We start from the raw sequence: 110791 nt of genomic DNA on the forward strand, positions 1-110791 counted from the left end.
GGAAGGCACCGAGATGGTCATGCCCGGCGACAACATCGCCATGGAAGTCCACCTCATCGTCCCGATCGCCATGGAAGAGAAGCTCCGCTTCGCTATCCGTGAAGGCGGACGAACCGTCGGCGCCGGCGTCGTCGCAAACATCATCGAGTGAATGCGCTGATCTGAGGGCGAGGGCCCCTCGCGGGCCTTCGCCTTTTCACGTCACGGAGACAACAAGACCATGAACGGTCAGAATATCCGGATCCGCCTCAAGGCGTTCGATCATCGCATTCTGGACGCCTCGACCCGCGAGATCGTCTCGACCGCGAAGCGCACCGGGGCCCAGGTCCGTGGACCGATCCCGCTGCCGACGCTGATCGAGAAGTACACCGTCAACCGCTCGCCGCACATCGACAAGAAGTCGCGCGAGCAGTTCGAGATGCGCACCCACAAGCGCGTTCTCGACATCGTCGACCCGACCCCCCAGACGGTCGACGCGCTTATGAAGCTCGATCTCGCGGCCGGCGTGGACGTCGAAATCAAGCTCTGAATTGTCTCTGGGCGCGACGACGAGCGAGTAGCGTTTTCGTCCGACCGTCCACTGATCCGTTTAGCCGGGTCCTCTGTTTCCGGGTGTTCCGGATGGACATGACCCCAAGGGAAGGTATGCACCGATGCGTTCCGGTGTCATTGCACAGAAAGTCGGGATGACCCGCATCTTCACGGATGCCGGGGAACACATTCCGGTCACGGTGCTGAAGCTCGACAACTGCCAGGTCGTCGCGCACCGCACGAAGGACAAGAACGGCTACGTCGCCGTGCAGCTCGGGACTGGCCGCGCCAAGGTCAAGAACGTCTCGAAGGCGCAGCGCGGCCATTTCGCCGTCGCCAAGGTCGAGCCGAAGCAGAAGCTGGTCGAGTTCCGCGTCAGCGACGACGCGTTGATTCCGGTCGGCGCCGAGCTCACCGCCGATCACTTCGTGGTCGGTCAGTTCGTCGACGTCAGCGGCACCACCACCGGTAAGGGTTTCGCCGGCGGTATGAAGCGCTGGAACTTCGGCGGTCTGCGTGCCACCCACGGTGTCTCGATCTCGCACCGCTCGATCGGTTCGACCGGTGGCCGTCAGGACCCGGGCAAGACCTTCAAGAACAAGAAGATGCCGGGTCACCTCGGTGTCGAGCGCGTCACCACGCAGAACCTGCGCGTCGTCCAGACGGACGCCGAGCGCGGCCTGATCCTGGTCGAGGGTGCGGTTCCCGGCGTCGCCGGCGGCTGGATCCACGTCCGCGACGCCGTGAAGCGCGCGCTGCCGAAGGACGCTCCGCTGCCTGGCAAGTTCAGGGTTGCCGGCGAAGGCAAGTCCGAAACGAATGAGGCTCCTGCGGCCAAGGCTGAGGAGAACGCGTGATGAAACTCGAAGTCACCACGCTCGAGGGCGGCAAGGCCGGCTCGGTCGAGCTCTCGGATGCGATCTTCGGCCTCGAGCCGCGCGCCGACCTGCTCGCCCGCATGGTGCGCTACCAGCTCGCCAAGCGGCGCGCCGGCACGCACAAGTCGAAGGGCCGTTCGGAAGTCGATCGTACCCGCAAGAAGATCTACAAGCAGAAGGGCACCGGTGGCGCCCGTCACGGTGCGGCTTCGGCGCCGCAGTTCCGCGGCGGCGGCAAGGCCTTCGGTCCGGTCGTGCGCGAGCATGCCCATGACCTGCCGAAGAAGGTGCGCGCCCTGGCGCTGCGCCATGCGCTCTCGGCCAAGGCCAAGGACGCCGGCCTGATCATCATCGACGACGTCAAGCTGGCGGAGCCGAAGACGAAGGTGCTGCTCGGCCACTTCACCAAGCTGGACCTGTCCAGCGCCCTGGTGATCGGCGGCGACGAGATCGACGTGAACTTCGGCCTGGCGGCCCGTTCGATTCCGAACGTGGACGTCCTGCCGATCCAGGGTATCAACGTCTATGACATCCTGCGTCGCGACAAGCTCGTGCTGACGCGCTCGGCTGTCGATGCGCTGGAGGCGCGCTTCAAATGAGCCAGTCCAAGTCCATCGATCCGCGTCATTACGACGTGATCGTCGCGCCGGTGATCACCGAGAAGGCGACCATGCTCTCCGAGCACAACAAGGTCGTCTTCGAGGTCGCCAAGACCGCGACGAAGCCGCAGATCAAGAGCGCGGTGGAGAAGCTGTTCGACGTCAAGGTGAAGAGCGTCAACACGCTCGTCACCGAAGGCAAGATCAAGTTCTTCCGTGGCCGTATCGGCCAGCGCGCGGACGTCAAGAAGGCAGTGGTGACCCTCGAGGAAGGCCACTCCATCGACGTGACCACGGGCCTCTGAGGGAAGGATCGTCATCATGGCTTTGAAGCACTTCAAGCCGATCACGCCGAGCCTTCGCCAGCTCGTGATCGTCGACCGGAGCGAGCTCTACAAGGGCAAGCCCGTCAAGGCGCTGACCGTGGGCAAGTCGTCCTCGGGCGGCCGCAACAACCTCGGCCGCATCACCGTCCGCTTCCGCGGCGGTGGGCACAAGCGCACCCTGCGCCTCATCGACTTCAAGCGTCGCGGCAAGGCGGGCGTGCCCGCCACCGTGGAGCGGATCGAGTACGATCCCAACCGCTCGGCCTTCATCGCCCTGATCAAGTATCAGGACGGCGAGCTCTCCTACATCCTGGCGCCGCAGCGCCTGGCGGTGGGCGATACGGTCGTGGCGGGTGACAGCGTCGACGTGAAGCCCGGCAACGCCGCCCCGATGGGCACGCTGCCGATCGGCACGATCGTCCACAATGTCGAGCTCAAGATCGGCAAGGGCGGCGCTCTGGCGCGGTCCGCGGGCAACTACGCCCAGATCGTCGGTCGCGACCAGGGCTACGTCATCGTCCGCCTGAACTCGGGCGAGCAGCGCCTGATCAGCGGCCAGTGCTATGCGACTGTCGGTGCGGTTTCCAACCCGGACCACATGAACACCAACGACGGCAAGGCCGGCCGCAGCCGCTGGCTCGGCAAGCGCCCGCACAATCGTGGCGTGTCCATGAACCCGGTCGACCATCCCCACGGCGGCGGCGAAGGCCGTACCTCGGGCGGACGTCATCCGGTTACGCCCTGGGGTCTGCCGACCAAGGGCAAGAAGACCCGTTCGAACAAGCGGACCGACATCTTCATCGTGTCGAGCCGTCACGCCCGCAAGAAGAAGCACTGAGGTCCGTCATGGCGCGTTCGCTTTGGAAAGGTCCGTTCGTCGACGGATACCTCCTGAAGAAGGCCGAGGTCGCCCGTACCTCGAGCCGCTCTGAAGTCATCAAGATCTGGAGCCGACGCTCCACGATCCTGCCGCAGTTCGTCGGTCTGACGTTCGGCGTCTACAACGGCCACAAGCATGTGCCGGTGTCCGTGTCCGAGGAAATGGTGGGCCACAAGTTCGGCGAGTTCTCGCCGACGCGCACCTTCCCCGGCCATGCCGCCGACAAGAAGGCGAAGAGGAAGTAAGCCATGGGTAAGCCTTCCGCCCCCCGTGCGCTGCCGGAAAACGAAGCGGTTGCGGTCGCCCGCAATCTGCGCGTTTCCCCGCAGAAGCTGAACCTTCTCGCCCAGCTCATCCGCGGCAAGAAGGTCTCGACCGCGCTCGCCGACCTCGAGTTCTCGCGCAAGCGGATCTCGACCGACGTGCGCAAGTGCCTCCAGAGCGCGATCGCCAACGCCGAGAACAACCATGATCTCGATGTCGACGATCTCGTCGTCGCCCAGGCCTTCGTCGGCAAGGCGCTGGTGATGAAGCGCTTCCACGCCCGCGCCCGCGGCCGTGGCGCCCGCATCATGAAGCCCTTCGCCAACATCACGATCGTGGTGCGCGAAGTCCAGGCGGCGAAGGCCTGAGGAGAGAACGATGGGTCAGAAAATCAATCCGATCGGCCTTCGTCTCGGCATCAACCGGACCTGGGATTCGCGCTGGTTCGCCAACAAGGGCGAGTACGGCAAGCTGCTCCACGAGGACATGGCCATCCGCGCCGCCCTCATGAAGCTGCTGAAGCAGGCCGCCGTCTCGAAGATCATCATCGAGCGTCCGCACCGTAAGTGCCGCGTCACCATCCACTCGGCGCGTCCGGGCGTGGTGATCGGCAAGAAGGGCGCCGACATCGAGAAGCTGCGCAAGGCCGTGGCCAAGCTCACCAAGGCCGATGTGACCATCAACATCGTCGAGGTGCGCAAGCCCGAGATCGACGCTACCCTGGTGGCCGATTCGATCGCCCAGCAGCTCGAGCGTCGTGTCGCCTTCCGTCGCGCCATGAAGCGCGCCGTGCAGTCGGCCATGCGTCTCGGTGCCGAGGGCATCCGGATCAACTGCTCGGGCCGTCTCGGCGGCGCCGAGATCGCGCGCCTCGAATGGTATCGCGAAGGCCGGGTTCCGCTGCACACGCTGCGCGCCGACGTCGACTACGGCGTCGCCACGGCCTTCACGACCTACGGAACGTGCGGCATCAAGGTCTGGATCTTCAAGGGCGAGATCCTGGAACACGACCCGATGGCCCAGGACAAGCGTCTCTCCGACGAAGGCGGCCGCTCCGGCGAGCGTCGCGAGCGTCGCGAGCAGGCTGCGTAAGGCTGATCGAGAAGAGCCATGTTGCAACCGAAGAGAACCAAGTTCCGCAAGCAGTTCAAGGGCCGCATCTCCGGTGCGGCCAAGGGCGGCACGGACCTCAATTTCGGCCAGTTCGGTCTGAAGGCCCTGATGCCCGAGCGCATCACCGCCCGTCAGATCGAGGCTGCCCGTCGCGCCATTACCCGCGCCATGAAGCGCGCGGGCCGCGTCTGGATCCGCGTGTTCCCGGACGTGCCGGTGTCGAAGAAGCCGACCGAAGTCCGCATGGGTAAGGGCAAGGGTTCGCCGGAGTTCTGGGCGGCCAAGGTCAAGCCTGGCCGAATCATGTTCGAGATCGACGGCGTCGCCGAGGACACCGCCCGCGAGGCGCTGCGTCTCGGTGCGGCCAAGCTGCCGATCAAGACGCGCTTCATCCAGCGCATCGCCGAGTAAGGAGGGCGAGATGAAATCGACTCAACGCCTGTCCGACCTCACGGTGATGAGCGCGGATCAGCTCCAGGAAGAGCTTCTCAAGCTCAAGAAGGAGCAGTTCAACCTGCGTTTCCAGCGCGCTACCGGCCAGCTCGAGAACACCTCGCGCGTCAGCCAGGTGCGCAAGGACATCGCCCGCATCAAGACGCTGCAGCGGTCCAAGACCGCTTCGGCGAGCGCCTGAGGAGTTCGACCATGCCGAAGCGCGTGCTGCAGGGCGTCGTCGTCAGCGACAAGCAGAACAAAACTGTTGTGGTTAAGGTGGAGCGGCGGTATACGCACCCGCTCCTGAAAAAGACGGTGCGTCGTTCGAAGAACTACCACGCCCATGACGAGGCGGGGACGTTCAAGATCGGCGACACGGTCTGGATCGAGGAGTCGAAGCCCATTTCCAAGCTGAAAAGCTGGGTTGTGCTCGACGACGCTCCCAAGGCGTAAGTCACATCACTGAGGCCAGGGGGCGATCGACCCCCGTCAGTCGTAGTCCGGGCAAGGCACCCGCCTTCGCCCGGAAACCGCGCTGATATGAAGATGGAAGGATCAAGGCCATGATCCAGGTGCAGACGAATCTCGACGTCGCCGACAACTCCGGCGCCCGTCGTGTGATGTGCATCAAGGTTCTGGGCGGCTCGAAGCGGCGTTATGCCCGCATCGGCGACATCATCGTTGTTTCGATCAAGGAAGCCATTCCGCGCGGTCGCGTGAAGAAGGGCGACGTCATGAAGGCGGTCGTCGTTCGCACCGCCAAGGACGTCAAGCGTCCCGACGGTTCGGTGATCCGTTTCGACCGCAATGCGGCCGTGCTGATCAACAACCAGAAGGAGCCGGTCGGCACGCGTATCTTCGGACCGGTTCCGCGCGAGCTTCGCGCCAAGAACCACATGAAGATCATTTCGCTCGCTCCCGAGGTGCTGTGATGGCTGCGAAGATCAAGAAGGGCGACAAGGTCGTCGTCCTCGCTGGCCGCGACAAGGGCAAGGACGGCGAAGTCCTCCAGGTCCTTCCGAAGGACGGTCGCGCCATCGTGCGCGGCGTGAACCTCGTCAAGCGCCACACCAAGGCCTCGGCGCAGTCCGAGGGCGGCATCATCAGCAAGGAAGCCACGATCGACCTGTCGAACCTGGCCGTTGCCGATCCGAAGGACGGCAAGCCGACCCGCGTCGGCTTCAAGGTGCTCGATGACGGCCGCAAGGTCCGTTTCGCCAAGCGTTCGGGGGATCTGATCGATGGCTGACAATCAGCAGGCGGCTCTCTCGCCGCGCCTGAAGAAGCATTACGAGGACGTCGTTCGTCCCGCGATGATCAAGGAATTCGGCTACAAGAACGTCATGGAAGTGCCGACCATTGAGAAGGTCGTCATCAACATGGGCGTTGGCGAAGCCACTGCCGACCGTAAGAAGGTCGACAACGCCGCGGGCGATCTCGCCCTCATCGCCGGCCAGCGGCCGGTGATCACCAAGGCCCGTCTCGCGATCGCCGGCTTCAAGCTGCGCGAGAACATGCCGGTGGGCTGCAAGGTCACGCTGCGCAAGACGCGTATGTTCGAGTTCGTCGACCGGCTCGTCACCATCGCCCTGCCGCGCGTGCGCGACTTCCGTGGTCTGAACCCGAAGTCGTTCGACGGGCGCGGCAATTTCGCGCTCGGGATCAAGGAGCACATCGTGTTCCCCGAGATCAACTACGACAAGGTCGACCAGGTGTTGGGTATGGACGTGATCGTCTGCACGACCGCCAAGTCGGATGACGAGGCGCGCGCCCTGCTCAAGCATTTCAACTTCCCGTTCCGGCAGTGAGCCGACCGGCTCATACGCGGAAACCAGGAGAGATCGATGGCTAAGAAGAGCTCCGTCGAGAACAACAACCGCCGCAAGGCTCTCGTGAAGAAGTTCGCGGGCCGCCGCGCCCGTCTTCTCGCGATCGCCAATGACGACACCCAGTCGATGGACGAGCGTTTCCTCGCTCGCCTGAAGCTGGCCGAGCTGCCGCGCAATTCGGCCGGCATTCGCGTGCGCAACCGCTGCGAAGTCACCGGTCGTCCGCGCGCGTTCTACCGCAAGCTGCAGATGTCGCGTGTCGCCCTGCGCGAGCTCGGCAACAAGGGCCTGATCCCGGGCCTGGTCAAGTCGAGCTGGTGAGGAGGAACGATCATGGCGATCATCGATCCGCTCGGCGACATGCTGACCCGCATCCGCAACGCGCAGATGCGGCGTAAGTCGCGCGTCACCACCCCGGGCTCCAAGCTGCGCGCTCGCGTGCTCGACGTGCTCCAGGCCGAAGGCTACATCCGTGGCTATTCGACCGCCGAGTTCGGCAACGGCCGCACTGAGTTCGACATCGAGCTCAAGTACCACGAGGGCCAGCCGGTCATCCGCTCGATCTCGCGGGTGTCGAAGCCGGGCCGTCGCGTGTACTCCTCGGTCGAGACCATGCCGCGCGTGGCCGACGGCCTCGGCGTCACCATCGTCTCCACGCCCCGTGGCGTGATGCCCGATCACCTTGCCCGCGAGCAGAACGTGGGTGGCGAAGTGCTCTGCAAGGTCTTCTGACCTTTCACAGCCGCTGCTCATCAGGAGAAATCCAATGTCTCGTATCGGTAAGAAGCCTGTTCCGGTTCCCGCTGGCGTCACCGCCAACGTTTCCGGCCAGCTCGTCAAGATCAAGGGCTCGAAGGGCGAGATGTCCTTCGAGGTTCCCGAGGACGTCTCGGTCTCGCTCGAGGACGGTGCGATCTCGGTCCAGCCGCGTCACGCCACCAAGCGCGCCCGCGCCCTCTGGGGCACCTCGCGCGCCCGCATCAACAACCTGGTCGTCGGCACGACCTCCGGCTTCGAGAAGAAGCTCGAGATCAACGGCGTCGGCTACAAGGCCGCCGTCACCGGCAAGGTGCTGAAACTGTCGCTCGGCTTCAGCCACGACATCGACTATGAGATCCCGGCCGGCGTCACGATCACGACGCCGAAGCCGACGGAGATCGTCGTCGCCGGCATCGACAAGCAGGTCGTCGGCCAGATCGCCGCGGAGATCCGCGACTATCGCGGCCCCGAGCCCTACAAGGGTAAGGGCGTCAAGTACGCCGGCGAGTTCATCTTCCGCAAGGAAGGCAAGAAGAAGTAAGGACGCCAGCCATGAGCAAGCAGACAGTTCTGACTGCGCGCCGCAAGGCCCGCGTCCGCCGCGCCATCAAGGCCGTTGCCAACGGCCGCGCCCGCCTGTCGGTGCATCGCACCGGCAAGCAGATCTACGCGCAGATCATCGACGACGTGAAGGGCGTCACGCTGGCTTCGGCCTCGTCGCTCGACAAGGACATCCGCGCCGACATCAAGTCGGGCGCGAATGTCGAGGCCGCTGCGCAGATCGGCAAGATCATCGCCGAGCGCGCCGTCAAGGCCGGCGTCAAGGAAGTCGTGTTCGATCGCGGCTCCTACATCTATCACGGCCGCGTCAAGGCGCTGGCCGATGCCGCCCGCGAGGGTGGTCTGAGCTTCTGATCCGTCAGAGCGTGCGGTGCGGGAGGCCCTGGGCCTTCCGCATCGTTCCTGTTTGAGAAGGCCGCCCCGTCCGGGGCGCTCGAGCGAGCGGCAGGCGAAGACGCCCCGGCCGCGCAAGTAAGAGGATGACATGGCGAGAGAACCTCGTGACCGTCAGGATCGCGAAGAGCGCGATTCCGAATTCGTGGATCGTCTGGTCCACATCAACCGCGTCGCCAAGGTGGTGAAGGGCGGCCGTCGCTTCGGTTTCGCGGCGCTCGTCGTCGTCGGCGACCAGAAGGGCCGCGTCGGCTTCGGTCACGGCAAGGCCCGTGAAGTGCCGGAGGCGATCCGCAAGGCCACCGAGGCCGCCAAGCGCGGTCTGGTCCGCATTCCGCTCCGCGAGGGTCGCACCCTGCATCACGACGTGAACGGTCGCCACGGCGCCGGCAAGGTCGTTCTTCGCGCTGCCCCGGCCGGTACCGGCATCATCGCCGGCGGCCCGATGCGCGCCGTCTTCGAGGCGGTCGGCATGCAGGACGTCGTGTCGAAGTCGCTCGGCTCGTCGAACCCCTACAACCTCGTCCGCGCGACCTTCGACGCGCTGAAGAACGAGGACAGCCCGCGCAGCGTCGCGGCCCGTCGCTCGCTCAAGGTGTCCGCTCTGCAGACCCGTCGCCGTGACGGCGGCGGCGATGCCGGCGCGGACGCGTGAGGAGGGGACGATGGCAAAGTCTGAGAAGACCATCGTCGTCGAGCAGATCGGCAGCCCGATCCGCCGCGACGCCTCGCAGCGCCAGACCCTGATCGGTCTCGGCCTCAACAAGATCCGCCGCCGCTCGACCCTGGAAGACACGCCGTCCGTGCGTGGCATGGTCGAGAAGGTCAAGCACCTCGTGCGCGTCGTCGACGGCAAGTGAGGAGGGCGACCATGAAGCTCACAGACATTCGTGACAACGAAGGCGCGGCCAAGTCGCGCATCCGCGTCGGCCGGGGCATTGGCTCGGGCAAGGGCAAGACCGGTGGTCGCGGCGTGAAGGGTCAGACCTCGCGCGCCGGCGTCGCCATCAAGGGCTTCGAAGGCGGCCAGATGCCGCTCTATCGTCGCCTTCCCAAGCGCGGCTTCAACAACCTGTTCGGCCGCGAGCTGAACGAGGTGAACCTGGGCCGCATCCAGCAGGCCGTCGAGGCCGGCAAGCTCGACACCTCGGGCGCGGTGACCGTCGAGGCGCTCGTCGCCGCCGGCGTCATCACCAAGGCCGCCCGTGACGGCGTCAAGATCCTCGGCGTCGGCGAGCTCAAGACGAAGCTCGCCTTCGAGGTGGCCGGCGCGTCGAAGTCGGCCGTCGAGGCGATCGAGAAGGCCGGCGGCACGGTCAAGATCCTGACGGCCGCCGCTTCACAGGCGTGATCATCACGCTTACATGACTGAATGCGAACGGCGGCGAGGCCTGTAGCCTCGGCCGCCGTTCGACTGTCTAGAGATACCGGGGACCGGACGCATGGCATCGGCGGCTGAACAGCTTGCGGCAAACCTGAATTTCGGCGCGCTGGCCAAGGCGGACGAGCTGAAGAAGCGAATCTGGTTCACGCTGGGCGCGCTCGTCGTGTTCCGGCTCGGAACCTATATCCCGCTGCCGGGGATGAACCCCGAGGCGGTGGCGGACCTGTTCCGCCAGACGCAGACCGGCGTGCTCGGCCTGTTCAACATGTTCTCCGGCGGCGCCGTGGGCCGCCTCGCGATCTTCGCGCTGAACATCATGCCGTACATCTCGGCATCGATCATCATCCAGCTGCTTTCCAGCGTGGTGCCCACCTTCGAGGCGCTCAAGAAGGAAGGCGAGCAGGGCCGCAAGATCCTCAACCAGTACACCCGCTATCTCACGCTGGTGCTGGCCCTGTTCCAGGCCTGGGCGATCGCCGTCGGCCTGCAGGGCTCGGGCAACCTCGTGCTGCAGCCGGGTCCGTTCTTCCTGGTCTCGACCACGATCACCCTGGTCGGCGGTACCATGTTCCTGCTGTGGCTCGGCGAGCAGATCACCAGCCGCGGCATCGGCAACGGCACCTCGATGATCATCTTCGCGGGCATCATCGCCGAGTTCCCGGCGCAGTTGGCCCAGACCCTCGAGCTCGGCCGCCAGGGCGCGATCTCGACCGGCATGCTGCTCGTCATCATGCTGATGGCGGTCTGCGTCATCGCCTTCGTGGTCTTCGTCGAGCGCGCCCAGCGCCGCCTGCTGATCAACTATCCGAAGCGTCAGGTCGGCAACCGTATGTATGAGGGGCAGACCTCGTTCCTGCCGCTGAAGCTCAACACCGCCGGCGTCATCCCGCCGATCTTCGCCTCGTCGCTGCTGCTGCTGCCGACCACGATCGCCAGCTTCTCGCAGGCTTCTGGCGGCACCGGCATGCTGGCGACGATCTCGACCTATCTGGCCCATGGCCGGCCGGCGTTCATGATCCTCTACGCCGCGCTGATCATCTTCTTCTGCTTCTTCTACACCGCGATCGTCTTCAATCCGGCCGAGACCGCGGACAATCTGAAGAAGCATGGCGGCTTCATGCCGGGCATCCGCCCCGGCGAGCGCACGGCCGAGCATATCGACCGCGTGCTGACCCGGATCACGGTGATCGGTGCGGGCTACCTGACCATCGTCTGCCTGATCCCGGAATTCATGATCACCTATGCGCAGATCCCGATCATCCTGCTGGGCGGCACCTCGCTGCTCATCGTGGTGACCACCACCATGGATACGGTCGCGCAGGTGCACGGACATCTCCTGGCCCATCAGTATGAGGGCCTGGTCAAGAAGGCGAAGCTGCGGGGGGCGAGGCGCTGATGCGATTGATCTTCTTGGGTCCGCCCGGGGCGGGGAAGGGTACTCAGGCAGCTCGTATCGTCGAGAAGCACGGCATTCCGCAGCTCTCGACCGGCGACATGCTCAGGGCGGCGGTCGCGGCCGGCACGCCGGTCGGCATCAAGGCCAAGGCGGTGATGGAAGCCGGCGGGCTGGTCTCGGACGAGATCGTCATCGGCATCGTCGCCGACCGCATCGAGGAGCCCGACGCGAAGAAGGGCTTCATCCTGGACGGCTTCCCGCGCACCCTGGCCCAGGCCGAGGCGCTCGACAGCATGCTGGCCTCCAAGGGGCTCAAGCTCGACCGCGTACTGGAGCTGCGCGTCGACCAGAGCAAGCTGGTGGACCGGATCATCAAGCGCGCCGAGGATGCGCGCGCCGCCGGGCAGCCGGTCCGCAAGGACGACGATCCTGAGGTCTTCAAGACGAGGCTCGCGGCCTATAACCGCGACACCGCCGTGGTGGGGCCGTATTACGAGCAGCGCGGCCAGTTGGTCGCGATCGACGGCATGCAGCCGATCGACGCGGTGACGGCGCAGATCGAGTCGGCCCTGACGGCCGGCTGACGATCCCGTCCCGATAAATTCGGCAGACGCCGCGCGGCCCGGTCCGCGCGGCGTTTCCGTTTGTCCCGCGCCGCGCAGGCGGCGGGACGGCTGGGGAGGGGAGGTCGACGGCCTCCCCGCAGAAGGCGAAGGAGGCCGCAATGGCCGATGGCGACGACGAATACGTGTATGACGAGGCGACGGGCGAGTGGCGCCCGGCTTCGGAGGTGGCAGCCCAGGCCGCGGCTTCGACCCGCCCGGAGGTCCGCGACGCCTCCGGCAACCTGCTGGCCGACGGGGACTCGGTCACCCTGATCAAGGACCTCAAGGTCAAGGGCGCCGGGCAGACCCTGAAGCAGGGCACCGTCATCCGCTCGATCCGCCTCACCGACAATCCCGAGGAGATCGACTGCCGGCACGAGACGATCCGCGGCCTCGTGCTGCGCACCGAGTTCGTGCGTAAGCGCTGAGCCGCTCTGACAAGGCGAGCCCACCGCACGGCATGGCCTGATGCCGTGCGGTTTTTCATCGCCGCAGGCGTGATTTCCGCGCCGGCCGTGCGATTGACAGCAGATGCCTGCCGTCCTGAACTCAGCCTGAGGCCGAACACGGCCGAGACGTGGCGCGGCGGCACGAGCAGGCCGATGGCATTTCGTCATCCTCCCTGCGGGCCGGACGTGCCCGCAACGGAGGAGGAAACGGATGAAGCGGGCGATTTCGCTTTTCGCGATGGCGTTCCTTGCCGCCATGCCGGCGGCCAGGGCGCAGGACGCCGTCAAAATCGGCGTGCTCAATGACCAGTCCGGCAACTATGCCGAATTCGGCGGGCGCGGCTCGGTCGCGGCGGCGCGCATGGCCATCGAGGATTTCGGCGGCAGCGTGCTCGGCAAGAAGATCGAGCTCGTCTCGGCCGACCACCAGAACAAGCCTGACGTGGCGGCCGCCCTGGCGCGGCGCTGGTACGATGTCGACGGCGTCACCGCCATCGCCGACCTGACCAACTCCGCTGTCGCGCTCGCGGTCGGCGGGCTGGCGCGCGAGCGCAACAAGGTCGCGCTGTTCAACGGGCCGGCGACGACGCGCCTGTTCAACGAGGACTGCCTGGCCACGGGCTTCATGTGGACCTTCGACACCGCGACCTCGGCGAAGGGCACGGCGCTCTCCGTGCTGCGCGAGGGCGGCGACAGCTGGTACATCATCGCGGCCGACTATGCCTTCGGCCACCAGCTCACCGCCGACATCGAATCGGTGGTCGCGGCCAATGGCGGCAAGACGCTCGGCACCGTGCGCCATCCGCTCGGCAGCGCCGACTTCTCGTCTTTCCTGCTGCAGGCGCAGGCCTCCAAGGCGAAGATCGTCGCCTTCGCCAATGCCGGCACCGACACCATCAACTCGATCAAGCAGGCGGGCGAGTTCGGCATCGTCGACGCCGGCCAGAAGATCGCCGCCATGGTGGTGGTGCTGAGCGACGTGCACGGGCTCGGCCTCGACAAGGCCAAGGGGCTGATCACCACCACGGCCTATTATCACGACCGCGACAAGGAGAGCCGGGCCTGGGCCGATCGCTATGCCGAGCGCATGAAGCAGATGCCGGGCATGATCCAGGCCAGCGTCTACTCCTCCGTGCTGCATTACCTGCGCGCGGTGAAGGCGGCCGGCACCGCTGACGGCCCCGCCGTCGCCGCCAAGATGCGCGAGATGCCGCTGGACGACTTCTTCGCCAAGGGCGCGAAGATCCGCGAGGACGGCCGCCTCATGAACGACATGATGCTGGTCGAGGTGAAGGCGCCGGCGGAGTCCAAGGCTCCGTGGGACTATTTCAAGGTGGTGCGCGCCATCCCGGCCGCGGAGATCATTCCGCCGCTCTGGGCGAGCAAGTGCCCGCTGGTGAAGAAGTGATCCGGCGTCCGGGCGGCTTCCGGGCCGCCCGGCCCCTGCCGGTTGACAGCGGCAGTCCAAGCGGTTAACAGCCCGAATTCCGGTTTCATGCATGACGATGCCGTTGCCTTCGAAGGAAGGGACGACGTCGCGTTGTCGCGTGGGGCGGAATCATAATCCCGCAGGGGCCGGCCTCCACCGGACGCGGGGTGTCCTGACCGGCGACGCGATCGCGCCCGCCGGCCGATCAATGGAGAGGTGACGATCATGGCTCGTATTGCAGGCGTCAACATTCCCACCGGCAAGCGCGTCGTCATCGCGCTGCAGTACATTCACGGCATCGGCGCCGCCAAGGCGCAGGAGATCTGCGAGAAGGTCGGCATCGCCGCCGAGCGTCGCGTGAACCAGCTGACCGACGCCGAGGTCCTGCAGATCCGCGAGACCATCGACCGCGACTACCTCGTCGAGGGCGACCTGCGTCGCGAAGTCTCGATGAACATCAAGCGCCTGATGGACCTCGGCTGCTATCGCGGCCTGCGTCATCGTCGCTCGCTGCCGGTCCGCGGCCAGCGCACGCACACCAACGCCCGTACCCGCAAGGGCAAGGCGAAGCCGATCGCCGGCAAAAAGAAGTGAGTTTCGGCGGGCCGGTTTTCCGGCCCGCCGTATTTTGCGCCGCCCGGTCCTCCTCGCGAGGCGGGCGGCATCCCCAGCGCCTGGCATGACGGGCGCGCCTGAAGGATGGAAGACCAGAGAATGGCCAAGGAAGCCCAACGCGTCCGTCGTCGCGAACGCAAGAACATCGTCTCCGGCGTCGCGCATGTGAACGCCTCGTTCAACAACACCATGATCACCATCACCGACGCGCAGGGCAACACGATCTCCTGGTCGTCGGCCGGCACGATGGGCTTCAAGGGCTCGCGTAAGTCGACCCCCTACGCCGCCCAGATCGCCGCCGAGGACGCCGCCCGCAAGGCTGCCGAGCACGGCATGCGCACCCTCGAGGTCGAGGTCACCGGTCCGGGTTCGGGCCGCGAGTCGGCGCTGCGCGCGCTGCAGGCCGCCGGCTTCACCGTCACCTCGATCCGCGACGTGACCCCGATCCCGCACAATGGCTGCCGGCCGCGCAAGCGCCGCCGCGTCTGAGCCAGGACCGGTTTCGAAGCGGCGCCCGCAGGGGCGGGCGCCGGTACGGGGCGGCCCGACGCCGCCATTGCATTGAAGCACCAGGAGTGCGGTCGTGATCAGCAAGAACTGGCAGGATCTGTCCAAGCCGAACAAGCTCGAAGTCAAGGTCGGGGACGACCCGAAGCGTCTGGCCACCGTGGTCGCGCGGCCGCTGGAGCGCGGCTTCGGCATGACGCTCGGCAATGCGCTGCGTCGCGTGCTGCTCTCCTCGCTCCAGGGCGCCGCGGTCACCGCCGTCCAGATCGACGGTGTCCTGCACGAGTTCTCCTCGATTCCGGGCGTCCGCGAGGACGTCACCGACATCGTCCTGAACATCAAGGCCATCGCGCTGAAGATGCAGGGTGAGGGCCCGAAGCGCATGACGCTTCGCAAGTCCGGCCCGGGCATCGTCACCGCCGGCGACATCAACACGGTCGGCGACGTGTCGGTCCTCAACCCCGACCTCGTGCTCTGCACGCTGGACGACGGGGCCGAGATCCGCATGGAGTTCACGGTCAACACCGGCAAGGGCTACGTCCCGGCCGAGCAGAACCGTCCGGAAGACGCGCCGATCGGCCTGATCCCGGTCGACAGCCTGTATTCGCCGGTCAAGAAGGTCAGCTACCGCGTCGAGAATACCCGCGAGGGCCAGAATCTCGACCGCGACATGCTCACCCTCCAGATCGAGACCAACGGCTCGGTCACTCCCGAGGACGCGCTGGCGCTGGCCGCTCGCATCCTGCAGGACCAGCTGGCCGTCTTCATCACCTTCGAGGAGCCGCGCAAGGAAGAGGCCGTCTCGACCGCGCCGCAGCTTCCGTTCAACCCGGCCCTGCTCAAGAAGGTCGACGAGCTCGAGCTGTCGGTCCGTTCGGCGAACTGCCTGAAGAACGACAACATCGTCTACATCGGCGACCTGATCCAGAAGTCCGAGGGCGAGATGCTGCGCACCCCGAACTTCGGCCGCAAGTCGCTCAACGAGATCAAGGAAGTGCTCGCCACCATGGGCCTCCATCTCGGGATGGACGTGCAGGGCTGGCCGCCGGAGAACATCGAAGAGCTGGCCAAGCGCTTCGAAGAGCACTACTGAGACCCGGCGCGGGAGGCATCCCGCGCCATTCCCCGCCCGGCGCGAGCCGGAGCATAAAGGACGGCCGTTCCGTGGCACGGCGGCCGTAAGCAACGAAGGAGCCTCATCATGCGTCACGGTTTCCGCGGCCGTCGTTTCAACCGCACCGTCGAGCATCGCCAGGCGATGTTCGCCAATCTCGCTCAGGCGCTGATCAAGCACGAGCAGATCACCACCACCCTGCCGAAGGCCAAGGACCTGCGTCCGGTCGTCGAGAAGCTGATCACGCTCGGCAAGCGCGGCGATCTGCACGCCCGCCGCCAGGCGATCGCGCAGATCAAGGATGTCGCCTTGGTCGGCAAGCTGTTCTCGGCGCTGGCCGAGCGCTACAAGGACCGCAATGGCGGCTACACCCGCATCATGAAGGCCGGCTTCCGCTTCGGTGACAACGCGCCGATGGCCGTGATCGAGTTCGTCGATCGCGACGAGGACGCCAAGGGTCAGGATTCGGGCCCGGTGCAGACGGCGGACGACGAGGCGGCCTGAGCCGCCCCGCTCCGACCCATCGTCGGATCAGATCAAAGGCGGTCCTTCGGGGCCGCCTTTTTTGCGTTCCGGAGGGCGCTTACGCTGCACCGCGACATTTGACCTCTTCCAAGATTCTGCCCAGGCCTTGTGCGGAGATTGCCCAGCAATTATGCGATTGCTGCCCCTTTGTTCGTTTTTGTCGGATTTCGTGTCATGTCTGAAAACAGCCTTCTCGATCATGCTCTCGTTCGCCTCGACGAGGCCGCGCGGCACCTGAACATCGACGCCGATGTGATCGAGAAGCTGAAATACGCTCGCGAGACCACCAAGGCCCGCCTGATGATCCGCATGGACGACGGCTCCCGCAAGTCGTTCCTCGCCTGGCGCTGCCGCTATGACGACACCCGGGGTCCGACCAAGGGCGGCATCCGCTTCCATCCGGAATCGACGGCCGACGAGGTCGAGACGCTCGCATTCTGGATGACCTTCAAATGCGCCGTGATGAACCTGCCCTATGGCGGCGGCAAGGGCGCCGTGCAGGTCGATCCCCGCGCGCTGTCGAAGACCGAGCTGGAGCGCCTGTCGCGCGCCTACATCCAGGCCTTCGCCCGCATCATCGGGCCGGATCGCGACATCCCGGCGCCTGACGTCTACACCAACTCGATGATCATGGGCTGGATGGCCGACGAGTACGGTCAGATCGTCGGCGAGACCGTGCCCGCCGTGATCACCGGCAAGCCGATCGCGCTGGGCGGCTCGCTCGGGCGCGGCGACGCGACGGCGCGCGGCGGCTACTACCTCGTGCGCAATCTCGCTTCCGAGCTCGGCCTCGGCGAGCGCATGCGGGTGGCGGTGCAGGGCTTCGGCAATGCCGGCCAGTACATCGCCCAGCTGCTGGCGGCCGATGGGCACACCATCGTCGCGGTCTCCGATTCCTCGGGCGCGGTCGCGGCCAAGGATGGGCTCGACCTCGACGCGCTGATGGCCGCCAAGGCCAAGGGCAAGTCGGTGCGCGAGACGGCGGGGCAGGGCGGCCATGTCGCGCTCTCGGCCGACGAGCTGGTCGGCGTCGATTGCGACCTGCTGGTCCCGGCCGCGCTGGAGAACATGATCCACAAGGGCAATGCCGAGACGATCAAGGCCCGCGTCGTGCTGGAGCTCGCCAACGGCCCCGTCACCTCGGAGGCCGACGCGCTTCTCGAGGCGCGCGGCGTCGTGGTGCTGCCCGACATCCTGGCGAATGCCGGTGGCGTCACCGTCTCCTATTTCGAGTGGGTGCAGAACCGCCAAGGCTTCTACTGGCCGCTGGAGGAGATCCACGAGCGTCTGCGCACCATCATGGAGCGCGAGGGCCGTGGCATCTGGGACGTCTCGCAGTCGAAGAAGATCTCCATGCGCACCGCTGCCTATGTCCACGCGCTCAGCCGCCTGGCCGAGGCGATCGAGGCGCACGGGACGCAGAACTTCTTCGCCAGCTGATCGATCGCCGATCTCGCGTACGGACATGCAAACGGGCGGGGCAGCGATGCCCCGCCCGTTTCGTTTCTCAGGCCGGGTGGGCGGCCAGTTGACCGGCAAGATCGACGATGGTGTCGAGCTGCTGGTCGAAGATGTCGGCATCGGCGCTGATACCATAGAGCCCGAAGATGAACTCGGTGGTTGGGTCGCGCTCGGCCATGCCCATCGTCCAGCCGGCGAAACGCCGCTCGATCGCGGTCGCCTGCTGCAGCAGGCGCAGATCGCCGTGCCGCGGATCAGCCATGATCCGCCCGTAGGTCTCGACGACGCTGTCGCCCTCGCCCTCGAGGATCTGGGCGAAGCCGCCCGGTGTGACCAGGAGGAAGCCGGTGATTCCGTTGAGTTCGTTCAGCCGCTGCGCGCTGGCGAGGATGCGCGGGATCTCCACGGATCGCTCGGCCTCGACGAGGCGGCTTCGACTGGCATAAACAAGTTGCGTGAGTGTCACTGAACCGTCCCTTCGGCTCGCCGTCGGAGCGAACGAATACGGAGGGCTTCAGGGCGCTCGCATACTGCCGGGTCCGTCGATCTCGGTGAAATTGACAAATGATCTGTTCGGATAAGGAAACGCCAGTGGCGCGGTTTGGTTTCAACACGGAGGCCGGCATGACCCGCGCGAGCGCGCAGTTCAAGGGCCTCGCGGCGGCTGTCCTTCTGGCCTCTTTCGGCCTCGCTCAGCCCGCCATGGCGCAGACGCGACAGGTGCCCGAAACCCGCCAGCAGGTCACGCTCTCCTTCGCCCCCGTGGTGCAGAAGACCTCGCCCGGCGTGGTCAACGTCTACGGCGTGCGCGTCGAGCGCCGGCCGCAGAATCCGTTCATGGACGATCCCTTCTTCCGCCGCTTCTTCGGCGATGGCGGCTTCGGCGTGCCGCGCGAGCAGGTGCAGCGTTCGCTCGGCTCGGGGGTGATCGTCGATGGAGGCGGGCTGGTCGTCACCAACAACCACGTCATCGAGGGCATGACCGAGGTGAAGGTGGCGCTCGCCGACAAGCGCGAATACGAGGCGACCATCGTGCTGCGCGATCCGCGCACCGATCTCGCCGTGCTGCGACTGAAGAACGCCAAGGATCTCGCCTCGGTCGAGCTCGGCGATTCGGACGAGTTGCAGATCGGCGACATCGTGCTGGCGATCGGCAACCCGTTCGGCGTCGGCCAGACGGTGACGCAGGGCATCGTCTCGGCGCTGGCGCGCACGCAGGTCGGCGTCGCCGACGCCCAGTCCTTCGTGCAGACCGACGCGGCGATCAACCCCGGCAATTCGGGCGGCGCGCTGGTCGACATGCATGGCCGCGTCGTCGGCATCAACACCGCGATCTTCTCGCGCTCCGGCGGCAGCCACGGCATCGGCTTCGCCATCCCCTCCGCCATGGTGCGCGTCGTGGTCGAGAGCGCCCGCGGCGGCGCCTCCACCGTGCGGCGGCCCTGGTTCGGCGCGCGCCTGCAGGCGCTGACGGCGGAAGTCGCCGAGGGGCTCGGGCTCGACCGGCCGGCGGGCTCGGTCGTGGCCGGCGTGGTCGAGAAGGGGCCTGCCGCCGAGGCGGGCCTGCGCCGTTCCGACGTGATCCTCGCGGTCGACGGCATGGCGGTCGATGATCCCGACAGCTTCGGCTACCGCTTCGCCACGCGCCCGATCGGCGGCACGACCGCGATCGGCATCCTGCGCGGCGGCAAGCGCATGACCCTGACCGTCAAGCTTGTCTCGGCGCCGGAGACCCGCCCGCGCGAGCCGGTGAAGCTTGGCGGCCGCTCGCCGCTTGCCGGGCTGACCGTGATGAACCTCTCGCCGGCGCTGGCCGAGGAACTCTCGCTCGATCCCTCGACCGATGGCGTCGTTGCCGGCGACATTGAGGAGGACAGCCCCGCCGCGCGCGTCGGCTTCCGCAAGGGCGACATCATCGTGGCGCTGAACGGCGAGCGGATCGCCACCTCGCGCGATCTCGAGACCGCGACGCGCGAGCGCAAGCGCGCCTGGGAGGTGACGATCTCGCGCGGCGGCCAGACCTTCACCTCCGTCTTCGGCGGGTGAGGTGAGCGACCTGTTCTCCGCGTCCGGCCTCGACAAGGCCGGGCCGCGCCCACTCGCCGACCGGCTGCGCCCGACCACGCTGGGCGAGGTCACCGGCCAGGACCATCTCACCGGCCCCGACGGCGTGCTGACGCGGCTGATCGCCTCCGGCTCGCTCGGCAACCTGATCTTCTGGGGCCCCCCCGGCACCGGCAAGACCACGGTGGCGCGGCTGCTCGCCGGCGTGACCGATCTCGGCTTCGAGCAGATCTCGGCGATCTTCTCCGGCGTCGCCGATTTGAAGAAGGCGTTCGAATCGGCGAGGGCCCGCCGGCTCGGCGGCAAGGGCACGCTGCTCTTCGTCGACGAGATCCACCGCTTCAACCGGGCACAGCAGGACGCCTTCCTCCCGGTGATGGAGGACGGCACGATCACGCTCGTCGGCGCCACCACCGAGAACCCGTCCTTCGCGCTCAATGCGGCGCTGCTGTCGCGGGCGCGCGTCCTGACCTTCAAGGCGCTGGACGAGGGCGCGCTGCTCTTCCTGCTCGGGCGGGCGGAGCTTCTGGAGAATCGCGAGCTGCCGCTGACCCCGGAGGCCAAGGCCCAGCTCGCCCGCTTCGCCGATGGCGACGGACGCGCCGCGCTGACGCTGGCCGAGGAGATCTGGCGCGCCGCCAAGCCCGGCGAGATCTTCGACGAGGCCGGTCTGGCCGAGGTGATCCAGCGCCGCGCGCCGATCTACGACAAGGCGCAGGACGGGCACTACAATCTGATCTCGGCGCTGCATAAGACGATCCGCGGCTCCGATCCCGACGCGGCGCTCTACTATTTCGCGCGCATGCTCGATGCGGGCGAGGATCCGCGCTTCCTGGCGCGGCGGCTGGTGCGCATGGCGGTGGAGGATATCGGCCTGGCCGACCCCCAGGCGCTGATCCATGCGCGGGCGGCGGCCGAGACCTATGAGCAGCTCGGCTCGCCCGAGGGCGAACTCGCCCTGGCCAATTCGGTGATCTATCTGGCGACCGCGCCGAAATCGAACGCGGCCTATGTCGCGTACAAGGCGGCGGTGGCGAGCGCCAAGCGCGGGGGCTCGCTGATGCCGCCCAAGACCATCCTCAATGCTCCCACCGGGCTGATGAAGAGCGAGGGCTACGGCGCCGACTACCATTACGATCATGATGCGCCGGACGCCTTCTCCGGCCAGGACTACTGGCCCGAGGCGCTGGGCCGGCAGCGCTTCTACGATCCGCCGGAGCGCGGCTTCGAGCGCGAGATCGGCAAGCGGCTGGAATGGTGGGAGCGGCTGCGGCAGGAGCGGCGCGGCCAGCGGGAGTGAGGCGGCGGGCGAGCTCGGTCGGCGGTCGGATTCGCGAGTCGCTTCAGACCGATCGGACCGATTCCTTCGGGAGCGATTCAAGCGCTTCGAGCGGTTTGTCCGCCGGGGCGTGAGGCAGCCCGCGCGGGCGCTGCGGCGCCGCGCGGCGCGAAATCGTTTGTCTGGCGGGCCGCCTCGCTCTATGCCCGTGCGATGGTCTCCGCATTCACGGTCTTTCTCGGCGCCGGTCTCGGCGGCGTGCTCCGGCACGGCGTCAACCTCGCATCGCTGAAATGGTTCGGGGCGGGCTTTCCGGTCGGCACGATGGCGATCAACGTCGCCGGTTCGCTGCTGATGGGGATCGTCGCGGGGTATCTCGCCTTCCGCGCCGGCGAGGGTTGGACGCAGGGCGTGCGCCTGTTCCTGGCCACCGGCGTGCTCGGGGGCTTCACCACCTTTTCGGCCTTCTCGCTCGACGCCGTCCTGCTCTGGGAGCGCGGCGCGGCCTTGCAGGCCCTGGGCTATGTCGTCGGATCCGTCGCGCTGTCGCTCGGCGGTCTGGTTGCGGGGCTCGCTCTCGTCAGGGGAATGACATGAAGACCGGCGGCAAAGGAACCGGACGGGGACCGCGCGGACCGCGCCCGGCCGGCGATGCCCCCCGCGGCAAGCGGCCGAGCCATGATGCGCGCCGGCAGGCCAAGGCCGCCGGGCGCAGGGGGCCGGAGGAGGAGGGCCGCGTCGCGCCGGCCCGCAAGCCCGCGCCCGCACGGCCGGTGCCGGCGACGCGCACCCGCGCCGAGGTGAAGGCCGAGGCGTCGGAGGTGCTCGCCACCGGCGTGCAGCAGCTCGTGGTGACGCCCGACGAGAACGAGATGCGGATCGACCGCTTCCTCGAATCGCGCTTCCCGCAGCTCTCCTTCAGCCATATCCAGCGCATCGTCCGGAAGGGCGAGCTGCGCGTCGACGGCAAGCGCGCCGACAGCAAGGACCGGCTGGTCCCCGGCCAGACCGTGCGCATCCCGCCGCTCAAGCTGGAGCAGCAGGCGCAGCGCCCGCGCTCGCCCAAGGCGGATGCGGACACGATCGGTTTCCTGCGCTCGATCACGCTCTACGAGGACGAGGACGTGCTCGTGCTCAACAAGCCGGCGGGGCTGGCGGTGCAGGGCGGCTCCGGCACCAAGAAGCATGTCGACGGTATGCTGGAGGCGCTGACCGGCAAGGACGGCCAGAAGCCGCGCCTGGTCCACCGCCTCGACAAGGACACCTCGGGCTGCCTCGTCATCGCCAAGTCGCGCTTCGCGGCGGCGACGCTGGCCAAGACCTTCCGCTCGCGCTCGGCCCGCAAGGTCTACTGGGCGCTGGTCTACCACGTGCCGCGGGTGAAGCAGGGCCGCATCTCGACTTATCTCGCCCGCGAGGAGGCCTATGACGGCGACCAGCGCATGGCGGTGGCCCAGCATGGCGAGGACGGCGCGATGCACGCCGTGACCTATTACGCCGTGGTCGAGACCGCGGCGCAGAAGCTCGCCTGGCTCTCGCTGAAGCCGGTGACCGGACGCACGCACCAGCTGCGCGCGCACGCCGCCCATATCGGCCATCCGATCGTCGGCGACCCGAAGTATTTCGACATCCAGAACTGGGAGATGCCCGGCGGCATCCAGAACAAGCTGCATCTGCTGGCGCGGCGCATCGTGCTGCCGCATCCGCGCGGCAAGGGCACGATCGACGTCAGCGCGCCGCTGCCGCCGCATATGCGCCAGTCCTGGAACCTGCTGGGATTCGAGGACGCGCCCTACGACCCGATCGTCGAGGCGCCGGACGAGTAGCGCGCTGCCCGGTCGGCGCGTCGGCGGACCTAGCGTCATGAGAACGCTTGCGGAACGGATTGTGATCTGTTCTATTCATGTTCTCGTCACCGCAGGAGGCTTTCGCATGTCGCGCCTGACCGTCTTCGCTGCCGTCCTCGCCTTGTCGTCCACCGCTGTTTGCTCCACCGCCGCGCTCGCCCAGAGCGTGTCGCGATCGGCCTCTCCCGAGGCGGTGGTCCGGCAGGCCGCCGCGCCTGCCGCCGCCGATCCGATCCCGCGCGCCGCCCGCGCCGAGGCAAGGCGCGACTGCTATGCCGAGAACATCGCCCTGACCGGCACCGATCTGCGCCAGGCGATGCGCGACTGCATGCAGGCGCGCTTTCCGGGCGTGAAGCTATATGGCAGCGACGGGCTGACCCGCGACGGCCGGCCCACCGCCGCGACCGCGCGGACGCAATGCCGCCAGGAGGCCGACCAGCGCGGGCTGGCAGGCGAGGAGCGGCGCCAAGCGCTGGTCTCCTGCTTCGGGGCCAAGCGTCCCGACCTCGCCCAGCGCGCCGAATGCCGCAAGGAGGCGCGCGGCAAGGGGCTGGCGGGAGAGGCGCTGCGCGCCGCGATCGCGGCTTGCACGCGCTCCGAGCCGGGCTGACGCTCAGCGGCCGCGGGGGGCATCCCCGTCCTCATGGCCCGCCTGCGCTTGCGGCTGTGGTGCCGCCGGCCGGTGCGGGCTAGAGCAGGGGCGGATCGTCAGGGTGTCGGGTCTGTCCCCGTCCGCGACGATCCGTGAACCGAGCCCGCAGCAGGAGGCCGGGTCGCCGTGGTCTTTCGCGGCGCCCGGGACATGCCGTCATGAAACTCGTCATCTTCGATCTCGACGGCACGCTGATCGATTCCGAGGCGATCATCCTCGGCGCGCAATATGAGACCTTCGCGCGCCTCGGGCGACCGCATCCGGGACGCGCGGCCGGGCTCGGGGTGATCGGGCTGACGCTGGACATCGCGCTGATGCGGCTAGCCGGGCTGGAGCAGCCGGATCCGCTGCTGACCGAGACCTATAAGGAGGTGTTCGGCGCAATGCGGCGGCAGGGCGAGAGCGATCCGGCGCTGGCCGAGCCGCTGTTTCCCGGCGTCGAGGCGCTGCTGTCGGGGCTCTCCGGCGCGCCCGCGACCGCGCTCGGCATCGCGACCGGCAAGTCGCGGCGCGGAGCCGACTATATCGTCGCCCGCCATGGCTGGGCCGACCTGTTCGCGACGATCCAGACCGCCGACGACGCGATCTCGAAGCCCCATCCCGAGATGATCCACCGGGCGATGCAGGCGGTCGGCGCGCGGCCGCAGGACACGCTGATGATCGGCGATTCGAGCTTCGACATGGAGATGGCGGTCGCGGCCGGCGCGACCCCTGTCGCGGTGTCCTGGGGCTTCCAGCCGGTCGCGGCGCTGCGCGCCGCCGGCGCGCGCCATGTCGTCGACAGCTGCGCGGATCTGGCGGAGTTCCTGGCCCGGCGTTGACGCGGCTCGCGGCGCGCGCCCGCGAGTGCTGGCGGTCCGGCTGGTCCGACAAGCGGTTTCGGCGGGGCGGCTCGTGGTGCGTTCCGGCCGTGCCGCCAGCCGGTTGCAGGCTGCCGGTCGGCCGGGCGGCGCGACTGCGGTATGCGTCGCGCGGCAGCGATAAGCCGTTCGCCCCGGCGTAGTGAGTGGCCGGGCAAGTGTGGTGATACGCTGTGCCCGGCGCAGGCGCGCGCCACATGTCTGGTCGGCCTATCTCTCGAAAGCCAATCTCGCGCGCATCGGACAATCTCGGGCGGTCAGCCGCTGGCGGGGGATCCCGCTCGCAACCTGTCGGCTCGCTGTCGCGCCGCGAGACTGGCCGTGCGTGCCCGCCGGCGCCTGCAGAAGGCAGCGACGCTGCGCACGGGGACGCGGCCGCACCGCCGGCCAAGCGCGAGGCTGCGCACGGGCATTGCCGAACCGACCGCCGGCGGATGCTGCGCGTGCCGGTAAGAACCCTGCAACCACGTCGACTCAGGAGCGTTTAACCTGAACATCCGTTCAGACTCTCGCGTTAACGACCTGATCAGGGGCGTGGCCGCATCGTCGCGACACAACAGGGAAACACCGGCGCAAAACAAAGCCGGACTGGGGTTGAACGATGATTGGTCATGAGCTGCGTGAATTCGTCGATCATGTGATGAGCGCCAAGATGATCGGCGACGAAGACGTCCGTTTTCTTCGCGACGAGGTCCTGGGCGATGTCGTCATGACGCGTGACACCCTCGACATCCTGATCGCGCTCGATCGTGCGGTCTGCCGGACCTCGGCGCTGTTCGCGGACTATCTGGTCGCGGCCTGCGTCGACTTCGCGGTCTGGGAGAGCCGGGTCACCGGCCATGTCGATCGCGAGACCGCCCATTGGCTGGTCGCGACGCTCTCGGCCGGCGAGGGCCCGAGCCCGCTCGCGCGGCGGATCGCCTTCGAGGTGGTGCGTGAGGCGCAGAGCTGCGACGAGGCGCTGGTCTGCTTCGCGATGAGCCGCGGCGGCGCCCGCATCGGCCACGCCAAGGCGGCGCCGGCTCCGGTCCGCATGGCGAGCTGAGCCGCCTGGCCGCCGCCGCGGGCCGTGCCGTTCCCGGAAGGCGTGCGCGCATGCCCTTCGGCCTAAGCATAAAGCCGACTTATCGCCCAGTGGACGGGCGGGCGCGGCTCCCGTACATCCGGCTGACGAGCCAGCAGCCGTTGCGGGGGTGTCGCGCATGTTCACGAAAATCCTGATCGCGAACCGGGGCGAGATCGCCTGCCGCGTCATCAAGACCGCGCGGCGCATGGGCATCGCGACGGTCGCCGTGTATTCCGACGCCGATCGCGACGCGCTCCATGTCGAAATGGCCGACGAGGCCGTCCATATCGGCGCGGCGCCGGCCGCCGAATCCTATCTCCAGATCGACAAGATCGTCGCCGCCTGTAAAGCAACCGGCGCGGAAGCGGTGCATCCGGGCTATGGCTTCCTGTCCGAGCGCGAGGCCTTCGCCCAGGCGCTCAAGGACAACGGCATCGTCTTCATCGGCCCCAATCCAGGCGCCATCGCCGCGATGGGCGACAAGATCGAATCGAAGAAGGCGGCGGCGGCCGCCAAGGTCTCGACGGTTCCCGGCTTCCTCGGCGTGATCGAGAGCCCGGAGCACGCGGTGAAGATCGCCGACGAGATCGGCTATCCCGTGATGATCAAGGCCTCGGCCGGCGGCGGCGGCAAGGGCATGCGCATCGCCCATTCGGCCGGCGAGGTGGCGGAGGGCTTCGCCCGCGCCAAGTCGGAGGCCGCGTCCTCCTTCGGCGACGATCGCGTCTTCGTCGAGAAGTTCATCGTCGACCCGCGCCATATCGAGATCCAGGTGCTGGGCGACAAGCACGGCAACGTCATCTATCTCGGCGAGCGCGAATGCTCGATCCAGCGGCGCAACCAGAAGGTGGTCGAGGAGGCGCCGTCGCCGCTGCTCGACGAGGCCACCCGCCGCAAGATGGGCGAGCAGGCCGTGGCGCTGGCCAAGGCCGTCAACTACGACAGCGCCGGCACGGTGGAATTCGTCGCCGGGCAGGACAAGTCCTTCTACTTCCTCGAGATGAACACGCGCCTGCAGGTCGAGCATCCGGTGACCGAGATGATCACCGGCATCGACCTCGTCGAGCAGATGATCCGCGTCGCCTATGGCGAGAAGCTGGCGCTGACCCAGGCCGATGTGAAGCTCGACGGCTGGGCGGTCGAATCGCGTGTCTACGCCGAGGACCCGACCCGCAATTTCCTGCCCTCGACCGGGCGGCTGGTCACCTATCGCCCGCCGCTCGAAGGGCCGGACGGCGAGGCCATGGTGCGCAATGACACCGGCGTCTTCGAGGGCGGCGAGATCTCGATCTATTACGACCCGATGATCGCCAAGCTCGTCACCCACGCCCCGACGCGCGAGGCGGCGATCGCGGCGCAGGCCCGCGCGCTCGACGCCTTCGCCATCGACGGCATCCGCCACAACATCCCCTTCGTCTCGGCGCTGATGCATCACCCGCGCTGGATCGCCGGCAACCTCTCGACCGGCTTCATCGCCGAGGAGTTCCCGGAAGGCTTCGCGCTGCCGGCGCCGTCCGGCGCGGTCGCGCAGCGCATGGCCGCCATCGCCATCGCCTGCGACCACCGCCTCAACGCCCGCAAGCGCCATGTCTCGGCGCAGATGGAGGGCTGGCGCACGGTCGAGTTCGAGCGCACGCGCATCGTCTCGCTCGGCGGCGAGCGGTTCGAGGGCGAAGTCTGCGAGCAGGGCGAGGGCATCGCGATCGGCTTCGGCGCTGGCAGCGTCGCGGTCGAAAGCGACTGGCGCCCGGGCCAGCCGGTCTGGCGCGGCACGATCGACGGCGTCGCGGTAGCGGCCCAGGTGCGCGCGATCCTGAACGGCGTCGCGCTCGGCCATGCCGGCGCCTATGCCGATGCGCATGTCTACACGCCGCGCGAGGCGGAACTCGCCGCGCTAATGCCGGAAAAGGCCGCGGCCGACACCGGCAAGGTGCTGCTCTGCCCGATGCCCGGCCTGGTCAAGGCGATCTCGGTTGCGGTCGGCCAGGAGGTGAAGGCGGGCGAACCGCTCGCCATGGTCGAGGCGATGAAGATGGAGAACGTGCTGCGCGCCGAGAAGGACGTCACCATCGCCAAGATCCTGGCGAAGGAGGGCGATTCGCTCGCGGTCGACGCCGTCATCATGGAATTCGCCTGAGGCGCGCGACCGACTGCGGCATTGACCCTCGGGCAGGGGGCGGCATGATCGGCGGATGCGTTGCCTCATGCCCGCCCTGCGGCTGCCCGTATTGCCGTTTCTCGCCTGCCTCTCGGCTATCCTGCCCGCCGCCGCACAGGCTCCGGGCCAGCCCCGGATCGAGACGCGCGACCGGAACGCCCTGACGCAATGCGTCCGCGACAATGCCGGCTCGGCCAGCGCCTGCATCGGTTCCGTCGCGATCGCCTGCGTGCGTGCGGCGCCCGGTGACCGGGCCGAAGCCGAAATCGCCTGTGCCAGGCGCGAGGAGGCGCTCTGGCGCGAGCGGATGTCGATGGCGCTGCGCGTCGTCTCGCGCGGGCTCGACGTCAGCGGCGCATCGCGCCTCGCCGCGCTCCAGTCGGGCTGGGAGGCGCATGCCCAGCAGAGCTGCGCCTTCGAGGCCGGGTTGCAGGCCCCGGCGCGCAGCGGCGGCCGGCTGGCGGGCTGCAATCTGCGCGAGGTCGCGTTGCGGGCGCTGGCTGTCGAGCGGCTCGGCGCCGGACGCCGAAGCGCGCGCGAGGCGACGCCGCCCCGGATCATCCGATGACGCGGCGCGTTCTGCGCTGAAACGCGGCGCTGCCCGCGCGGCGCCACGATCGATCGTCACAGAGATCGCGTCGGGCAAACCGCGCCACACAGATCACGCCAACACGTCGCGCGCAGAGCAGGGCGCGCGCACCGCTCAGGGAACGCATGTTCTACATTCTCTCGAAGGTCGTCTGGTTCTTCCTCTCGCCGGTCAATGCCGCGATCGTCGGCATCGTGCTGGCCTCGGGGCTGGCCTTCACCCGCTTCGCCGGCCAGGGGCGCTGGCTCGGCCTGTTCTGCGTGGTCGTGCTGGTGCTGCTCGCCTTCAGCCCGCTGCCGCGCATCCTGGTCCGGCCGCTGGAGGACCGCTTCCCGCAGCAGAGCGTCCAGGGTGGCCGGATCGACGGCATCGTGGTGCTCGGCGGGGCGATCAACGTGGCGCGCAACGACATCGTGCTGAACAATGCCGCGGCACGCATGACCAAGGCGATGGAGCTGGCGCTCGCCCATCCGGAGGCGAAGTTCGTCTTCACCGGCGGCGGCGAGAACCCGCTCTCGCCCGAACTCGGCAACGAGGCGGACGGGGCGCGCCTGCTCTACCGGTCGCTCGGCCTGCCGGAGGGGCGCCTGATCCTCGAGGACAAGTCGCGCAACACGGTGGAGAACGCGGTGTTCACGCGCCGGCTTGTCGATCCCAAGCCCGGCGAGCGCTGGGTTCTGGTGACCTCGGCCTCGCACATGCCGCGCGCGATCGGCACGTTCCGCAAGGCCGGATTCGAGATCGAGGCCTTCCCGGTCGACTATTATTCCGGCGGTGGCCCGGCCGACTATACGCGGCCCTATCGCAAGGCCGCGCGCGGGCTGGAGATCGCCGATGCCGGCTTCAAGGAATGGGTCGGGCTGGTGACCTATTATCTCGCCGGCTACAGCAGCGCGCTGTTCCCCAAGCCCTGACGGCGGGGCGTCAGCCGGCCTCGCCCGGCAGGCGCAGGCGGTAGACGCCACGGAAGTCGTCCGGGTCGACCGGACGGCCCTTGCGCAGGATGACGAGCCGACCTTCCTTCATCAGCCGGACGGCGACGCGGCGCGCCGGCTGCATCAGCGGCCCCCAGCCGTCGGGATGGGCGCCGCCGACGGCGCAGGCGGCCTCGGTCGGCGAGATGCTCGCGCCGGTGCCGCGTGCGGCCAGCAGGGCGAGGATGGCGCTCTCCAGCGCGGCGTCGCGCGGGTCCTGCGCGGGCGATTCGGCCGTCATGGCGTGTCCTGTTCGTGAGGTAGGACCGGGCCTACAGCCTCATGCCGGAAGATGCGAGCGGCATCGGAACCGAATTGGCGCCGCCACATCGCGGTGAGCACCGCCGCGGTGAAGCCGATGAAGGCGACCGGCCCAAGGAACCAGCCGAGATAGGCGAGCGCGAAGAAGAAGGCGCGCTGCCCGCGGTTGAAATGGCGCCCGGCCGAGATGTTCATCTCCACCGTCTCGTGGATGGCGCGGCTGGCTTCCTCGGCGGTATGGGCGCGGGCGGAGGGCAGGGCGCCGATCAGGATGACGCAGTAATTGAACAGCCGGTAGCTCCAGGCGAACTTGAAGAAGGCATAGCCGAAGATCACCGCCAGCCCGATCACCTTGGTTTCCCAGACGGCGCGCGTCGGCGTCTCGCCGAGCGGCAGGTCGGCGAAGATGGCGACCACCCGGTCGGCCGACTGCAGCAGCGTCAACGCGCCGCCGATGGCGATCAGCGAGGTCGAGGCGAAGAAGGCCGTGCCGTTCTGCAGGCCGTTCATCACCTGGGTGTCGACGATGCGGTTGTCGCGCGCCATCGCCTCCTGCACCCAGCGCTGGCGCCGCAGGTTCATGCGCATGTTGAGGCTGTTGGCCGCATGCGGGCCTAGCTCGACCGCGTAATGATAGCCGACCCAGGATGCCATGAAGAACACCAGGGCGACGATGTCGAGTGTTGCGAATCCGATCATGAACCCTCCGGCGCGGAGATTGGCGAGGGTGTGGGCGGGCTGCAAGCGCGATTGACGCAGCCGGCCCGAACCGCCACCTTGCGCCCCGTCCGGCCCCTTGCGCCGGCGGGGCTGGAGAGGCTGATGTCGCAGACGATCGTCAAGGGTTACAAGGCCTTGCTCGCCGAGGCGGAAGCCGTGGTCGAGACGCTCTCCGTGACGGATGCGCAGCAGCTCCTCGGCCGCGAGGACGTGGTCTTCGTCGACCTGCGCGATCCGCGCGAACTCGAGCGCGAGGGCCGCATGCCCGGCGCCTTCCATTGCCCCCGGGGCATGTTGGAGTTCTGGATCGATCCCGAGAGCCCCTATGCCAAGCCGGTGTTCCAGGACGATAAGCGCTTCGTCTTCTTCTGCGGCGGCGGCTGGCGTTCCGCGCTCGCCGCCAGGACGGCGCAGGAGATGGGCCTGAAGCCGGTCGCCCATGTCGAGGGCGGTTTCGCCGCCTGGAAGAAGGCCGGAGCGCCGATCGAGGCGCCTGCGCCGAAGAAGGCCTGACGGACAGGCCTTGCTCTCCCATATCCTGATCGTGCTGCTGGTCGGCGGCTTCCTGTTCCGCAAGCCGCTCGGCCGCCTGCTCGCGGGGCGCCTGCCGAACCGCGAGGCGCGCCAGCGCGTGCTCGGCACGATCATCGCCGGCTTCCTGCTGGTGATTGTGGTCAGGCTGGCGGCGTACCTCTGGTAAGCGGGCAGGGCGGCGACAGCGGCTCCGCCGGGGGATCGCACACCGCTCCGCTGGCGGGAGAGGTTCGCGGGCGCGACGCGTACGCGCGGGCCCGCGTGACCCTGTCTCATGGCGAAAATCGGGCCTCGGCGCTGCCTTCCGTGCATCCGTTCCATGCGTAAGGGCCGGGTTGCCTGTTTCGCGGGCATCCGGCAGGTTCCCCGCCTTGGCTCGGCATCCAGACAGGGAGGGCTGCATGGTTAACGTCACCGTCTTCATCTCCCCACGACTCGCTCGCCGCTAGGCCGGATCCGCACGCGATCCGCCTGCGGCTCCTGCGCCGCCATTTTTCTCAACCTCGATTTTTAGAAGCCGCAGGCCGCCTCGGCCGCGCTTCAGCTCAATTCGGAGCCGGTCCCGCGCGGGCCGGATGCACCATGTCGCTGTTTTCCAGAGCCGGACGGCCCGAGCCGTTCCGGGACGTCCTCGGCTTCACCTTCGCCCATTGGCGCCGCCAGCCTGGCCGCGTCGGTGCCGTCACCTTCACCGTGATGGCCGCGACCGTCGCCGACCTGTTCATGCCGCTCTATGCGGGACGCCTGGTCGACGCGGTCGCCGGCGATCGCGCCGCCGGTCTCGACGCCGCGCTGATGGCGCTTGCGGCGATGGTCGTGCTCGGCGCCGCCACCGTGTTGTTCCGCCACCTGACCTTCGTCGGGCTGACGCATATGACGCTGCGCACGATGGGCGACGTGGCACGCGAGGCCTTCGCGCGCCTCCAGCGCTTCTCGACCGACTGGCACGCGAACAATTTCGCGGGCTCGACCGTGCGCAAGATCACGCGCGGCATGTGGGCGCTCGACCTGCTGACCGACACGATCCTGCTCTCGCTGCTGCCGTCGCTGGTGATCCTGCTCGGCACCACGGCGCTGCTGGCCTGGCACTGGCCGGCGATGGGTGCGGTCGTCTTCGCCGGCGCGGTGATCTACATCGCGGTGACGGTGTCGCTGTCGCTCGGCTTCGTCGCCCCGGCGGCGCGCCTCGCCAATGCCTGGGACACAAGGCTCGGCGGCGCGCTGGCCGACGCGATCTCGTGCAGCCCCGTGGTCAAGGCGCACGGCGCCGAGGCGCGCGAGGATGCCCGGCTGGCGGGCGTGCTGGGCAAATGGGCCAAGCGCACGCGGCGGACCTGGCTGCGCGGCACCCTGTCGGGCACGACGCAGCAACTCGTGCTGCTGGCGCTGCGGGCGGCGGTGATCGGGCTGATCATCTGGCTCTGGGCGCAGGGGCGGGCGACGCCCGGCGACGTCGCCTTCGTGCTGACCAGCTATGCGGTGGTCCACGGCTATCTGCGCGATGTCGGCCAGCACGTCCACAACCTGCAGCGCTCGGTCAACGACATGGAGGAAATGGTGGCGATGCACGCTCTGCCCTTCGGCGTTGCCGACCGGCCGGGTGCGGAGCCTGTGGCGCTGACCGCCGGAGAGATCGCCTTCGACCGGGTGACCTTCCACTATGGCGGCCACGCCGAACCGCTCTACCGCGACTTCTCGCTCGCCATCCGCGCAGGCGAGAAGGTCGGCCTGGTCGGGCGCTCGGGCTCCGGCAAGACGACCTTCGTCAAGCTGGTGCAGCGGCTCTACGACGTGACCGGCGGGCGCATCCTGATCGACGGCAGCGACATCGCCGGGGTGACGCAGGCCAGCCTGCGGTCCCAGATCGCGATCGTGCAGCAGGATCCGGTGCTGTTCCACCGCTCGCTGGCGGAGAACATCGCCTATGGCCGGCCGGGCGCCAGCCTGGCGCAGATCGAGCAGGCGGCCCGTCTCGCCAATGCGCATGACTTCATCATGCGCCTGCCGAAGGGCTACGCTACGCTGGTCGGCGAACGCGGCGTCAAGCTCTCGGGCGGCGAGCGCCAGCGCGTGGCGCTGGCGCGGGCCTTCCTGGCCGATGCGCCGATCCTGATCCTGGACGAGGCGACCTCGAGCCTGGATTCGGAATCGGAGGGGCTGATCCAGCAGGCGGTCGAACGCCTGATGGAGGGCCGCACCACCATCGTCATCGCCCACCGGCTCTCCACCGTGCGGGCGATGGACCGGATCCTGGTCTTCGACCGGGGGCGGGTGGTCGAGGAGGGCAGCCATGCCGCCCTGCTCGAACGCGAGGGTGGCGCCTATCGCGCCCTGTTCGAGAAGCAGGCGGGCGAGATCGCGAAGGGGCTGGCGGCGTAAGCCGCCGGCCCCGGCCGCGAAAAATGCCGTGGCGGGAATCGCTTGGCGGCGGACGCTGCCAAACCGATTCCGCTGTCAGGCGGCGTCGATCGAGACGCTCTTGACCACCGCATAGACCTGCAGCCCGGGCCTGAGCCCGAGCTGTTCGGCGGATTTCACGGTGACGCGGGCGAGCAGCTCCGCCTCGCCGCAACGCAGGACGACCTCGCGCGCCGACCCGTCCCCGCGACGGGCGCCGAGCTCCGCCACCACGCCTGCCAGCACGTTGAGCGCGCTGATGCCCTCGGGCCGGTGCAGGCTGATCATCACGTCGCTGGCGAGGATGCGCAGGCGCACCGCGCTGCCGAGCGGGGCGGCGCGGCGCGCGACCTGGAGGCGGCCGGCCGGGGTCTTGAGCACGGTCAGCCCATAGGCCTCGTCCTGCGCGGCGATGCGCGCGTCGAGCACGGCGCCGGCCTCGGCCGCCGCGGAGAGGATCGGCACGTCCGGGCGCGCCATCAGCGCCTGCGTCGGCCCGCTGGCCGTGACCGTGCCGCCGTCGAGCACGACGAGATGGGTGGCGAGGCGCGCCACCTCGGCCACCGAATGCGAGACGTAGACGATCGGCACGCGCAGTTCGTCACGCACCCGCTCGACATAGGGCATGATCTCGGCCTTGCGCTCCTCGTCGAGCGCCGCCAGCGGCTCGTCCATCAGCAGCAGCCGCGGCTTGGAAAGCAGGGCGCGGCCGATGGCGACGCGCTGCTTCTCGCCGCCGGACAAGGCACCGGGATGGCGCTGCAGCAGATGGCCGATGCCGAGCAGGGCGAGCACGCCATCGAGATCGCTGCCGCCATCCTCGCCGCGCGGGGCGAACCAGCGGCCATAGAGCAGGTTCTGGCGCACGGTGAGATGCGGGAACAGCCGCGCCTCCTGGAAGACGTAGCCGATGCGCCGCTTGTGCCGGGGCACGAAGATGCCGGCCTCGGTGTCGACCAGCGTGCGCCCGTCGACGACGACGCGGCCGCGCTCCGGCTTCACCAGCCCGGCGACGATATTGACCAGCGAGGTCTTGCCCGAGCCGGAGCGCCCGAACAGGGCGGTGAGCCGCCCGTCCGAGGCGAAGCGAGCATCGAGCGCGAAGGCGCCGAGCCGGTGCGAGACGGCGATGTCTATGACCGGGGTCATGAGACGGCGATCCGCCTGCCGACGATGCGCGCCAGCAGTTCCGAGCAGAACAGCGCCGCCACCGAGATCGCAATCGAGATCAGCGTCAGCCTTAGCGCGCCGGCATCGCCGCCGGGCACCTGGGTGAAGGTGTAGATGGCTGAGGGCAAGGTCTGGGTCTCGCCGGGAATGTTCGAGACGAAGGTGATGGTGGCGCCGAACTCGCCCATCGCCTTGGCGAAGCACAGGATCATGCCCGCGACGATGCCGGGCAGGCACAGCGGCAGCGTCACCGTCGCGAAGGTCCAGAAGCGGTTGGCGCCCAACGTGCCGGCCGCGTCCTCCAGCTTGCGGTCGATCGCCTCGATCGAGAGCCGGATGGCGCGCACCATCAACGGGAAGCCCATCACGGCGCAGGCCAGCGCGGCGCCCGTCCAGCGGAAGGAGAGCACGATGCCGAACCAGTCGTAGAGGAAGGCACCGATCGGCCCGCGGCGGCCGAAGCCGATGAGCAGGATATAGCCGGTGACGACCGGCGGCAGGATCAGCGGCAGGTGCACCAGCGCGTCGAGCACCGACTTGCCCCAGAAACGGCCGCGCGCCAACAGCCAGGCCACGGCGATGCCGAGCGGCAGGCTGGCGAGCATCGCTGTGGTGGAGACGATCAGGCTGAGCCTGACCGCCGTCCATTCGTCCGGCGTCAGCCAGTCGCTCATGAAGCGCTGGCGGCCTTGTTCAGCACGGTGAAACCCTGCTTCTCGAAGCTCGCGCGGGCCTCGCCGCCGCGCAGGAAGGCGAGGAAGGCCGCCGCGTCGGCATTGGCCGAATCCTTGGTCACCGCGACGGGATAGACGATCGGCGGGTGGCTGCCCTCAGGGAAGGTGGCGATCACCTTGACCTTGGGATCGGCGGCGGCGTCGGTGGCGTAGACGATGCCGAGCGGCGCCTCGCCGCGCGAGACCAGCAGCAGCGTGGCGCGGACATTGTCCGCCTGGGCGATGCGGTCCTTGACCTTGTCCCAGCCTCCGAGCGTCTCCAGCGCGGCCTTGCCGTATTTGCCGGCGGGCACCGAGTCGACATTGGCCATGGCGAGGCGGCCGCCGTCCAGCGCGGTGGTGAGGTCGACGCCCTGCGCCAGCGTGGCGGCGGCCTTGGACTCCGCTGGCGCGATCAGCACGATGCGGTTGGCGAGCATGCTGACGCGGCTGTCGCTGCGGATCAGGCCCTTCTTCTCGGCATAGTCCATCCAGTCGAGATCGGCAGAGAGGAAGAGGTCGGCCGGGGCGCCCTGCTCGAGCTGGCGCGCGAGCGCGCTCGACGCCGCATAGGAGATCTTCGGCACGGGCTTGCCGCTGGCCTTGACCCATTTGGCGGAGGCCTCGTCGAGGGCGTTCTTCAGGCTGGCCGCGGCGAAGACGACGAGCTCCTTGCCCTGAGCCTGTGCCGTGCCGGCGAAGGAGGCCGTGCCGATGACGAGAGCCGCGGCGAAGCCGAGAATTGTGCGGCGGGTGGACATGGCGCTCCTTGCGGTGTTCGCTTCGGTATATCCAAATGGATATAGCGACTCCGTCGGCACGTCGAGTCCGCGAGAGGCCTGAACCGGAAGGAGACCAGAATGAGGATTTCGGCACGCAACCAGCTGAAGGGCACCGTGGTCGAGGTGGTGAAGGGCGCCACCACCGCCCATGTCCGCATCGATGTCGGCGGAACGGTGGTGACGGCCTCGATCACCAATGCGGCGGTGGACGAGCTGAAGCTCGCCGTCGGCCAGCCTGCCTATGCGGTGATCAAGGCCTCCGACGTTCTCGTCGCGATCGATTGAGCGCGGCGATGGTGCGCGAGAACGAGATCCGCCGGGCCGAGGTCGCGGTGGCGCCGCCGGTCGCCGAGGATGCCGGGCTGGCCTTCATCGGCTGCATCGGCACGCCCTGGACCTCGCGCCTGCTCTGTCCGCGGCAGGGCAGGCTCGACGGTCCGGACTGCCGCATCGAGCTGTTCGCGCCCTGGGATGAGGGGCTCGACGGCATCGAGGCCTATGAGCGGCTGGAGGTGCTGTACTGGCTGCACGAATCGCGGCGCGATCTCGTGCGGCAGAGTCCGCGCAATGACGGTTCGGCCCGCGGCGTGTTCTCGCTGCGCTCGCCGGTGCGGCCGAACCCGATCGGCACCTCGGTGGTGGGCCTGCTGCGGCGCGAGGGCAATATGCTGATTGTTCGCGGGCTCGATTGCCTCGACGGCACGCCGCTGCTCGACCTGAAGCCCGACCGGACGAGCTTCACGCCGCTGGCGCCGCCGCAGCCCGGCGATTTCGAGACCGGTGCCTGAGGGGTGCGCGTTTCGCTGGTCGTGCCGCCATCATCGTTTCGGCGTGAGAAACAGCTGTAGGTCGGGCGGACGACCCGTCCTTTCTGCGGCAAGGCCGGCGGCCGCCTAACCCAGCAGGAGTGTCGGGGAGATCGCACTGCGAGCCGGTGCCGTGTGGCAGAAACGAAAAAGCCGCCCGGTAAAGGGCGGCTCTTTTCGAAACAAGATCAAATAGTTAGAGGCAATGCCTCACTTGATCTTGGTTTCCTTGAACTCGACGTGCTTGCGCGCGACCGGGTCGTACTTCTTCTTCGACATCTTCTCGGTCATGGTGCGCGAGTTCTTCTTGGTGACGTAGAAGAACCCGGTGTCGGCGGTCGACAGCAGCTTGATCTTGATGGTCACGGCCTTGGCCATGGCGACGCCCTCGAAACTTGTAGGAGCCGTGGCCGGCCCGCGCAAAAAGGAAAACGGCCGGGCGCGCCCGGCAATCCGATGGCTGCGGAATGCCGTATCGCGGCCGCCAAGTCAAGCTTTCTGGTCGAGAGATCTGCGCGCGGCCCGGCCCTGAGGCCTCGCCATGGGCGTAAAGCCTCAGTCGCGCCGCAATGTCGCCGCCAGCGGCAGCAGCAGCAGGAAGCCGGCGATGGCGAGCGGCAGGCCCCAGCGCGTCGAGAGGTCGAGCGAAAGCCCGAGAATCGGCGGTCCGGAGGTCAGGCCGACATTGTAGAGCATGACGAAGGCGGCATTGGCGCCGGCCAGTTCGCCACCCTGGAAGCGCCCGGCGAGATGGGCGAGGCCCACCGTGTAGAGCGCGCCGACGACGCCGCCCCAGGCGAAGAGCAGCAGGCAGAGCGGCCAGAGGCCGAGATCGTGGGCGAAGGGAATCAGCAGGGCGCCGCCGATGCTGCCGAGCGCGATGGCCAGCAGCAGGCGCGCCTTGCTGACGCGGTCGGCGAGCAGGCCGATCGGCAGCTGCAGCGCGACATTGCCGAGCGCCACGGCGCTGACCAGCAGCGTCGCGGTCTCTGCCGGCAGGCCGATGCGAAGCCCGTAAACCGGCAGCAGCGCGAAGGCGCCGGTCTCGACCGCGCCATAGGCGGCGCCGGCCGCAGTCGCCATCGGCAGGGCCAGCATGTAGCTCGCCACCGGGCGCTGCGGCTCGGCGTCGAGCCCCGGCAGCAGCTTGCGGGCGAGCAGGAGCGGCAGGCCGGCCAGCGCGAACAGTGCGATGCCGGCGAGATAGGGCGCCCAGCCCTGCGTGCCGAGCAGGCCGAGCAGGGCAGGGCCCGCGGCGAAGCCGAGCGCCAGTACCGTGGCGTAGATGCCCATCACCATGCCGCGCCTGGCCGGCGGGGCGGCGGCGGCGATCCAGTACTCCGACAGCACGAAGAGCGTGCCGAGCGCCGCGGCGAAGGCGAAGCGGATCGGGAACCAGGCGGCGATGTCGAAGAACAGTTTGAAGGAGAGCAGAGCCAGCATCGAGACGATGATCGCCCCGGCCAGCAGCCGGCCGATGCCGAGCCGGGCGGCGAGGCGCGGCACGAAGGGCACGGCGATCAGCGAGGCGAGGCCGGCGATCGCGGTGTTGGCGCCGTTGACCGAGGCGGAGGCGCCCATGCGCTCCATCTCAAGCGAGAGCAGCGGCAGGGTCAGGCTGAGCCCGATGCCGACGATCGCGACCAGCAGGATGGCCGCGCCGATCGCAGGCGCGCGGGAGCGGAGATCGGCGTCGGCAGGCGTCATGATGGCGGCGTCGGCGGCGGCTCAGAGCAGCTCGCGCACGAAGCTGCCGCGCTTTTCCCAGTAGAACGGCACCGGCAGATACGGGGCGAAGCCGCCGTTCAGCCGGTCCTCGACCTCGGCCAGGATGACCTTGGTGATGCTCGGCAGATCGAGCTCGCGCGCCTCGTCGAAGGTGACGGAGACGAGGTCGACCAGCTCGGAATCCGGGCCGACCAGCCCCTCGACCTTGCCGGCGAGGCCGGCGGCGTCGATGGCGAAGAAGCGGGTGTCGAAGCGCTTGGGCCGGCGCGGCGGCGTGATGGCGCGGGCGACGAAGGTCACGGCGCCGAGATCGGGGAAGACGCCGTTGGCGGCGAAGTCGCGCCAGCTGCCCTCGGGCGTCTGCTCGGGGGCGCCGTATTCGGCGCTGCCGAAGATCAGCCCGGTCTCCTCGAAGGTCTCGCGGATCGCGGCCAGCGCCAGCGCGCGCCCGCGCTGCAAGCTCGGGCGGACGCAGCGCGCCGACAGCCGCTGCTCGCAGGCGCCCGAGAGCGCGCCGGTGGCGGTCATGCGCCGGTCCTGCGGCTCGATGCGCCCGCCGGGAAACACGTATTTGCCCGGCATGAACTTGTGGCCGGGATGGCGCTTGCCCATCAGCACGCGCGGCTTGCGGCCGGAGCGGTCGATGATCAGCATGGTCGCGGCGTCGGCCGGGCGCAGATTGGCGGCGACGCGGACGCGTTCGGCCTGGGTCAGGGTGAGGGCGTGATCGGTCATCGCCGGGTGGCTCCATCGATGCCGGGCTGGCGCTCGGGGCGCGGCGACGCGCCGCCGAAACCGTGCATGCGCAGGGCCCATTGCAGGCCGATGACGCCGCCCTTGATCGGCTGCATCAGCGCCAGGCACATCACCACCGTCAGCGCCGGCCAGACCAGCATGTGTGTGGTCATCGACCAGTCCGAGAACTTCTCCGCCAGCACCAGCCCGCCGACGACGATGTGGCCGACGATGGTGATGACGATATAGGGCGGCAGATCGTCCGAGCGCTGATGGTGGAGATCCTCGCCGCAGGCCTCGCAGCGGTCCACCGGCTTGAGGAAGGCGCGGAACAGCCGGCCCTGGCCGCAATGCGGGCAGCGGCCGCGCAGGCCGCGGCCGATGGCCTGGCGCCAGTCGCGCTCGGGCTGGATCGTCTCGGCGTGCTCGTATCGGATCGACATCGCGGCGGTCACCTCGGAACGGAACCCGGTCAGCGCTTGCTGCCGAACCGGGGCGGGCTCTGCCGCCCGCGCCCCTTGCGGGCGGGCAGCGGCTTCATCCCTCTAGCCCCGCTACGGGAGGTTGTCACATTCCGGCCTTCGCCGAGCAGCTCGAAGCGCAGCGCGCCGGCGACCGGCGCGGCCTCGACCAGCCGGACATGCACCTTGTCGCCGAGGCGGAAGCTCTCGCCGGTGCGCTCGCCGACCAGCGCATGGGCGCGCTCGTCATGGCGATAGTAGTCGGCGCCGAGCGTGGAGGCCGGCACGAAGCCGTCGGCGCCGGTCTGGTCGAGCCGGATGAAAAGCCCAGCGCGGTTCAGCCCGCTGATGCGTCCATCGAAGCTCGCGCCGATCTGGTCGGCCAGGAAATGCGCGATCAGCCGGTCGGTGGTCTCGCGCTCGGCCGCCATGGCGCGGCGCTCGGCGGCCGAGATGCGCGTCGCGACCTCGCGCAGCGCAGCCAGCGTCGTGGCGCGCGGCAGGCCGTCCGTGCCGAGCTTCAGCGCCGCGATGAGGGCGCGATGGACGATCAGGTCGGCATAGCGGCGGATCGGCGAGGTGAAATGCGCATAGCGCCGCAGGTTCAGGCCGAAATGCCCGTAATTCTCGGCGACGTATTCGGCCTGGGCCTGGGTGCGCAGCACCACCTCGTTGACCAGAAGCTCGTTCTCCGAGCCCTTGATCATCGCCAGGATGCGGTTGAACAGCACCGGCCGCAGCGCGCCGTCGCGCGGCAGCTTGATTCCGATCGAGGCCAGCACTTCGCCGAGCGCCCGCATCTTCTCCAGCGACGGCTCGTCATGGCAGCGATAGATCAGCGGGCTGCCGGCCTTCTCCAGCGTCTCGGCCGCCGCGACGTTGGCGAGGATCATGAACTCCTCGATCAGCCGGTGGGTCGAGAGGCGCTCCGGCACGATCACGCGGGTGACCTTGCCGTCGGCGTCGAGCACCAGCTTGCGCTCCGGCAGGTCGAGCTCGAGGGGCTGGCGGGCGTCGCGCGCCCGGGCGGCGGCGCCATAGGCTGCCCAGAGCGGCATCAGGATCGGTTCGCGCAGCGGCCCGGTGACGTCGTCCAGTTGCCCGTCGATGGCGGCCTGCGCCTGCTGATAGGACAGCTTGGCGGCCGAGCGCATCAGCACGCGGTGAAAGGAATGGCCCTTCTTGGTGCCGTCGGCCTTGAGGACGAGGCGGACCGCCAGCGCCGGCCGGTCCTCGCCAGCCCGCAGCGAGCAGAGGTCGTTCGAGATCCGCTCCGGCAGCATCGGCACGACGCGGTCGGGGAAATAGACCGAGTTGCCGCGCTCCAGGGCCTCGCGATCGAGCGCCGAGCCGGGCAGGACATAGGACGCGACGTCGGCGATCGCGACGGTGACGACATGGCCGCCAGGATTGTCCGGATCGGTGTCCGGGGCGGCGTGGACCGCGTCGTCATGGTCCTTGGCGTCGGCCGGGTCGATCGTGACGAGTGGCAGCGCGCGCCAGTCCTCGCGGCCCGAGAGGCCGGCGGCCGGGGCGGCCTCGGCCTCCGCCAGCGCGGCCTGGGGGAACTCGTTCGGGATGGCGTGGGCGTGGATCGCGATCAGCGAGACCGCGCGCTCCGACTTCAGCGAGCCGAGCCGCTCGCGCACCTTCGCCTGCGGCGGGCCGAAACGGCTCTCGCGCGCGAAGGAGACGGAGACGAGGTCGCCATCCTCGGCGCCGCCGGTCTGGCTCTTGGGGATCAGCGCCTCGCGCCCCTGCGCTTTCTTGTCGACCGGGATCAGGCGGCCGGAGCCGTCGGGCAGGGCGCGGAAGATGCCGAGCACCTGCGCCTTGGCCTTGCCCATCACCTTGAGGACGCGGCCGGACCAGCCATGGCCGTCGACGCCGCGCAGGCGCGTCAGCTTGAGCAGGACGTGATCGCCGAGTCCCGGCGCTGCGGCAGAGGGCGCCTTCGGCTTGCGGCGGAACTCCGCGCGCGTCTCGACCAGGATGGAGGGGGCGGGGCCGCGCTCCTCGGCGTCCCACTCCAGAGGCGCGGCGATGAGGTCGCCCTCGGGGTCGCGCGACTTGATCTCGGCGAGGATGACGGCGGGCAGGGCGGCATGGGCCGTCACCGGGCCCGCGGCGTCGTTCTCCGCCAGTTCGAGATCGCGCAGGATGCGCTTCAGCCAGATCTTGCCGCCGGCATCGAGCCGGAAGGCCTTGGCGATGTCGCGCCGGCCGGGCTCGCGGCCGGCCGCACGCTCCTGCTCGATGAAGGCGAGGATGGCGTCGCGGGAGGCGTCGGGATCGGAGCGGTGCAAGGCGAACTCGTCAGGGAATGGCGCTGGCGCGCATATGGGGTGCGTTCTGCCACGATACGAGCAGGGGCGCCAGAACGGCCCTAAGGAGGCCAGGCCCTAAACGGAGAAGGGCTGCCCTTTCGGGCAGCCCTTCCATTGCCGAACCGCAGCCCCGGTAACAGGGCTTAACGTCACGGAAACTCAAACGGAACCGAACCCCTTGGTGGACGAGTCCAGGCCACGCAGCGCCCGCGACAGCGGTTGATGACAATGAGACACTGGATCACCTCCTTTCAGTTGTTACCGACGAGAGGAGGCTAGGGTGATTCTCGCGGGCTCGTAAACGCCAAAGATGCGGCGTGGCAGGTGCGGAAAACCTGCCGTGAAAACAGGCATCTCTACGGTCGCATCGAGCGCTGCCTCTTTTGCGCGCAGACATCCTGCCCGCTTTCTGCGCAGCGGGCGGCGGGTGCATCATCCTTGCGTGCCGGCGCCGCTCCTCGCAGGAGATGAGCCGTTCCGGCGCCAGGATGACGCGTGATTGTGCGCGGGAAAGCGCGGTCCATGGCGGTTGGCACGCCGCTTGCGATTATCCTTCACGCCAGCCGGCAGCGGCGGCCTGCACCCGCAGAGAGGGGCGGTCAACGGATCGTTCGGGAGATCACCACGTGAACATCACTCGTCGCACGGCTATCGGCGCCGCCCTCGCTGGCGCCACGGCGCTCGCCTCCTGGCGCCCGGCCATGGCCCAGGAGGGGCCGATCAAGGTCGGCATCCTGCATTCGCTCTCCGGCACCATGGCGATCTCGGAGACGACGCTCAAAGACGTCATGCTCATGCTCATCGAGGAGCAGAACAAGAAGGGCGGCGTGCTCGGCCGCAAGCTCGAGGCGGTGATCGTCGATCCGGCCTCGAACTGGCCGCTCTTCGCCGAGAAGGCGCGCGAGCTGATCAGCAAGGACAAGGTCTCCGCGGTGTTCGGCTGCTGGACCTCGGTTTCACGCAAGTCGGTCCTGCCCGTGTTCAAGGAGCTGAACTCGATCCTGTTCTACCCCGTCCAGTACGAGGGCGAGGAGAGCGAGCGCAACGTGTTCTACACCGGCGCCGCGCCGAACCAGCAGGCCATCCCGGCGGTGGACTATCTCGCCAAGGAGGAGAAGGTCGAGCGCTGGGTGCTCGCCGGCACCGACTATGTCTACCCGCGCACGACCAACAAGATCCTCGAGGCCTATCTGAAGTCCAAGGGCGTCAAGGACGAGGACATCCTGATCAACTACACGCCGTTCGGCCATTCCGACTGGCAGACCATCGTCTCCGACATCAAGAAGTTCGGCTCGGCCGGCAAGAAGACGGCGGTGGTCTCGACGATCAACGGCGACGCCAACGTGCCGTTCTACAAGGAGCTCGGCAACCAGGGCATCAAGGCCACCGACATCCCGGTCGTCGCCTTCTCGGTTGGCGAAGAGGAGCTGGCGGGTATCGACACGAAGCCGCTGGTCGGTCATCTTGCGGCGTGGAACTACTTCCAGTCGATCGACACGCCGGCCAACAAGGAGTTCATCGCGAAGTGGAAGGCCTTCAAGAAGAACGACAAGGCCGTCACCAATGACCCTATGGAAGCCCATGTCATCGGCTTCAACATGTGGGTCAAGGCGGTCGAGAAGGCCAAGTCGATCGATCCGGACAAGGTCATCGACGCGCTTCCGGGCATCGAGGCGCCCAACCTGACCGGCGGCATGTCGAAGATGCTGCCGAACCACCACATCACCAAGCCGGTCTTCATCGGCGAGATCAAGGAAGACGGCCAATTCGACGTGGTCTGGAAGGCCGACGGGCTGGTGCCGGGCGATGCGTGGTCGAAGGAGCTGGAAGGCTCCCGCGACCTGGTCGGCGACTGGGTCGACAAGAAGTGCGGCAACTTCAACGTCAAGACCGGCAAGTGCGGCGGCGCGTGAGTTAAAGAGGGGGAGGGGCGGCACAGACGATCAACGTCCGGCCGCCCCTCATGACCGCCGCCCGGGCCGATCGAGCCCGGCTGTCCCTCAGAGATTTCCAGCCTCTCCTGACAGGGTTTCGGGGCGCGCGCGGCGCGCCTCGCGGGCGGGCCTGCGCGCCGTCGCGCCTCCGCATCATCCGAAGCGAGCCTCATGCAGCCGATTCTTCGCCTCCTCAGGGCCATGGCGCTTCTCGCCGGCCTCGTGCTCGCCCCCGCCGCGGTGTTCGCCCAGGCCGGCGGCGACGCCTTCGCGCGCTTCGGCGCCGACAGCTATGCCGAGACGGTGCGGGCGGTCGACGCGCTGGCGGCCAGCGGCCATCCGCAGGCCGCCGTGGTGATCGAGGCGCTCGGCCAGGGGCGCCTGCTCGCCGGCGGGGACACCGTGGCGATCAGGCTGCCGGAGGGCGGGCTGGTGGATGCCCGCACCGGGACGGCGCTCGCCGCCGAGCCCGCCGGGCTGAAACCGGTGCGTCTCAACAACGGCGTGCGGCGCGCGGTGCAGGCGGCGCTGGGCGGGCTCGACCTGGTGGCACCGGAGGCCGGCCGGCGGATCGCCGCCGCCGAGGCAGTGTTCAAGTCGCGCGATGCCGGCGTCCTGCCGGTGCTGGAGACCGCGATCGGCCGGGAGAGCGATCCGCGCGCCCTCAAGCTGCTGCGCGAGGCGCAGGCGGCGATCCTGATCGGCCAGGCCCAGACGCAGCCGCTCGACCGGCTGGCGGCGATCGAGGTGCTGCGCGGTCGCGGCGACCAGGACGCGCTGGCGGCGCTGCGCGCCCTGCCGGCCGACGCGTCGCCCGAGCTCAAGGAGGCGCAGGCGCGCGCCATCTCCGACATCGAGGGCCGGCTGGCGCTGTGGCGGGCCGGGCAGAACCTCTGGTACGGGCTGTCGCTCGGCTCGGTGCTGCTGCTGGCCGCGATCGGCCTCGCCATCACCTTCGGCGTGATGGGCGTGATCAACATGGCCCATGGCGAGATGGTCATGCTCGGCGCCTACACCACCTTCGTGGTGCAGGAACTGATCCGCACCAATGCGCCCGAGCTGTTCGGCTGGTCGCTCGCCATCGCGGTGCCGGCGGCCTTCCTGGTCGCGGGGGCGGTCGGCGTCGCGATTGAGCGCGGCGTGATCCGCTTCCTCTACGGGCGCCCGCTCGAGACGCTGCTGGCGACCTGGGGCATCAGCCTGATCCTGCAGCAGGCGGTGCGCACCGCCTTCGGCCCGACCAATCGCGAGGTCGGCGCGCCGGGCTTCATGTCGGGCGCCTTCGAGCTCGGCGGCCTCGCCATCACCTGGAACCGGCTCTGGATCATCGTCTTCGCCGGGCTGGTCTTCGCGGCGCTGCTGGCGATCCTGAAGCTGACGCCGATGGGGCTGCAGATGCGTGCCGTCACCCAGAACCGGCGCATGGCCTCGGCCATGGGCATCCGCACCGGCCGCATCGACGCGCTGACCTTCGGGCTCGGCTCCGGCGTCGCCGGGCTCGCCGGTGTCGCGCTCTCGCAGATCGACAATGTCAGCCCCAATCTCGGCCAGAGCTACATCATCGACAGCTTCATGGTCGTGGTCTTCGGCGGCGTCGGGAATCTCTGGGGCACGCTGATCAGCGCCATGACGCTCGGCGTCGCCAACAAGCTGCTCGAACCCTATGCCGGCGCCGTGCTCGGTAAGATCGCGCTGCTCGTCTTCATCATCCTGTTCATCCAGAAGCGCCCGCGCGGCCTGTTCGCGCTCAAGGGCCGGGCGGTGGAAGCATGATCACCCGCTTCCTGCTCAGCGATCTCGACCGGCGCGGCACGGTCTTCCTCGTCCTGGTCGCGGCGATCGCGGTCGCGGTGCCGCTGCTCAACCTGCTGGTGCCGCCGGGTTCGCCGTTCCACGTCTCGACGGCGACGATGTCGCTCTGGGGCAAATATCTCTGCTACGCGCTGCTGGCGATCTCGCTCGACCTGGTCTGGGGCTATTGCGGCATCCTCTCGCTCGGCCACGGCGCCTTCTTCGCGCTCGGCGGCTATGCGATGGGCATGTACCTGATGCGCCAGATCGGCCCGCGCGGCGTCTATGGCAATCCGGTGCTGCCGGACTTCATGGTGTTCCTGAACTGGCAGGAATTGCCCTGGTACTGGTACGGCTTCTCCTCCTTCCCCTTCGCGATGCTGATGGTGCTGGCGGTGCCGGGGCTGCTCGCCTTCGTCTTCGGCTGGTTCGCCTTCCGCTCGCGCGTCACCGGCGTCTATCTCTCGATCATCACCCAGGCGCTGACCTATGCGCTGCTGCTCGCCTTCTTCCGCAACGACATGGGCTTCGGCGGCAATAACGGCCTGACCGACTTCAAGGACATTCTCGGCTTCGAGGTGCAGGCGCAGGGGACGCGCGCGGCGCTGTTTTCGATGACCTGCGTGATGCTGATCGCCGGCTTCCTGCTGGCGCGCGGCATCGTCAGCTCCAAGCTCGGCAAGGTGGTGATCGCCATCCGCGACGCGGAATCGCGCACGCGCTTCCTCGGCTACCGGGTCGACCGCTTCAAGCTGTTCGTCTTCACCGTCTCTGCCTGCATGGCCGGCGTGGCCGGCGCGCTCTATGTGCCGCAGGTCGGCATCATCAACCCGAGCGAGTTCGCCCCCGCGAATTCGATCGAGACCGTGATCTGGGTCGCGGTCGGCGGGCGCGGCACGCTGGTCGGCGCGGCGCTGGGCGCGGTGGTGGTCAACTGGGCCAAGACGCTGTTCACCTCGGGCTTCATGGCGCCTTACTGGCTGTTCGCGCTCGGCGCGCTGTTCGTCTTCGTCACCCTGTTCATGCCCAAGGGCATCCTCGGCACGGCGCAGGGCTGGTGGGAGGCGCGCCGCCGCCATGCCCCCAAGCCGCGCCCGGCCCCGGCGGAGTGAATGCCATGACCGCTCCCGCCAACCGCCCGCTCACCTCGGCATTGCTCTATCTCGACGGCGTCAGCGTCTCCTTCGACGGCTTCAAGGCGATCCGCGGCCTGTCGCTGACGATCGAGCGCGGCGAGATGCGCGCGATCATCGGCCCCAACGGCGCCGGCAAGACTACGATGATGGACATTATCACCGGCAAGACCCGGCCCGACGAGGGCACTGTGATGTTCGCCGGCTCGGTCGACCTGACGACGCTGGACGAGGCGGCGATCGCCAATCTCGGCATCGGCCGCAAGTTCCAGAAGCCGACCGTGTTCGACTTCCACAGCATCGAGGACAATCTGCTGCTCGCGCTGAAGGCGCCGCGCACCGTGCTGAAGACGCTGTTCTGGCACACCGCCCCGGCCCTGCGCCGGCGCATCGACGAGATCCTCGGCATCATCCGGCTGGGTGACCTGCGCGACCGCCTCGCCGGCTCGCTCTCGCACGGCCAGAAGCAATGGCTCGAGATCGGCATGCTGCTTGCCCAGGACCCCAAGCTGCTGCTGGTCGACGAACCGGCCGCCGGCATGACCGACGGCGAGACGGCGCAGACGGCGGTGCTGCTCAAGGAGATCGCGAAGGATCATTCGGTGATCGTCGTCGAGCACGACATGGGCTTCATCCGCGAACTCGGCGTGAAGGTCACCGTGCTGCACGAGGGCTCGGTGCTGGCGGAAGGGCCGCTCGACCAGGTCAGCGCCAATGAGCGCGTCGTCGAAGTCTATCTGGGTCGGTGACGATGGCGCCCGTCCCACCTACCGCCGCGACAGTGCCGGGGATCCTCAACATGCTGACGGTCGATGCGATCGATCTCCATTACGGCGCGGCGCAGGCGCTGCGCGGCGTCTCGGTCTCGGCCGAGATCGGCAAGGTCACCTGCGTGATGGGCCGCAACGGCGTCGGCAAGACCTCGCTGATGCGCGCCATCGTCGGCCAGCAGCCGATCTCGGGCGGGCGGATCGCCCTGGACGGGCAGGACATCTCGGCCATGCGCACCGAGGACCGGGCGCGCGCCGGCATCGCCTATGTCCCGCAGGGCCGGGAGGTCTTCCCGCTGCTCAGCGTCAGGGAGAACCTCGAGACCGGCTATGCGCCATTGCCGCGGCGCGAGCGTTTCGTGCCCGAGGAACTCTTCGACCTCTTCCCTGTGCTGAAGTCGATGCTGGGCCGGCGCGGGGGCGACCTCTCGGGTGGCCAGCAGCAGCAACTCGCGATCGCGCGCGCGCTGGTCACCCGACCCAGGCTGCTGGTGCTCGACGAACCGACCGAAGGCATCCAGCCCTCGATCATCAAGGATATCGGCCGCGCCATCGACTATCTGCGCGGCAAGGGCGAGATGGCGATCGTGCTGGTCGAGCAGTATTTCGATTTCGCCCGCGACCTCGCCGACACGATGTTCGTGATGGACCGCGGCGAGGTGGTGCTGTCCGGCCCGATGGCCGAGCTGGATGCCGACCGGGTTCAGAAGCTGATTCAGGTGTGAGGACGTAGCGCCGTCATTCCGGGGCAGGTCGCAGGCCTGAGCCCGGAACCCATGACCACGGCGCTTGATGTTGGCCAGCCGGTCAGACGGCGCCCTCCTCGTGCATCGTCGTGTTCATGGGTTCCGGGCTCGCCGCTGCGCGGCGCCCCGGAATGACGGCCAGCCCCCCCCTCAAAACGCCAGCGGCGCGTTGTCGATGACCTCCTTCATCACGAAGAAGGTGCGGGTCTGGCGCACGCCGGGCAGGGCCAGCAGGGTCTGGGCGTGCAGCTTGTTGAAATCGGCGAGGTCGCGCACCCGGATCTTCAGCACATAGTCGAAATCGCCGGCGACGATGTGGCAGTCGAGCACGACCGGCAGCTGCTTCACTGCTTCCTCGAACGTCCCGAAGCTCTCGGGCGTCGAGCGGTCCAGCACAACGCCGACGATGGCGAGCGTGCCCTTCTCGACCTTGTGCGGATCGATCTGTGCCCGCACGCCGGTGACATAACCTTCCGCGAACAGGCGCTGGATGCGGCGATGGCAGGTGGCCGGGCTGGTGTTCACCCGCTTGGCGATCTCGGCATTGCCCATGCGCCCGTCCGCCTGCAGCAGGCGCAGGATGCGCAGGTCGGTGCGGTCCAGTTCACTCGGCATGGACGATTCTTCCGTTCTTGTGCGCTATTATGAAAGTGACCTCGCCGTCTTGCGCGTTCGATTGAATGCCGAAGACGATTAGCAGGTCAAGTTCGGGAGCACCTTTCAGCCGGTGTTTGCTAGCGTTTCTCCATCGTTTTCGAGGGGAAACCGCACATGCTCAGCAAATTCGAACGCTATCCGCTGACCTTCGGGCCGTCGCCGATCGAGAAGCTTTCGCGCCTCTCCGCGCATCTCGGCGGCGGGGTCGAGCTGTATGCCAAGCGCGAGGACTGCAATTCCGGCCTCGCCTTCGGCGGCAACAAGCTGCGCAAGCTGGAATACATCGTCCCGGACGCGATCGCGGCGGGAGCCGATACGCTGGTCTCGATCGGCGGGGTGCAGTCCAACCACACCCGGATGGTGGCGGCGACCGCGGCCAAGATCGGCATGAAATGCCGGTTGGTGCAGGAGAGCTGGGTGCCGCATGACGATGCCGTCTACGACCGCGTCGGCAACATCCTGATGTCGCGGGTGATGGGGGCTCATGTCGAGCTGGTCGACGAGGGCTTCGACATCGGCATCCGCGAGAGTTGGGAGCGGGCGCTGGAGGACGTCAGGGCCAAGGGCGGCAAGCCCTATGCGATCCCGGCGGGTGCCTCCGTCCACAAGTTCGGCGGGCTCGGCTATGTCGCCTTCGCCGAGGAGGTGCGGGCGCAGGAGGCCGAGCTCGGCTTCAAGTTCGACTATGTCGTGGTCTGCACCGTCACCGGCTCGACCCATGCCGGCATGGTCGTCGGTTTCGCGCAGGACGGGCGCCAGCGCAACGTCATCGGCATCGACGCCTCGGCGACGCCCGCGCAGACCAGGGCGCAGGTGCTCGACATCGCGCAGAAGACCTCGGCGCTGGTCGGCGGCAAGGACATCGTCGCCGACGACATCGTCCTGAACGAGGACTATGCCTATCCGGTCTACGGCGTGCCTTCGAAGGAGACGATCGCGGCGATCCGCATGTCGGCGCGGCTCGAGGGCATGATGACCGACCCCGTCTATGAGGGGAAATCCATGCAGGGCATGATCGATCTGGTGAAGAAGGGCTTCTTCCCGGCCGGCTCGAAGGTGCTCTACGCCCATCTCGGCGGCGTGCCGGCGATCAACGGCTACAGCTACACCTTCCGGAACGGCTGACCGCCGTGGAGGCGATGGTCCTCTGCGAACTGCCGGGCGGACGGGACGATGTGCGCGAGCAGCTGCTCGCGCATGTCGATCGGCTCTCGCTGGCCGGCTCTGCCCGCGAGATCTTCGCGGGCCGCGACAGGGAGGAGGGCGGCGTCATCGTGGCCATCCTCGCCTTCCAGGCGCTCGACGATGCCGAGCGCTTCCTCGAGGCGGTGGCGCGGGAGCTGCCGGACAGCGCCGCGCTCAGGCTGCTGCGGCCGGCGGATGGCTGGCAGGCGCGACCCGCCTCGCTGCTGTTTCCCTAAGGAAACGGCCCCGGCGTGCGACCATGGGCGGCTTGCCCCGAGGCCGCCGCCGGGGCATGTAGCGCGCCGGAAGCCGGCTTTCCTCACCGCCGGCGGGAGGTACGCGATGCAGCTCGGAGTGGTCGGCCTCGGCCGTATGGGGGCCAATATCGTTCGGCGCTTGCACCGCGCCGGGCATCACTGCGTGGTCTATGATCGCGATCCGAAGCCGGGCCAGGCGCTCGCTGCCGACGGCGCCACGAATGTCGGCGATCTCAAGGAGATGGTGGCGAAATTTCAGGCGCCGCGCGCGATCTGGGTGATGCTGCCGGCCGGTGAGATCACCGAGGCGACGCTGGCCGATCTCGCTGGCATGCTCTCGCCCGGCGACACGCTGATCGACGGCGGCAACGCCTTCTGGAAGGACGATGTCCGCCGCGGCCGCGAGCTCGCCGCCAAGGGGCTGCACTACCTCGACATCGGCACCTCGGGCGGCGTCCACGGGCTGGAGCGCGGCTATTGCCTGATGATCGGCGGCGACAAGGCGGTGTTCGACCGGCTGGAGCCGATCTTCCAGGCGCTGGCGCCCGGAAAGGGCGAGATCGAGCCGACGCGCCATCGCGAGGGCCGCAACCCGACCGCGGAGCAGGGCTATCTGCATTGCGGCCCGGCCGGCGCCGGCCATTTCGTCAAGATGATCCATAACGGCATCGAATACGGCATGATGCAGGCCTTCGCCGAGGGCTTCGACCTGCTGCGCAACGCCTCCGCCAAGGAAGGGCTGCCGGAGGAGTACGGCTTCGACTTCGATGCGGCCGAGATCGCCGAGGTCTGGCGCCGCGGTTCGGTGGTGACCTCCTGGTTGCTCGACCTCACCGCCGAGGCGCTGGCGGCCGACGAGGACCTCTCGGCCTATTCCGGCAACGTCTCGGATTCTGGCGAGGGGCGCTGGACCGTGCAGGCGGCGATCGAGACCGCGACGCCGGCCGAGGTGCTGACCTCCTCGCTCTACACCCGCTTCCGCTCGCGCAAGGACCACACCTTCGCCGAGAAGATCCTCTCCGCCATGCGCGCCGGCTTCGGCGGCCATGTCGAGCCGAAGAAGCAGGGCTGAACCATGAGCGACGACGAGGCCGGCCGCGCCGGCAACCCGCTGCCGCCGGCGGTCATCGTGGTGATGGGCGTGGCGAGTTCGGGCAAGACCTCGCTCGGCGAGCGCCTGGCGGAACGGCTGGGCTGGCCCTTCCGCGACGCCGATTCCTTCCACCCGCCGGAGAATGTCGCCAAGATGTCGGCCGGCACGCCGCTGACCGATGTCGATCGCAAGCCCTGGCTCGCGGCCATCGCCGCCTGGATCGATGATCTGCGCGCCTCGGGCCGCAACGGCATCGTCACCTGCTCGGCCTTGAAGAAGGCCTATCGCGACGTGATCCTCGGCGATCGGCCGGACGTGGCTCTGGTCTATCTCAAGGGCTCGCGCGAGCTGATCGGCGCGCGGATGGCGGCGCGGCAGCACCATTTCATGCCGCCCTCGCTGCTCGACAGCCAGTTCGCGACGCTGGAGGAGCCCGGCCCGGAGGAGAACCCGCTGGTGGTGACCGTCGAGGCGACCCGCGAGGCGATCGTCGAGCAGGTGGTGTCCGAGCTGCGGCTCGGCTGATGCCGGACCGGCGCGGGGCGCATGTGCCCCGCTCCTTGAAACGATTGAAAAAAGCCGCATTCGGCGCGATGCTCCTGGCAAGGCGCACTTATGACGCCAGCCCAAGGTCACGATCATGCTCGATAAAGTCGCTCAGCCCCGCACGCTGAAGCTCAATGCCGCCGACAACGTTGCCGTCGCCGTGGACCCGATCGACATCGGCGTCACCGCTGCCGGGGTCCAGGCGCTCAAGCGGGTGCCGCGCGGCCACAAGATCGCGCTGGCGCCGATCGCGACCGGCGAGCCGATCCGCAAGTTCGGCCAGATCATCGGCTTCGCGACCGTCGACATCCCACCGGGCGAGTGGGTGCACGAGCACAATACCGGCTTCCAGTCCTTCGAGCGCGACTATGCCTATGCCGCCGAGGCGAAGCCCGAATTCGTGCTGCCGGTCGAGCAGCAGGCCACCTTCCAGGGCTTCCGCCGCAAGGATGGAAGGGCCGGCACGCGCAATTATGTCGGCATCCTGACCTCGGTGAACTGCTCGGCCTCGGCCGCCCGCTTCATGGCCGAGGAAGTCAAGCGTTCGGGCATCCTCGCCGACTATCCCAATGTCGATGGCGTGATCGCGCTGACCCACGGCACCGGCTGCGGCATCGACTACAATGGCGAGAGCTTCGAGGTCCTGAAGCGCACCACCTGGGGCTATGCCTGCAATCCCAACATGGCGGCGGTGCTGGTCGTCGGCCTGGGCTGCGAGGGCTTCCAGATCAAGCGCATGAAGGAAGCCTATGGCGTGGAGGAGAGCGACATCTTCCGCACCATGACGATCCAGGAGACGGGCGGCACCCGGAAGTCGGTCGCGGCCGGCGTCGAGGCGCTGAAAACCATGCTGCCGATCGCCAACCGCGTCTCGCGCGAGACGGTGCCGGCCTCCGAGCTGACGCTGGCGCTGCAGTGCGGCGGCTCCGACGGCTATTCCGGCATCACCGCCAACCCGGCGCTGGGCGCCGCGGTCGACCTGCTGGTCGAGCATGGCGGCACGGCGATCCTGTCCGAGACGCCCGAGATCTATGGCGCCGAGCACCTGCTCACCCGCCGGGCCGCCACGCGCGAGGTCGGCGAGAAGCTCGTCGGCATCATCAAGTGGTGGGAGGACTATACCGAGCGCGCCCGGATGAGCATGAACAACAACCCCTCGCCGGGGAACAAGGCGGGCGGGCTAACCACCATCCTGGAGAAGTCGCTCGGCGCGGCCGCCAAGGGCGGCACCAAGACGCTCTCGGCGGTCTACCACTATGCCGAGCCGGTGCGCGAGAAGGGCTTCGTCTACATGGACACGCCCGGCTACGACCCCGTCGCGGCGACGGGCCAGGTGGCGGGCGGCGCCAATATCCTCGCCTTCACCACCGGCCGCGGCTCGGCCTATGGCTGCAAGCCGACGCCCTCGGTGAAGCTCGCCACCAACACGCCGATCTACGAGAAGATGATCGACGACATGGACATCAATTGCGGCGACGTGCTCGACGGCGTGACGCTGGAGCAGAAGGGCCGCGAGATCTTCGACAAGCTGCTGCTGGTCGCCTCGGGCGAGCGCTCCAAGTCGGAGCAGCTCGGCTATGGCGACGCCGAGTTCGTGCCCTGGCAGATCGGCGCGACGATGTGAGAAGCGCCTTCGGGCGCAACGCACACCGCTTCGTCATGGTCGGGCTTGTCCCGACCATGCGCGTCTTCGCTGATCGAAGACGGTGTTCGAGACATGGATGCTCGCCATAAGGGCGAGCATGACGGTTCAGGCAACGCTCACCAGCCTGAGCCGCGTTCCCCAGGGATCGATCGTCTCGAAGCCGCGGGACACCGTGGCCGGAGTCTGGCCGGCCTCTTCCATCCGCCGGCGCTGGGCGGCGAGCAGGGCGGGATCGGCCACCTCAAGCGAGAGCCAGTCGAGCCCGGTGCGGGCGGGATCGCGCGGGCCGGCGCCGGCGCTGTTCCAGCTGTTCAGCGCGAGATGGTGGTGATAGCGCCCCGATGACAGGAAGCTGGCGGACTCGCGCCGCGCGGTGGCATCGAGGCCGACCGCCTCGCGATAGAAGCCCTCTGCCTGCGCGACATCGCCGACCTTGAGATGGACATGGCCGATGCGCAGGCCGGCCGGCGCGTCGGCATAGTCGCTGCGGGTGGTGTCGGTCAGGGCGAGGATGCCGTCGACGTCGAGCTGGTGCGTGCCCATCACCACCTGGCCGTCCTGCCAGCGCCAGACGCCCGGGTCGCGGTCGGCATAGACCTCGATGCCGTTGCCCTCGGGATCGTCGAGATAGACCGCCTCGCTGACGCTGTGGTCGGCGAAGCCGGTCAGCGCCGTGCGGTTGCGCGCGACATGGACAAGCCAGCGCGCCAGATCCCGCCGCGATGGCATCAAAAAGGCGGTGTGGAACAGGCCGGCCTCGCTGCGCGGCGCCAATCCCGCCGCCGGCCGCGGTTCGAGCCAGAGCAGCGGCACGCCGCCGGCGCCGAGGATCACGCCGTCGGCGCTGATCGAGATCGGCGTAAGCCCGAGCACGGACTGGTAGAAGCCGCTCATCCGCGTGATGTCGCGCACGCGCAGGCCGACCGCGCCGCAGCGGATCGGCGTGGCCTGTGCGAAGCCGGGCTGCGCGCCGCCGGGGCCGGCCGCGCCGCTTTCCGCACGAGCCGCCCCGGCGAGCGCGGCGCCGCCGGCCAGGGTCAGCAGGGTTCGGCGGGTCAGGTCGATGATCATGGCGCTCCCGTCGCGGCGGCCTCGCTGCGTTCGCCCGGTTGCAAGAGCATTCCCGCCGCCGCGCCGCATCTCACAAGCCTGCGAGGGCCTCAGAGCTCGGAGGCGCGGCCCCAGCTCGGGACATGGGCGGCGAGCTTGTCGAGCAGGAGGCCGAGCTGTGCCTTCTCGCTTGCGTCGAGACAGGCGAGCATCGCGTTCTCTCGGGTCGCGAGCATCGGGATGTAGCGCTGGTAGAGGGTTTGGCCGGCGGAGGTCAGGAACAGGCGCTGGCGGCGGCTGTCGGCCGGGTCGGGCTCGCGGCGGATCAGGGCCTTCTTCTCCAGCAGAATCACAGCGCGGCTGACGCTGGCCTTCAGGTGGCCCGAGAACTCGCAGAACTCGCTCGCCGTCGCGCCGTCGCGCACCGTCAGGAAGATCAGGATGACGATCTCGGGCCGTGTCAGGCCGAACTCGGTTTCGATCGCCCGGAAGGAGGGCTCGCGATAGAAGTTCAGCACGTAGCCGAGCTTGTAGGCCGTCGGGATCGCCGTACCGTCCATGATGGCGAGCCGCGCCGCGGCCTCGGGATCCGGCGCTTCGGCCTGCGGTTGGATTGGTCTCACATTAGACTTTTTGGTTGCGTCCGACATGGCCGGACCCTAGCATCCCCGCCATCTGAAGGCACGGCGTCGGATCGTCGACGAACCGTGGCCGGGGAGGATGACGATGACCGCCGAGCCTGCGTCCCGACGCTGCTTCTATTCGGGTACGGCCGAGCATCCGGTCTATGTCGATCATCTCGCGGGCAGCGGGCAGGGAAGCCTGCCGATCGTGCTGGTACATGGCGGCGGCCATACCGGCGCCTGCTATCTCGCGACGCCCGATGGCCGCCCCGGCTGGGCGCCGCTCTTCGCGCAGGCCGGCCGTGACGTCTTCGTGCCTGATTGGCCGGGGCATGGCCGCTCGCCGATGCGGCCGGATTTCGCCAGGCTGTCGAGCGTCGAGATCGCGCGCAGCCTGCAAGTGCTGCTGGAGGAGATCGGCCCGGCCGTGCTCCTCGTGCATTCCGCCAGCGGCCCGATGGCCTGGTGGATCGCCGAGCGCAGCCCGCAGGCGGTGGCGGCGATCATCGGCGTCGCGCCCGGCGCGCCTGCCAACCTGCTGCAGGCGCTCCCCGACGATGCCGAGGCGGTGGCGCGGCTGAAGGACGACGAGAGCCTCGGCTGCCCGGTGCACGTCGAGGAGGATGCGCCGCTGTTCATGTCGCCGGAGTTCATGCGCAGCTACTGGGCCAACAGCCGGCGTTTCCCGCAGGGCGCCTTCGAGAGCTACCGGCGCTCGATCGTGCCAGAGAGCGCAAGGTTGATGAACGAGCGCTTCAACATCGGCGGCCGGGGGCTGCACATCGCCGGGCCGGAGGCACTGGCCGAGATCCCGATCCTGGTGGTGACCGGCGATTGCGACCCGCGCCATCCGCGCGCCGTGGACGAGGCGACCGCGCGCTATCTCGGGGCCGAATTCGTCTGGCTGCCGGATCGCGGCATCGCCGGCAACGGCCACATGACCATGTGCGAGGACAACAGCGCCGAGATCGCGGCGCTGATCGGCGACTGGCTTTCGTCCAGGGGCCTGTGACGACGAGAACGGCAGCGTCCGGGCCATGAAGGCGACGGGCTGCGCAAAGGGAGGAAGCCCGATGAGATCGCTTCTGGTCGGCGGCGCGCTGATGGCGCTGGCCGTCGCGCCGGCGTTGGCGCAGGTCAGCGACGACGTGGTGAAGATCGGTGTCCTGACGGACATGACCGGCGTGACAGCCGACATCACCGGCAAGGGCTCGGTGATCGCCGCCGAGCTCGCGGTGAAGGAGTTCGGCGGGACCGTGCTCGGCAAGAAGATCGAGATCGTCTTCGCCGATCACCAGCACAAGCCGGACCTCGGCACCTCGATCGCGCGCCAGTGGATGGACGTCGACAAGGTCGACGCGCTGGTCGACATCCCGAATTCGGCGATCGCGCTGGCCGTGCAGGGCATGGCGAAAGAGAAGAAGCGCATCGTGATGTTCTCGGGCGCCGGCACCACCGCGCTCACCAACGAGCAGTGCTCGCCCTATGGCTTCCACTGGACCTACGACACCTATGCCGTCTCGCGCGGCACGGCGTCGGCCGTGGTGAAGGCGGGCGGCACCTCCTGGTTCATGCTGGCCTCCGACTACGCCTTTGGCCACCAGCTCCAGAAGGACGCGACCGATGTGGTCGAGGCCAATGGCGGCAAGGTGCTCGGCGCGGTGCGCCATCCGCTCAACAATCCCGACTTCTCGTCCTTCCTGCTGCGGGCGCAGGCCTCGGGCGCCAAGGTGATCGGCATCGCCAATGCCGGCGGCGATACGATCAACACCATCAAGCAGGCCGGCGAATTCGGGCTGGTCGAGCAGGGCCAGAGCCTGGCGGCACTGATCTTCTTCCTGCAGGACGTGCACAGCCTCGGCCTCGCCGCCACGCAGGGCACCTACCTGACCACCGCCTCCTACTGGGATACCGACGACGCTGCGCGCGCCTGGTCGAAGCAGTTCCTCGAGCGGGCCGGCATGATGCCGTCCATGCTGCAGGCCGGCACCTATGGCGCCGTGCTGCACTATCTCAAGGCCGTCCGGGCCGCCGGCACCGACGATCCGGACAAGGTCGCCGCCGCCATGAAGGCGATGCCGATCGAGGATGCCTTCACCAAGCGCGCCAGCATCCGCGCCGATGGCCGCGTGCTGCGCGAGATGTATCTCGCGCGGGTCAAGAAGCCGGCCGATTCCAAGGGGCCGTGGGACTATTTCGAGATCGTCCGGACCATCCCGCCGGAGGACACCGTCTGGCCGCTCAGCGAGACGCGCTGCGCCGCCGCCAAGCCCTGACGGGGAGCCGTCCGCACGCCCGCGCCGTCGGCAAGCAGAGCGGGCGTGCCGGCTTGCAATACTACGCCGGGCGCCGGTCACTCCTCCGGCGCGACATAGGGCGAGAGATCGACATGGTGCAGCTTCGGCCTGCGCCGGTCGATCAGCACGCGGATCGGCTCGTCCTGCAAGAGCTCGCTCGGATCGACCCAGATCGGCTCGCTGACGAAATCCTGGAGCTTGCCGGTGGCGGGATGGATGGCCTGCGTCACCACGCGGTAGGGATTGCGGCCGTTCACCGACAGCCCCTCATCGAGATAGACCCGCTGGAAGCGCGTGGTGATGGCGTCGCCGCCGGCGATGAGCCGGCGCACGCGCCTCTGCTGCAGCATCGGCACGGCGACGAAGACGCCGCCCAGGAGGCTGAGGAGCAGCCCGAGCGGCGCCATGATGATCACGATGCCGAAGCGGGCGAAGCGCTCGTCGATCACCGCATCGCCGGGAGCGGCCGGATCGTAGAGCACCGCGACGCTCTGGCCCTTGCGATGGCGCGCCGGGCTCGACGAGACGCGGTCGACGAATTCGTGGCGGCTGCCGTCGCGCGCCTCGAAGGTGACGCGGGCGGAATAGCCGGTCGAGCTCTCGCTCATGCTGCCGCTGCCCGAGCGCGTATGCGTCTTCAGCACCAGGTCGATCACCGTGCCGCTCGCCCTCAGGGCCGTGTGCTCGAAGCGCCGCTGCGACTCGAAGAGGTAGAGGGCCGTACCGAGCAGGCAGAGGCCGACGAGCAGAAAGATCGAGCCGATGGTGCGAAAAAGCGACATGGTCCATCCGTGTCCCGGCGCAGGTGGCCGGGTTTGTGTCTGTGTGGGACGGGCGCGGCGAAGCCGCGTTGCAGCGTCCGATTCCGCGCCGATTCCCGTGTGTTCGCGCCGCCGCCGCGGCCCGGCCCGCCGGCGCGGCGGGCGGCGAAAGACCGCGTAAGCCTTGCAATCCCGCGCTGGCACGTGTATGGCGCGGCGCATTCCACATGGGAAGCATCACCTCGTTTCCGAGGCGTCCCGGTGACCCGCCAGAGCATGGTGGGCTCATTCGCTTCCCAGAGGCTCAACCGGAAGGACGACGATAACATGGCTCTGCCCGATTTCTCCATGCGCCAGCTGCTCGAGGCCGGCGCTCACTTCGGCCACCAGGCTCACCGCTGGAACCCGAAGATGTCGCCGTTCATCTACGGCACGCGCAACAACATCCACATCCTCGACCTCTCGCAGTCGGTGCCGATGCTCTCGCGCGCCCTGCAGGCGGTCAGCGACACGGTGGCCCGTGGCGGCCGCGTGCTGTTCGTCGGCACCAAGCGCCAGGCGCAGGACGCCATCGCCGACGCCGCCAAGCGCTCGGCCCAGTACTACGTCAACTCCCGCTGGCTCGGCGGCATGCTGACCAACTGGAAGACCATCTCGGCCTCGATCCAGCGCCTGCGCAAGGTCGACGAGCTGCTCTCGGGTTCGGGCGTCGGCCTGACCAAGAAGGAGCGCCTGATGCTGGCGCGCGAGCGCGACAAGCTCGAGCGCGCGCTCGGCGGCATCAAGGACATGGGCGGCGTGCCGGACATGATCTTCGTGATCGACACCAACAAGGAGCAGCTGGCGATCAAGGAGGCTCAGCGCCTCGGGATCCCGGTCGCCGCGATCGTCGATTCGAACTCGGATCCGGACGGCATCACCTTCCCGGTCCCGGCCAATGACGACGCCGGCCGCGCCATCCAGCTCTATTGCGACCTGATCGCTCGTTCGGCCATCGACGGCATCTCGCGCGCCTCGGGCGATTCCGGCATCGATCTCGGCGCCGCCGAGGCCCCGGTCGTCGAGACCGCGCTGGCCGAGCCGGTCGCCGCCGAAGGCCAGGTCTTCGAGCTGCTGACCGCGCCGCGCGGCGCCCCGGACGACTTCATGCGCCTGTCTGGCATGGGCCCCGAGACCGTGCAGAAGCTCAACGACGGCGGCATCTTCCACTTCTGGCAGCTCGCCGCCATGTCGCCGGCCGAGGTCACCAAGGTCGACCACGACCTGAAGCTTGCCGGCCGCCTGGAGCGCGAGGGCTGGGTCGCCCAGGCTCGCGAACTCAGCGACGCGTGATTGCCGCCCGCGATGCGGCGCGTCATCGGCGTGTCGCATCCGGGACATGATTTGAAGTCGAAGCAGCGCCGACGACCGGAAACGGAGCGTCGGCGTTCGCCCTTCGGCCTTTCCGTTTCGATGAAGCGGTCCGTCGCCCGGCGAGGGGTCGCGCTGAACAGCAAGGACACAAGACCATGGCAGCGATCACCGCAGCACTCGTGAAGGAACTGCGCGACAAGACCGGCGCGGGCATGATGGACTGCAAGTCGGCGCTCGCCGCGACCGACGGCAACCTCGAGGCCGCGATCGACTGGCTGCGCACCAAGGGCCTCGCCAAGGCCGCCAAGAAGGCCGGCCGCGTCGCCGCCGAGGGCCTCGTCGCCGTCGCGGTGCGTGACAACCGCGGTGTCGTGGTCGAGCTGAACTCCGAGACCGACTTCGTCGCCCGCAACCTCGAATTCCAGGCGCTGGCCCGCTCGATCTCCGACGTGGCCCTGGAGAAGGGCGGCGACGTGGCGGCCCTGTCGTCGCATCACTATCCGGGCGGCGGCACCGTCGGCGACGCCATCGCCAACGCCATCGCCACCATCGGCGAGAACATGACGCTGCGCCGCGTCGCCGAGGTCCAGGTCGCCCATGGCCATATCGGCTCCTATGTGCACGGCTCGGTCGCCGACGGCCTCGGCAAGATCGGCGTCGTGGTCGGCCTGGAGACCACCAGCAAGAGCGAGGAGCTCGCCGCGCTGGGTCGCCAGATCGCCATGCACGTCGCCGCGTCGAACCCGGTCGGCCTCGACATCGCCTCGGTCGATCCGGCCGTGCTGGAGCGCGAGAAGGCCATTCTCGCCGAGAAGAACGCCGGCAAGCCCGAGCACGTCCTCGCCAAGATCGTCGAGAGCGGCATGAAGAGCTACGCCAAGGAGTATACCCTGCTCGAGCAGGCCTACATCCATGACGGCTCCAAGTCGGTCGGCCAGGTGCTCAAGGAGGCCGAGGGCAAGCTCGGCGCCCCGGTGACGATCACTGGCTTCGCCCGCTTCGCGCTTGGCGAGGGCATCGAGAAGGAAGAGACCGACTTCGCGGCCGAGGTCGCCGCCGCCGGTGGCTCCGCCGGCTGACAGGCTGGTTGATAGTCGACAGAAAGGCCGCGCGACGCGCGGCCTTTTTTGTATGTAGAACGAGCCGGTCGAATCGCCGGCCGTCACGGCGTCATGGAAGGAGAGCCCCCGATGAGACCCCAACGTGTTCTCGTGAAGCTCTCCGGCGAAGCGCTCGCGGGCGCCTCCGGCTCCGGGCTGGACGGCGCGACGCTGACGGCGCTTGCCGCCGATATCGCCGCGGCGGCCCGTGAGGGCGTCGAGATCGGCATCGTGGTCGGCGGCGGCAACTTCTTCCGCGGCGTGCAGGGCCTGACCAAGGGCCTGGACCGGACCAGTGCCGATTCGATCGGCATGCTGGGTACGGTAATGAACGCGCTGGCGCTGGAGCACGCGATCGAGAGCGCCGGCGCCCCTGCGCGCGCCATGTCGGCGGTGCCGATGCCCTCGCTCTGCGAGAGCTACGCCCGCAAGCGTGCGCTCGACCATCTCACCAACGGCAAGGTGGTCATCCTGGGCGGCGGCACCGGCAATCCCTATTTCACCACCGACACCGGCGCGGCGCTGCGCGCGGCCGAGCTCGGCTGCAGCCATCTGCTCAAGGCGACTCAGGTGGATGGGGTCTATACCGCCGATCCGAAGAAGGACCCGAGCGCGGTCCGCTTCGACCAGCTCACCCATGTCGAGGCGATCACCCGCGACCTCAAGGTGATGGACACCGCCGCCTTCGCGCTGGCGCGCGACGCGGCGCTGACCATCGTGGTGTTCTCGATCGCCGAGCCGGGCATGCTCGCCGCTGTGCTGCGCGGCGAGGGCCGGGCGACCTATGTCACGCCCTGAGGCGGCTCAGCGATAGTTCGGCCACAGGCCGGGCGTCAGCAGCTCGAGCATATTGTCGTCGGGGTCGCGGAAATAGATGCTGGTGCCGCCCTGGTCCCAGTTCATCCGGCCCTCGATGGCGACGCTGGCGGCGCCGAGGCGGTCCTCCCAGTCCTTCAGTGCCTCGGCGGTGACCGCGAAGCCGATATGCTGCGGCCCGCTGCCGTCATGCGGCGGGATGGAGCCGCCGGGGGAGGCCTGCGTCTTCAGCGAGGCGCCGCGCTTGAACAGCAGCAGCACGCTGGCGCCGCCGACGTCATAGGCACGCAGCGTCGGCGTCTCCAGCATCGCACTCAGCCCCAGCACGGTCTCGTAGAAGGTGGCGGCGCGGGCGAGGTCGTCCACGTAGAGGGCGGTTTCGAGAATGCGGCCAAGTGTCGGCATGGGGGGCTCCAAGTCGAGGCTCCGGCTGGCAGCCGGGAGCGTGTCGTCGCAGTCCCTGCCTCTGCGGAGCGGTAGAAGCAACCGGGCAGAGCGCCGCGGGGGGCGTTCGTTTTCCCTAACGGAATGACGTGCCACAGTATGGCACGAGCATGAAATCCTTGACCCTGCGCCGGGTGCTCGCCATGGTCGCGCGCATTTCCAGCCCGGCACCGGCCGGGTTTCGACAAGGTTTTGATGACGATGGCCCAGACGACTTTCGACCTCGCCGATCTGAACCGCCGCATGGACGGCGCAGTCCAGTCGTTCAGGAACGACCTGGCGTCGCTGCGCACCGGCCGCGCCTCGGCGAACGTGCTCGACCCGATCCAGGTCGAGGCCTATGGCGCGCGCACGCCGCTCAACCAGCTCGCGACCGTCAGCGTCCCCGAGCCACGCCTGCTTTCGGTGCAGGTCTGGGACCGCAGCATGGTCAACGCCGTCGAGAAGGCGATCCGCGAATCCGATCTCGGCCTCAACCCGCAGACCGAGGGGCAGGTGCTGCGCATCCGCATCCCCGAGCTGAACGAGCAGCGCCGCAAGGAGATGGTCAAGGTCGCGCATAAATACGCGGAGGAGGCCAAGGTCGCCGTCCGCCATGTGCGCCGTGACGGCATCGACCTGATCAAGAAGCTCGAGAAGGACGGGCACATGCCCAAGGACGACGTCACCCGCACCTCCGAGCAGGTGCAGAAGGCGACCGACAAGCACGTCGCCGACATCGACCAGGCGCTGGCCTCGAAGGAGAAGGAAATCCTGCAGGTCTGAGCCCGCAGGCCCCGGTCCGCCGACCGGGGCGACGAGACGGGTGCCGGCCGTCACCGACCGCCGGCACCAGCACTCCCGATCGCCAGCCGCGCCCGCCGGGCGCGCGACGGCCGGGCCGATACGGTCAACCGGCAGGGCACCCGCCCAAAGAGGCACCGGAATGTCAGAGGGCGCGCGCCAGTCTTCGTCCGGTCCCGAAGCGGTTCCGGACCATGTCGCGATCATCATGGACGGCAATGGTCGCTGGGCGCAGATGCGCGGCCTGCCGCGGCAGGAGGGGCATCGCCGCGGGCTCGAGGCGCTGCGTCGCACGGTCCGCAACGCCGCCGATGCCGGCATCCGTTTCCTGACGCTCTATTCCTTCTCGACCGAGAACTGGCGCCGCCCGCAGACCGAGGTCTCCTTCCTGCTCGGGCTGCTGCGCCGCTTCGTCGAGAAGGACCTGATCGAGTTGCACCAGGCGGGCGTGCGCGTCCGCATCATCGGCAACCGTGCCGATCTCGCCGCCGACCTGCGCGCGCTGATCGAGCGCGCCGAGGCGATGACCCAGGGCAATCCCGGTCTCACCCTGGTGATCGCCTTCAATTACGGCTCGCGCGACGAGATGGTCAGGGCGGCGCGGGCACTGGCCGAGGAGGTCGCTGCCGGACGCCTGTCGCCGTCGGCGATCACCGAGGAGGCGCTGTCGGCCAGGCTCGATACGGCCGACCTCCCGGACCCCGACCTCGTGATCCGCACATCCGGCGAGACGCGCGTCTCCAACTTCCTGCTCTGGCAGGCCGCCTATGCGGAGTTCGTCTTCACCCCCGTGCTCTGGCCGGATTTCGACCGCGAGGCGCTGGACGAGGCGATCGCGCAATATCGCCGGCGCGAGCGGCGCTATGGCGGTATCGGCAGCGTGACCTCGCGGTCCGTGGGGGTCGCGTGAATGGCTCCGATCCGGGCGGCGTGAAGCCCGGCGCCTCCGAGCTGCGGCTGCGCGTCATCTCGGCGCTGGTTCTCGCGGCGGTCGTGCTGGCCGCGACGCTCTGGGGCGGCTGGCCCTTCCGCCTGCTCTGGATCCTGGTGGCGGGCCTCGTCGCCTATGAATGGCTGGCGATCGTCGGCAGCCGCCGGCCGGTCGCCGTCGCGGCCGGTGCCGGCGTGGTGCTGGCCGGCCTCCTGCTCGCCGCGCTGCCGGTCTCGGCCGCCGCGCTCGCCGGGGCGGGGGCGCTGGCCGCGCTCGCCGGGGCCGTGCTGACGCCGCGCCTGGAGAACCGGACGGGGCTGGAAGCCTGCGGCATCGCCTATGCGCTGGTCTTCGCGCTGGTCACGCCCGCGCTGCGCGAATTTCCGGGGATCGGCCTCGGTCTGGTGATCTGGACCTTCGCGGTCGTCTGGTTCACCGATATCGCCGCCTATTTCACCGGGCGCGCGCTGGGCGGGCCGAAGCTGATGCCGCGCGTCAGCCCGAAGAAGACCTGGTCCGGCGCGCTCGGCGGCACCGCGGCCGGCATGGCGGGCGGCGCGGCGGTCTGGGCGCTGTTCCCGGCGCCGGGCTGGTCGACCGCGGTGACCGTGCTGGCGGTCTCCTGTCTCGCCTCGGTGGCGAGCCAGGCCGGAGACCTGTTCGAATCCGCGATCAAGCGCCGCTTCGGCACCAAGGATTCCAGCCGGCTGATCCCCGGCCATGGCGGCTTCCTCGACCGTCTCGACGGCTACTGGGCGGTGCTGGTTCTGTGCGGGCTGCTGCTCTATCTCGCGCAGCTGGATCTCTGAGCGCATGCATCGCACCGTCACCCTCCTGGGAGCGACCGGCTCCATCGGTCGCTCGACCCGTGCGGTCATCGCCGAGAACCCGGAGAGGCTTTCGGTCGCCGCCGTGGTCGCCGGGCGCGACGTCGCCGGGCTGGCGCGGATCGCCCGCGAGACCGGCGCGCGCTTCGCGGCCCTGGCCGATGCGGGGCAGGGGGCCGCGCTGCGCGAGGCACTGGCCGGCAGCGGCATCGCCAGCGGCGCCGGCCGCGAGGCGGTGCTGGCGGCGGTGGCGCTGGAGAGCGACATCGTGGTCAGCGCGATCTCCGGAGCCGCCGGGCTGGAGGCGACCTTCGCGGCGCTGACGCCGGGCCGCATCGTGGCGCTCGCCAACAAGGAGAGCCTTGTCTGCGCCGGGGCGGCCGTGATGGCACGCGCGGCTGCGGTCGGCGCCCGCATCCTGCCGCTCGATTCCGAGCACAACGCCCTGCACCAGGCGCTCGGCCGCGAGCCGATCGCGGCGGTCGCGCGCATGACGCTGACCGCCTCGGGCGGGCCGTTCCGAACCTGGACGGCGGAGCAGATCGCTGCCGCCACGCCGGAGCAGGCGCTAACCCATCCCAATTACGCGATGGGCGCCAAGATCACCGTCGATTCCGCCGGGCTGATGAACAAGGGTCTCGAGCTGATCGAGGCGCGCTTCCTGTTCGGCCTGCCGGCGCAGCGGCTCGACGTGCTGGTCCATCCGCAGCAGATCGTCCACGGCCTCGTCACCTTCCGCGACGGCTCGGTCAGCGCCGGGCTTTCGGTGCCCGACATGCGCGTCGCCGCCGCCCATTGCCTCGGGGTCGACGTGCGGCTCGACGCGCCCTCCGACCGATTCCTCGATCTCGCCGGCGGCGCGCCGCTGGCGTTCGAGCGGCCGGACCTCGTGCGCTTCCCGGCGCTGCGCCTCGCCATGGCGGCGCTCGCGGCCGACGGGAGGGCTGCCGCGGTGCTGAACGCCGCCAACGAGGTCGCGGTCGAGGCCTTCCTGGCGCGGCGCATCCCGTTCCCGGCGATTGCGGCGCTGGTCGAGCAGGTCTGCACGTCGGCCGGCAGCGGGGCCGCGCCCGCCGACGTGGCCGAGGCGCTCGCGATCGATTCCGAGACGCGATATCGCAGCCGCGAACTCTTGTCGGACGGCCGCTTCGCTGCCACCTAGGGGCGGGGCGCGGGAGAGTACCATGGATATCATCGGGTCGGTCTGGCACGCGGGGGGCTCCCTGCTCGGCTATCTCGTGCCGTTCCTGTTCGTCCTGACCATCGTGGTCTTCGTGCACGAGCTCGGGCATTTCCTCGTCGGCCGCTGGTGCGGTGTCGACGTCACCACCTTCTCGATCGGCTTCGGCCGCGAACTGTTCGGCTTCACCGACCGGCACGGCACGCGCTGGCGCTTCGCGCTGATTCCGCTCGGCGGCTATGTGAAGTTCTCCGGCGATGCCGACGCGTCCAGCGCCACCGATCACGAGTCGATGGCCGGGATGACGCGCGAACAGCGCGAGCGCAGCTTCCCGGCGCAGTCGGTGGCCGAGCGCTCCGCCATCGTCGCCGCCGGCCCGATCGCGAATTTCCTGCTGGCGATCGCGATCTTCGCCGGCACGGCCTTCATCTTCGGCAAGCCGGTGCTGGCGCCGCGCGTCGACCAGGTCGTCGCGACCGGTGCCGCCGCCCGGGCCGGCCTGCAGGCGGGCGATCTCATCCTGCAGATCGACGGCCGCCCGGTAGCGAGCTTCGGCGACATGCAGCGCATCATCTCGGTGCGTCCGGAGGAGCCGCTCGCCGTCACCTTCGAGCGCGGCGGCGAGACCCGGCAGGTCACGGTGACGCCGGATCTCGTCGAGACCGCCACCGCGCTGGGCAAGCAGCGCCTCGGCATCATCGGCGTGCAGGCCTCGAGCCGGCCGCAGGACTGGTCGACCCAGCATTACGGCGTGGTCGGCTCGCTGAAGCTCGGCGTCTCGGAGACCTGGTTCGTGGTCGAGCGGACCTACGACTACATCGCCAAGCTGGTGCGGGGTAAGGAATCGACCGACCAGCTCTCGGGCCCGATCCGCATCGCGCAGGTATCCGGCGTCGTCGCCTCGAATGGCGGGCTGCTGGCGCTGATCAACCTCGCGGCGATTCTCTCGGTCTCGATTGGCCTGATGAACCTGCTGCCGGTGCCGATGCTCGATGGCGGGCATCTGATGTTCTACGCCGTCGAGGCCGTGCGCGGGAAACCGCTGAGCGAGCGGGCGCAGGAGCTGGGGTTCCGGATGGGACTCGGACTCGTGCTCATGCTGATGCTGTTCGTAACCTGGAACGACATCGTCCACGTCAGATCGCTGCTCTGAGGGCCCGGAAGCCCGTAGCCGGCGCCGGAGAATTGTGGCGATTTCTTGCCGCTAAACCGTTGTCCGAAGACGTTTTTCGTGGCCGGCGCGTGACCTAACAGCCACGTCCCTCGTAAAAACTCTTTGTTAACGACAATGCAGGTTTGCGTCCCGCGGGAAACTTTGTAGAAGCGTTTGGTCTCTCAATGTCGCCGAGCCTGCGCGTCTGTGCGGGCCCCCTCACGGGGTGGCGACCTAAGAAATGGAATAGGCGACCCGATGACGTCGACGCTTCAGAGCCGAGCCTCGCGAAACCGGCTCTCTCGATCGATCGGACTTTCGGCATTCGTGCTGGCGGTAAGCGGTGGTGTTGCGTTCGCGCAGGCCGTCGTGGTCCAGGGCAACCGCCGGGTCGATTCCGAGACGATCCGCACCTATGCGGGGCAGGCGGGCAGCCCTGCCGAGATCCGTCAGGCGCTTCTCTCGACCGGGCTGTTCAGCAGCGTCCAGGTCGCGCGCCGCGGTTCGCAGACGGTCGTGACCGTCCGCGAGAACGACAACATCAATCGCGTGGCCTTCGAGGGCAATCGCCGCCTGAAGAGCGACGTGCTGCTCGGCCAGGTCCAGTCGAAGGCCGGCGGTCCGCTGAGCCAGTCGCTGATCGACGCAGACGTCGAGCGCCTCAAGGACGTGTATCGTCGCGCCGGCTATGGCAGCGCCACCGTATCCGGCCGCATCCAGCCGCTGCCGAACGGCCGCTCCGACGTGGTGTTCACGGTCGCCGAAGCCGGCAAGACCGGCATCAAGTCGATCAATTTCCACGGCAATCAGGTCTATTCGGCCTATCGCCTGCGGAACCTGATGAACTCGACCGAGTCGAACTTCCTCAGCTTCCTGAAGACCTCGGACGTCTATGATCCGGACCGCATCTCGGCCGATCTCGACCTGATCCGCCGCTACTATCTGAAGAACGGCTATGCCGACTTCCGCGTGGTCGCGAGCGATGCCCGCTTCGACGACGCCCAGGGCGGCTGGATCATCGACATCTCGGTCGACGAAGGCCCGCAGTACCGCGTCGGCAGCGTCGCGGTCGATTCCCAGCTGCGCGACGTCGACGCCGCCTCGCTCGAAGGCCTGGTCGCGACCTCCCGTGGCGACACCTACAATGCCGAGGCCGTCGAGCGCTCGCTGGTCACGCTGACCACCGAGGTGGCGCGCCGTGGCTACGCCTTCGCCCAGGTCCGTCCGCGCGGCGACCGCGATGCCGCCGGCAACCTGATCGGCATCACCTATGTCGTCGACGAGGGCCCGCGGGTCTATGTCGAGCGCATCAACGTGCGCGGCAACACCCGGACCCGCGACTACGTCGTCCGCCGCGAGCTCGATCTCGGCGAGGGTGACGCCTACAACAAGGTGTTCGTCGACCGCGCCGAGCGTCGCCTGAACAATCTCGGCTTCTTCAACAAGGTCCGCATCACCAACGAGCCGGGCAGCGCGCCCGACCGGGTGATCGTCAACATCGACGTCGAGGACAAGGCCACCGGTTCGTTCTCGATCGCCGGCGGCTACTCGACCTCGGACGGCGTGATCGGCGAGGTCTCGCTCTCGGAGTCGAACTTCCTCGGCCGCGGCCAGTTCGTCCGCATCGCCGGCACGATGGGTCAGCGCACCCAGGGCATCGATTTCTCGTTCACCGAGCCCTACTTCCTCGGCCGGCGCATCGCGGCGGGTATCGACCTGTTCTCGAAGTTCAACGACAACCGGAACATCGGCTATTTCGAGAGCCGCGTGACCGGTGGCCAGGTGCGCTTCAGCTTCCCGATCACGGAAGAGTTCTCGATCACGCCGCGCTATTCGATCTACTCGACCGAGATCAAGATCCCGAACACCGCCGCGCATCCCTATAACGACTGCTCGATCGCGATTCCGGGCATCACGCCTGGCGCGGCGGGCTCGATCGCTGCGGATCGCAACTTCAACTGCCTCACCAATGGCGAGGCGACGGTGGCGGTGAAGGAAGCGGTCGGCACGACGCTGACCTCGCTGGTCGGCATCAACCTCAACTACAACTCGCTCGACAACTACCAGAACCCGCGCAACGGCTTCACCGCCGAGATCAAGCCGGAGTTCGCCGGTGTCGGCGGCGACTCGAAGTTCCTGCGCATCGCGGCGGACGCCCGCTATTATCGCGAATTCCTCGAGGACTTCGTCGGTATCGCCCGCGTCCAGGGTGGTCACGTCCAGGCCACCAGCGGCGATCTGCGCATGATCGACCACTACTTCCTCGGGCCGAGCCTGGTTCGCGGCTTCGCGCCGTCGGGCATCGGTCCGCGTGACGTGCTCAACGACCCGACCGGTAACGCGCTCGGCGGTACCACCTATTTCGGTGCCTCGCTCGAAGTGCAGTTCCCGATCTTCGGTCTGCCGCGCGATCTCGGCCTGAAGGGCGCGATCTTCGCGGACGCCGGTACGCTGTTCAACTATGACGGCGGCTCGAAGGCGGTGACCAATGCCGGCTTCGGCAGCTGCCCGACCGGTTCGGCGCCGCGCCAGTTCGGCGTGACCATTGTCGGCGGCTACCAGAGCAACGTCGCCTGCGTGCGCGACAAGAACGTCATCCGCTCCTCGATCGGCGCCAGCCTGCTCTGGCAGTCGCCGCTCGGCCCGATCCGCTTCGACTACGCCTATGCGCTGTCGAAGGATGACGGCCAGTGGGGCACGGCGATCCTGCCGAACGGCGACCGGATCACCGGCAAGTTCGGCGGCGACCGGACGCAGGCCTTCCGCTTCTCGGGCGGCACGCGCTTCTGACGCGGCAGGGCGAGCAATCGCCCTGCAACGGACCTTCTCATGGCAGAATCCAGTTTCTTTCCTGTCGCGGCCTCGTTGTCCTTCAACGAGGTCGCTTCGCTATGCGGCCTGACCCTTCCCGAGGGCGCCGATCCGGCGCGGCGGGTCGAGGCGGTCGCGCCGCTCGAGACGGCCGGGCCCGCCGACGCGGCCTATATGGACAACCCGAAATATGTCGCGGCGCTGGCTGCGACCAAGGCCGGGCTGTGCTTCGTCTCGTCGCGCTTCGCCGACCGCGTGCCGGCCGGCACCGTGGCGCTGGTCACGCCGGGCCCGTATCACGCCTTCGCCAAGCTGCTCGCGACCTTCCATCCCGAGGCGTTGCGTCCGCAGTCGGTGTTCGGCGCGACCGGCGTGGCGCCGGGCGCCTTCGTGCACGCCACGGCGCGCCTCGAGGCCGACGTCACGGTCGATCCGGGTGCGGTGATCGGGCCGGGCGCCGAGATCGGCTCCGGCAGCGTCATCGGCGCGCATGCTGTCATCGGCCCGCAGGTCCGCATCGGCCGCAACTGCTCGATCGGCGCTGGCGCGACGCTGCAATGCAGCTTCGTCGGCAATCGGGTGATCATCCACCCGGGCGCGCGCATCGGCCAGGACGGCTTCGGCTTCGCCATGAGCCCCAAGGGCCATATGAAGGTGCCGCAGGTCGGCCGCGTCATCATTCAGGACGATGTCGAGATCGGCGCCAACACGACCATCGACCGCGGCGCCAGCCGCGACACGGTGATCGGCGAGGGCAGCAAGATCGATAATCTCGTGCAGATCGGCCACAACTGCGTGGTCGGCCGGCATTGCGTGATCTGTGCCCAGGTCGGCATGGCAGGCTCCAGCACGCTCGAGGATTTCGCCGTGCTCGGCGGGCAGGTCGGCCTCGCGGGGCACCTGACCATCGGCATGGGCGCGCAGATCGCCGCGCAGAGCGGCGTCGCCGGCGACGTGCCGCGCGGCGCGCGCTATGGCGGCTATCCGGCGCAGCCGGCGCTCAGCTGGGCGCGCGAGGCGGCGCTGCTCAAGCAGCTCGTCAGCAAGCGCGGCAAGCCCGAGGGCGGCGAAAAGGCTTGATCTCGGCGCCGCTTCCGGCACATCAGCGGCAGGGAACCGGTGAGCGGACGGCACGCCCGAGAGGTGGCTCCGCTGCGCCGGGCAGGGGTATGGGAGAGTTGGGACGATGACGGAAGCGACGAAATCGCTCGGCGTGGCCGATATCCAGAAGATCATGGCCTGCATCCCGCATCGCTATCCGTTCCTGCTCGTGGACCGCGTCATCGAGATGGATGGTGACGAATCCGGCATCGGCATCAAGAACGTCACCGCCAACGAGCCGCAGTTCACCGGGCATTTCCCGGAGCGGCCGGTGTTTCCGGGCGTGCTGATGATCGAGGCGATGGCGCAGACCGCCGGCGTGCTGGTCGTCGCGGCGCGCGGCGACGAGGACATGGCGGTGAAGACGGTGCTGTTCACCACCATCGACAAGGCCAAGTTCCGCAAGCCGGTCGTGCCGGGCGACAGCCTGCGCTTCCACCTGACCAAGCTCGCGCGCAAGCGCAACATCTGGTTCTATCGCGGCGAAGCCAAGGTCGACGGCGTTCTCGTCGCCGAGGCCGAGCTCTCCGCCATGGTGATGTGAGGCGAGGCCGGCCAGCGCCGCCATCGTCCTTCGCCGCAACACTCTCGACAGGTCCTGCTTCATGAGCGCCACGATCCATCCGATGTCGGTCGTCGACCCGGGCGCGCGGCTCGGCGCGGGCGTCGTCATCGGCCCGTTCTGCACCGTGGGACCGCAGGTCGAACTCGGCGACGGCGTCGAGCTCGTCAGCCATGTCGCTGTCGCCGGACGCACCAGTGTCGGCGCGCGCACGCGCATCTATCCCTTCGCCTCGATCGGCCATCCGCCGCAGGACGTGAAATACCGCGGCGAGCCGTCGACGCTGGCGATCGGTGCCGAGTGCATCATCCGCGAGGGCGTGACGATGAACCCGGGCACCGAGCATGGCGGCATGAAGACGGTGGTCGGCGACCGCTGCTTCTTCCTGGCCAATTCCCATGTCGGCCATGACAGCGTGATCGGCAGCAGTGTCATCTTCTCGAACAATGTGATGTGCGCCGGCCACGTCACCATCGGCGACTTCGTCATCGTCAGCGGTGGTGCCGGCCTGCACCAGTTCGTTCGCATCGGCGACCACGCCTTCATCGGCGGCGGCGCGGGCGTGATGAACGACGTGATCCCCTTCGGCATGGTGCGCGACAATCCCGCCCATCTCGCCGGGCTCAACCTCGTCGGGCTGAAGCGTCGTGGCTTTTCGCGCGAGCAGATCCACGAATTGCGCCGCGCTTATCGCCTGCTCTTCGCCGCCGAGGGCACGCTGTCCGAGCGCGTCGAGGACGTGGCGACCGAATTCGCGGCGCATCCGCTGATCCACGAGATCCTCGACTTCATCCGCAATGGCGGCGAGCGCGCGATCTGCGTCCCGGTCGACCTCGGCGCGCCCGAGCGGTGACGGCGGGGCCGGCCTCGATGTCCGGAGCCGGAACCGAGGGACGCCTGGCGCTGGTCGCCGGCAGCGGCGACTATCCGCTCAAGGTGGCGCAGGCCGCCCGCGCGCAAGGGCGTGAGCTTTATGTGGTGGCGCTGTCGGGTGCCGCCGATATCGGCGACTTCGCCGGCTTCGAAGGGCGCGAATACCGGCTCGGCCAGCTCGGCGCCTTCATGGACGAGGTCAAGCGGCGCCGGATCTCCGACATCGTGATGATCGGTGCGCTGCCGCGGCCGAGCTTCGGCGCGCTGGCGCCCGAGCTGTCGACGCTGAAATATCTCCCGCATTTCGCCCGCGCCTTCAAAGGCGGCGACGACCATCTGCTGCGCGGTGTGGTCAGCTTCTTCGAAGGGCAGGGGCTGGTGGTGCGCGGAGCTGCGGAGATCGCTCCGGAGATCGTCGCGGGCTCCGGCCCGATGGGCCGCACGATGCCGACGGCGCCGGCCATGGAAGCCGCCGAGCGCGGCTTTGCCCTGCTCGATGCGATCTCGCCCTTCGATATCGGCCAGGCCGCGGTGATCGCCGATCATCGCGTCGTCGCGGTCGAGGCGGCGGAAGGCACCGACGCCATGCTCGAGCGGGTCGCGGCGATGGTGAAGAGCGGTCGCCTGCGCATCGGCAAGGGCGACGGCGTGCTGGTCAAGGCACCGAAGCGCAACCAGGATTTGCGGGTCGACATGCCGGCGGTCGGCGTCGACACGGTGGTGCGCGCCGTCGAGGCCGGGCTGTCGGGCATCGCCGTCCGCACCGGGGCTGTGCTCGTCGGCGACCGCGCGACGCTCGCCGCGCGGGCCGATGCAGCCGGGCTCTTCGTGGTGGGCGTGCCGTGAGCGCGCCGCCCTTCCGTCTCTTCATCGTCGCCGGCGAGGCCTCGGGCGACGCGCTCGCGGTACGCTTCGTCCGCCGGCTGCGCGAGCGGCTGGGGGAGCGGGAGCTCGTGCTGCGCGGCGTCGGCGGCGAGGCGCTGATCGCCGAGGGGCTGGAGAGCGTTTTCCCGCAGGACGACATCGCGGTGATGGGCTTCGGCCCGGTGGTGGCGCGCCTGCCGCTGCTGCTGCGGCGGATGTCGCATGCGGCCAAGGCGGCGGCGGCCTTCGAGCCCGACCTGCTGCTGACCATCGATTCCCCGGATTTCAGCCTGCGCGTCGCGCGCAAGCTGCGTCGCATGAAGCCGGCGATCCCGATCGCCCATTGGGTCTGCCCGAGCGTCTGGGCCTGGCGGCAGGGACGGGCGCGGCGGATGCGGCCCTATGTCGACCGCATCCTGGCGCTGCTGCCCTTCGAGCCGGAGGCGCTGGCGCGTCTCGGCGGGCCCGAGACCGTCTATGTCGGCCATCCGCTGGCCGAGCGTCTGCCCGAGCTGCGCCCCGGCGCTGCCGAGGCGGCACTGCGGGCCGACGCGGCGAACCCGCTGGTGCTGGTGCTGCCCGGCAGCCGCCGCTCCGAGATCCGACACCTCACGCCGGTCTTCGGGGAGGCGATCGCCCGCGTGGCGCAGGTCGTGCCGGGCGCCCGCTTCGCCATGCCGGCGGTGCCAAGGCTGGTCGAGGAGCTGCGCGGTATCGTCGCTGGCTGGCCGGTGAAGCCCGAAATCCTGACCGGCGAGCCAGCCAAGCTCGCGGCCTTCCGCACCGCGCGCGCCGCGCTTGCGGCATCGGGTACGGTGACCCTGGAGCTGGCACTGGCACAGGTGCCGACGGTCGCCGCCTATCGCGGCGCCGACTGGGAGGCCTTCCTGGCGCGTCGGCTGGTCAAGCTGCCAAGCGTGATCCTGCCCAATCTCGTGCTCGGCCGGCGCATCCTGCCCGAGTTCATCCAGGAGGAGGCGACGCCGGCAGCGCTGGCTGCGGCGTTGCTCGCGGTCATCCCGGAGGGCGAGGCGCGCCGCCTGCAGCTGGACGGTTTCGGCGATGTCGAGCGCGAGATCCGCAGTGCCGGGGCGAGCCCGGCCGCCAATGCCGTCGAGGGCGCGCTCGCGCTGACGATGCGGCGCTGAGGCTGCACGGCCCGTCTTTCATCCGCTGACTGCTTCCGGACCAATACCGTGCGTGAGGCTTGCTGCGGGCGTGCGCGTCCCGCCCGTTCGTGCAGTTGCCGGCTTCCGACCAAAGGCAAAGAAGAAGGGCCGCGACTTGCGTCGCGGCCCTTCTTCGTTCGGTCCAGATTTGGCGCTCAGCGGCGGCCGATCGGGCTGTAGTCCCGCTTCGGGGCGCCGGTGTAGAGCTGGCGCGGACGGCCGATGCGCTGGGACGGGTCCTCGATCATCTCCTTCCACTGCGCGATCCAGCCGACCGTGCGCGCGAGCGCGAACAGCACGGTGAACATCGAGGTGGGGAAGCCCATCGCCTTGAGGGTAATGCCCGAATAGAAGTCGATGTTCGGGTAGAGCTTCTTCTCGATGAAGTACTCGTCGTGGAGCGCGATGCGCTCCAGCTCCAGCGCGACGTCCAGCAGCGGATCGTCCTTGATGCCGAGCTCGTTGAGCACCTCGTGGGTGGTCTTCTGCATGATCTTGGCGCGCGGGTCGTAGTTCTTGTAGACCCGGTGGCCGAAGCCCATCAGGCGGAAGGGATCGTTCTTGTCCTTCGCCTTGGCGATGAATTTCGGGATGTTCTCGACCGAGCCGATCTCCTCGAGCATCTTGAGCGCCGCTTCGTTGGCGCCGCCATGGGCGGGGCCCCAGAGGCAGGCGATGCCGGCGGCGATGCAGGCGAACGGGTTGGCGCCCGAGGAGCCGGCGAGCCGGACCGTCGAGGTCGAGGCGTTCTGCTCATGGTCGGCGTGCAGGATGAAGATCCGGTCGAGCGCGCGCGAGAGCACGGGGTTGACCTTGTAGTCCTCGGCCGGGACGGCGAAGCACATCCGCAGGAAGTTGGAGGTGTAGTCCAGCGAGTTCAGCGGGTACACGAAGGGCTGGCCGATCGAGTACTTGTAGGCCATCGCCGCCAGCGTCGGCATCTTCGCGATCATGCGCATCGAGGCGATCATGCGCTGATGCGGGTCCGAGATGTCGGTCGAGTCGTGGTAGAAGGCCGACAGCGCGCCGACGGAGGCGACCATCACCGCCATGGGGTGGGCGTCGCGGCGGAAGGCCTGGAAGAAGCGGTGCATCTGGTCGTGCACCATGGTGTGGCGCGTGACGCGGTAGTCAAAATCCGCCTTCTGGGCCGCGGTCGGCAGTTCGCCGTAGAGCAGCAGATAGCAGGTCTCGAGGAAGTCGCCGTGCTCGGCCAGCTGCTCGATCGGGTAGCCGCGATAGAGCAGGGTGCCCTCGTCACCGTCGATATAGGTGATCTGCGACTCGCAGCTCGCCGTCGAGGTGAAGCCCGGGTCGTAGGTGAACATGCCGCTCTGGGCGTAGAGCTTGCTGATGTCGACGACGGACGGCCCGATCGTGCCCTCTTTGACCGGGAGGTCGACGGCCTTGCCGTCGACGCTCAACTGACTCGTGGTTCCGCTCATGGATACCGATCCTTTCAGGCTCGATCTTCAGATCATTCTCGCGGTCGGGTGAGGGCCGGCCGGTCACATCCCATCAGCTGTCATCCGAGCGTCGCGCTGTGACGGCGCCGTGACGGACGGTGCGTCGGATGGCAGGGGGTGGGTTCATCGGACTGAAATACAAGCATTATTCGTGCCCGCACCCGCCCAGGGAGCCGATGCTGCGCTGCGTTGCTAGACCATTTGCGGGGGCTGTTCAACCGAACTGGCCTGCGCAATCCGTCCAAGGGGCCGCGAGGGCCACTCGGACGGGCATCTCGACGGCCTCGCCGATGGACGCATCGCGTCAGCCGATATCGGCCAGCCGGCCGAGCACCTCCTCGCGGCCCAGCACCGCCATCACGTCGAACAGGCCCGGCGAGGTGGTCTTGCCGGTCAGCGCCGCACGCAAAGGCTGCGCGACCTGGCCGAGCTTGATCTCCTTCTCCGTGGCGAAGGCGCGCACGGCCTCCTCCAGCGCCGCCGGCGACCAGTCGTCCACCGCGGCCAGCCGCTCGGACAGGGCCGGCATGCGCTCGCGGGCGCCGGCATCGAGCAGGGCGGCGGCCTTGGGCTCCAGCGCCAGCGGCCGGCTTGCATAGAGATAAGAGGCGCTGTCGATCAACTCGATCAGCGTCTTGGCGCGCTCCTGCAGGCCGGGCATGGCGGCGCGCAGCTTGGCTTCGAGCGCCGTATCCAGCGTCTCGCCGAGCCCGCGGGCGGGGCCGATCTCGCCCCAGATCGCCTTCAGCCCGTCGATCAGCTCGTCGGTCGAGGCCTGGCGCATGTAGAGCCCGTTGAGGTTCTCCAGTTTGGCGTAGTCGAAGCGCGAGGGCGACCGGCCGATCGAGGAGAGGTTGAACAGGGCGATCATCTCCTCGGTCGAGAAGATCTCCTGGTCGCCATGGCTCCAGCCGAGGCGCAGGAGGTAGTTGCGCACAGCCACCGGCAGATAGCCCATCGAGCGATAGGCATCGACGCCGAGCGCGCCGTGGCGCTTCGAGAGCTTGGCGCCGTCCGGCCCGTGGATCAGCGGGATGTGCGACATGCTCGGCACGCTCCAGCCCATCGCCTGGTAGATCTGGGTCTGGCGGGCGGCGTTGGTCAGGTGGTCGTCGCCGCGGATGATATGGGTGACGCCCATGTCGTGATCGTCGACCACCACGGCGAGCATATAGGTCGGCGTGCCGTCCGAGCGCAGCAGCACGAGGTCGTCGAGATTCTCGTTCTGCCAGACGACGCGGCCCTGGACCTCGTCCTCGACGACCGTCTCGCCGGTCTGCTCGGCCTTGAGGCGGATCACAGGCTTGACGCCGGCCGGCGCCTCCGACGGATCACGATCGCGCCAGCGCCCGTCATAGCGCAGCGGCTTGCCCTCGGCGCGCGCCTTCTCGCGCATCTCCTCGAGCTCCTGCGGCGTGGCGTAGCAGTAATAGGCCTTGCCGGCGGCGAGCATCTGCTCGGCGACCTCGCGATGGCGGGCGGCGCGCTGGAACTGGTAGACCGTCTGCCCGTCCCAATCGAGGCCGAGCCAGGACAGCCCGTCGAGGATCGCGGCGATCGCGGCGTCCGTCGAGCGCTCGCGGTCGGTGTCCTCGATGCGCAGCAGCATGCGGCCGCCGTGACGGCGCGCGTAGAGCCAGTTGAACAGTGCGGTGCGGGCCCCGCCGATATGGAGGAATCCGGTGGGCGACGGCGCAAAGCGCGTGACGACCTCATCGCTCATGAAGGAAGGCTCCGGGAAACGGCGAAACAAGGGGAGACGGCGAAGGGCGCGATGCGCCCGGCCGGGCTGACATCCGGCGCGGCCGCTGTAACATGCCCGGGCCGCCGCCGTTAAGCGCCTTCCTGCGCCGGCGCGGCGAGGGGAGGCCGCGAGGGGGGCAATGGCGTCCATCCCGCCCGAGCGCCGTGGGGTGGCGCGGGCTGCCGGCCTCGTCCTGGCGGGCGGGGCGGGGCGAACGCGTCCCGACTGGTCGCCCGCGATCCTGCTCCATACCTTCTGGAACGGCCTGCGCGGCGCGCTGGCGCTGGAGATCGAGCGGCGGCGGCTGTTCAACTGGCTGCCGGTGCCGCTCGGGATCGGCGTCCTGCTGTATTTCCTCGCCGATGGCGAGCCGGGCCTGGCAGCGCCGCTCTTCGGGGCAGGGCTGTTCGGCGCCGCGGCGCTCGCCTTCAGCCGGACGCGGCGCGGGGCGATGGCGACCTGCGTCGCGCTCGCTGCCGCCTTCGTCGGCTTCGCGGCAGGGGTCTGGCGCAGCGCCGAGGTCGCCGCACCCATCCTGGCCCGTCCGCATGTCGGGCGGGTGAGCGGCTTCGTCGAGAGCCTGGAGCAGCGGGAGAAGGGCGTCAGGCTGGTGCTGCTGGTCACGAGCCTCGCAGGCGTGGCGGAGCCGGCGCGGCCGCGGCGGGTGCGCGTCTCGGCCAATGTCACCGGGCTGCGGCCGGGCGACCACCTGCTGGCGACGGCCCGGCTGCTGCCGCCGCCCGGCCCGGCGCGTCCCGGCGGCTACGATTTCGCGCGCGACGCCTTCTTTCGCGGCATCGGCGCGGTCGGCAACATCGTCGGCAAGGTCGTGCTCTCGCCGGCGGAGCAGCCCATGCCGTCCGCCTTGCGCCGGCAGGTGCTGATCGACGATGCCCGCAACGTGCTGACCGCGCGCATCGCCGCGATCGGGGGCGGGCAGGCGGGCGCGATGGGCGCGGCGCTGGTCACCGGCAAGCGCGGGCTGATCAGCGAGAGCACCAATATCGACCTGCGGGCAGCGGGGATCTACCACATCGTCTCGATCTCCGGCCTGCATATGGTGCTCGCCGCCGGGACGATCTTCTGGCTGGTGCGGGCTCTGCTCTGCGCCTCGCAGACGCTGGCGCTGGCCTGGCCGGTCAAGAAGATCGCGGCGCTGGCCGCGATGAGCGGCGCTGTTGCCTATTGCGTTTTCTCCGGTGCCGAGGTCGCGACCGTGCGCTCGCTGATCATGACGCTGGTGATGCTGGGCGCGATCCTCGTCGACCGCCCGGCGCTGAGCATGCGCAATCTCGCGCTCGCCGCGATCATCGTGCTGCTGCGTGAGCCGGAGGCGCTGCTCGGCCCGAGCTTCCAGATGTCGTTCGGGGCGGTCGCGGCCCTGATCGCCTTTGCCGAGCGCTGGCAGGCCCGCGCGCCCGATGCCAAGGCGGCGAACTGGCCCTGGCCGCTGCGGCCGCTCTGGCTCTCGGCGGTCGGCATCGTCACCACCACCATGGTGGCGACCGCGGCGACGGCGCCTTATGGCGTCTATCATTTCCAGGTCTTCAATCCGTTCGGCCTGCTCGGCAATGCGCTGGCCCTGCCCTTCGTCTCGCTGGTGGTGATGCCGGCGGCGGTGTTCGGCGTGCTGGCCTATCCGTTCGGGCTCGACTGGCCGGCCTGGGCGGCGATGGGCTGGGCCTCGGAGCTCGTACTGAAACTCGCGCACTGGGTCGCGGGAATGGAGCGCTCGACGGTGGTGCTGCCGGCCTTCGGGCCCGCGGCGCTAGTGGCGTTTTCGCTGGCGCTGCTCTGGCTGACACTCTGGACCACGGCGATCCGCTATCTCGCGGCGCTGCCGCTGCTCGCCGGCCTCGCCGTCGCCGCGGCGCCGGCCCGCCCCGACATCCTGATCGAGCGCGACGGTTCCGGCATGCTGGTGCGCGGTGCGGATGGGCGGCTGGTGCTGGCCGGGCGGCCGAGCCGCTTCGTGCTGGCGCAATGGCTGCTGGCGGACGGGGATTCGCGGGCGCCCGACGATCCCGGCCTGCGCAGCGGCGCGGCCTGCGACACGCGCGGCTGCGTCATCCGGCTCGCGGACGGCCGCAGCGTCGCCTATGCGCGCGACCGCATCGCGCTGGCCGAGGATTGTGGGCGTGCCGATCTGGTGGTGACGCCGCTCTATGCCAACGGCGCCTGCGCGGCCCGGCTGATCGACCGGGCGGTGCTGCGCCGCGACGGCGCCGTCAGCTATCGCACCGCCGGCGGCGGCTGGACCGCCTTCACCGCCGAGGACGCCACCCGTCGGCGGCCCTGGACCCGCCCGCAGCCGGAGCCGTCCCCCGCGGCCTCGACCGCCGGGCGGCCGCCACAGTCCCGCGTCACGGCCACGCCGCCTGCGGCGGCCACGGCCCCATCCGTCCCGGACGAGGCCGAGCGGCTTCAGTAGCGCCGCATCAGATTGACCAGCCGGCCCTGGATACGAACGCGATCGGGACCGAGCACGCGGGTCTCATAGGCCGGATTCGCCGCTTCGAGCGCGATGGAGGAGCCGCGCTTGCGCAGCCGCTTCAGCGTCGCTTCCTCGTCGTCGATCAGCGCGACGATGATGTCGCCCGTATTGGCGGTGTCCTGCTTGCGGATCACCACCGTGTCGCCGTCGAGGATGCCGGCCTCGACCATCGAATCGCCGCGGACCTCGAGCGCGAAATGCTCGCCGGTGCCCAGCATGTCGGCGGGCAGGGAGACGGCGTGGCTGCGGCTCTGGATCGCCGAGATCGGCACGCCGGCGGCGATGCGGCCCATCACCGGGATCGAGACCGTGCCGCGGCCATCCTCCTCGGCGGCACGCGGCCGCGCCGGCGCGACAGGGGCCGCAGGGGCGGGCGGCGGCGTCTGGCCGAGGCCGCCCTGTACCACAGAGGGGCTGAAGCGCGGGCGCTGCTGGCCCGGCGCGGCGCCGCCCATATTGTCCGGCATCTTGATCACCTCCAGCGCGCGGGCCCGGTTGGGCAGGCGCCGGATGAAGCCGCGCTCCTCCAGCGCCATGATCAGGCGGTGGATGCCGGATTTGGATCGCAGGTCGAGCGCGTCCTTCATCTCGTCGAAGGAGGGCGGCACGCCGGATTCGCGCAGGCGCTCATGGATGAAACGGAGCAGTTCCGACTGTTTGCGTGTCAGCATGACGGAGGTGCGCGCCTTTCAGGCTGGATTCGAAACAAAGCCTGAACAGGATAGCTGTTCTCTTTGTGTTCCGCAAGGTCGCCGGGCGAGGGCCGGCCGGCGCGCGCCGGCCTCAGCGCAGCCGCAGGATCCGACAGGGATCGCCGGCCTTCGCCGCCGGCGCGTTCACCGGGCGCACGACCAGCGCATCGGCCCGCGCCATGGTGGCGAGCATGGAGGAATCCTGGCGCGGGAAGGGCGTGGCGACCGGCCCGTCCGCGCCCTGCTCGAGCGTCGCGCGCAGATAGTCCTGGCGCTCGTCGTTCGCCGGCAGGTCGACGGCGATGCTGGCGCGCTCGCTGCGGTCCCGCGCCGGGTCGGCGAGGCCGAGCAGCGCCTCGACCAGCGGCACGGCGAAGAGATGGCCGCAGACGATCGAGGAGACCGGGTTGCCCGGCAGGCCGAGCACGACCATGCGCTCGATCACGCCGGTCATCATCGGCTTGCCGGGGCGCATGGCGATGCGCCAGAAGCCCGGCGTCATGCCCTGGGCGGCGAGGGCCGCGCGCACCAGGTCGTGCTCACCGACCGAGGCGCCGCCGAGCGTGACCAGTACGTCGGCACCGGCCCGGCGCGCCGCGCCGATCCGCGCGGCGAGGTCGGCATGGTCGTCGCGGGCGATGCCGAGATCGAGCGGCGTGCCGCCGGCCTGCGCGACCAGGGCGGCCAGCGCGAAACCGTTCGAGGCGACGATCTGGTCGGGCCCGGTCTCTTCGCCCGGGCTGACGAGTTCGTCGCCGGTGGCGAGGATGGCGACCAGCGGCCGGCGCCGCACCGGCAGCGAGGCGTGTCCCATGGCGGCGGCGAGCGCGAGCGTCGCCGGGTCGAGCCTGCGTCCGGCGGCGAGCAGCCTGTCGCCCTGGCTGAAGTCGAGCCCGGCGGCGCGCACGAACCTTCCGGGCGCGACCTGCGCCAGCACGCGGATGCTGGGGCTGCCGACGCCCTCGGCATCCTCCTGCATCAGCACGGCGTCGGCGCCCTCGGGCAGGGGGGCGCCGGTGAAGATGCGCACAGCCTCCCCGGGGCCGACCGCGCCGGAAAAGCGCTTGCCCGCGGCCGATTCGCCGATGACCGCGAGCGTCCTGCCGGGCTGGAGGTCGGCGGCGCGGGCGGCGTAGCCATCCATGGCCGAATTCGCGAAAGGCGGCTGGGTGCGCAGCGCCGCGAGATCCTCGGCAAGCACGCGGCCGATGCAGTCGGCGAGCGGCAGCCGCTCCGTGCCCGTCGGTCCCGGAACGCTCTTCAGCAGCGCGGCCAGCGCGGCATCGACCGGGGTCAGGCTCATGCCGCGGGGCCCGGATCGGCGAGGTCGTAGGCGCCGGACTTGCCGCCGGATTTGTGGACGAGGCGCACGCCCTCGATCTGCATGGCGCGATCGACCGCCTTCACCATGTCGTAGACGGTGAGGCAGGCGACGCTGACGGCGGTGAGCGCCTCCATCTCGACGCCGGTCTTGCCGGTCAGCCGGACCTCGGCGCGCACGGTGACGCCGGGCAGCGCCTCGTCGATCTCCAGCTCGACCGCGATCTTGCTGAGCAGCAGCGGGTGGCAGAGCGGGATCAGCTCATGGGCGCGCTTGGCGGCCATGATGCCGGCGAGGCGGGCGGTGCCGAGCACGTCGCCCTTCTTGGCCTCGCCGTCGCGGACGATGGCGAGGGTCGCGGCCTGCATGACGACGCGGCCTTCGGCGACCGCGACGCGCTGCGTCTCGGCCTTGTCGCCGACGTCGACCATATGGGCCTCGCCCTTGTGGTCGAGATGGGTGAGGCCGCTCACGCCGCGGCCTCGGCGGCGCCGGTCAGAAGCGCGCGGGTCGCGGCGGCGACGTCGTGCTGCCGCATCAGGCTCTCGCCGACGAGGAAGGTGTTCACGCCACAGGCTTGCAGGCGGACGATGTCCGCATGCGTGAAGATGCCGCTCTCGCCGACGAGGACACGGTCCTTCGGCACGCGCGGGGCGAGCCGTTCGGTCACCGTCAGGCTGACCTCGAAACTGCGCAGGTCGCGGTTGTTGATGCCGACCAGCGGTGTGTCGAGCGCCAGCGCCCGGTCGAGTTCCGCCTCGTCATGGACCTCGGCCAGCACCGCCATGCCGAGCGCCTTCGCCGTCGCAGCAAGCTCGCGCGCGGCGGCATCGTCGAGGCTCGCCATGATCAGCAGGATGCAGTCCGCGCCCCAGCTGCGGGCCTCGAAGACCTGATAGGGCTCGAACATGAAGTCCTTGCGCAGGCCGGGCAGGCCGGAGGCCTGGCGCGCCTGGTCGAGGAATTCCGGCCGGCCCTCGAAGGAGGGCGTGTCGGTCAGCACCGAGAGGCAGGCGGCGCCGCCCTCGGCATAGGCGCGGGCCAGCGCCGGCGGGTCGAAATCGGGGCGGATCAGGCCCTTTGACGGGCTCGCCTTCTTGATCTCGGCGATCAGCGCCGGAGCGCCGTCGCGATGCTTGGCTTCCAGCGCGCCGAGAAAGTCGCGCGGCGGCGGCATGGCGGCGGCGCGCCGCTCGATCTCGACCTGCGGCACGGCTTCCCGCGCGGCTGCGATCTCCGCGCGCTTGTAGGTCTCGATCCGCTTCAGGATGTCCGACATCGCGGCCTCACGCGTTCGAGGCGGCGACGAGGGTCGCCAGCGCTGCCTTGGCCTTGCCGCCGTCGATCGCGGCATAGGCCTGGGCCAGGCCGTCCTGCAGCGTTGCGGCCTTGCCCGCCACGACCAGGGCTGCGGCGGCATTGAAGGCGGCGATGTCGCGATAGGCGCTGCGGGCGCCGTCGAGCACCGCGCGCAGCGCCTCGGCATTATGCTCGGGCTCGCCGCCGCGCAGGTCCTCCGGCCGGGCGCGGGCAATGCCGACATCCTCGGGCGCGATGGTGAACTGCTCGATCCGGCCGTCCTTGAGCGCGACGACGCGGGTCGGGCCGGTGGTGGTGATCTCGTCGAGCCCGTCGGAGCCGGTGACGGCCCAGACGCTCTGCGAGCCGAGCGCGGCCAGGACCTTCACCATCGGCTCGAGCCAGGTCTCGGAGAAGGCGCCGACGAGCTGGCGGCGCACGCCGGCCGGGTTCGAGAGCGGGCCGAGCAGGTTGAAGATGGTGCGGGTGCCGAGCTCGGTGCGCACCGGCGCGACATGGCGCATCGAAGCGTGGTGGCTCGGCGCGAACATGAAGCCGACGCCGGCTTCGCCGATGCAGCGCGCGATGCCGGCCGGGTCGAGCCCGACCTTGACGCCGAGCGCGGTCAGCACGTCGGCGGCGCCGGAGCGCGAGGATGCGGCGCGGTTGCCGTGCTTGGCGACCGGCACGCCGCAGGCCGCGACGATGATCGAGGCCAGCGTCGAGACGTTATAGGAGCCGGAGGAATCGCCGCCGGTGCCGACGATGTCGACGGCGTCCGCCGGGGCCTGCACGGTGACCATGCGCGAGCGCATGGCGCTGACGGCGCCGGCGATCTCCTCCTCGGTTTCGCCGCGCACGCGCAGCGCCATCAGGAAGGCCCCGGCCTGCGCATTGGTGACGCCGCCGGAGAGCATGGCCTCGAAGGCGTCGCGGGCCTCCTCGCGCGAGAGCGAGGCGCCGGTCGCGACCTTGGCGATGAAGGGCTTGAAATCGTCCATGATGACTCGATCGATCAGGCTGTCGCGGAAAGGGCTGCGTCGGCGTGCGTGCGCGACCATCGCTCGGCGAGATCGAGGAAGTTGCGCAGGATCGTCGCGCCGTGCTCGGACGCGATGCTCTCGGGGTGGAACTGCACGCCGTGCACCGGCAAATCGCGATGCGACAGCGCCATGATCAGCCCGTCGCCGGATTCCGCCTCGACCGTCAGCTCGGCCGGGCAGCTCTCGCGCCGCACCACCAGCGAATGATAGCGCGTCGCCTCGAAGGGGCCGTTGATGCCGTGGAAGAGTCCGCGGGCCCGATGCGTGATCGACGAGACCTTGCCGTGCATCGGCAAGGGGGCGCGCACGACCTCGCCGCCGAAGGCCTGGCCGATGGTCTGCAGGCCGAGGCAGACGCCGAAGATCGGCTTGCGGGCGGCGCCCTCGCGCACGAGGTTGAGGCAGATGCCGGCCTCGTTCGGCGTGCAGGGCCCGGGCGACAGCACGATGGCGTCATGGCCGCCGGACAGCGCCTCGTCGACCGAAAGCGTGTCGTTACGGCGCACCTCGACCGAGACGCCCAGCCCGCCGATCAGGTGGACCAGGTTCCAGGTGAAGCTGTCGTAATTGTCGATCAGCAGGATGCGCATCGCTTCGGGGCCGTCCCCACCCATTGTTTGGGGTGAGCACATGCCCCCCAACCGGCGCGCGGGTCAAGTTTCCCGGGGCGGGCCTACTGCCCGCGGCCGGCACGGGCGGCGAAGCGCACCGCTTCCTCGGCCGCCTTGAACAGGGCCTTGGCCTTGTTCACGCATTCCTGCTGCTCGGAGGCCGGGTCGGAATCGTAGACGATGCCGGCGCCCGCCTGGACCTGCATGCGGCCGTCCTGCACCACGGCGGTGCGCAGCACGATGCAGGTGTCCATCTCGCCATTTGCGCCGAAATAGCCGATGCAGCCGCCATAGGCGCCGCGCCCGTCCGTCTCCAGCTCGTCGATAATCTCCATGGCGCGGACCTTGGGCGCGCCCGAGACCGTGCCGGCCGGGAAGCCCGCGCTCAGCGCCGAGAGCCCGTCCTCGCCCGCGGCCAGCCGGCCGGTGACGTTGGAGACGATGTGCATCACCTGGCTGTAGCGCTCGATGAAGAAGGAATCGGTGACGCGCACCGAGCCGATCTCGGCGACGCGGCCAACATCGTTGCGGCCGAGATCGAGCAGCATCAGGTGCTCGGCGCGCTCCTTGGGATCGGCGAGCAGTTCCTCGGCCAGCGCCTCGTCGGCGGCCGGGGTCTCGCCGCGGCGGCGGGTGCCGGCGATCGGGCGGATGGTGACCTCGCCATCGCGCAGCCGGACCAGGATTTCCGGGCTGGAGCAGACGATCTGGAAGCGTTCGAAGTCGAGATAGGCCAGGAAGGGCGCCGGATTGACCCGGCGCAGCGCCCGGTAGAGCGCGAAGGGCGGCAGTTCGAACGGCGCCTCGAAGCGCTGCGAGAGCACGACCTGGAAGATGTCGCCGGCGCGGACATAGTCCTGCGCCTTGGCCACCATGGCGTGGAACTCCGCCTCGCTGGTGTTCGAGACCGGCGCGGGATGAGGGATGGCGGCGATGTCGATCGCCCCCTCGGAGGGCAGCGGCCCCTCCAGCGCGGCGACGACCGCATCCAGCCGCTCCCGGGCGTGCTCGTAGGCGATGCTGGCGGCGAGGCCCGGCTGGTGGCGCACGGGCGTCACCACGGTGATCTCGTCGCGCACGGAATCGAACACGACGATCAGGGTCGGCCGCATCAGGATGGCGTCGGGCACGCCGGGACCGGTCTCCTTCGGCGCGGGCAGGCGCTCCATCAGGCGCACCATGTCGTAGCCGAGATAGCCGAACACGCCGGCCGCCATCGGCGGCAGCCCGTCGCGGTCGGGAATCGCGCTTTCGGCCAGCAGGGCGCGCAGGCTCTCGAAGGCCGGGCGCGGATCGTCGAGGAACGCATCGCCGAGGCCGGGACGGCAGAGCGAGGCGGTGCCGCGATGGCAGCGCCAGATCAGGTCCGGGTCGAGCCCGATCATCGAGTAGCGGCCGCGCACCGCGCCGCCCTCGACCGATTCGAACAGGAAGGCGGGGCCCTTGCGGGCCTCGCGCAGCTTGAGGAAGGCGGCGACCGGAGTCTCACAGTCGCCGACCATGGTCTGCGTCAGCAGTTGCGGCGTGCCGGCGTCATAGGCGGCGGCGAACCCCTCGAAATCGCTGGCCGGCATCATCTGTCGCGCCTCAGTTCTGGGTGGCGCCGGTCGCGTTGCGGAAGGCGGCTTCGTTGATGCTGACGCCGAGCTCGTTCTGCAGCTTGGCGACGTATTGCTGCAGCAGGTCCTCGCTGAGGCCCGTGCGCAGCAGGTTCACGACGCTCTCCGCCTCCTCGGTGGTGCGCACATAGGGCGGCACCGTCGCGCTCTCGACACGGAAGAGGATGCGGCCCTGCTCGGTGGCGGCCGAGGCGCTCTTGCCGACCGGCGTGCCGAAGACGAGGTTCACGACATTGGCGGGCAGGGCGGCCTGCTGCTCCTGGCGGCCCAGATTCTCGGCCTTCTGGGCGGTGAGGCCGGCGGAGGCGGCGACCGCCGCGAAGGCCTCGCCGCCGTCGAGGCGGGTGACCAGCTCGCGCGCCTTGGTGGACAGTCGCTGGGCGATCTCGTCCGCCCGCCACTGCGCCTCGACCTCGGCCTTGACCTCGTCGAAGCTGCGCTCGCGCGGCGGATCGATCTTGGTGACCTCGTACCAGACATAGCCGCCATTGTTGGGCAGGCGGATGGCCTCGCTGTCGATGCCGATATCGGCGGCGAAGAGCGCGGTCTGGGTGGCGTTGCCGCCGGGCAGGGGCTGCTCGCGGCTGCCGTCCGGCTTGCCCATGCCGGCATCGACCGCGCCGATGGCGCGGATGGCGAGGCCGAACTCCTTGGCGATCTCCGGCAGCGGGCGTGCCGAGGCGCGCTGGTCCTCGATCTTGTCGTGCAGCTCGGTGATCTGCGCGGCGGCGCGGCTGGTGGCGACCTCGCGGCGGACCTCGTCGGCGACCTCCTCGAACGGCTTGACACGGGCAGGCTCGATCGTCGGCACGCGCAGCAGCACGACGCCGAAATTGCCTTGCACCGGCTCGCTGACCACGCCCTGGTTCAGGGCGAAGGCGGCGTCGCGCACGGCTGCATCGAACAGGCCCTCGCGGGCGAAGGTGCCCAGCGTCAGCTCGGCGTCGCCGACATTGCGGCTCTGCGCGACGGCCTCGAAGGTCTCGCCGGCGTCGATGCGCGCCTTGGCGGCCCGGGCTTCCTCCATCGTGGGGAAGGAAATCTGCTGCAGGGTGCGGCGCTCGGGCGAGCCGAAGCGCTGCGTCTTGATCTCCTCATAGCGGGCGCGGGCGTCCGCCTCGCTGACCTTGGCCGGGTCGGCGATACCCGCCGCGGTCAGGGCGAGCACGTTGCCGGTGCGGTATTCCGGCGCACGGAACGCGACCTTGCGCTCCTCGAAGAAGCGCTTGAGCACGTCCTCGCCCGGGGCGGCGATCTCGCCGGCGGCGGAGGCGGGGATGACTGCGTAGTCGACGGCGCGGCGCTCATGGCGCAGGCGGTGGCCGATCTCCTGCAGCGCGACGGGGACGGTGACGGCACCCGTGATCATTTCCGCGAGCTCGCGGCGCATGATGGCGGTGCGCTGCTCCTGCACGAAGGCCTGCTCGGTGAGGCCGGTCATGCGCAGCAGCTCGGTGAAGCGGGCGCGGTCGAACTGGCCGGCCGAATTCTTCAGGTTGGGATCGTTGAACAGCACGTCGCGGACGGTGTCGTCCGAGACGGCGAGGCCGAGGCGCGTCGCGGTCTGGTCGAGCGCGGCCTCGGTGACGAGGCGCGACAGCACGCGCTGGTCGAGGCCGAGCGCGCGCGCCATGTCCGGCGTGATCTGGCGGCGCTGCTGGCGCGTCAGGTTCTGGATCTCGTTCTGATAGGCGGTGCGCAGCTGCTCGATGCCGATCTCGCTCTTTCCGACGGTCGCGACGGCATTGCGGCCATAGCCGCGGAAGATGTCGCCGACGCCCCAGATCGCGAAGGACAGGATCAGGAAGCCGAACATCACGAAGACGACGAGCTTGCCGATCAGGCTCTGGCCCGCCTTGCGGATGCCCTGCATCATCATTGTCTGGTCTTCCTGTGCTCGTCGGCGGCTCGGATTGCGCGCCGCTTATAGGTGAGACTGCCCGGAATGGGCAATCACCACCCGCTCACGCGATTGCGAGGCGCGGGCGCGGTTGCTAGACGGCTGACGAACGACGGATCGGCAGGACTTCGGGAGGATACGCGTGACGAACAACATCAGGCCGCTGGTTGCGGGCAACTGGAAGATGAACGGGCTCAAGGCGGAGCTGGCGATCGCCAGCGCGGTGGCGCAGGGCTACGAGCCCGGCCTGCGGCGCAGCGTCGACCTCGCCATCTGCCCGCCTGCGACGCTGCTCTTCGCGGTGAGCGCGGCGCTGATCGGCTCGCGCATCGCCACCGGCGGCCAGGATTGCAGCGCCCATGAGAGCGGCGCATATACCGGCGAGGTCTCCGCCGCCATGCTCGCCGATTCCGGCGCGCAGTTCGTCATCGTCGGCCATTCCGAGCGCCGCACGCTACATGGCGAGCGCGATGCCGACGTCAATGCCAAGGCGGAGGCGGCCCAGGCGGCGCAGCTCGTGCCGATCGTCTGCGTCGGCGAGACCCGCGCCGAGCGCGAGGCGGGCAAGGCGCTGGCCGTGGTCAAGAAGCAGCTGCGCGGCTCGATCCCGCAGGGTTCGACGGGGGCGACGCTGGTCGTGGCCTATGAGCCGGTCTGGGCGATCGGCACCGGGCTGACCCCGACGGTCGCCGACGTCGCGGACATGCATGCCGGCATCCGCACCGAGCTGGCGCGCCTGCTCGGCAAGAGCGTCGCACCCGGCGTGCGCGTGCTCTATGGCGGCTCGGTCAAGCCGTCGAACGCGGCCGAGCTGATGGGCGTCGCCAATGTCGACGGCGCGCTGGTCGGCGGCGCCAGCCTCAAGGCCGAGGACTTCCTGGGCATCGCCCGCGCCTGCGGCGCCTGAGCCTCCTGCCCATACGCCTCGCGGCCGCGCGCCCCAATTGCCGGGTGGTGCGCGGCGTCCGCCCATGCTAAGGGCACCGCCGACACGCGGAACCGTGCCGACGCCGTCATCCGGACGGTCTTGGCTCCGGCCCGCGTCATAGCCATTTCGTGAGCCATGCAGAACGTTCTCATCGTCATTCACCTGATCATCGTGGTCGCGCTCGTCGGCGTGGTGCTCCTGCAGCGCTCCGAGGGCGGCGGTCTCGGCATGGGCTCGGGCGGCGGTGGCGGCGTCGGCGGCTTCATGACCGGCCGCGGCCAGGCCAACGCCCTGACGCGGGCGACGGCGATCCTGGCGGGCCTGTTCTTCATCACCTCGCTGACGCTGGCCGTGCTGGCGACGCAGGGCCGCACCCAGCGCTCGATCATCGACGGGGCTCCGCCCCCGCCGGCCCAGGGCGCTCCGGCCACGCCGGGCGCGCCTTCGGCACCGAACGCGGGCGGCGGCGTGCTCGACCAGCTGCGTCAGCTGGAGAACAACGCGCAGCCGCAGGCCCAGCCGCAGGCCCAGCCGCCGCAGCCGTCCGCACCGGCGCAGTGATCGGGGCAGGGCAGGGGCCGGGAAACCGGCCCTTCTCTTTTGTGGACAAGCTCTGAGCGCAGGGCGGCGTCGCGCTGCCGCGCTTAGCGAATCGAACTCTTGGCGTTAAAGGTGACCCCCCATGACGCGGTATGTCTTCATCACCGGCGGCGTGGTTTCCTCGCTCGGCAAAGGTCTCGCAGCGGCTGCCCTGGCGGCCCTATTGCAGGCGCGCGGCTATTCCGTGCGGCTGCGTAAGCTCGACCCCTATCTCAACGTCGATCCGGGGACGATGAGCCCCTATCAGCACGGCGAGGTCTTCGTGACCGATGACGGGGCGGAGACCGATCTCGACCTCGGCCATTACGAGCGCTTCACCGGACGGCCGTGCAACCGGGGTGACAACATCACCACCGGCCGCATCTACATGGACATCCTGACCAAGGAGCGCCGCGGCGACTATCTCGGCGCGACCATCCAGGTGGTCCCGCACGTTACTAACGCGATCAAGGAATTCGTCCTCACCGGCAATGAGGGCTACGACTTCGTGCTGGTCGAGATCGGCGGCACGGTCGGCGACATCGAGAGCCTGCCCTTCCTCGAATCGATCCGCCAGATCAGCCAGCAGCTGCCGCGCGGCCAGTGCATCTTCGTGCACCTGACGCTGCTGCCCTACATCCCGACCGCGGGCGAGCTGAAGACCAAGCCGACGCAGCATTCGGTCGCCGAGCTGCGCTCGATCGGCATCCAGCCCGACATCCTGCTCTGCCGCACCGACCGCGAGATCCCCTATGAGGAGCGGCGCAAGCTGGCGCTGTTCTGCAATGTCCGCGAGACGGCGGTGATCGAGGCCCGCGACGTCGCCTCGATCTACGACGTGCCGCTATCCTACCACGCCGAGGGGCTCGACAACGAGGTTCTCGCGGCCTTCGGCATGGACGCCAGCAAGGAGCCTGACGTCGGCGGCTGGCGGCGCATCTCCGAGCGCGTCAAGAACCCCGAAGGCGAGGTCACCATCGCGGTGGTCGGCAAGTACACGGGGATGAAGGACGCCTACAAGTCGCTGATCGAGGCTCTGACCCATGGCGGCATCGCCAACCGGGTCAAGGTCAATCTCGACTGGATCGAGTCGGAGGTCTTCGAGAAGGAGGACCCGGCGCCCTTCCTCGAGCATGTCCACGGTATCCTGGTCCCCGGCGGCTTCGGTCATCGCGGCGCCGAGGGCAAGATCAAGGCGGCGACCTTCGCCCGCCAGCGCAAGGTGCCGTATTTCGGCATCTGCTTCGGCATGCAGATGGCGGTGATCGAGGCGGCGCGCTCGCTGGCCGGGATCGAGGACGCCAACTCCACCGAATTCGGCCCGACCGAGCAGCCGGTGGTCGGCCTGATGACCGAGTGGATGCGCGGCAACGATCTCGAGATGCGCTCGGCCGGCGGCGACCTCGGCGGCACCATGCGCCTCGGCGCCTTCGCCTCGAAGCTCTCGCCCGATTCCAAAATCGCCGACATCTACGGCGCGACCGAGATCTCGGAGCGGCATCGCCACCGCTACGAGGTCAATATGAGCTATCGCGAGGCGCTGGAGGCCAAGGGCCTGCGCTTTTCCGGCGTCTCACCCGACGGGCTGCTGCCGGAGACGGTCGAGTATCCCGACCATCCCTGGTTCATCGGCGTGCAGTACCATCCCGAGCTGAAGTCGCGCCCGTTCGAGCCGCATCCGCTGTTCGCCAGCTTCATCGAGGCGGCGGTCGTCCAGAGCCGGCTGGTCTGAGCCTGAGCCGGCCCTCGCCCTTGCCGGCTGCGGCGGGGCGGGGCTAGGAGTGGGGGCCTGTGCAGCGCGCGCCGCGCTCTCCGCTCGCGGAGTCGACGGCGCCCCATGACGGTGGCTCCCGATGACCGAAACCTCTCCCGGCCCGCGCGGCCTCGACCATCTGGTGATCGGCGTCAGCGATCTCGACGCCGCCGGCGCGCTCTATGAGCGGCTCGGCTTCCGCGTCGGCGCGCGCAACCGCCACCCCTGGGGCACCGAGAACCGCATCGTCCAGTTCCCCGGCTCCTTCCTGGAACTGATCACGATCGGCGATGCGACGGCCATTCCCGCGCACGAAGCGCGGCGCTTCTCCTTCGGTGCCTTCGTGCGCGACGCGCTGGCGCGCTGCGAGGGCATGTCGATGCTGGTGCTGGAAAGCAGCGATTCCGACGCCGATGCGGCTGCGTTCCAAGCCGCCGGGATCGGCGATTTCGAGCCGTTCTTCTTCGAGCGGCAGGCGAAGCGCCCCGACGGCTCGGAAGTCCGCGTCGCCTTCTCGCTCGCCTTCGCCGAGGACCGGGCGGCCCCCGACTGCGGCTTCTTCGTCTGCCAGCAGCACGAGCCGCAGAACTTCTGGAACCCGGCCTTCCAGCAGCACGAGAACGGTGCGCAGGCGCTGTCGGCTGTCGCCTTCGTCGCGGATGATCCGGCGCGCCATGAGCGCTTCTTCAGCGCCTATACTGCTTGCGCCTCCTTCGCGACGGCCGGTGGCGGCCTGCGCTTCGCGCTGCCGCGCGGGCGGATCGAGGTGATGAGCACGCAGGCTGCTGCGGCGGCGCTCGGCGACGCCAGCACGCGGCGCGCCCGGCCGCATTTCGCCGGCTTCGCGGTTGCGGTGCCGGCTCTCTCGCCGGTGGAGGAACGGCTGCGCGGACACGGAATCGCCTGCCGCCGCGAGGGCGGCCGGCTGGTGGTGCCGCCGGCCGCGGCGCTGGGCTGCGCCATCGTCTTCGAGCAGGGCTGAGGCCGCCGGGCTTCAGCGCCGGGGCGGCTCCGCCCCGGCATGGGCCTCGCCTTCCGGCAGGTTCGCCAGCAGCCCGAGCAGCGCCCGGTCGTGCAGCACGACCATGCGCTCCTTCGGCTTCAGCCAGAGCATGGCGTCGGCGATCGTCTCAGCGTCGATCAGCTTGGCCTGCGCCACGGCCCGGTCGGATTCGATCTCGCCGCGGCGGCGCGGCTGGACCTGCGGCAGCATCGCCTCATGCGCCGCGCGCAGGCGCTGGTCGGCATGCAGCGCCATCAGCCCGTCGGCCTCGTCATGGCCGGCTTCGGCGAACTCGCCCTGCAGCGCGTTGGCGCGCAGCGCGATCTGCGGCGGATCGCCTTCCTCCGGCGTCAGCAGCAGGCCGCGGCGCTTGAGCCAGAGCCCGATCGAGAGCTGGCCCGAGGCCCAGGAGAGCGGGATCGCCAGCAAGAGGCCGACGATGGTCGGCGACATCCAGGCGAAGAGCGAGGTCGCGATCATGAAGGCCGCGAGGCCGGCGACCAGGCCGAGCAGCGTATGGGCACGGTGGCGCCGCACGATGTCGCGGAAGGGGATCGAGCCGTCGTCGCGGCGCTGCGGGTTCCAGCCCGTATCGCGGCCGAGCAGGATCTGGAACACCGAGCCGGACTGGATCACCATCATGATCGGCGCCAGGATTGCCGAGAAGAACACCTCGATCAGCGCCGAGAGGATCAGCCGGATGCTACCGCCGCAGGCGCGCCGCAAGGTGCGATCGAACAGGGTCAGCAGCAGACCGAACAGCTTCGGCGCCAGCAGGATCGCCATGGTCAGCGCGAACAGGTTCAGCGCGCGCTCGGGGTCGAAGCGCGGCCAGATCGGGAAGAGCGTGAACTCCTCGGTGAAGTACTCCGGGCGCGCATAGTTGACCTGGAGGACGATCATGATGCCGACCACCAGTTGCATCAGCCAGAATGGCGAGGCCAGGTAGGCCATCATGCCGGTGGCGAAGTGCTGGCGCGTGGCGAGCTTCAGCCCGCGCGCGCCGATGATGCGCGAATGCTGGAGGTTGCCCTGGCACCAGCGCCGGTCGCGCGTCGCGATGTCGATCAGCGAGGGCGGGCTCTCCTCATAGGAGCCCGTCAGGTCCGGCAGCATGTAGACCGACCAGCCGGCCCGGCGGATCAGCGCCGCCTCGACGAAGTCGTGGCTGAGGACATGGCCGCCGAAGGGCGGCTTGCCCTTGAGGTCGGGCAGGCCGCAATGGTCGGCGAAGGCCTTGGTGCGGATGATCGCGTTATGGCCCCAGTAATTGCCGTCGCGGCCGGACCACACGGCGAGGCCTGTGGCGATCACCGGGCCGTAGACGCGCGCGGCGAACTGCTGCAGCCGGGCGAAGAAGGTGTTGCGATTGATGATCAGCGGCAGCGACTGGATGATGCCGGCGTCGGGATCGGCCTCCATCGCGGCGGCGAGCCGCACGATGCAGGTGCCCGTCATCAGGCTGTCGGCGTCGAGCACGACCATATGGGCGTAGTGACCGCCCCAGCGCATCACGAAGTCGGCGATGTTGCCGGCCTTGCGATGATGGTTCTTCGGGCGGTGGCGGTAGTAGATCCGCGCCTCGGGCCCGAGGCGGTGGCGCAGGTCGAGGAAGGCGCGCTCCTCGGCGACCCAGATGTCAGGATTCGTGGTGTCCGAGACGATGAAATAGTCGAAATGCTCGCCGAGCCCGGTCGCCTCGACCGATTCTCGGATCGCGGCGAGCGCCGCGAAGGTCCTTGCCGTCGATTCGTTGTAGATCGGCATGACCACGACGGTCTTCTGCGTCAGCGTCTCGGCGCGCGAACTGCGCAGCAGCCGGAACAGCAGCGTGACGAAGCCGAGGATGGCGCTGGTGAAGGCCAGCGCGATCCAGGAGAAGTTGATCGTGAACAGCACGACCAGCACGTACTGCAGGAAGGTCGTGCGGCTGACCGACACGACATTGTACATTTCCCAGGTGCCGTAGGCGGTCAGCGCCAGCGCGCCGCCGAAGACGAACAGCCGCGCGAGCCAGGGCGTGCGCCAGGCGCCGGGTGCCGCCGGCTTGCGCGTATCGGCGCGCTTCCAGCGCTGGAAGGACTGCACCGGCATGTCGAGCCGGTTCTCGGGCGGGGTCGCCTGGAAGGGCGCGGGCCAGCCGCCGGCCTCGCCCGACGCCTCGCGGACCGGAGCGTCCGCCTCGACCGCGGCGCCGCTCACCAGGTCCACCGGTTCAGCCAGGTTTCGGAAACGGGTTGTCCGCCGGCATCGAGCACGAGACGCAACTCCGAGAGGTTGTCGTTGCCCGGGTCGACCTCGAAGGTCACGCGCATGGCGCGCCGCTCCGGAAAGGGCCACAGGCGCAGGTTGTGGATCGCGCCCGGCGTCGCGGTGACGAGGGCACGGGTGGCGGCGACGAGCGCGGCGTCGCCGAGCTTCTCGCCGGCGAAGTCGATGGCGAAGCGCCGGCGCCGTCCCTGCGAGCCGCGGCCCTGACGGGTACGCACCGCCATGGCGAGGTCGGGCTTGTCCGGCGGCTGCCAGCACCAGGCCTGGCGATAGGCGATCGTTGTCTCGCTGCCGGCCGCGATCGGCTGGCGCGGTCGCCAATAGGCGATGACGTTGTCGTTGAGCTCGGAATCGGTCGGGATCTCGATGAGCTGGACCGAGCCCTGGCCCCAGTCGCCGAGCGGCTCCATCCAGACGCTCGGGCGCAGCTCGAAGCGCTGGTCGTCGTCGACGAAGGCGGCCGGGTCGCGCTCGCGCTGGACAAGGCCGAAGCCGCGCGGATTCGCGTCCTGGAAGGAGGAGACCTGCAGCGCCGATGGGTTGCTGACCGGGCGGTAGATCCACTCGCCGCTGCCGGAATGCATCTGCACGCCGGAGACCTCGTAGATCGACGGGCGCAGATCGTCGAAGGTGCGCCGGCTCTGCGGGCCGGAGAAGAAGGTGCCCATGGTGCAGCCGAAGCCGACATGGTCGAGATTGGCGCGCGGGAACAGCGTCATCTCGACATCGACGAAGCTGATGTCGCCGGGGCGCAGGGTCATGCGCACCGCACCCGTGACGCTCTCGGAATCGAGCAAGGCGTGGACGATCAGCGCCCCGGCGGCCGGGCTCGGCCGCTCGATCCAGTAGGCGCGGAAGAACGGAATCTCTTCGCCGCGGGTCTCGCCCGGGCGCAGGATCAGGGCGCGGGCGATCGCGCCGAAATGCTGGCCGCGGGCCAGCGCGCGGAAGAAGGTTGCGCCCTGGAAGAGCGCGAACTCATGGGGACGCTCCAGCCCGGTGGCGACGCGGAAGCCGGAGAATTGCAGGTCCTGCCCCTCGGGCGGCGGGTTCACCTTGCCGTAGTCGAAGCGGCCGCGGTCGAAGGCGACGCGGCGCACCATGTCGTCCTCGACGGTGAAGAGCGCCACCGGGGCCGAGAAGACGTAGCCGCGATGCAGCGGCTCGATGGTGAAGCCGCGATTCTCGCCGGTCCAGATCAGCCCGGAAGGCTTGGCGCGGATGCCGGCATACTGGTCCTGCGGCAGGTTGGCGTAACCTTCGGGCAGGTCGTTGTTGGTGAGCGGCACCATCGGCCGCTTCGACAGCATGCGGGCGGCCTCGACGACATGGCCGGGGTCGAAACGCTGGCCCTCGGCGATCACCGACTGGACCAGCGCGGCCCAGCCCGGCTGCTGGGCTGCCGCGGAGGACGGGGACAGCAGGCGCTGGGCCGTCAGGCCGGCGGCGGTAACGCTCAAAAATCGACGACGATTCAGGGAGTTCGACATCAGTTCCAACTTGCGCCGTCAGCGGTTCGGCCGCCTGCGCTTCTAGAGCATATCGCTTCCGGCTGAAAAGCGGGAGGAGGGGCGCTGATCGAAATAATCCGGGCTCCGCGGGCTGGTTGCGGCAGGGCGCGGCGCGTGCTCCGCGTCATGCGCCGGGGGGAGGGGCCCGGGCGGGCCCCGGCACCGGTTTTCATGTCCGGGACGACTTTGCCAAATCCGCTCGGGATCGGCTATCCACGGCCGGCGCAGCATCGGGCTGCGTCCGATCGTCGCCCGCCGCCGGAGTGCTCCGGCGCGGACCATCGCCCCGCCAGCATGAGACGTGAAGATCATGACCGAAATGCAGCCCGGCCGCTCCTGCCTCGCCATCATCCTCGCGGCGGGCGAGGGCACGCGGATGAAGTCGCGGCGGCCGAAGGTGCTGCACGAGGTCGCCGGGCGCTCGCTGCTCGGCCATGCGCTGGCGGCGGTGGCCGAGGCCGGTGCGGATTCGCTGGTGGTGGTGATCGGGCCCGACCGGCCGGACGTCGCCGCCGAGGTGGCGCGGCTCGCCCCCCATGCCGCGATCGCGGTGCAGACCGAGCGCAAGGGCACGGCGCATGCCGTGCTGGCCGCCCGCGAGAGCCTGGCCGCCGGCCATGACGACGTACTCGTCGCCTTCGCCGACACGCCGCTGGTGCGCGGTGGCACCTTCGCCGCGCTGCGCGGGGCGCTGCATGGCGGCGCGGCCGTCGCGGCGCTGGGCTTCGAGGCCGCCGATCCGACCGGCTATGGCCGCTTCGTGGTGCGCGACGGCCAGTTGCAGGCCATCGTCGAGCACAAGGACGCCGATGAGGCGACGCGGGCGATCACGCTGTGCAATGCCGGGCTGATGGCGCTCGACGGGCGCGAGGCGCTCTCGCTGCTCGAGGCGATCGGCAACGCCAACGCCCAGGGCGAGTTCTACCTGACCGACGCCGTCGCGGTCGCCCGCGGGCGCGGCCTTCCGGCCGTGGCGCTGACCGCGCCCGAGAGCGAGGTGCAGGGCGTCAACGATCGTATCCAGCTCGCTGCCGCCGAGGCGGAGTTCCAGCGCCGCCGCCGGCGCGAGGCGATGGCGGAGGGCGTGACGCTGGTCGCGCCGGAGACGGTATTCTTCAGCCATGACACCCGGCTCGGCCGCGACGTCCTGGTCGAGCCGCATGTGGTGTTCGGCCCCGGCGTCACGGTCGCGGACGGCGCCGTGATCCACGCCTTCTCGCATCTCGAAGGCGCCTCGGTCGGTGCCAGCGCGACCATCGGCCCCTATGCGCGGCTGCGCCCGGGCGCGGATCTGGCCGGCGGTGCCAAGGTCGGCAATTTCGTGGAGATCAAGGCAGCGAAGATCGGCGAGGGCGCCAAGGTCAACCATCTGACCTATATCGGCGATGCCGAGATCGGCGCTGCCGCCAATATCGGCGCCGGCACCATCACCTGCAATTACGACGGCTTCTTCAAGTCGAAGACCGTCATCGGCGAGGGCGCCTTCATCGGTTCCAACTCGGCGCTGGTGGCGCCTGTGACGATCGGCGCCGGCGCCTATGTCGGCTCGGGCTCGGTCATCACCCGCGACGTGCCGGCGGATGCGCTGGCGGTGGCGCGCGGGCGCCAGATCGAGCGCGAGGGCTGGGCCTCGGCCTTCCGCGCGGCGGCGATGGCGCGCAAGGCGAAGAAGGGCTGAGGGGCGAGGGCCGGCGGGCGGATTCTGCCCGCTTAACCCGCCTTTCATTCACAGTCGGACATTGAACGTGATTTCGCGATCCGCGCGCCGCAGCTTATGGCGAGCGCATCGCTATCAACGGGTGAGGCACGGATATGTGCGGGATCGTGGGCATTCTCGGCAAGCAGGCCGTCGCCGGGCAGGTGGTCGAGGCGCTGCGGCGGCTCGAGTATCGCGGCTATGACTCCGCCGGAGTGGCCACGCTCGAAGCCGGCCGGCTCGACCGTCGGCGCGCCGAGGGCAAGCTCAAGAACCTCGAGGTCCGGCTGTCCAAGGAGCCGCTCGAGGGGCTGATCGGCATCGGCCACACCCGCTGGGCCACCCATGGCAAGCCCAACGAGGTCAACGCCCATCCGCACGCCACCGCCAAGCTGGCGGTCGTCCATAACGGCATCATCGAGAATTTCCGCGAGCTCAAGGCCGAGCTCGAGGCCGATGGCTGCCGCTTCGAGACCGAGACCGACACCGAGGTGGTCGCCCATCTCGTCACCCGGGAGCTCGATCGCGGCAAGGACCCGGTCGCGGCGGTGGCGGCCTCGCTGCCGCATCTGCGCGGCGCCTTCGCGCTGGCCTTCCTGTTCGAGGGCCAGGACGACCTGCTGATCGGCGCCCGCAAGGGCTCGCCGCTGGCCGTCGGCATCGGCGAGGGCGAGATGTATCTCGGCTCCGACGCGCTGGCGCTGGCGCCCTTCACCAATCTGATCGCCTATCTGGAGGAGGGCGACTGGGTCGTGCTCCACCGCAATGGCGCGACCTTCTACGACGCCGACAACAATCAGGTCGAGCGGCGGGCCCAGCGCGTCGCCGCCGGCGCGTTCCTGGTCGAGAAGGGCAATCACAGCCACTTCATGGCAAAGGAAATCTACGAGCAGCCGGAGGTCGTCGGCCACACGCTGACCCATTTCGTCGACATGGCCGAGGGCCGGGCGCGGCTGCCCTTCGCGGCGCCCTTCGACTGGAAGGCCCTGTCGCGGCTCTCCGTCTCGGCCTGCGGCACCGCCTATTATGCCGGGCTGACGGCGAAGTACTGGTTCGAGAAGCTGGCGCGCCTGCCGGTCGAGATCGACGTCGCCTCGGAGTTCCGCTACCGCGAGGCGCCGCTGCCGGCCAATGGGCTGTCGCTCTTCGTCTCCCAGTCCGGCGAAACCGCCGACACGCTGGCCTGCCTGCGCTATGCGCGTCAGGAGGGCCAGCACGTGCTCTCCGTCGTCAACGTGCCGACCTCGACCATCGCCCGCGAGAGCGACGTGGTGGCGCCGACGCTGGCCGGGCCGGAGATCGGCGTCGCCTCGACCAAGGCGTTCACCTGCCAGCTGACCGCGCTGGCCGGCCTCGCCATCGCGGCGGCGCGGGCGCGCGGCGCCATCACGGCCGAGGAAGAGGCCGCCCATGTCCAGTCGCTGATCGCGCTGCCGGGGCTGATGGCGCAGGCTCTGACGCTGGAGCCGGAGATCGAGAAGCTCGCCCGCAAGCTCTCGCGGGCCCGCGACGTGCTGTATCTCGGCCGCGGCACCAGCTTCCCGCTGGCGCTCGAAGGCGCGCTGAAGCTCAAGGAAATCAGCTATATCCATGCGGAAGGTTATCCGGCGGGCGAGCTTAAGCACGGGCCGATCGCGCTGATCGACGAGGACATGCCGGTCATCGTCATCGCGCCGCACGATGCGCTGTTCGAGAAGACCGCGTCGAACATGCAGGAGGTCGCGGCGCGTGGCGGCCGCATCATCCTGATCACCGACGCCCGCGGCGCCGCCGAATGCGGCATCGAGCCCGAGGCGACGATCGTGATGCCGGAGATGGACCCGCTCTTCGCGCCGATCGTCTACGCCGTGCCGATCCAGATGATCGCCTACCAGACGGCGGTCTTCATGGGGAAGGACGTCGACCAGCCCCGCAACCTGGCGAAGTCCGTCACGGTGGAATGAGACGAGGGGCCTCGCGCCCCTCCCGCTCGCCTCCGCTACATTGCCGTCCTGGGCGCGCCTCACCGCGCGCCCGCACCGCTATTCGCCGTCCTTCGGCTCCGGGCGGCTGGCGACGTACCAGGCCGAACCGAGCAGGCAGATCGCGGTGGTCCAGAGCGCGATCGGCGGCGCGCTGGTCTGCGTCACCAGCACGAAGCTCAGCGCCATCGAGCCGCAGGCTATGTATTTTACCCGCCGCGCGATCGTCCCCGTGCGCCGCCAGCGCACCACCTGCGGCCCCAGCGTCGGATGGGCGAGCAACCAGGCCTCGAAGCGCGGCGAGGAGCGCGAGAAGCACCAGGCTGCGCCGATCAGGAAGATCGTGCCCGGCATCAGCGGCAGGATCACCCCGACGACGCCGATGGCGGTGAGGATCCAGCCGGCGGCCAGATAGAGATGCCTGCTCCAGCCGCGTGGAGGTGGGGAGGGCTCGCTCACGCTTTCCTTGGGGCTGGCGCTGAATCGGGGGTGCCGATCAATTCACGCTCGGCTATCGTCGGATAGTGCGGCGCGTGGCCGCGTGCCGGCAAGTCCTTCGGACGCCCCGTCGGCGATGGGAGTGCCGCAGAGCTCATGAGCCAGTCCCCGATGCCGGATCCCCGCGCGGCGGTCGAGACCGACCTGCTGCGCCCGACCTTCGGGACCAGGCTGCGGCGCTATTTCTTCACCGGCCTCGTGCTTGCCGCCCCGCTCGCGATCACAGCCTCGGTGACCTGGTGGTTCGTGACGCTGGTCGACGGCTGGGTCAGGCCGCTGGTGCCGGCGCAGTTCTGGCCGGAGAACTACCTGCCCTTCCCGATTCCGGGCTTCGGCGTGGTGATCGCGCTGGTCGGGCTGACGCTGCTCGGCTTCTTCGCGGCCAATCTCGTGGGACGCACGCTGATCGATGCCGGCGAGGCGATCCTCAACCGCATGCCGGTGGTGCGCGGGCTCTACAAGAGCGTGAAGCAGGTCTTCGAGACGATCTTCTCCCAGTCCGGCACCTCGTTCCGCAAGGTCGGCATGGTGCAGTTCCCGCAGCCGGGCATGTGGTCGATCGTCTTCATCGCGCAGGAGGCGGCACCCGAGATCGCCGATGCCTTGCCGGGCGAGGGCCAGATCGGCGTGTTCCTGCCCTGCAGCCCCAACCCGACCACCGGCTTCTTCTTCTACCTGCCGCGCAGCGAGGTGGTGGAACTGGCCATCACGGTCGAGCAGGCGGCCAAGCTGGTGATGTCGGCGGGGCTGATCCAGCCGAGCGAGGTCGCCAGGCTCGGCCGTCATGGCCATGACGAGCCGGTTCCGGCCGCGCCGCAGGCGCCCTGAACTTGGGCTAGCCCGCCCGCAGCAGCCTGATCGCCACGTCGCGCTCGAACAGATAGAGCAGGGTGCGCACCGCCTGTCCGCGCGGCGTCTCCAGATGCGGGTCGCGCTCGATCAGCAGGCGGGCATCGTCGCGCGCCGCCGCCAGCAGATCGCCGTCGATCTCCGGGCGGGCGACGCGCCAGTCGGGCGAGCCGGACTGGCGGGTGCCGAGCACCTCGCCCTCGCCGCGCAGGCGCAGGTCCTCCTCGGCGATGCGGAAGCCGTCCTCGGTCTCGCGCATGATCGAGAGGCGGGCCTCCGCCACCGGCCCGAGCGGCCCCTTGTAGAGCAGCAGGCAGGTCGAGGCGGCGGAACCGCGGCCGATGCGCCCGCGCAGCTGGTGCAATTGCGCGAGGCCGAAGCGCTCGGCATGCTCGATCACCATGACGCTGGCATTGGGCACGTCGACGCCGACCTCGATCACCGTGGTCGAGACGAGGATGCGGGTCTCGCCGGCGACGAAGGCGGCCATCGCCGCGTCCTTGTCGCGGCCGGGCATCTGGCCGTGCAGCAGGCCGACCTGCGCGCCGAAGACCTCGCGCAGCGCCTCGTAGCGCTCCTCTGCGGCCGCGACCTCCAGCGTCTCCGATTCCTGCACCAGCGGGCAGACCCAGTAGACCTGTGCTCCGGCGGCGACCGCACGGCCCACCGCGCCGACGACCTCGTCATGGCGCTCGGAGGAGATGGCGCGGGTGGTGATCGGCTTCCGGCCCGCCGGCTTCTCGGAGAGGATCGAGATGTCCATGTCGCCGAACCAGGTCAGCGACAGGGTGCGCGGGATCGGGGTGGCGGTCATCACCAGCACGTCGACGGCTTCGCCCTTGGCGCCGAGAAGCAAACGCTGGTGCACGCCGAAGCGGTGCTGCTCGTCGACCACGGCCAAGGCGAGGTCGTGGAAGGCGACGCCTTCCTGGAACAGCGCATGGGTGCCGACGGCGATGGCGATCTCGCCGCTCGCCAGCCCGGCCAGCACCTGCCGGCGGCCGGCGCCCTTCTCGCGCCCGGTCAGCAAGGCGAGGTTCAATCCCGCCTTCGCCGCCAGCGGGGCCAGCCGCTCGGCGTGCTGGCGGGCGAGGATCTCGGTCGGCGCCATCAGCACGGATTGCCGGCCGGCCTCGGCGGCCGCGGCCATCGCCATCAGCGCCACCACGGTCTTCCCCGAACCGACATCGCCCTGCAGCAGGCGCAGCATGCGCTCGGGCTTCTCCATGTCGCCATGGATGTCGGCGATGGCCTGGCGCTGGCCGTCGGTGAGGCTGAAGGGCAGGGCGGCTTCCAGCGTGCGGCGCAGCCCGCCGTCGCCGGTGGTGGCGCGGCCGGCCGATTTCTTCTGCTGGCGCCGTACCAGAGCGAGCGCGAGCTGGCTGGCGAGGAACTCGTCATAGGCGACGCGGCGGCGGGCGATGCTGTCGCCCTGCACGTCCTTCAGCGCCTGCGGACGGTGGAGCGCCTGCACGGCGCTCTGGAAAGCCGGGAAATCGTTGCGGGCGTGGAAGGCCTCGTCCTGCCATTCCGGCAGGTCCGGGCAGCGCTCGACGGCGGCGGCGACGATGCGGGCCATGGTGCGGCCGGCCAGCCCCTCGGTCAGCCCGTAGACCGGCTCGATCGCCGGCAGGGCGTCGGCCTGCTGCGGGTCTAGGATGCGCTCGGGATGCACCATCTGGCGCATACCCTCCCAGAGCTCGAGCTTGCCGGAGACGATGCGATAGGCGCCGACGGGCAGCGACTGGGCGAGATGGCGCGGATCGGCGCGGAAGAAGATCAGCGTGACGTCGCCGGTCTCGTCTTCGACCAGCACGCGATAGGGCGCCCGCGCCTTGGCCTGCGGCGCCGGGCGATGCTCGACGACGCGGGCGGAAAAGGTCGCGATCTCCCCGATCGGCGCGTCGGCGATGCTCGGGCTCGGGCGGCGGTCGACGGCGCCGGTCGGCAGGTGGAAGAGCAGGTCGACGACGCGCGCCGCATGGGTCTCGTCGCCGAGCAGCTTGTCGAGCGCCTGGCCGAGCTTGGGCCCGACGCCGGTGAGCGTCGTGGCCGCGGCAAAGAGGGGATCGAGGACGGACGGACGCAAGGCGGCTCACGGCAACTGTCAGGAGCGCGGGGCAGGCGGCATTCCAGCCGCTGACTCCGCGAGGGCGGATCGCTATATAGCCCGTGACGGCAGGCTCCGCGACGGGGCCGGCCTGTTTCTCCATTGCCCGAAAGGCCGATGATGAGTGGCTCGACCCGCAGCAGCGCCGATCTCGACCCGCGCCGGCGCAAGATCCTGTTCCGCGCCTGGCATCGCGGCATGCGCGAGATGGACCTGATCATGGGCCGCTTCGCCGATGCCGAGATCGCCGGCTTCGACGAGGCCGAGCTCGACGAATTCGAGCGGCTGATCGAGGTGCTCGACCGCGACCTGCTGAGCTGGGTCACCGGCGAGGTGCCGGTGCCGGAGGATTACGACACCGCGCTCTACCGGCGGCTGAAGGCCTTCCACCGGCACGACAAGCCGATCCATGTCTGAGCCGCAGTCGGCTCCCTCCCTGTCATTCCGGGGCTTCGCGCCGCGAAGAACCCGGACCCCACCGGGTGAGCGGCTGACAATCCGACACAAGATGTCCCACCCCGTCGTGGGTTCCGGGTACCCGCCTGCGGCGTGCCCCGGAATGACAAGAGATCGTTAGAACCGAATCCTGCCCATGAGCATTCCGCCTCCCTCCCAGATCGCCAAGCCGCTGCTCGATCGCGTCGTCGAGGCGCTGCGGCGCGGCGACAAGCCGACGCTGTCCGGCGTACCGGACGGCTTCGACGCCGTCGTGCTCGCCGACCTGACCCGGGCCCGCGCCAAGAAGGCGGAGGGTGCGGCGATGCTGGTCTTCGTCGCCCGCGACGGCCAGCGCCTGCAGATGCTGGAAAATGCGCTCGCCTTCGTGGCGCCCGATCTCGAGGTGATGACCTTCCCGGCCTGGGACTGCCAGCCCTATGACCGCGTCTCGCCTGCGGCCTCGATCGTCGCGCATCGCATGACGACGCTGTCGCGCCTGGCCAAGACCAAGTCGGGCGAGCGGCCGCGGCTGCTGCTGACCACGGTGAACGCCGCGCTCCAGCGCGTGCCGGCCTTCGGCAAGGTGGCGTCGGAGAGCTTCTCGGCGGCGCCGGGCAATATGGTCGACATCGAGGAGCTGGCGCGCTGGCTCGACGTGAACGGCTATCTGCGGACCTCGACCGTGCGCGAGACCGGCGAGTTCGCGGTGCGCGGCGGCATCGTCGACCTGTTCCCGCCCGGCATGCCGGCGCCGATCCGGCTCGACTTCTTCGGCGATGCGCTGGAATCGATCCGCACCTTCGATCCCGAGACGCAGCGGACCACCGGCCAGCTGCGCGGGCTCGACCTCGTGCCGATGTCGGAAGCGCAGATGACGAGCGACTCGATCCGTCGCTTCCGCCAGTCCTATATCGCGACCTTCGGCACGCCGGGCCGCGACGACACGCTCTACGAAGCGGTGAGCGAGGGGCGGCGCCCGGCCGGGCTGGAGCACTGGTTGCCGCTGCTGTCGGAGAAGCTCGACACGCTGTTCACCTATCTGCCGGACGTGCCGATCGTGCTCGACCATCAGGCGGACGATGCGGTGGCCGAGCGCATCAGCCTGATCAAGGACTATTACGACGCGCGCAAGGCGGCGCTGGACCAGCCCTCGCCGGGCGCGATCCCCTACAAGCCGCTGCCGCCATCGGCGCTCTATCTCACGCCGGAGGACTGGCGCGGCATCGTCGGCGAGGCCGGCGTCGCGGTGCTGACGCCGTTCCAGCTGCCTGACAGCGAGGGCAAGCTCGTCGTCGATCTCGGCGGCCGGCAGGGCCGCAGCTTCGCGGCCGAGCGCGCCGACAATTCCGGCAGCGTCTTCGACGCCGCGGTCGCGCATGTGAAGGCGCTGCAGGGCGACGGCCGCCGGGTCATTCTCGCCGCCTGGTCGGAGGGCTCGCGCGAGCGCCTAGCCCATGTGCTGGCCGATCACGGGCTGAAGACCGTCCAGCTGACCGGCTCGCTGCGCGCCGCCTTCGACCTGAAGCCGGGCACGACCGCGCTCGCCGTCTGGGGCTTCGAGACCGGCTTCGAGGCCGGCAAGCTCGCGGTCATCGGCGAGCAGGACATCCTAGGCGACAGGCTGGTGCGTCCGCGCCGCAAGACACGGCGCCCGCAGGATTTCATCAACGAGCTGTCCTCGCTGACGCCGGGCGACATCGTCGTGCATGTCGACCACGGCATCGGCCGCTTCGTCGGCCTGCAGTCGATCACAGCGGCGGGTGCGCCGCACGACTGCCTCGAAATCCACTACGCCGGCGACGCCAAGCTCTTCCTCCCGGTCGAGAACATCGAGCTGCTGTCGCGCTACGGCTCGGAGGATACCGAGGTCGTGCTCGACCGGCTCGGCGGCGGCGGCTGGCAGGCCCGCAAGGCCAAGCTGAAGCAGCGCATCCGCGAAATGGCGGGCAAGCTGATCCAGATCGCGGCCGCCCGCGCCCTCAAGGAGGCGCCGCGCCTGGTGCCGCAGGAAGGGCTCTACGATGAGTTCTGCGCCCGCTTCCCCTATGAGGAGACCGAGGACCAGCAGAACACCATCGACGCGGTGCTGGACGATCTCGCGGCCGGGCGGCCGATGGACCGGCTGGTCTGCGGCGATGTCGGCTTCGGCAAGACCGAGGTGGCGCTGCGCGCCGCTTTCGCCGCGGCGCTGAACGGCAAGCAGGTCGCGGTCGTGGTACCGACGACGCTGCTGGCCCGCCAGCACTACCGCAATTTCGCCGACCGGTTCTCGGGGCTTCCCGTTCAGGTCGGCCAGGCTTCGCGCTTCGTGCCGGCGGCCGAGCTCAAGGCGGTGAAGCAGGGCGCCAAGGACGGCACGATGGACATCGTCGTCGGCACCCACGCGCTGCTCGGCAAGGGCGTCGACTTCAAGGATCTCGGCCTCGTCATCGTCGACGAGGAGCAGCATTTCGGCGTCGCCCACAAGGAGAAGCTGAAGGAGCTGCGCGCCGAGGTGCACATGCTGACGCTGTCGGCGACGCCGATCCCGCGCACGCTGCAGCTCGCCATGACCGGGGTGCGCGAGCTCTCGATCATCGCGACGCCGCCGGTCGATCGCCTGGCGGTGCGCACCTTCGTGACGCCGTTCGACCCGCTGATCGTGCGCGAGGCGCTGCTGCGCGAGCGCTATCGCGGCGGCCGCTCCTTCTACGTCGTGCCCCGTATCGAGGACGTCGCCGAGGTCAAGGACTTCCTCGACAAGCAGGTGCCGGAGTGCAAGGTCGGCGTCGCCCATGGCCAGATGGCCGCGAGCACGCTGGAAGACGTGATGACGGCGTTCTACGAGGGCCAGTACGACATCCTGCTCTCGACCTCGATCGTCGAATCCGGCCTCGACATCCCGACCGCGAACACGCTGATCGTGCACCGGGCCGACATGTTCGGCCTGGCGCAGCTCTACCAGCTGCGCGGCCGGGTCGGCCGCTCCAAGATCCGCGCCTATGCGCTGTTCACCGTGCCGGCCAACCGCAAGCTGACCGACCAGGCCGACAAGCGCCTCAAGGTGCTGCAATCGCTCGACACGCTGGGCGCCGGCTTCCAGCTCGCCAGCCACGACCTCGACATCCGCGGCGCCGGCAACCTGCTCGGCGACGAGCAGTCGGGCCACATCAAGGAGGTCGGCTACGAACTCTACCAGCAGATGCTGGAGGAAGCGGTGGCGGCGCTCAAGGCCGGCGTCGAGTTCGAGAGCGAGACGCAATGGTCGCCCGCGATCCAGATCGGCGCGCCGGTGATGATCCCGGAGGGCTATATCGGCGACCTGACGCTGCGGCTGTCGCTCTACAAGCGCCTCTCGACCATGGACGACGACGCCGAGCTGCAATCCTTCGGCGCCGAGCTGATCGACCGCTTCGGCCCGCTGCCGGAAGAGGTCAAGCAGCTGCTCGAGATCGTGGCGATCAAGGCGCTGTGCAAGCGCGCCAATATCGAGAAGGTCGAGGCCGGGCCGAAGGGCATCATCGTCGCCTTCCGCGAGAATTCCTTCGCCAACCCCGAAGGCCTCGTCTCCTATGTCGCGAAGCAGGGCACGCTGGCCAAGGTGCGGCCGGACATGCGCGTCGTCTTCATCGACGATTTCGAGACGGCGGACGAGCGGCTCGAGGCGACGCGGCGCCTGCTGACCGATCTGGCGCGGATCGCCGAGCGCAAGGCGGCCTGAGCCGCCGGCTTCAGGCGCCGCGCCGGGTGATCTCGATGCTGGTGGGCGATCTCACCAGCACGTCGACGATGGCGAGGTCGGCGCGGCCGAGGCGCAGGCCGCTGCGGTCCTCGCCGGCGCGGGACACAACGACGAGGCCGCCGAGCGCCTTGTGCCCGCCGAGCTTGGAGCGGGCCAGCGCCGGCTCCATCGCCGCCGGAATCACCAGATGCACCGTGCGGCCGCCTTCGAGGCAGGCCCGCAGGTCCTCCAGCATGAACAGGCCGAGCGGCAGCAGCTCGACGCCGGTGAGCAGTGCCATGCCCGGCCCCGTCGCCAGAGCCGCGAGGTCGCTGCCGACCAGGGTGGTGACGACGCGCGAGGAGGCGAGCGGCTTGAGCAGGCGCGAGATCTCCAGCGCGGCGGCGAGCACCTCGCGCTCCGGCAGGTCGAGCGGGCCGGTCAGGCTCTGCCCGTCGACGACGCTCAGCGGCATGCGCTCGGCCGGGGTCGGAACCGGCTGGCGCAGGCCGCCGAGCAGCGTGTCGAGCGCCGCCACCCCGTCCGGCACCTCGCTGCCGAAGCCGCCGACGAAGCGCAGGCCGAAGGCGCGGGCGGCGACATCGCGCAGCAGCAGCAGCGGCTGCAGCGTGCCGATTCGCGGCACGCCGACCGCAAGCACGGCGCCCGATTGCTCGATCAGCCGCAGCAGCTCGGCCTCGCCGGCATGGACGGGCGCCAGCAGCGGGGTGAGCCCGGCCCGCAGGCTCGCCAGCATGGCGATCAGCGCCTCGGGGCCGAGCGGCGCCAGGATGACGACGCAGGCGCCGGGCTGGGGGCGGGGCAGCAGTAGCAGGCTGGCGAGCCGGTCGGCGCGGGCGTCGAGCTCGGCGAAGCCGAAGGCGCTGGGCGGGAAGCCGCTCCAGTCGCGCCGGCCGGGCGGATCGCGGAAGGCCGGCTCGTAGCCGCGGCGGGCGGCGAGCGCCTTGAGCAGGCTGTCGAAGTCGAGCCCTTCGACCAGGCTCGCCACGGCGATGTCGTCCTCTCCCGGCTGCATGGCGCGGCGCCTCAGTTCCCGGCTGGTGGCGCTGCTCGCGACAGCGTCTCGTTGGAGATGAAATAGCGCGGCTGCCGCGCCGGCATCAGCGTGTCCCTCGACAGAGCGAGCCAGGTCTCGGGCAGGTAGTAGAGCGGCACCACGTAGAAGCCGGAGAGCAGCAGCCGGTCGAGTGCGCGGACGGAGGCGACGAAATCCTCGCGCGAGCGGGCTGCGAGCAGCGCCTGCAGCACCGCGTCGACAGCGGGCGAGCGCACGCCGGCATAGTTCAGCGCGCCGCGGCGCTCGGCGCTGGCCGAGCCCCAGCGGCCGATCTGCTCGTTGCCCGGCGAGGCCGAGGCCGGCCAGGTCCACTGGATCATGTCGAAATCGAAGGCCGAGAGGCGGCGCCAGTACTGCACGTCGTCGATCAGGCGCACCGAGACGGTGACGCCGAGCCGCTTCAGCGCGCTGGCATAGTTCAGCGCCAGCCGTTCCTGCGGGCGATTGGTCACCATGATCTCGAAGGCGAAGGGCTTGCCGCTCGTGGCATTGACCAGCCGGCCGTCGCGGATGCGGTAGCCGGCGGCCTCCAGCAGGTCGAGCGCGGCGCGGGCCTGGCGGCGGTCGCGGCCGGAGCCGTCCGTCGCGGCGGGCTGCCAGCGCCCGTCGAGGATGTCGTCACGCACGGCGCCGGGGAAGGGGGCCAGCAGTGCCTTCTCGCGCTGGTCGGCCGGCACGCCGAGCGCCGAGAGGTCGGAATCGGAAAAGAAGCTGCCGGCGCGGCGATAGACGCCGTGGAAGAGGTTGCGGTTGACCCATTCGAAGTCGAACAGCATCCCCAGTGCCTCGCGCACTCGGATATCGGCGAATTCGGGCCTGCGGCTGTTGAAGACGAAGCCGGTCATGCCCTTGGGCGCGTCGAAATGCAGCGAGACGCGCTTGATGCGGCCGTCCTTGACCGGCGGAATGTCGTAACCCGTCATCCAGCGCGTCGGGTCGCCCTCGGGCCGCACGTCGTAGAGGCCGGCCTTGAACGCCTCGAACAGGGCGTTGGCGTCGCGATAGAAATCGTAGCGGATCTCGTCGGCGTTATAGAGGCCGCGGCTCAGCGGATGGTCCTCGGCCCAGAAGTCGCTGCGGCGCTTCAGCCGAATCATCTCGCCGGGCTTGACCTCCTCGACGCGATAGGGACCGGAGCCTAGCGCCGGCTTGAAGCTGGTCTCGCCGAAGCGATCGGCGTCGGTGGCGTGCTTGGCGAAGATCGGCATGGCGCCGATCACCAGCGGCAGTTCGCGGTTCGAGCCGTCGCCGAGCTGGAAGACGATGCGCGAGGGCGAGGGCGTCTCGACGCCGGTCACCCGCGCCAGGCTGGCGCGGTGGAACGGCTTGCCCTTGCTCTTCAGCATCTCGAAGGTGAAGGCGACATCCTCGGAGGTCACCGGGGTGCCGTCCGAGAAGCGGGCGCGCGGATCGATCTCGAAGGCGAGGCGGGTGCGCGCCTCGTCGAGCTCGACGCGGCTGGCGAGCAGGCCATAGGCGGTGAAGGGCTCGTCGGCCGAGCGGAACAGCAGGCTCTGCTGGACATAGCGCGGCACGGCGTCGGGCGCGACGCCGAGGACGACCAGCGGATTCAGGCTGTCGAAGGTGCCCTGCAGG

The 110791-nt window shown here is 69.2% G+C and carries 114 protein-coding genes (1 of these 114 cut by a window edge); 82 read left to right on the top strand and 32 right to left on the bottom strand.

Translation table 11 applies throughout. The features are described 5' to 3' along the window. The 31 genes from ABE438_RS02935 to ABE438_RS03085 all read left to right on the top strand — a co-directional run. A partial coding sequence (locus ABE438_RS02935; RefSeq protein ID WP_465248538.1) for an EF-Tu C-terminal domain-related protein occupies positions 1-151 on the top strand: 151 nt, incomplete at its 5' end. A gap of 69 nt (positions 152-220) precedes the next feature. Then, positions 221-529 (top strand): 30S ribosomal protein S10, encoded by a 309-nt coding sequence (gene rpsJ / locus ABE438_RS02940; RefSeq protein WP_346501042.1) that lies wholly within the window; start codon positions 221-223, stop codon positions 527-529. A 124-nt stretch (positions 530-653) separates the two neighbouring features. Beyond that, the gene (gene rplC / locus ABE438_RS02945; protein ID WP_346501043.1) at positions 654-1388 is read left to right on the top strand and encodes a 50S ribosomal protein L3; all 735 of its coding nucleotides are present in this window, start codon (positions 654-656) and stop codon (positions 1386-1388) included. Continuing rightward, positions 1388-2008, top strand: coding sequence for a 50S ribosomal protein L4 (gene rplD, locus ABE438_RS02950; protein ID WP_346501044.1), 621 nt, complete (start codon positions 1388-1390; stop codon positions 2006-2008). Before rplC ends, rplD begins: the two co-directional genes overlap by 1 nt. Further along, entirely contained in the window at positions 2005-2313 is a 309-nt protein-coding gene (locus ABE438_RS02955) for a 50S ribosomal protein L23 (RefSeq protein ID WP_346501045.1), read from the top strand. The genes rplD and ABE438_RS02955 overlap by 4 nt, the downstream gene beginning before the upstream one ends. Before the next feature lie 16 nt (positions 2314-2329). Next, the gene (rplB, locus tag ABE438_RS02960; RefSeq protein WP_346501046.1) at positions 2330-3172 is read left to right on the top strand and encodes a 50S ribosomal protein L2; all 843 of its coding nucleotides are present in this window, start codon (positions 2330-2332) and stop codon (positions 3170-3172) included. 8 nt (positions 3173-3180) lie between these two features. Further along, complete coding sequence (rpsS, locus tag ABE438_RS02965) at positions 3181-3459, top strand: 30S ribosomal protein S19 (protein ID WP_186416817.1); 279 nt, start codon at positions 3181-3183, stop codon at positions 3457-3459. Positions 3460-3462: 3 nt separating this feature from the next. Continuing rightward, complete coding sequence (gene rplV, locus ABE438_RS02970) at positions 3463-3846, top strand: 50S ribosomal protein L22 (RefSeq protein ID WP_066480071.1); 384 nt, start codon at positions 3463-3465, stop codon at positions 3844-3846. Positions 3847-3856: 10 nt separating this feature from the next. Continuing rightward, a complete protein-coding gene (rpsC, locus tag ABE438_RS02975) occupies positions 3857-4570 on the top strand; it encodes a 30S ribosomal protein S3 (protein WP_346501047.1) in 714 nt (237 codons plus the stop codon). A gap of 18 nt (positions 4571-4588) precedes the next feature. Further along, positions 4589-5002, top strand: coding sequence for a 50S ribosomal protein L16 (gene rplP / locus ABE438_RS02980; protein WP_346501048.1), 414 nt, complete (start codon positions 4589-4591; stop codon positions 5000-5002). A 10-nt stretch (positions 5003-5012) separates the two neighbouring features. Continuing rightward, complete coding sequence (gene rpmC, locus ABE438_RS02985) at positions 5013-5225, top strand: 50S ribosomal protein L29 (protein WP_346501049.1); 213 nt, start codon at positions 5013-5015, stop codon at positions 5223-5225. Positions 5226-5236: 11 nt separating this feature from the next. Further along, positions 5237-5479 carry a 30S ribosomal protein S17 gene (gene rpsQ, locus ABE438_RS02990; RefSeq protein WP_346501050.1) on the top strand — a complete coding sequence of 81 codons (243 nt, stop codon included), beginning with the start codon at positions 5237-5239 and terminating at the stop codon, positions 5477-5479. A 110-nt stretch (positions 5480-5589) separates the two neighbouring features. Further along, entirely contained in the window at positions 5590-5958 is a 369-nt protein-coding gene (gene rplN / locus ABE438_RS02995) for a 50S ribosomal protein L14 (RefSeq protein ID WP_346501051.1), read from the top strand. After that, positions 5958-6275 (top strand): 50S ribosomal protein L24, encoded by a 318-nt coding sequence (gene rplX, locus ABE438_RS03000; protein ID WP_346501052.1) that lies wholly within the window; start codon positions 5958-5960, stop codon positions 6273-6275. The genes rplN and rplX overlap by 1 nt, the downstream gene beginning before the upstream one ends. Further along, positions 6268-6834 (top strand): 50S ribosomal protein L5, encoded by a 567-nt coding sequence (rplE, locus tag ABE438_RS03005; RefSeq protein ID WP_346501053.1) that lies wholly within the window; start codon positions 6268-6270, stop codon positions 6832-6834. Before rplX ends, rplE begins: the two co-directional genes overlap by 8 nt. Before the next feature lie 36 nt (positions 6835-6870). Then, on the top strand, positions 6871-7176 hold the full coding sequence (rpsN, locus tag ABE438_RS03010) for a 30S ribosomal protein S14 (protein WP_346501054.1): 306 nt from the start codon (positions 6871-6873) through the stop codon (positions 7174-7176). Positions 7177-7188: 12 nt separating this feature from the next. Further along, entirely contained in the window at positions 7189-7587 is a 399-nt protein-coding gene (gene rpsH, locus ABE438_RS03015; protein WP_346501055.1) for a 30S ribosomal protein S8, read from the top strand. Positions 7588-7621: 34 nt separating this feature from the next. Beyond that, entirely contained in the window at positions 7622-8155 is a 534-nt protein-coding gene (gene rplF, locus ABE438_RS03020) for a 50S ribosomal protein L6 (protein ID WP_346501056.1), read from the top strand. Positions 8156-8166: 11 nt separating this feature from the next. Then, on the top strand, positions 8167-8529 hold the full coding sequence (rplR, locus tag ABE438_RS03025) for a 50S ribosomal protein L18 (protein WP_346501057.1): 363 nt from the start codon (positions 8167-8169) through the stop codon (positions 8527-8529). Between the two features lie 130 nt (positions 8530-8659). After that, positions 8660-9223, top strand: coding sequence for a 30S ribosomal protein S5 (gene rpsE, locus ABE438_RS03030; RefSeq protein WP_346501058.1), 564 nt, complete (start codon positions 8660-8662; stop codon positions 9221-9223). A gap of 10 nt (positions 9224-9233) precedes the next feature. After that, complete coding sequence (gene rpmD, locus ABE438_RS03035; protein ID WP_346501059.1) at positions 9234-9428, top strand: 50S ribosomal protein L30; 195 nt, start codon at positions 9234-9236, stop codon at positions 9426-9428. An 11-nt stretch (positions 9429-9439) separates the two neighbouring features. Then, positions 9440-9919: a 50S ribosomal protein L15 gene (gene rplO / locus ABE438_RS03040; RefSeq protein WP_346501060.1), complete on the top strand. Its 480-nt coding sequence runs from the start codon at positions 9440-9442 to the stop codon at positions 9917-9919. 91 nt (positions 9920-10010) lie between these two features. Beyond that, a complete protein-coding gene (secY, locus tag ABE438_RS03045; protein ID WP_346501061.1) occupies positions 10011-11348 on the top strand; it encodes a preprotein translocase subunit SecY in 1338 nt (445 codons plus the stop codon). Beyond that, a complete protein-coding gene (locus tag ABE438_RS03050) occupies positions 11348-11932 on the top strand; it encodes an adenylate kinase (RefSeq protein WP_346501062.1) in 585 nt (194 codons plus the stop codon). The genes secY and ABE438_RS03050 overlap by 1 nt, the downstream gene beginning before the upstream one ends. Positions 11933-12072: 140 nt before the next feature. Further along, positions 12073-12381, top strand: a complete 309-nt coding sequence (locus ABE438_RS03055; RefSeq protein WP_346501063.1) for an alkylphosphonate utilization protein — start codon at positions 12073-12075, stop codon at positions 12379-12381. Between the two features lie 232 nt (positions 12382-12613). Next, positions 12614-13810, top strand: coding sequence for an ABC transporter substrate-binding protein (locus tag ABE438_RS03060; RefSeq protein WP_346501064.1), 1197 nt, complete (start codon positions 12614-12616; stop codon positions 13808-13810). Between the two features lie 246 nt (positions 13811-14056). Then, a complete protein-coding gene (gene rpsM / locus ABE438_RS03065) occupies positions 14057-14425 on the top strand; it encodes a 30S ribosomal protein S13 (protein ID WP_346501065.1) in 369 nt (122 codons plus the stop codon). Positions 14426-14545: 120 nt separating this feature from the next. Beyond that, positions 14546-14935 carry a 30S ribosomal protein S11 gene (gene rpsK / locus ABE438_RS03070; RefSeq protein WP_346501066.1) on the top strand — a complete coding sequence of 130 codons (390 nt, stop codon included), beginning with the start codon at positions 14546-14548 and terminating at the stop codon, positions 14933-14935. A gap of 94 nt (positions 14936-15029) precedes the next feature. Next, positions 15030-16046 carry a DNA-directed RNA polymerase subunit alpha gene (locus ABE438_RS03075; RefSeq protein WP_346501067.1) on the top strand — a complete coding sequence of 339 codons (1017 nt, stop codon included), beginning with the start codon at positions 15030-15032 and terminating at the stop codon, positions 16044-16046. 108 nt (positions 16047-16154) lie between these two features. Continuing rightward, the gene (gene rplQ / locus ABE438_RS03080) at positions 16155-16571 is read left to right on the top strand and encodes a 50S ribosomal protein L17 (protein WP_346501068.1); all 417 of its coding nucleotides are present in this window, start codon (positions 16155-16157) and stop codon (positions 16569-16571) included. Between the two features lie 195 nt (positions 16572-16766). Then, positions 16767-18032, top strand: a complete 1266-nt coding sequence (locus tag ABE438_RS03085; RefSeq protein WP_346501069.1) for a Glu/Leu/Phe/Val family dehydrogenase — start codon at positions 16767-16769, stop codon at positions 18030-18032. 67 nt (positions 18033-18099) lie between these two features. Here ABE438_RS03085 and ABE438_RS03090 read toward each other — a convergent pair whose 3' ends face one another. Continuing rightward, positions 18100-18519, bottom strand: coding sequence for a BLUF domain-containing protein (locus ABE438_RS03090; protein ID WP_346501070.1), 420 nt, complete (start codon positions 18517-18519; stop codon positions 18100-18102). 158 nt (positions 18520-18677) lie between these two features. Between ABE438_RS03090 and ABE438_RS03095 the strand changes: the two genes are divergently transcribed. The 10 genes from ABE438_RS03095 to ABE438_RS03140 all read left to right on the top strand — a co-directional run bounded on the left by ABE438_RS03095 (position 18678) and on the right by ABE438_RS03140 (position 29482). Beyond that, positions 18678-20099: a DegQ family serine endoprotease gene (locus tag ABE438_RS03095; protein WP_465248545.1), complete on the top strand. Its 1422-nt coding sequence runs from the start codon at positions 18678-18680 to the stop codon at positions 20097-20099. 1 nt (position 20100) lies between these two features. Further along, on the top strand, positions 20101-21417 hold the full coding sequence (locus tag ABE438_RS03100) for a replication-associated recombination protein A (RefSeq protein WP_346501071.1): 1317 nt from the start codon (positions 20101-20103) through the stop codon (positions 21415-21417). Positions 21418-21609: 192 nt separating this feature from the next. Beyond that, positions 21610-21993: a fluoride efflux transporter CrcB gene (gene crcB / locus ABE438_RS03105; protein WP_346501072.1), complete on the top strand. Its 384-nt coding sequence runs from the start codon at positions 21610-21612 to the stop codon at positions 21991-21993. Continuing rightward, positions 21990-23222 (top strand): RluA family pseudouridine synthase, encoded by a 1233-nt coding sequence (locus ABE438_RS03110; protein ID WP_346501073.1) that lies wholly within the window; start codon positions 21990-21992, stop codon positions 23220-23222. The genes crcB and ABE438_RS03110 overlap by 4 nt, the downstream gene beginning before the upstream one ends. A 106-nt stretch (positions 23223-23328) precedes the next feature. Beyond that, positions 23329-23853 (top strand): hypothetical protein, encoded by a 525-nt coding sequence (locus ABE438_RS03115; protein WP_346501074.1) that lies wholly within the window; start codon positions 23329-23331, stop codon positions 23851-23853. 200 nt (positions 23854-24053) lie between these two features. Beyond that, positions 24054-24716 (top strand): HAD-IA family hydrolase, encoded by a 663-nt coding sequence (locus ABE438_RS03120; RefSeq protein WP_346501075.1) that lies wholly within the window; start codon positions 24054-24056, stop codon positions 24714-24716. 679 nt (positions 24717-25395) lie between these two features. After that, positions 25396-25800, top strand: a complete 405-nt coding sequence (locus ABE438_RS03125) for a hypothetical protein (RefSeq protein ID WP_346501076.1) — start codon at positions 25396-25398, stop codon at positions 25798-25800. A 157-nt stretch (positions 25801-25957) separates the two neighbouring features. Beyond that, entirely contained in the window at positions 25958-27958 is a 2001-nt protein-coding gene (locus ABE438_RS03130) for an acetyl/propionyl/methylcrotonyl-CoA carboxylase subunit alpha (RefSeq protein WP_346501077.1), read from the top strand. Between the two features lie 55 nt (positions 27959-28013). After that, positions 28014-28547, top strand: coding sequence for a hypothetical protein (locus ABE438_RS03135; protein WP_346501078.1), 534 nt, complete (start codon positions 28014-28016; stop codon positions 28545-28547). A gap of 146 nt (positions 28548-28693) precedes the next feature. Next, positions 28694-29482, top strand: a complete 789-nt coding sequence (locus ABE438_RS03140; protein ID WP_346501079.1) for a YdcF family protein — start codon at positions 28694-28696, stop codon at positions 29480-29482. Positions 29483-29492: 10 nt separating this feature from the next. Here ABE438_RS03140 and ABE438_RS03145 read toward each other — a convergent pair whose 3' ends face one another. Next, positions 29493-29783: a DUF3253 domain-containing protein gene (locus ABE438_RS03145; RefSeq protein ID WP_346501080.1), complete on the bottom strand. Its 291-nt coding sequence runs from the start codon at positions 29781-29783 to the stop codon at positions 29493-29495. Continuing rightward, positions 29780-30502 (bottom strand): DUF599 domain-containing protein, encoded by a 723-nt coding sequence (locus ABE438_RS03150; protein ID WP_346501081.1) that lies wholly within the window; start codon positions 30500-30502, stop codon positions 29780-29782. Before ABE438_RS03150 ends, ABE438_RS03145 begins: the two co-directional genes overlap by 4 nt. A 123-nt stretch (positions 30503-30625) precedes the next feature. Between ABE438_RS03150 and ABE438_RS03155 the strand changes: the two genes are divergently transcribed. The 3 genes from ABE438_RS03155 (at position 30626) to ABE438_RS03165 (ending at position 33436) form a co-directional block, all read left to right on the top strand. After that, complete coding sequence (locus ABE438_RS03155; protein WP_346501082.1) at positions 30626-31036, top strand: rhodanese-like domain-containing protein; 411 nt, start codon at positions 30626-30628, stop codon at positions 31034-31036. 10 nt (positions 31037-31046) lie between these two features. Then, positions 31047-31223 (top strand): hypothetical protein, encoded by a 177-nt coding sequence (locus tag ABE438_RS03160; RefSeq protein ID WP_346501083.1) that lies wholly within the window; start codon positions 31047-31049, stop codon positions 31221-31223. A 416-nt stretch (positions 31224-31639) separates the two neighbouring features. Then, positions 31640-33436: an ABC transporter ATP-binding protein gene (locus ABE438_RS03165; RefSeq protein WP_346501084.1), complete on the top strand. Its 1797-nt coding sequence runs from the start codon at positions 31640-31642 to the stop codon at positions 33434-33436. A gap of 75 nt (positions 33437-33511) precedes the next feature. On the opposite strand, the gene modC is transcribed toward ABE438_RS03165, so the two are convergent. The 3 genes from modC to modA are packed head-to-tail and all read right to left on the bottom strand — an operon-like array spanning position 33512 to position 36098. After that, positions 33512-34603, bottom strand: a complete 1092-nt coding sequence (gene modC, locus ABE438_RS03170; RefSeq protein WP_346501085.1) for a molybdenum ABC transporter ATP-binding protein — start codon at positions 34601-34603, stop codon at positions 33512-33514. Further along, complete coding sequence (modB, locus tag ABE438_RS03175) at positions 34600-35298, bottom strand: molybdate ABC transporter permease subunit (protein WP_346501086.1); 699 nt, start codon at positions 35296-35298, stop codon at positions 34600-34602. The genes modC and modB overlap by 4 nt, the downstream gene beginning before the upstream one ends. Beyond that, positions 35295-36098 (bottom strand): molybdate ABC transporter substrate-binding protein, encoded by an 804-nt coding sequence (gene modA / locus ABE438_RS03180; protein WP_346501087.1) that lies wholly within the window; start codon positions 36096-36098, stop codon positions 35295-35297. Before modA ends, modB begins: the two co-directional genes overlap by 4 nt. Before the next feature lie 99 nt (positions 36099-36197). On the opposite strand from modA, the gene ABE438_RS03185 reads away from it, so the two are divergent. Beyond that, a complete protein-coding gene (locus tag ABE438_RS03185; protein WP_346501088.1) occupies positions 36198-36404 on the top strand; it encodes a TOBE domain-containing protein in 207 nt (68 codons plus the stop codon). A gap of 8 nt (positions 36405-36412) precedes the next feature. Then, entirely contained in the window at positions 36413-36907 is a 495-nt protein-coding gene (gene tsaA, locus ABE438_RS03190; RefSeq protein WP_346501089.1) for a tRNA (N6-threonylcarbamoyladenosine(37)-N6)-methyltransferase TrmO, read from the top strand. Between the two features lie 228 nt (positions 36908-37135). On the opposite strand, the gene rpmG is transcribed toward tsaA, so the two are convergent. From rpmG to rnr, 5 genes are all read right to left on the bottom strand, one after another. Further along, on the bottom strand, positions 37136-37303 hold the full coding sequence (rpmG, locus tag ABE438_RS03195; RefSeq protein WP_038367996.1) for a 50S ribosomal protein L33: 168 nt from the start codon (positions 37301-37303) through the stop codon (positions 37136-37138). Positions 37304-37480: 177 nt separating this feature from the next. Continuing rightward, positions 37481-38632 carry an MFS transporter gene (locus ABE438_RS03200; protein ID WP_346501090.1) on the bottom strand — a complete coding sequence of 384 codons (1152 nt, stop codon included), beginning with the start codon at positions 38630-38632 and terminating at the stop codon, positions 37481-37483. A gap of 21 nt (positions 38633-38653) precedes the next feature. Next, positions 38654-39388: an NUDIX hydrolase gene (locus ABE438_RS03205; RefSeq protein ID WP_346501091.1), complete on the bottom strand. Its 735-nt coding sequence runs from the start codon at positions 39386-39388 to the stop codon at positions 38654-38656. Then, positions 39385-39831 (bottom strand): DUF983 domain-containing protein, encoded by a 447-nt coding sequence (locus ABE438_RS03210; RefSeq protein ID WP_346501092.1) that lies wholly within the window; start codon positions 39829-39831, stop codon positions 39385-39387. The genes ABE438_RS03205 and ABE438_RS03210 overlap by 4 nt, the downstream gene beginning before the upstream one ends. A gap of 29 nt (positions 39832-39860) precedes the next feature. Further along, complete coding sequence (gene rnr / locus ABE438_RS03215) at positions 39861-42155, bottom strand: ribonuclease R (RefSeq protein WP_346501093.1); 2295 nt, start codon at positions 42153-42155, stop codon at positions 39861-39863. Positions 42156-42808: 653 nt separating this feature from the next. Between rnr and urtA the strand changes: the two genes are divergently transcribed. The 5 genes from urtA (at position 42809) to urtE (ending at position 48529) form a co-directional block, all read left to right on the top strand. After that, positions 42809-44089 carry an urea ABC transporter substrate-binding protein gene (gene urtA, locus ABE438_RS03220; RefSeq protein WP_465248553.1) on the top strand — a complete coding sequence of 427 codons (1281 nt, stop codon included), beginning with the start codon at positions 42809-42811 and terminating at the stop codon, positions 44087-44089. A gap of 192 nt (positions 44090-44281) precedes the next feature. Then, positions 44282-45883 carry an urea ABC transporter permease subunit UrtB gene (gene urtB, locus ABE438_RS03225; protein WP_346501094.1) on the top strand — a complete coding sequence of 534 codons (1602 nt, stop codon included), beginning with the start codon at positions 44282-44284 and terminating at the stop codon, positions 45881-45883. Continuing rightward, positions 45880-47013, top strand: coding sequence for an urea ABC transporter permease subunit UrtC (gene urtC, locus ABE438_RS03230; protein ID WP_346501095.1), 1134 nt, complete (start codon positions 45880-45882; stop codon positions 47011-47013). Before urtB ends, urtC begins: the two co-directional genes overlap by 4 nt. Beyond that, positions 47010-47783: an urea ABC transporter ATP-binding protein UrtD gene (gene urtD, locus ABE438_RS03235; protein ID WP_465248546.1), complete on the top strand. Its 774-nt coding sequence runs from the start codon at positions 47010-47012 to the stop codon at positions 47781-47783. The genes urtC and urtD overlap by 4 nt, the downstream gene beginning before the upstream one ends. A 50-nt stretch (positions 47784-47833) precedes the next feature. Next, complete coding sequence (gene urtE / locus ABE438_RS03240) at positions 47834-48529, top strand: urea ABC transporter ATP-binding subunit UrtE (protein ID WP_346501097.1); 696 nt, start codon at positions 47834-47836, stop codon at positions 48527-48529. Positions 48530-48700: 171 nt separating this feature from the next. Here urtE and ABE438_RS03245 read toward each other — a convergent pair whose 3' ends face one another. Next, the gene (locus ABE438_RS03245; RefSeq protein ID WP_346501098.1) at positions 48701-49165 is read right to left on the bottom strand and encodes an Lrp/AsnC family transcriptional regulator; all 465 of its coding nucleotides are present in this window, start codon (positions 49163-49165) and stop codon (positions 48701-48703) included. A 156-nt stretch (positions 49166-49321) separates the two neighbouring features. Between ABE438_RS03245 and ABE438_RS03250 the strand changes: the two genes are divergently transcribed. The 5 genes from ABE438_RS03250 to ABE438_RS03270 all read left to right on the top strand — a co-directional run bounded on the left by ABE438_RS03250 (position 49322) and on the right by ABE438_RS03270 (position 53912). After that, positions 49322-50332 (top strand): 1-aminocyclopropane-1-carboxylate deaminase, encoded by a 1011-nt coding sequence (locus ABE438_RS03250; protein WP_346501099.1) that lies wholly within the window; start codon positions 49322-49324, stop codon positions 50330-50332. A gap of 5 nt (positions 50333-50337) precedes the next feature. After that, positions 50338-50628 (top strand): hypothetical protein, encoded by a 291-nt coding sequence (locus ABE438_RS03255; protein ID WP_346501100.1) that lies wholly within the window; start codon positions 50338-50340, stop codon positions 50626-50628. A gap of 106 nt (positions 50629-50734) precedes the next feature. Continuing rightward, positions 50735-51721 carry a phosphogluconate dehydrogenase (NAD(+)-dependent, decarboxylating) gene (gene gnd / locus ABE438_RS03260; protein WP_346501101.1) on the top strand — a complete coding sequence of 329 codons (987 nt, stop codon included), beginning with the start codon at positions 50735-50737 and terminating at the stop codon, positions 51719-51721. Positions 51722-51724: 3 nt separating this feature from the next. After that, positions 51725-52267: a gluconokinase gene (locus ABE438_RS03265; RefSeq protein WP_346501102.1), complete on the top strand. Its 543-nt coding sequence runs from the start codon at positions 51725-51727 to the stop codon at positions 52265-52267. Between the two features lie 115 nt (positions 52268-52382). Continuing rightward, the gene (locus ABE438_RS03270) at positions 52383-53912 is read left to right on the top strand and encodes a UxaA family hydrolase (RefSeq protein WP_346501103.1); all 1530 of its coding nucleotides are present in this window, start codon (positions 52383-52385) and stop codon (positions 53910-53912) included. A gap of 126 nt (positions 53913-54038) precedes the next feature. Here the strand turns inward: ABE438_RS03270 and ABE438_RS03275 are convergent, their stop codons facing one another. After that, positions 54039-55004 carry a VOC family protein gene (locus ABE438_RS03275; protein WP_346501104.1) on the bottom strand — a complete coding sequence of 322 codons (966 nt, stop codon included), beginning with the start codon at positions 55002-55004 and terminating at the stop codon, positions 54039-54041. An 89-nt stretch (positions 55005-55093) separates the two neighbouring features. Further along, positions 55094-55606, bottom strand: coding sequence for a MarR family winged helix-turn-helix transcriptional regulator (locus ABE438_RS03280; RefSeq protein ID WP_346501105.1), 513 nt, complete (start codon positions 55604-55606; stop codon positions 55094-55096). A 103-nt stretch (positions 55607-55709) separates the two neighbouring features. Here ABE438_RS03280 and ABE438_RS03285 point away from each other — a divergent pair, with 103 nt between their 5' ends. Next, positions 55710-56618: an alpha/beta fold hydrolase gene (locus ABE438_RS03285; RefSeq protein WP_346501106.1), complete on the top strand. Its 909-nt coding sequence runs from the start codon at positions 55710-55712 to the stop codon at positions 56616-56618. A 61-nt stretch (positions 56619-56679) separates the two neighbouring features. Next, the gene (locus ABE438_RS03290; RefSeq protein ID WP_346501107.1) at positions 56680-57882 is read left to right on the top strand and encodes an ABC transporter substrate-binding protein; all 1203 of its coding nucleotides are present in this window, start codon (positions 56680-56682) and stop codon (positions 57880-57882) included. A 77-nt stretch (positions 57883-57959) separates the two neighbouring features. Here the strand turns inward: ABE438_RS03290 and ABE438_RS03295 are convergent, their stop codons facing one another. Beyond that, the gene (locus tag ABE438_RS03295) at positions 57960-58685 is read right to left on the bottom strand and encodes a DUF3592 domain-containing protein (protein ID WP_346501108.1); all 726 of its coding nucleotides are present in this window, start codon (positions 58683-58685) and stop codon (positions 57960-57962) included. A gap of 306 nt (positions 58686-58991) precedes the next feature. On the opposite strand from ABE438_RS03295, the gene ABE438_RS03300 reads away from it, so the two are divergent. From ABE438_RS03300 to pyrH, 3 genes are all read left to right on the top strand, one after another. Beyond that, a complete protein-coding gene (locus tag ABE438_RS03300) occupies positions 58992-59996 on the top strand; it encodes a 30S ribosomal protein S2 (protein ID WP_346501109.1) in 1005 nt (334 codons plus the stop codon). 176 nt (positions 59997-60172) lie between these two features. Then, positions 60173-61096, top strand: a complete 924-nt coding sequence (tsf, locus tag ABE438_RS03305; protein WP_346501110.1) for a translation elongation factor Ts — start codon at positions 60173-60175, stop codon at positions 61094-61096. 111 nt (positions 61097-61207) lie between these two features. Further along, positions 61208-61915, top strand: coding sequence for a UMP kinase (gene pyrH / locus ABE438_RS03310; protein WP_346501111.1), 708 nt, complete (start codon positions 61208-61210; stop codon positions 61913-61915). Between the two features lie 6 nt (positions 61916-61921). On the opposite strand, the gene ABE438_RS03315 is transcribed toward pyrH, so the two are convergent. Continuing rightward, complete coding sequence (locus ABE438_RS03315; protein WP_346501112.1) at positions 61922-62338, bottom strand: VOC family protein; 417 nt, start codon at positions 62336-62338, stop codon at positions 61922-61924. 240 nt (positions 62339-62578) lie between these two features. Here ABE438_RS03315 and frr point away from each other — a divergent pair, with 240 nt between their 5' ends. The 11 genes from frr to lpxB all read left to right on the top strand — a co-directional run bounded on the left by frr (position 62579) and on the right by lpxB (position 74610). Further along, positions 62579-63142, top strand: coding sequence for a ribosome recycling factor (gene frr / locus ABE438_RS03320; protein ID WP_346501113.1), 564 nt, complete (start codon positions 62579-62581; stop codon positions 63140-63142). A 160-nt stretch (positions 63143-63302) separates the two neighbouring features. After that, positions 63303-64070 carry an isoprenyl transferase gene (locus ABE438_RS03325; protein WP_346501114.1) on the top strand — a complete coding sequence of 256 codons (768 nt, stop codon included), beginning with the start codon at positions 63303-63305 and terminating at the stop codon, positions 64068-64070. Further along, positions 64067-64900: a phosphatidate cytidylyltransferase gene (locus ABE438_RS03330; RefSeq protein WP_346501115.1), complete on the top strand. Its 834-nt coding sequence runs from the start codon at positions 64067-64069 to the stop codon at positions 64898-64900. Before ABE438_RS03325 ends, ABE438_RS03330 begins: the two co-directional genes overlap by 4 nt. A 4-nt stretch (positions 64901-64904) precedes the next feature. Further along, positions 64905-66080, top strand: coding sequence for a 1-deoxy-D-xylulose-5-phosphate reductoisomerase (gene dxr / locus ABE438_RS03335; RefSeq protein ID WP_346501116.1), 1176 nt, complete (start codon positions 64905-64907; stop codon positions 66078-66080). A gap of 22 nt (positions 66081-66102) precedes the next feature. Then, positions 66103-67251, top strand: a complete 1149-nt coding sequence (rseP, locus tag ABE438_RS03340; RefSeq protein ID WP_346501117.1) for an RIP metalloprotease RseP — start codon at positions 66103-66105, stop codon at positions 67249-67251. A 258-nt stretch (positions 67252-67509) separates the two neighbouring features. Next, complete coding sequence (gene bamA / locus ABE438_RS03345; RefSeq protein WP_346501118.1) at positions 67510-70041, top strand: outer membrane protein assembly factor BamA; 2532 nt, start codon at positions 67510-67512, stop codon at positions 70039-70041. Positions 70042-70080: 39 nt separating this feature from the next. After that, complete coding sequence (gene lpxD, locus ABE438_RS03350) at positions 70081-71142, top strand: UDP-3-O-(3-hydroxymyristoyl)glucosamine N-acyltransferase (protein WP_346501119.1); 1062 nt, start codon at positions 70081-70083, stop codon at positions 71140-71142. A 106-nt stretch (positions 71143-71248) separates the two neighbouring features. Further along, positions 71249-71707 carry a 3-hydroxyacyl-ACP dehydratase FabZ gene (gene fabZ, locus ABE438_RS03355; protein ID WP_346501120.1) on the top strand — a complete coding sequence of 153 codons (459 nt, stop codon included), beginning with the start codon at positions 71249-71251 and terminating at the stop codon, positions 71705-71707. Positions 71708-71768: 61 nt separating this feature from the next. Continuing rightward, the gene (lpxA, locus tag ABE438_RS03360; protein ID WP_346501121.1) at positions 71769-72578 is read left to right on the top strand and encodes an acyl-ACP--UDP-N-acetylglucosamine O-acyltransferase; all 810 of its coding nucleotides are present in this window, start codon (positions 71769-71771) and stop codon (positions 72576-72578) included. Between the two features lie 17 nt (positions 72579-72595). Next, the gene (locus tag ABE438_RS03365; RefSeq protein WP_346501122.1) at positions 72596-73444 is read left to right on the top strand and encodes an LpxI family protein; all 849 of its coding nucleotides are present in this window, start codon (positions 72596-72598) and stop codon (positions 73442-73444) included. Beyond that, positions 73441-74610 carry a lipid-A-disaccharide synthase gene (lpxB, locus tag ABE438_RS03370; protein ID WP_346501123.1) on the top strand — a complete coding sequence of 390 codons (1170 nt, stop codon included), beginning with the start codon at positions 73441-73443 and terminating at the stop codon, positions 74608-74610. Before ABE438_RS03365 ends, lpxB begins: the two co-directional genes overlap by 4 nt. Before the next feature lie 176 nt (positions 74611-74786). Here the strand turns inward: lpxB and gltA are convergent, their stop codons facing one another. Next, complete coding sequence (gene gltA, locus ABE438_RS03375) at positions 74787-76076, bottom strand: citrate synthase (protein WP_346501124.1); 1290 nt, start codon at positions 76074-76076, stop codon at positions 74787-74789. A gap of 325 nt (positions 76077-76401) precedes the next feature. Beyond that, entirely contained in the window at positions 76402-77820 is a 1419-nt protein-coding gene (gltX, locus tag ABE438_RS03380; protein ID WP_346501125.1) for a glutamate--tRNA ligase, read from the bottom strand. A gap of 160 nt (positions 77821-77980) precedes the next feature. Between gltX and ABE438_RS03385 the strand changes: the two genes are divergently transcribed. Beyond that, positions 77981-80272 carry a ComEC/Rec2 family competence protein gene (locus ABE438_RS03385; RefSeq protein WP_346501126.1) on the top strand — a complete coding sequence of 764 codons (2292 nt, stop codon included), beginning with the start codon at positions 77981-77983 and terminating at the stop codon, positions 80270-80272. On the opposite strand, the gene lexA is transcribed toward ABE438_RS03385, so the two are convergent. The 8 genes from lexA to ABE438_RS03425 all read right to left on the bottom strand — a co-directional run bounded on the left by lexA (position 80266) and on the right by ABE438_RS03425 (position 88799). After that, positions 80266-81006, bottom strand: a complete 741-nt coding sequence (lexA, locus tag ABE438_RS03390; RefSeq protein WP_346501127.1) for a transcriptional repressor LexA — start codon at positions 81004-81006, stop codon at positions 80266-80268. The genes ABE438_RS03385 and lexA overlap by 7 nt on opposite strands. A gap of 112 nt (positions 81007-81118) precedes the next feature. After that, positions 81119-82330 carry a molybdopterin molybdotransferase MoeA gene (locus tag ABE438_RS03395; RefSeq protein WP_346501128.1) on the bottom strand — a complete coding sequence of 404 codons (1212 nt, stop codon included), beginning with the start codon at positions 82328-82330 and terminating at the stop codon, positions 81119-81121. Further along, positions 82327-82821: a cyclic pyranopterin monophosphate synthase MoaC gene (gene moaC / locus ABE438_RS03400; protein ID WP_346501129.1), complete on the bottom strand. Its 495-nt coding sequence runs from the start codon at positions 82819-82821 to the stop codon at positions 82327-82329. The genes ABE438_RS03395 and moaC overlap by 4 nt, the downstream gene beginning before the upstream one ends. Beyond that, positions 82818-83627 (bottom strand): indole-3-glycerol phosphate synthase TrpC, encoded by an 810-nt coding sequence (gene trpC, locus ABE438_RS03405; protein ID WP_346501130.1) that lies wholly within the window; start codon positions 83625-83627, stop codon positions 82818-82820. The genes moaC and trpC overlap by 4 nt, the downstream gene beginning before the upstream one ends. Positions 83628-83634: 7 nt before the next feature. After that, positions 83635-84648, bottom strand: coding sequence for an anthranilate phosphoribosyltransferase (trpD, locus tag ABE438_RS03410; protein WP_346501131.1), 1014 nt, complete (start codon positions 84646-84648; stop codon positions 83635-83637). Positions 84649-84662: 14 nt separating this feature from the next. Continuing rightward, the gene (locus ABE438_RS03415) at positions 84663-85280 is read right to left on the bottom strand and encodes an anthranilate synthase component II (protein WP_346501132.1); all 618 of its coding nucleotides are present in this window, start codon (positions 85278-85280) and stop codon (positions 84663-84665) included. Between the two features lie 83 nt (positions 85281-85363). Continuing rightward, on the bottom strand, positions 85364-86878 hold the full coding sequence (gene trpE / locus ABE438_RS03420; protein WP_346501133.1) for an anthranilate synthase component I: 1515 nt from the start codon (positions 86876-86878) through the stop codon (positions 85364-85366). A gap of 10 nt (positions 86879-86888) precedes the next feature. Next, positions 86889-88799, bottom strand: a complete 1911-nt coding sequence (locus ABE438_RS03425; RefSeq protein WP_346501134.1) for a peptidylprolyl isomerase — start codon at positions 88797-88799, stop codon at positions 86889-86891. A 163-nt stretch (positions 88800-88962) separates the two neighbouring features. Here ABE438_RS03425 and tpiA point away from each other — a divergent pair, with 163 nt between their 5' ends. The 4 genes from tpiA to ABE438_RS03445 all read left to right on the top strand — a co-directional run bounded on the left by tpiA (position 88963) and on the right by ABE438_RS03445 (position 93062). Then, positions 88963-89727 (top strand): triose-phosphate isomerase, encoded by a 765-nt coding sequence (gene tpiA, locus ABE438_RS03430; protein WP_346501135.1) that lies wholly within the window; start codon positions 88963-88965, stop codon positions 89725-89727. A 156-nt stretch (positions 89728-89883) separates the two neighbouring features. Next, a complete protein-coding gene (gene secG, locus ABE438_RS03435; RefSeq protein WP_346501136.1) occupies positions 89884-90309 on the top strand; it encodes a preprotein translocase subunit SecG in 426 nt (141 codons plus the stop codon). Positions 90310-90430: 121 nt separating this feature from the next. Then, positions 90431-92059, top strand: a complete 1629-nt coding sequence (locus ABE438_RS03440) for a CTP synthase (RefSeq protein ID WP_346501137.1) — start codon at positions 90431-90433, stop codon at positions 92057-92059. Positions 92060-92180: 121 nt separating this feature from the next. Then, entirely contained in the window at positions 92181-93062 is an 882-nt protein-coding gene (locus tag ABE438_RS03445; RefSeq protein ID WP_346501138.1) for a VOC family protein, read from the top strand. Positions 93063-93074: 12 nt separating this feature from the next. On the opposite strand, the gene mdoH is transcribed toward ABE438_RS03445, so the two are convergent. Then, positions 93075-95177: a glucans biosynthesis glucosyltransferase MdoH gene (gene mdoH, locus ABE438_RS03450; protein WP_465248554.1), complete on the bottom strand. Its 2103-nt coding sequence runs from the start codon at positions 95175-95177 to the stop codon at positions 93075-93077. A 104-nt stretch (positions 95178-95281) separates the two neighbouring features. Continuing rightward, the gene (locus tag ABE438_RS03455; RefSeq protein WP_346501139.1) at positions 95282-96844 is read right to left on the bottom strand and encodes an OpgD/OpgG family glucan biosynthesis protein; all 1563 of its coding nucleotides are present in this window, start codon (positions 96842-96844) and stop codon (positions 95282-95284) included. Between the two features lie 340 nt (positions 96845-97184). Between ABE438_RS03455 and glmU the strand changes: the two genes are divergently transcribed. After that, entirely contained in the window at positions 97185-98543 is a 1359-nt protein-coding gene (glmU, locus tag ABE438_RS03460) for a bifunctional UDP-N-acetylglucosamine diphosphorylase/glucosamine-1-phosphate N-acetyltransferase GlmU (RefSeq protein WP_346501461.1), read from the top strand. A gap of 134 nt (positions 98544-98677) precedes the next feature. Next, positions 98678-100504: a glutamine--fructose-6-phosphate transaminase (isomerizing) gene (glmS, locus tag ABE438_RS03465; RefSeq protein WP_346501140.1), complete on the top strand. Its 1827-nt coding sequence runs from the start codon at positions 98678-98680 to the stop codon at positions 100502-100504. Positions 100505-100582: 78 nt separating this feature from the next. Here glmS and ABE438_RS03470 read toward each other — a convergent pair whose 3' ends face one another. Further along, positions 100583-100981: a YbaN family protein gene (locus ABE438_RS03470; RefSeq protein WP_346501141.1), complete on the bottom strand. Its 399-nt coding sequence runs from the start codon at positions 100979-100981 to the stop codon at positions 100583-100585. 150 nt (positions 100982-101131) lie between these two features. On the opposite strand from ABE438_RS03470, the gene ABE438_RS03475 reads away from it, so the two are divergent. Further along, a complete protein-coding gene (locus ABE438_RS03475; RefSeq protein ID WP_346501142.1) occupies positions 101132-101848 on the top strand; it encodes a DUF502 domain-containing protein in 717 nt (238 codons plus the stop codon). A gap of 7 nt (positions 101849-101855) precedes the next feature. Here the strand turns inward: ABE438_RS03475 and recG are convergent, their stop codons facing one another. Beyond that, positions 101856-103958, bottom strand: coding sequence for an ATP-dependent DNA helicase RecG (gene recG / locus ABE438_RS03480; RefSeq protein ID WP_346501143.1), 2103 nt, complete (start codon positions 103956-103958; stop codon positions 101856-101858). A gap of 141 nt (positions 103959-104099) precedes the next feature. Here recG and ABE438_RS03485 point away from each other — a divergent pair, with 141 nt between their 5' ends. Both ABE438_RS03485 and mfd read left to right on the top strand, forming a co-directional pair. Continuing rightward, the gene (locus ABE438_RS03485) at positions 104100-104396 is read left to right on the top strand and encodes an FAD assembly factor SdhE (RefSeq protein ID WP_346501462.1); all 297 of its coding nucleotides are present in this window, start codon (positions 104100-104102) and stop codon (positions 104394-104396) included. 175 nt (positions 104397-104571) lie between these two features. Then, positions 104572-108117, top strand: a complete 3546-nt coding sequence (mfd, locus tag ABE438_RS03490; RefSeq protein ID WP_346501144.1) for a transcription-repair coupling factor — start codon at positions 104572-104574, stop codon at positions 108115-108117. A gap of 10 nt (positions 108118-108127) precedes the next feature. Here mfd and ABE438_RS03495 read toward each other — a convergent pair whose 3' ends face one another. Further along, the gene (locus ABE438_RS03495; RefSeq protein ID WP_346501145.1) at positions 108128-109153 is read right to left on the bottom strand and encodes an AMP-binding protein; all 1026 of its coding nucleotides are present in this window, start codon (positions 109151-109153) and stop codon (positions 108128-108130) included. An 11-nt stretch (positions 109154-109164) separates the two neighbouring features. Continuing rightward, a protein-coding gene (locus ABE438_RS03500) for an extracellular solute-binding protein (protein ID WP_346501146.1) crosses the window boundary here: on the bottom strand, positions 109165-110791 show its 3' portion. It continues 128 nt past the right edge of the window; only the last 1627 of its 1755 coding nucleotides appear in the window; its start codon lies beyond the right edge, outside the window — the gene reads right to left on this strand; it ends in the stop codon at positions 109165-109167.

Source organism: Allobosea sp. TWI1241 (genome assembly GCF_039673065.1).
In the GTDB taxonomy this organism is placed as follows: domain Bacteria; phylum Pseudomonadota; class Alphaproteobacteria; order Rhizobiales; family Beijerinckiaceae; genus Allobosea.

Bases quoted from the DNA above. Each gene is read 5' to 3' on its own strand.
- rpsJ (WP_346501042.1), top strand. From the start codon at position 221: ATGAACGGTCAGAATATCCGGATCCGCCTCAAGGCGTTCGATCATCGC.
- rplC (WP_346501043.1), top strand. From the start codon at position 654: ATGCGTTCCGGTGTCATTGCACAGAAAGTCGGGATGACCCGCATCTTC.
- rplD (WP_346501044.1), top strand. From the start codon at position 1,388: ATGAAACTCGAAGTCACCACGCTCGAGGGCGGCAAGGCCGGCTCGGTC.
- ABE438_RS02955 (WP_346501045.1), top strand. From the start codon at position 2,005: ATGAGCCAGTCCAAGTCCATCGATCCGCGTCATTACGACGTGATCGTC.
- rplB (WP_346501046.1), top strand. From the start codon at position 2,330: ATGGCTTTGAAGCACTTCAAGCCGATCACGCCGAGCCTTCGCCAGCTC.
- rpsS (WP_186416817.1), top strand. From the start codon at position 3,181: ATGGCGCGTTCGCTTTGGAAAGGTCCGTTCGTCGACGGATACCTCCTG.
- rplV (WP_066480071.1), top strand. From the start codon at position 3,463: ATGGGTAAGCCTTCCGCCCCCCGTGCGCTGCCGGAAAACGAAGCGGTT.
- rpsC (WP_346501047.1), top strand. From the start codon at position 3,857: ATGGGTCAGAAAATCAATCCGATCGGCCTTCGTCTCGGCATCAACCGG.
- rplP (WP_346501048.1), top strand. From the start codon at position 4,589: ATGTTGCAACCGAAGAGAACCAAGTTCCGCAAGCAGTTCAAGGGCCGC.
- rpmC (WP_346501049.1), top strand. From the start codon at position 5,013: ATGAAATCGACTCAACGCCTGTCCGACCTCACGGTGATGAGCGCGGAT.
- rpsQ (WP_346501050.1), top strand. From the start codon at position 5,237: ATGCCGAAGCGCGTGCTGCAGGGCGTCGTCGTCAGCGACAAGCAGAAC.
- rplN (WP_346501051.1), top strand. From the start codon at position 5,590: ATGATCCAGGTGCAGACGAATCTCGACGTCGCCGACAACTCCGGCGCC.
- rplX (WP_346501052.1), top strand. From the start codon at position 5,958: ATGGCTGCGAAGATCAAGAAGGGCGACAAGGTCGTCGTCCTCGCTGGC.
- rplE (WP_346501053.1), top strand. From the start codon at position 6,268: ATGGCTGACAATCAGCAGGCGGCTCTCTCGCCGCGCCTGAAGAAGCAT.
- rpsN (WP_346501054.1), top strand. From the start codon at position 6,871: ATGGCTAAGAAGAGCTCCGTCGAGAACAACAACCGCCGCAAGGCTCTC.
- rpsH (WP_346501055.1), top strand. From the start codon at position 7,189: ATGGCGATCATCGATCCGCTCGGCGACATGCTGACCCGCATCCGCAAC.
- rplF (WP_346501056.1), top strand. From the start codon at position 7,622: ATGTCTCGTATCGGTAAGAAGCCTGTTCCGGTTCCCGCTGGCGTCACC.
- rplR (WP_346501057.1), top strand. From the start codon at position 8,167: ATGAGCAAGCAGACAGTTCTGACTGCGCGCCGCAAGGCCCGCGTCCGC.
- rpsE (WP_346501058.1), top strand. From the start codon at position 8,660: ATGGCGAGAGAACCTCGTGACCGTCAGGATCGCGAAGAGCGCGATTCC.
- rpmD (WP_346501059.1), top strand. From the start codon at position 9,234: ATGGCAAAGTCTGAGAAGACCATCGTCGTCGAGCAGATCGGCAGCCCG.
- rplO (WP_346501060.1), top strand. From the start codon at position 9,440: ATGAAGCTCACAGACATTCGTGACAACGAAGGCGCGGCCAAGTCGCGC.
- secY (WP_346501061.1), top strand. From the start codon at position 10,011: ATGGCATCGGCGGCTGAACAGCTTGCGGCAAACCTGAATTTCGGCGCG.
- ABE438_RS03050 (WP_346501062.1), top strand. From the start codon at position 11,348: ATGCGATTGATCTTCTTGGGTCCGCCCGGGGCGGGGAAGGGTACTCAG.
- ABE438_RS03055 (WP_346501063.1), top strand. From the start codon at position 12,073: ATGGCCGATGGCGACGACGAATACGTGTATGACGAGGCGACGGGCGAG.
- ABE438_RS03060 (WP_346501064.1), top strand. From the start codon at position 12,614: ATGAAGCGGGCGATTTCGCTTTTCGCGATGGCGTTCCTTGCCGCCATG.
- rpsM (WP_346501065.1), top strand. From the start codon at position 14,057: ATGGCTCGTATTGCAGGCGTCAACATTCCCACCGGCAAGCGCGTCGTC.
- rpsK (WP_346501066.1), top strand. From the start codon at position 14,546: ATGGCCAAGGAAGCCCAACGCGTCCGTCGTCGCGAACGCAAGAACATC.
- rplQ (WP_346501068.1), top strand. From the start codon at position 16,155: ATGCGTCACGGTTTCCGCGGCCGTCGTTTCAACCGCACCGTCGAGCAT.
- ABE438_RS03085 (WP_346501069.1), top strand. From the start codon at position 16,767: ATGTCTGAAAACAGCCTTCTCGATCATGCTCTCGTTCGCCTCGACGAG.
- ABE438_RS03095 (WP_465248545.1), top strand. From the start codon at position 18,678: ATGACCCGCGCGAGCGCGCAGTTCAAGGGCCTCGCGGCGGCTGTCCTT.
- crcB (WP_346501072.1), top strand. From the start codon at position 21,610: ATGGTCTCCGCATTCACGGTCTTTCTCGGCGCCGGTCTCGGCGGCGTG.
- ABE438_RS03110 (WP_346501073.1), top strand. From the start codon at position 21,990: ATGAAGACCGGCGGCAAAGGAACCGGACGGGGACCGCGCGGACCGCGC.
- ABE438_RS03115 (WP_346501074.1), top strand. From the start codon at position 23,329: ATGTCGCGCCTGACCGTCTTCGCTGCCGTCCTCGCCTTGTCGTCCACC.
- ABE438_RS03120 (WP_346501075.1), top strand. From the start codon at position 24,054: ATGAAACTCGTCATCTTCGATCTCGACGGCACGCTGATCGATTCCGAG.
- ABE438_RS03125 (WP_346501076.1), top strand. From the start codon at position 25,396: ATGAGCGCCAAGATGATCGGCGACGAAGACGTCCGTTTTCTTCGCGAC.
- ABE438_RS03130 (WP_346501077.1), top strand. From the start codon at position 25,958: ATGTTCACGAAAATCCTGATCGCGAACCGGGGCGAGATCGCCTGCCGC.
- ABE438_RS03135 (WP_346501078.1), top strand. From the start codon at position 28,014: ATGCGTTGCCTCATGCCCGCCCTGCGGCTGCCCGTATTGCCGTTTCTC.
- ABE438_RS03140 (WP_346501079.1), top strand. From the start codon at position 28,694: ATGTTCTACATTCTCTCGAAGGTCGTCTGGTTCTTCCTCTCGCCGGTC.
- ABE438_RS03145 (WP_346501080.1), bottom strand. From the start codon at position 29,783: ATGACGGCCGAATCGCCCGCGCAGGACCCGCGCGACGCCGCGCTGGAG.
- ABE438_RS03150 (WP_346501081.1), bottom strand. From the start codon at position 30,502: ATGATCGGATTCGCAACACTCGACATCGTCGCCCTGGTGTTCTTCATG.
- ABE438_RS03155 (WP_346501082.1), top strand. From the start codon at position 30,626: ATGTCGCAGACGATCGTCAAGGGTTACAAGGCCTTGCTCGCCGAGGCG.
- ABE438_RS03165 (WP_346501084.1), top strand. From the start codon at position 31,640: ATGTCGCTGTTTTCCAGAGCCGGACGGCCCGAGCCGTTCCGGGACGTC.
- modC (WP_346501085.1), bottom strand. From the start codon at position 34,603: ATGACCCCGGTCATAGACATCGCCGTCTCGCACCGGCTCGGCGCCTTC.
- modB (WP_346501086.1), bottom strand. From the start codon at position 35,298: ATGAGCGACTGGCTGACGCCGGACGAATGGACGGCGGTCAGGCTCAGC.
- modA (WP_346501087.1), bottom strand. From the start codon at position 36,098: ATGTCCACCCGCCGCACAATTCTCGGCTTCGCCGCGGCTCTCGTCATC.
- ABE438_RS03185 (WP_346501088.1), top strand. From the start codon at position 36,198: ATGAGGATTTCGGCACGCAACCAGCTGAAGGGCACCGTGGTCGAGGTG.
- tsaA (WP_346501089.1), top strand. From the start codon at position 36,413: ATGGTGCGCGAGAACGAGATCCGCCGGGCCGAGGTCGCGGTGGCGCCG.
- rpmG (WP_038367996.1), bottom strand. From the start codon at position 37,303: ATGGCCAAGGCCGTGACCATCAAGATCAAGCTGCTGTCGACCGCCGAC.
- ABE438_RS03200 (WP_346501090.1), bottom strand. From the start codon at position 38,632: ATGACGCCTGCCGACGCCGATCTCCGCTCCCGCGCGCCTGCGATCGGC.
- ABE438_RS03205 (WP_346501091.1), bottom strand. From the start codon at position 39,388: ATGACCGATCACGCCCTCACCCTGACCCAGGCCGAACGCGTCCGCGTC.
- ABE438_RS03210 (WP_346501092.1), bottom strand. From the start codon at position 39,831: ATGTCGATCCGATACGAGCACGCCGAGACGATCCAGCCCGAGCGCGAC.
- urtB (WP_346501094.1), top strand. From the start codon at position 44,282: ATGCAGCCGATTCTTCGCCTCCTCAGGGCCATGGCGCTTCTCGCCGGC.
- urtC (WP_346501095.1), top strand. From the start codon at position 45,880: ATGATCACCCGCTTCCTGCTCAGCGATCTCGACCGGCGCGGCACGGTC.
- urtE (WP_346501097.1), top strand. From the start codon at position 47,834: ATGCTGACGGTCGATGCGATCGATCTCCATTACGGCGCGGCGCAGGCG.
- ABE438_RS03245 (WP_346501098.1), bottom strand. From the start codon at position 49,165: ATGCCGAGTGAACTGGACCGCACCGACCTGCGCATCCTGCGCCTGCTG.
- ABE438_RS03250 (WP_346501099.1), top strand. From the start codon at position 49,322: ATGCTCAGCAAATTCGAACGCTATCCGCTGACCTTCGGGCCGTCGCCG.
- gnd (WP_346501101.1), top strand. From the start codon at position 50,735: ATGCAGCTCGGAGTGGTCGGCCTCGGCCGTATGGGGGCCAATATCGTT.
- ABE438_RS03265 (WP_346501102.1), top strand. From the start codon at position 51,725: ATGAGCGACGACGAGGCCGGCCGCGCCGGCAACCCGCTGCCGCCGGCG.
- ABE438_RS03270 (WP_346501103.1), top strand. From the start codon at position 52,383: ATGCTCGATAAAGTCGCTCAGCCCCGCACGCTGAAGCTCAATGCCGCC.
- ABE438_RS03275 (WP_346501104.1), bottom strand. From the start codon at position 55,004: ATGATCATCGACCTGACCCGCCGAACCCTGCTGACCCTGGCCGGCGGC.
- ABE438_RS03285 (WP_346501106.1), top strand. From the start codon at position 55,710: ATGACCGCCGAGCCTGCGTCCCGACGCTGCTTCTATTCGGGTACGGCC.
- ABE438_RS03290 (WP_346501107.1), top strand. From the start codon at position 56,680: ATGAGATCGCTTCTGGTCGGCGGCGCGCTGATGGCGCTGGCCGTCGCG.
- ABE438_RS03295 (WP_346501108.1), bottom strand. From the start codon at position 58,685: ATGTCGCTTTTTCGCACCATCGGCTCGATCTTTCTGCTCGTCGGCCTC.
- ABE438_RS03300 (WP_346501109.1), top strand. From the start codon at position 58,992: ATGGCTCTGCCCGATTTCTCCATGCGCCAGCTGCTCGAGGCCGGCGCT.
- tsf (WP_346501110.1), top strand. From the start codon at position 60,173: ATGGCAGCGATCACCGCAGCACTCGTGAAGGAACTGCGCGACAAGACC.
- pyrH (WP_346501111.1), top strand. From the start codon at position 61,208: ATGAGACCCCAACGTGTTCTCGTGAAGCTCTCCGGCGAAGCGCTCGCG.
- ABE438_RS03315 (WP_346501112.1), bottom strand. From the start codon at position 62,338: ATGCCGACACTTGGCCGCATTCTCGAAACCGCCCTCTACGTGGACGAC.
- frr (WP_346501113.1), top strand. From the start codon at position 62,579: ATGGCCCAGACGACTTTCGACCTCGCCGATCTGAACCGCCGCATGGAC.
- ABE438_RS03325 (WP_346501114.1), top strand. From the start codon at position 63,303: ATGTCAGAGGGCGCGCGCCAGTCTTCGTCCGGTCCCGAAGCGGTTCCG.
- dxr (WP_346501116.1), top strand. From the start codon at position 64,905: ATGCATCGCACCGTCACCCTCCTGGGAGCGACCGGCTCCATCGGTCGC.
- rseP (WP_346501117.1), top strand. From the start codon at position 66,103: ATGGATATCATCGGGTCGGTCTGGCACGCGGGGGGCTCCCTGCTCGGC.
- bamA (WP_346501118.1), top strand. From the start codon at position 67,510: ATGACGTCGACGCTTCAGAGCCGAGCCTCGCGAAACCGGCTCTCTCGA.
- lpxD (WP_346501119.1), top strand. From the start codon at position 70,081: ATGGCAGAATCCAGTTTCTTTCCTGTCGCGGCCTCGTTGTCCTTCAAC.
- fabZ (WP_346501120.1), top strand. From the start codon at position 71,249: ATGACGGAAGCGACGAAATCGCTCGGCGTGGCCGATATCCAGAAGATC.
- lpxA (WP_346501121.1), top strand. From the start codon at position 71,769: ATGAGCGCCACGATCCATCCGATGTCGGTCGTCGACCCGGGCGCGCGG.
- ABE438_RS03365 (WP_346501122.1), top strand. From the start codon at position 72,596: ATGTCCGGAGCCGGAACCGAGGGACGCCTGGCGCTGGTCGCCGGCAGC.
- gltA (WP_346501124.1), bottom strand. From the start codon at position 76,076: ATGAGCGGAACCACGAGTCAGTTGAGCGTCGACGGCAAGGCCGTCGAC.
- gltX (WP_346501125.1), bottom strand. From the start codon at position 77,820: ATGAGCGATGAGGTCGTCACGCGCTTTGCGCCGTCGCCCACCGGATTC.
- ABE438_RS03385 (WP_346501126.1), top strand. From the start codon at position 77,981: ATGGCGTCCATCCCGCCCGAGCGCCGTGGGGTGGCGCGGGCTGCCGGC.
- lexA (WP_346501127.1), bottom strand. From the start codon at position 81,006: ATGCTGACACGCAAACAGTCGGAACTGCTCCGTTTCATCCATGAGCGC.
- ABE438_RS03395 (WP_346501128.1), bottom strand. From the start codon at position 82,330: ATGAGCCTGACCCCGGTCGATGCCGCGCTGGCCGCGCTGCTGAAGAGC.
- trpC (WP_346501130.1), bottom strand. From the start codon at position 83,627: ATGTCGGACATCCTGAAGCGGATCGAGACCTACAAGCGCGCGGAGATC.
- trpD (WP_346501131.1), bottom strand. From the start codon at position 84,648: ATGGACGATTTCAAGCCCTTCATCGCCAAGGTCGCGACCGGCGCCTCG.
- ABE438_RS03415 (WP_346501132.1), bottom strand. From the start codon at position 85,280: ATGCGCATCCTGCTGATCGACAATTACGACAGCTTCACCTGGAACCTG.
- trpE (WP_346501133.1), bottom strand. From the start codon at position 86,878: ATGATGCCGGCCAGCGATTTCGAGGGGTTCGCCGCCGCCTATGACGCC.
- ABE438_RS03425 (WP_346501134.1), bottom strand. From the start codon at position 88,799: ATGATGATGCAGGGCATCCGCAAGGCGGGCCAGAGCCTGATCGGCAAG.
- secG (WP_346501136.1), top strand. From the start codon at position 89,884: ATGCAGAACGTTCTCATCGTCATTCACCTGATCATCGTGGTCGCGCTC.
- ABE438_RS03440 (WP_346501137.1), top strand. From the start codon at position 90,431: ATGACGCGGTATGTCTTCATCACCGGCGGCGTGGTTTCCTCGCTCGGC.
- ABE438_RS03445 (WP_346501138.1), top strand. From the start codon at position 92,181: ATGACCGAAACCTCTCCCGGCCCGCGCGGCCTCGACCATCTGGTGATC.
- mdoH (WP_465248554.1), bottom strand. From the start codon at position 95,177: ATGCCGGTGCAGTCCTTCCAGCGCTGGAAGCGCGCCGATACGCGCAAG.
- ABE438_RS03455 (WP_346501139.1), bottom strand. From the start codon at position 96,844: ATGTCGAACTCCCTGAATCGTCGTCGATTTTTGAGCGTTACCGCCGCC.
- glmU (WP_346501461.1), top strand. From the start codon at position 97,185: ATGCAGCCCGGCCGCTCCTGCCTCGCCATCATCCTCGCGGCGGGCGAG.
- glmS (WP_346501140.1), top strand. From the start codon at position 98,678: ATGTGCGGGATCGTGGGCATTCTCGGCAAGCAGGCCGTCGCCGGGCAG.
- ABE438_RS03475 (WP_346501142.1), top strand. From the start codon at position 101,132: ATGCCGGATCCCCGCGCGGCGGTCGAGACCGACCTGCTGCGCCCGACC.
- ABE438_RS03485 (WP_346501462.1), top strand. From the start codon at position 104,100: ATGAGTGGCTCGACCCGCAGCAGCGCCGATCTCGACCCGCGCCGGCGC.
- mfd (WP_346501144.1), top strand. From the start codon at position 104,572: ATGAGCATTCCGCCTCCCTCCCAGATCGCCAAGCCGCTGCTCGATCGC.
- ABE438_RS03495 (WP_346501145.1), bottom strand. From the start codon at position 109,153: ATGCAGCCGGGAGAGGACGACATCGCCGTGGCGAGCCTGGTCGAAGGG.